103 protein-coding genes and 1 riboswitch (1 of these 104 running past the window's edge) are annotated in these 115343 nt (G+C 36.7%); of the genes, 52 read left to right on the top strand and 51 right to left on the bottom strand.

Annotated features, from left to right (window positions below; all coding sequences use genetic code 11):
- The 5 genes from sufD to WFH39_RS13345 form a co-directional block, all read right to left on the bottom strand.
- Positions 1-711: the 5' portion of a Fe-S cluster assembly protein SufD gene (sufD, locus tag WFH39_RS13365; RefSeq protein ID WP_336690333.1), read on the bottom strand. 597 nt of this gene lie to the left of the window's left edge; the window shows 711 of its 1308 coding nt (coding positions 1-711); the start codon lies at positions 709-711; its stop codon lies beyond the left edge, outside the window.
- 102 nt (positions 712-813) lie between these two features.
- Positions 814-1557, bottom strand: coding sequence for a Fe-S cluster assembly ATPase SufC (sufC, locus tag WFH39_RS13360; RefSeq protein ID WP_336690267.1), 744 nt, complete (start codon positions 1555-1557; stop codon positions 814-816).
- A gap of 29 nt (positions 1558-1586) precedes the next feature.
- Positions 1587-2000, bottom strand: coding sequence for a hydroxyisourate hydrolase (uraH, locus tag WFH39_RS13355; RefSeq protein ID WP_336690266.1), 414 nt, complete (start codon positions 1998-2000; stop codon positions 1587-1589).
- An 11-nt stretch (positions 2001-2011) separates the two neighbouring features.
- The gene (sufB, locus tag WFH39_RS13350; protein WP_076393922.1) at positions 2012-3460 is read right to left on the bottom strand and encodes a Fe-S cluster assembly protein SufB; all 1449 of its coding nucleotides are present in this window, start codon (positions 3458-3460) and stop codon (positions 2012-2014) included.
- A gap of 80 nt (positions 3461-3540) precedes the next feature.
- Complete coding sequence (locus tag WFH39_RS13345) at positions 3541-3870, bottom strand: HesB/IscA family protein (protein ID WP_214587656.1); 330 nt, start codon at positions 3868-3870, stop codon at positions 3541-3543.
- Between the two features lie 272 nt (positions 3871-4142).
- Between WFH39_RS13345 and WFH39_RS13340 the strand changes: the two genes are divergently transcribed.
- Positions 4143-4997: a GLPGLI family protein gene (locus tag WFH39_RS13340; protein WP_336690265.1), complete on the top strand. Its 855-nt coding sequence runs from the start codon at positions 4143-4145 to the stop codon at positions 4995-4997.
- Between the two features lie 54 nt (positions 4998-5051).
- On the opposite strand, the gene ypfJ is transcribed toward WFH39_RS13340, so the two are convergent.
- The 13 genes from ypfJ to WFH39_RS13275 form a co-directional block, all read right to left on the bottom strand.
- Positions 5052-5903, bottom strand: coding sequence for a KPN_02809 family neutral zinc metallopeptidase (gene ypfJ / locus WFH39_RS13335; RefSeq protein WP_336690264.1), 852 nt, complete (start codon positions 5901-5903; stop codon positions 5052-5054).
- An 81-nt stretch (positions 5904-5984) separates the two neighbouring features.
- Positions 5985-8069 (bottom strand): LTA synthase family protein, encoded by a 2085-nt coding sequence (locus WFH39_RS13330; protein WP_336690263.1) that lies wholly within the window; start codon positions 8067-8069, stop codon positions 5985-5987.
- Positions 8070-8231: 162 nt separating this feature from the next.
- Positions 8232-8750: a 6,7-dimethyl-8-ribityllumazine synthase gene (ribH, locus tag WFH39_RS13325; RefSeq protein WP_214587652.1), complete on the bottom strand. Its 519-nt coding sequence runs from the start codon at positions 8748-8750 to the stop codon at positions 8232-8234.
- A gap of 3 nt (positions 8751-8753) precedes the next feature.
- Complete coding sequence (locus WFH39_RS13320; RefSeq protein WP_214587651.1) at positions 8754-9449, bottom strand: tetratricopeptide repeat protein; 696 nt, start codon at positions 9447-9449, stop codon at positions 8754-8756.
- A 190-nt stretch (positions 9450-9639) separates the two neighbouring features.
- Positions 9640-10176 carry an adenine phosphoribosyltransferase gene (locus WFH39_RS13315; RefSeq protein WP_336690262.1) on the bottom strand — a complete coding sequence of 179 codons (537 nt, stop codon included), beginning with the start codon at positions 10174-10176 and terminating at the stop codon, positions 9640-9642.
- 3 nt (positions 10177-10179) lie between these two features.
- Positions 10180-11379 (bottom strand): hypothetical protein, encoded by a 1200-nt coding sequence (locus tag WFH39_RS13310; RefSeq protein WP_336690261.1) that lies wholly within the window; start codon positions 11377-11379, stop codon positions 10180-10182.
- A gap of 50 nt (positions 11380-11429) precedes the next feature.
- Entirely contained in the window at positions 11430-12443 is a 1014-nt protein-coding gene (locus tag WFH39_RS13305) for a hypothetical protein (protein WP_336690260.1), read from the bottom strand.
- Positions 12444-12603: 160 nt separating this feature from the next.
- On the bottom strand, positions 12604-13935 hold the full coding sequence (locus WFH39_RS13300; protein WP_076393902.1) for a quinol:cytochrome C oxidoreductase: 1332 nt from the start codon (positions 13933-13935) through the stop codon (positions 12604-12606).
- An 8-nt stretch (positions 13936-13943) separates the two neighbouring features.
- Positions 13944-14663 (bottom strand): c-type cytochrome, encoded by a 720-nt coding sequence (locus WFH39_RS13295; RefSeq protein ID WP_336690259.1) that lies wholly within the window; start codon positions 14661-14663, stop codon positions 13944-13946.
- The gene (locus WFH39_RS13290; RefSeq protein ID WP_076393898.1) at positions 14656-15177 is read right to left on the bottom strand and encodes a DUF3341 domain-containing protein; all 522 of its coding nucleotides are present in this window, start codon (positions 15175-15177) and stop codon (positions 14656-14658) included. The genes WFH39_RS13295 and WFH39_RS13290 overlap by 8 nt, the downstream gene beginning before the upstream one ends.
- Complete coding sequence (gene nrfD, locus WFH39_RS13285; RefSeq protein WP_027381049.1) at positions 15164-16561, bottom strand: NrfD/PsrC family molybdoenzyme membrane anchor subunit; 1398 nt, start codon at positions 16559-16561, stop codon at positions 15164-15166. The genes WFH39_RS13290 and nrfD overlap by 14 nt, the downstream gene beginning before the upstream one ends.
- A 25-nt stretch (positions 16562-16586) precedes the next feature.
- Positions 16587-19649 (bottom strand): TAT-variant-translocated molybdopterin oxidoreductase, encoded by a 3063-nt coding sequence (locus WFH39_RS13280; protein ID WP_336690258.1) that lies wholly within the window; start codon positions 19647-19649, stop codon positions 16587-16589.
- Between the two features lie 23 nt (positions 19650-19672).
- Positions 19673-21037: a c-type cytochrome gene (locus tag WFH39_RS13275; RefSeq protein ID WP_336690257.1), complete on the bottom strand. Its 1365-nt coding sequence runs from the start codon at positions 21035-21037 to the stop codon at positions 19673-19675.
- A 184-nt stretch (positions 21038-21221) separates the two neighbouring features.
- Between WFH39_RS13275 and WFH39_RS13270 the strand changes: the two genes are divergently transcribed.
- Complete coding sequence (locus WFH39_RS13270) at positions 21222-21761, top strand: SPOR domain-containing protein (protein WP_214587644.1); 540 nt, start codon at positions 21222-21224, stop codon at positions 21759-21761.
- A gap of 100 nt (positions 21762-21861) precedes the next feature.
- Here WFH39_RS13270 and WFH39_RS13265 read toward each other — a convergent pair whose 3' ends face one another.
- The 5 genes from WFH39_RS13265 to WFH39_RS13245 all read right to left on the bottom strand — a co-directional run bounded on the left by WFH39_RS13265 (position 21862) and on the right by WFH39_RS13245 (position 29109).
- Positions 21862-23136 (bottom strand): DUF6080 domain-containing protein, encoded by a 1275-nt coding sequence (locus tag WFH39_RS13265; RefSeq protein WP_336690256.1) that lies wholly within the window; start codon positions 23134-23136, stop codon positions 21862-21864.
- 81 nt (positions 23137-23217) lie between these two features.
- Positions 23218-24759: a protein adenylyltransferase SelO gene (locus WFH39_RS13260; RefSeq protein ID WP_336690255.1), complete on the bottom strand. Its 1542-nt coding sequence runs from the start codon at positions 24757-24759 to the stop codon at positions 23218-23220.
- A 74-nt stretch (positions 24760-24833) separates the two neighbouring features.
- Complete coding sequence (locus tag WFH39_RS13255) at positions 24834-27212, bottom strand: transglycosylase domain-containing protein (RefSeq protein ID WP_336690254.1); 2379 nt, start codon at positions 27210-27212, stop codon at positions 24834-24836.
- Positions 27213-27218: 6 nt separating this feature from the next.
- Positions 27219-27683, bottom strand: coding sequence for a gliding motility lipoprotein GldH (locus WFH39_RS13250; protein WP_336690253.1), 465 nt, complete (start codon positions 27681-27683; stop codon positions 27219-27221).
- Positions 27676-29109, bottom strand: a complete 1434-nt coding sequence (locus tag WFH39_RS13245) for a PSP1 domain-containing protein (RefSeq protein WP_336690252.1) — start codon at positions 29107-29109, stop codon at positions 27676-27678. The genes WFH39_RS13250 and WFH39_RS13245 overlap by 8 nt, the downstream gene beginning before the upstream one ends.
- A 273-nt stretch (positions 29110-29382) precedes the next feature.
- Here WFH39_RS13245 and WFH39_RS13240 point away from each other — a divergent pair, with 273 nt between their 5' ends.
- The 5 genes from WFH39_RS13240 to WFH39_RS13220 all read left to right on the top strand — a co-directional run bounded on the left by WFH39_RS13240 (position 29383) and on the right by WFH39_RS13220 (position 35513).
- Positions 29383-30618: an OmpP1/FadL family transporter gene (locus tag WFH39_RS13240; RefSeq protein ID WP_214587638.1), complete on the top strand. Its 1236-nt coding sequence runs from the start codon at positions 29383-29385 to the stop codon at positions 30616-30618.
- A gap of 16 nt (positions 30619-30634) precedes the next feature.
- Complete coding sequence (locus WFH39_RS13235) at positions 30635-32161, top strand: G-D-S-L family lipolytic protein (protein ID WP_336690251.1); 1527 nt, start codon at positions 30635-30637, stop codon at positions 32159-32161.
- 83 nt (positions 32162-32244) lie between these two features.
- Complete coding sequence (locus WFH39_RS13230; protein ID WP_214587636.1) at positions 32245-33183, top strand: ribose-phosphate pyrophosphokinase; 939 nt, start codon at positions 32245-32247, stop codon at positions 33181-33183.
- 56 nt (positions 33184-33239) lie between these two features.
- The gene (locus WFH39_RS13225; protein ID WP_336690250.1) at positions 33240-33884 is read left to right on the top strand and encodes a 50S ribosomal protein L25/general stress protein Ctc; all 645 of its coding nucleotides are present in this window, start codon (positions 33240-33242) and stop codon (positions 33882-33884) included.
- A gap of 408 nt (positions 33885-34292) precedes the next feature.
- A complete protein-coding gene (locus tag WFH39_RS13220; protein WP_336690249.1) occupies positions 34293-35513 on the top strand; it encodes an aminotransferase class V-fold PLP-dependent enzyme in 1221 nt (406 codons plus the stop codon).
- Between the two features lie 65 nt (positions 35514-35578).
- Here WFH39_RS13220 and WFH39_RS13215 read toward each other — a convergent pair whose 3' ends face one another.
- Positions 35579-35770, bottom strand: coding sequence for a bacteriocin-like protein (locus tag WFH39_RS13215; RefSeq protein ID WP_087708149.1), 192 nt, complete (start codon positions 35768-35770; stop codon positions 35579-35581).
- A gap of 145 nt (positions 35771-35915) precedes the next feature.
- Between WFH39_RS13215 and WFH39_RS13210 the strand changes: the two genes are divergently transcribed.
- The 3 genes from WFH39_RS13210 to WFH39_RS13200 are packed head-to-tail and all read left to right on the top strand — an operon-like array spanning position 35916 to position 38150.
- Entirely contained in the window at positions 35916-36476 is a 561-nt protein-coding gene (locus WFH39_RS13210; protein ID WP_336690248.1) for an RNA polymerase sigma factor, read from the top strand.
- On the top strand, positions 36463-37077 hold the full coding sequence (locus WFH39_RS13205; RefSeq protein ID WP_336690247.1) for a hypothetical protein: 615 nt from the start codon (positions 36463-36465) through the stop codon (positions 37075-37077). Before WFH39_RS13210 ends, WFH39_RS13205 begins: the two co-directional genes overlap by 14 nt.
- 35 nt (positions 37078-37112) lie before the next feature.
- The gene (locus WFH39_RS13200; RefSeq protein WP_336690246.1) at positions 37113-38150 is read left to right on the top strand and encodes an outer membrane beta-barrel protein; all 1038 of its coding nucleotides are present in this window, start codon (positions 37113-37115) and stop codon (positions 38148-38150) included.
- An 86-nt stretch (positions 38151-38236) separates the two neighbouring features.
- On the opposite strand, the gene fumC is transcribed toward WFH39_RS13200, so the two are convergent.
- Complete coding sequence (gene fumC, locus WFH39_RS13195) at positions 38237-39631, bottom strand: class II fumarate hydratase (protein ID WP_336690245.1); 1395 nt, start codon at positions 39629-39631, stop codon at positions 38237-38239.
- A gap of 318 nt (positions 39632-39949) precedes the next feature.
- Between fumC and WFH39_RS13190 the strand changes: the two genes are divergently transcribed.
- The 10 genes from WFH39_RS13190 (at position 39950) to WFH39_RS13145 (ending at position 58278) form a co-directional block, all read left to right on the top strand.
- The gene (locus WFH39_RS13190; RefSeq protein WP_214587628.1) at positions 39950-41557 is read left to right on the top strand and encodes a fumarate hydratase; all 1608 of its coding nucleotides are present in this window, start codon (positions 39950-39952) and stop codon (positions 41555-41557) included.
- Positions 41558-41650: 93 nt separating this feature from the next.
- A complete protein-coding gene (locus WFH39_RS13185; protein WP_214587627.1) occupies positions 41651-41941 on the top strand; it encodes a hypothetical protein in 291 nt (96 codons plus the stop codon).
- Between the two features lie 236 nt (positions 41942-42177).
- Positions 42178-45018, top strand: a complete 2841-nt coding sequence (locus tag WFH39_RS13180) for an alpha-amylase family glycosyl hydrolase (RefSeq protein ID WP_336690244.1) — start codon at positions 42178-42180, stop codon at positions 45016-45018.
- Positions 45019-45400: 382 nt separating this feature from the next.
- Positions 45401-45504, top strand: a riboswitch (SAM riboswitch).
- A 95-nt stretch (positions 45505-45599) separates the two neighbouring features.
- Positions 45600-48023, top strand: coding sequence for a TonB-dependent receptor plug domain-containing protein (locus WFH39_RS13175; protein ID WP_336690243.1), 2424 nt, complete (start codon positions 45600-45602; stop codon positions 48021-48023).
- Positions 48024-48026: 3 nt separating this feature from the next.
- Entirely contained in the window at positions 48027-49328 is a 1302-nt protein-coding gene (locus tag WFH39_RS13170; RefSeq protein WP_235132016.1) for an APC family permease, read from the top strand.
- A 1469-nt stretch (positions 49329-50797) separates the two neighbouring features.
- Complete coding sequence (gene prfA / locus WFH39_RS13165) at positions 50798-51883, top strand: peptide chain release factor 1 (RefSeq protein WP_214587623.1); 1086 nt, start codon at positions 50798-50800, stop codon at positions 51881-51883.
- 250 nt (positions 51884-52133) lie between these two features.
- The gene (locus WFH39_RS13160; RefSeq protein ID WP_336690242.1) at positions 52134-52799 is read left to right on the top strand and encodes a hypothetical protein; all 666 of its coding nucleotides are present in this window, start codon (positions 52134-52136) and stop codon (positions 52797-52799) included.
- A gap of 138 nt (positions 52800-52937) precedes the next feature.
- Entirely contained in the window at positions 52938-54983 is a 2046-nt protein-coding gene (locus WFH39_RS13155; protein ID WP_336690332.1) for a prolyl oligopeptidase family serine peptidase, read from the top strand.
- A gap of 608 nt (positions 54984-55591) precedes the next feature.
- Positions 55592-57709 (top strand): methylmalonyl-CoA mutase, encoded by a 2118-nt coding sequence (scpA, locus tag WFH39_RS13150; protein ID WP_087708174.1) that lies wholly within the window; start codon positions 55592-55594, stop codon positions 57707-57709.
- Positions 57710-57777: 68 nt separating this feature from the next.
- A complete protein-coding gene (locus WFH39_RS13145) occupies positions 57778-58278 on the top strand; it encodes a hypothetical protein (protein WP_336690241.1) in 501 nt (166 codons plus the stop codon).
- An 81-nt stretch (positions 58279-58359) separates the two neighbouring features.
- On the opposite strand, the gene WFH39_RS13140 is transcribed toward WFH39_RS13145, so the two are convergent.
- Together WFH39_RS13140 and WFH39_RS13135 are read right to left on the bottom strand one after the other, a co-directional pair.
- Positions 58360-59310, bottom strand: coding sequence for a fasciclin domain-containing protein (locus WFH39_RS13140; protein WP_336690240.1), 951 nt, complete (start codon positions 59308-59310; stop codon positions 58360-58362).
- A 436-nt stretch (positions 59311-59746) separates the two neighbouring features.
- Entirely contained in the window at positions 59747-59902 is a 156-nt protein-coding gene (locus WFH39_RS13135; RefSeq protein WP_336690239.1) for a hypothetical protein, read from the bottom strand.
- Between the two features lie 112 nt (positions 59903-60014).
- Between WFH39_RS13135 and WFH39_RS13130 the strand changes: the two genes are divergently transcribed.
- The 9 genes from WFH39_RS13130 to WFH39_RS13090 all read left to right on the top strand — a co-directional run bounded on the left by WFH39_RS13130 (position 60015) and on the right by WFH39_RS13090 (position 68846).
- Positions 60015-60752, top strand: coding sequence for a hypothetical protein (locus WFH39_RS13130; protein ID WP_336690238.1), 738 nt, complete (start codon positions 60015-60017; stop codon positions 60750-60752).
- A 36-nt stretch (positions 60753-60788) separates the two neighbouring features.
- Positions 60789-61277 (top strand): hypothetical protein, encoded by a 489-nt coding sequence (locus WFH39_RS13125; protein WP_336690237.1) that lies wholly within the window; start codon positions 60789-60791, stop codon positions 61275-61277.
- A gap of 10 nt (positions 61278-61287) precedes the next feature.
- Positions 61288-62679 carry an RtcB family protein gene (locus WFH39_RS13120; RefSeq protein ID WP_336690236.1) on the top strand — a complete coding sequence of 464 codons (1392 nt, stop codon included), beginning with the start codon at positions 61288-61290 and terminating at the stop codon, positions 62677-62679.
- A 213-nt stretch (positions 62680-62892) separates the two neighbouring features.
- Complete coding sequence (locus tag WFH39_RS13115) at positions 62893-63309, top strand: hypothetical protein (protein ID WP_336690235.1); 417 nt, start codon at positions 62893-62895, stop codon at positions 63307-63309.
- Between the two features lie 99 nt (positions 63310-63408).
- On the top strand, positions 63409-63936 hold the full coding sequence (locus tag WFH39_RS13110) for a hypothetical protein (RefSeq protein WP_336690234.1): 528 nt from the start codon (positions 63409-63411) through the stop codon (positions 63934-63936).
- Between the two features lie 2 nt (positions 63937-63938).
- Positions 63939-64637: a peptide chain release factor H gene (gene prfH / locus WFH39_RS13105; protein WP_336690233.1), complete on the top strand. Its 699-nt coding sequence runs from the start codon at positions 63939-63941 to the stop codon at positions 64635-64637.
- The gene (locus WFH39_RS13100) at positions 64624-65139 is read left to right on the top strand and encodes a tetratricopeptide repeat protein (protein WP_336690232.1); all 516 of its coding nucleotides are present in this window, start codon (positions 64624-64626) and stop codon (positions 65137-65139) included. Before prfH ends, WFH39_RS13100 begins: the two co-directional genes overlap by 14 nt.
- Positions 65140-65214: 75 nt before the next feature.
- Complete coding sequence (locus WFH39_RS13095) at positions 65215-67791, top strand: T9SS-dependent M36 family metallopeptidase (protein WP_336690231.1); 2577 nt, start codon at positions 65215-65217, stop codon at positions 67789-67791.
- Positions 67792-67853: 62 nt separating this feature from the next.
- The gene (locus tag WFH39_RS13090) at positions 67854-68846 is read left to right on the top strand and encodes an enolase C-terminal domain-like protein (RefSeq protein WP_336690230.1); all 993 of its coding nucleotides are present in this window, start codon (positions 67854-67856) and stop codon (positions 68844-68846) included.
- A 179-nt stretch (positions 68847-69025) separates the two neighbouring features.
- Here WFH39_RS13090 and WFH39_RS13085 read toward each other — a convergent pair whose 3' ends face one another.
- Together WFH39_RS13085 and WFH39_RS13080 are read right to left on the bottom strand one after the other, a co-directional pair.
- Positions 69026-69316, bottom strand: coding sequence for a cytochrome C (locus WFH39_RS13085; RefSeq protein WP_336690229.1), 291 nt, complete (start codon positions 69314-69316; stop codon positions 69026-69028).
- Positions 69317-69335: 19 nt separating this feature from the next.
- Positions 69336-69626 (bottom strand): c-type cytochrome, encoded by a 291-nt coding sequence (locus WFH39_RS13080; protein WP_235132000.1) that lies wholly within the window; start codon positions 69624-69626, stop codon positions 69336-69338.
- 434 nt (positions 69627-70060) lie between these two features.
- Between WFH39_RS13080 and meaB the strand changes: the two genes are divergently transcribed.
- A complete protein-coding gene (meaB, locus tag WFH39_RS13075; RefSeq protein WP_336690331.1) occupies positions 70061-71044 on the top strand; it encodes a methylmalonyl Co-A mutase-associated GTPase MeaB in 984 nt (327 codons plus the stop codon).
- A gap of 2 nt (positions 71045-71046) precedes the next feature.
- On the opposite strand, the gene WFH39_RS13070 is transcribed toward meaB, so the two are convergent.
- Complete coding sequence (locus WFH39_RS13070; protein WP_336690228.1) at positions 71047-71592, bottom strand: DUF4251 domain-containing protein; 546 nt, start codon at positions 71590-71592, stop codon at positions 71047-71049.
- Positions 71593-71698: 106 nt separating this feature from the next.
- Here WFH39_RS13070 and WFH39_RS13065 point away from each other — a divergent pair, with 106 nt between their 5' ends.
- Both WFH39_RS13065 and WFH39_RS13060 read left to right on the top strand, forming a co-directional pair.
- Positions 71699-72505 carry a M48 family metallopeptidase gene (locus WFH39_RS13065; protein ID WP_336690227.1) on the top strand — a complete coding sequence of 269 codons (807 nt, stop codon included), beginning with the start codon at positions 71699-71701 and terminating at the stop codon, positions 72503-72505.
- A 91-nt stretch (positions 72506-72596) separates the two neighbouring features.
- Positions 72597-72914, top strand: coding sequence for a hypothetical protein (locus WFH39_RS13060; protein WP_214587605.1), 318 nt, complete (start codon positions 72597-72599; stop codon positions 72912-72914).
- Positions 72915-72953: 39 nt separating this feature from the next.
- On the opposite strand, the gene WFH39_RS13055 is transcribed toward WFH39_RS13060, so the two are convergent.
- From WFH39_RS13055 to pgi, 9 genes are all read right to left on the bottom strand, one after another.
- The gene (locus WFH39_RS13055; RefSeq protein ID WP_235131998.1) at positions 72954-73571 is read right to left on the bottom strand and encodes an outer membrane beta-barrel protein; all 618 of its coding nucleotides are present in this window, start codon (positions 73569-73571) and stop codon (positions 72954-72956) included.
- Complete coding sequence (locus WFH39_RS13050; protein WP_214587603.1) at positions 73555-74370, bottom strand: ABC transporter ATP-binding protein; 816 nt, start codon at positions 74368-74370, stop codon at positions 73555-73557. Before WFH39_RS13050 ends, WFH39_RS13055 begins: the two co-directional genes overlap by 17 nt.
- Complete coding sequence (locus WFH39_RS13045) at positions 74370-75122, bottom strand: MlaE family ABC transporter permease (RefSeq protein WP_235131997.1); 753 nt, start codon at positions 75120-75122, stop codon at positions 74370-74372. The genes WFH39_RS13050 and WFH39_RS13045 overlap by 1 nt, the downstream gene beginning before the upstream one ends.
- A 106-nt stretch (positions 75123-75228) precedes the next feature.
- Positions 75229-76599, bottom strand: a complete 1371-nt coding sequence (locus WFH39_RS13040) for an exopolysaccharide biosynthesis polyprenyl glycosylphosphotransferase (RefSeq protein WP_214587601.1) — start codon at positions 76597-76599, stop codon at positions 75229-75231.
- Between the two features lie 41 nt (positions 76600-76640).
- Positions 76641-77270 carry a 7-carboxy-7-deazaguanine synthase QueE gene (locus WFH39_RS13035; protein WP_336690226.1) on the bottom strand — a complete coding sequence of 210 codons (630 nt, stop codon included), beginning with the start codon at positions 77268-77270 and terminating at the stop codon, positions 76641-76643.
- A gap of 6 nt (positions 77271-77276) precedes the next feature.
- Positions 77277-78161 carry a bifunctional 5,10-methylenetetrahydrofolate dehydrogenase/5,10-methenyltetrahydrofolate cyclohydrolase gene (locus WFH39_RS13030; RefSeq protein ID WP_087708212.1) on the bottom strand — a complete coding sequence of 295 codons (885 nt, stop codon included), beginning with the start codon at positions 78159-78161 and terminating at the stop codon, positions 77277-77279.
- Between the two features lie 30 nt (positions 78162-78191).
- On the bottom strand, positions 78192-78482 hold the full coding sequence (locus WFH39_RS13025) for a type II toxin-antitoxin system RelE/ParE family toxin (RefSeq protein ID WP_116096680.1): 291 nt from the start codon (positions 78480-78482) through the stop codon (positions 78192-78194).
- Positions 78472-78690, bottom strand: a complete 219-nt coding sequence (locus tag WFH39_RS13020; RefSeq protein WP_087708215.1) for a hypothetical protein — start codon at positions 78688-78690, stop codon at positions 78472-78474. The genes WFH39_RS13025 and WFH39_RS13020 overlap by 11 nt, the downstream gene beginning before the upstream one ends.
- Before the next feature lie 43 nt (positions 78691-78733).
- Positions 78734-80374, bottom strand: a complete 1641-nt coding sequence (pgi, locus tag WFH39_RS13015) for a glucose-6-phosphate isomerase (RefSeq protein WP_336690225.1) — start codon at positions 80372-80374, stop codon at positions 78734-78736.
- 205 nt (positions 80375-80579) lie between these two features.
- On the opposite strand from pgi, the gene WFH39_RS13010 reads away from it, so the two are divergent.
- Entirely contained in the window at positions 80580-82007 is a 1428-nt protein-coding gene (locus WFH39_RS13010) for a glycoside hydrolase family 125 protein (RefSeq protein WP_442891721.1), read from the top strand.
- 74 nt (positions 82008-82081) lie between these two features.
- Here the strand turns inward: WFH39_RS13010 and WFH39_RS13005 are convergent, their stop codons facing one another.
- Positions 82082-82990 (bottom strand): DUF4349 domain-containing protein, encoded by a 909-nt coding sequence (locus WFH39_RS13005; RefSeq protein WP_336690223.1) that lies wholly within the window; start codon positions 82988-82990, stop codon positions 82082-82084.
- A gap of 206 nt (positions 82991-83196) precedes the next feature.
- On the opposite strand from WFH39_RS13005, the gene WFH39_RS13000 reads away from it, so the two are divergent.
- On the top strand, positions 83197-84555 hold the full coding sequence (locus WFH39_RS13000; protein WP_336690222.1) for an acyl-CoA dehydrogenase family protein: 1359 nt from the start codon (positions 83197-83199) through the stop codon (positions 84553-84555).
- 93 nt (positions 84556-84648) lie between these two features.
- Here the strand turns inward: WFH39_RS13000 and WFH39_RS12995 are convergent, their stop codons facing one another.
- On the bottom strand, positions 84649-85026 hold the full coding sequence (locus tag WFH39_RS12995; RefSeq protein ID WP_336690221.1) for a DoxX family protein: 378 nt from the start codon (positions 85024-85026) through the stop codon (positions 84649-84651).
- Between the two features lie 153 nt (positions 85027-85179).
- Between WFH39_RS12995 and WFH39_RS12990 the strand changes: the two genes are divergently transcribed.
- The gene (locus WFH39_RS12990) at positions 85180-85428 is read left to right on the top strand and encodes a bacteriocin-like protein (RefSeq protein WP_087708224.1); all 249 of its coding nucleotides are present in this window, start codon (positions 85180-85182) and stop codon (positions 85426-85428) included.
- Between the two features lie 52 nt (positions 85429-85480).
- Here the strand turns inward: WFH39_RS12990 and WFH39_RS12985 are convergent, their stop codons facing one another.
- On the bottom strand, positions 85481-86593 hold the full coding sequence (locus WFH39_RS12985; protein ID WP_336690220.1) for an AI-2E family transporter: 1113 nt from the start codon (positions 86591-86593) through the stop codon (positions 85481-85483).
- Positions 86594-86779: 186 nt separating this feature from the next.
- The gene (gene lon / locus WFH39_RS12980) at positions 86780-89185 is read right to left on the bottom strand and encodes an endopeptidase La (RefSeq protein WP_336690219.1); all 2406 of its coding nucleotides are present in this window, start codon (positions 89183-89185) and stop codon (positions 86780-86782) included.
- Between the two features lie 259 nt (positions 89186-89444).
- Between lon and WFH39_RS12975 the strand changes: the two genes are divergently transcribed.
- The 11 genes from WFH39_RS12975 (at position 89445) to WFH39_RS12925 (ending at position 102214) form a co-directional block, all read left to right on the top strand.
- Positions 89445-91592: a peptidylprolyl isomerase gene (locus WFH39_RS12975; RefSeq protein WP_336690218.1), complete on the top strand. Its 2148-nt coding sequence runs from the start codon at positions 89445-89447 to the stop codon at positions 91590-91592.
- 126 nt (positions 91593-91718) lie between these two features.
- Complete coding sequence (locus WFH39_RS12970) at positions 91719-92669, top strand: MlaD family protein (RefSeq protein WP_214587587.1); 951 nt, start codon at positions 91719-91721, stop codon at positions 92667-92669.
- Between the two features lie 12 nt (positions 92670-92681).
- Positions 92682-94019, top strand: coding sequence for a 4Fe-4S dicluster domain-containing protein (locus tag WFH39_RS12965; RefSeq protein ID WP_336690217.1), 1338 nt, complete (start codon positions 92682-92684; stop codon positions 94017-94019).
- 85 nt (positions 94020-94104) lie between these two features.
- On the top strand, positions 94105-94890 hold the full coding sequence (locus WFH39_RS12960) for a (Fe-S)-binding protein (RefSeq protein WP_214587585.1): 786 nt from the start codon (positions 94105-94107) through the stop codon (positions 94888-94890).
- 118 nt (positions 94891-95008) lie between these two features.
- The gene (locus WFH39_RS12955) at positions 95009-95497 is read left to right on the top strand and encodes a hypothetical protein (RefSeq protein WP_214587584.1); all 489 of its coding nucleotides are present in this window, start codon (positions 95009-95011) and stop codon (positions 95495-95497) included.
- Between the two features lie 93 nt (positions 95498-95590).
- Positions 95591-96721: a glycosyltransferase gene (locus WFH39_RS12950; protein ID WP_336690216.1), complete on the top strand. Its 1131-nt coding sequence runs from the start codon at positions 95591-95593 to the stop codon at positions 96719-96721.
- Between the two features lies 1 nt (position 96722).
- Positions 96723-97991 (top strand): polysaccharide biosynthesis C-terminal domain-containing protein, encoded by a 1269-nt coding sequence (locus WFH39_RS12945; protein WP_336690215.1) that lies wholly within the window; start codon positions 96723-96725, stop codon positions 97989-97991.
- A 24-nt stretch (positions 97992-98015) separates the two neighbouring features.
- The gene (locus WFH39_RS12940; protein WP_214587581.1) at positions 98016-98519 is read left to right on the top strand and encodes a hypothetical protein; all 504 of its coding nucleotides are present in this window, start codon (positions 98016-98018) and stop codon (positions 98517-98519) included.
- Positions 98520-98587: 68 nt separating this feature from the next.
- Positions 98588-99856 (top strand): serine--tRNA ligase, encoded by a 1269-nt coding sequence (gene serS / locus WFH39_RS12935; protein WP_336690214.1) that lies wholly within the window; start codon positions 98588-98590, stop codon positions 99854-99856.
- A 55-nt stretch (positions 99857-99911) separates the two neighbouring features.
- Positions 99912-100622 (top strand): hypothetical protein, encoded by a 711-nt coding sequence (locus WFH39_RS12930; RefSeq protein ID WP_336690213.1) that lies wholly within the window; start codon positions 99912-99914, stop codon positions 100620-100622.
- A gap of 65 nt (positions 100623-100687) precedes the next feature.
- Complete coding sequence (locus tag WFH39_RS12925; protein ID WP_336690212.1) at positions 100688-102214, top strand: T9SS type A sorting domain-containing protein; 1527 nt, start codon at positions 100688-100690, stop codon at positions 102212-102214.
- Positions 102215-102345: 131 nt separating this feature from the next.
- Here WFH39_RS12925 and WFH39_RS12920 read toward each other — a convergent pair whose 3' ends face one another.
- The 8 genes from WFH39_RS12920 to WFH39_RS12885 all read right to left on the bottom strand — a co-directional run bounded on the left by WFH39_RS12920 (position 102346) and on the right by WFH39_RS12885 (position 111202).
- Positions 102346-103113 (bottom strand): sulfite exporter TauE/SafE family protein, encoded by a 768-nt coding sequence (locus WFH39_RS12920; protein WP_336690211.1) that lies wholly within the window; start codon positions 103111-103113, stop codon positions 102346-102348.
- Entirely contained in the window at positions 103104-103556 is a 453-nt protein-coding gene (locus WFH39_RS12915; RefSeq protein WP_235131976.1) for a FixH family protein, read from the bottom strand. Before WFH39_RS12915 ends, WFH39_RS12920 begins: the two co-directional genes overlap by 10 nt.
- 9 nt (positions 103557-103565) lie before the next feature.
- Positions 103566-105020 (bottom strand): cytochrome c oxidase accessory protein CcoG, encoded by a 1455-nt coding sequence (gene ccoG / locus WFH39_RS12910; protein WP_214587576.1) that lies wholly within the window; start codon positions 105018-105020, stop codon positions 103566-103568.
- Between the two features lie 97 nt (positions 105021-105117).
- Positions 105118-105999, bottom strand: a complete 882-nt coding sequence (locus tag WFH39_RS12905; RefSeq protein WP_336690210.1) for a cbb3-type cytochrome c oxidase N-terminal domain-containing protein — start codon at positions 105997-105999, stop codon at positions 105118-105120.
- A 10-nt stretch (positions 106000-106009) separates the two neighbouring features.
- Positions 106010-106210, bottom strand: coding sequence for a cbb3-type cytochrome oxidase subunit 3 (locus WFH39_RS12900; protein ID WP_336690209.1), 201 nt, complete (start codon positions 106208-106210; stop codon positions 106010-106012).
- 20 nt (positions 106211-106230) lie between these two features.
- Positions 106231-108489 carry a cytochrome-c oxidase, cbb3-type subunit I gene (ccoN, locus tag WFH39_RS12895; protein ID WP_214587574.1) on the bottom strand — a complete coding sequence of 753 codons (2259 nt, stop codon included), beginning with the start codon at positions 108487-108489 and terminating at the stop codon, positions 106231-106233.
- 21 nt (positions 108490-108510) lie between these two features.
- Entirely contained in the window at positions 108511-108717 is a 207-nt protein-coding gene (gene ccoS / locus WFH39_RS12890) for a cbb3-type cytochrome oxidase assembly protein CcoS (protein ID WP_235131974.1), read from the bottom strand.
- 109 nt (positions 108718-108826) lie between these two features.
- Positions 108827-111202 (bottom strand): heavy metal translocating P-type ATPase, encoded by a 2376-nt coding sequence (locus WFH39_RS12885; protein ID WP_336690208.1) that lies wholly within the window; start codon positions 111200-111202, stop codon positions 108827-108829.
- An 89-nt stretch (positions 111203-111291) separates the two neighbouring features.
- Between WFH39_RS12885 and WFH39_RS12880 the strand changes: the two genes are divergently transcribed.
- The 6 genes from WFH39_RS12880 to WFH39_RS12855 all read left to right on the top strand — a co-directional run bounded on the left by WFH39_RS12880 (position 111292) and on the right by WFH39_RS12855 (position 114968).
- Positions 111292-112005 (top strand): Crp/Fnr family transcriptional regulator, encoded by a 714-nt coding sequence (locus WFH39_RS12880; protein ID WP_076393740.1) that lies wholly within the window; start codon positions 111292-111294, stop codon positions 112003-112005.
- Between the two features lie 60 nt (positions 112006-112065).
- Positions 112066-112881 (top strand): 3-methyl-2-oxobutanoate hydroxymethyltransferase, encoded by an 816-nt coding sequence (panB, locus tag WFH39_RS12875; RefSeq protein WP_076393737.1) that lies wholly within the window; start codon positions 112066-112068, stop codon positions 112879-112881.
- Positions 112881-113210: a hypothetical protein gene (locus WFH39_RS12870; RefSeq protein WP_336690207.1), complete on the top strand. Its 330-nt coding sequence runs from the start codon at positions 112881-112883 to the stop codon at positions 113208-113210. Before panB ends, WFH39_RS12870 begins: the two co-directional genes overlap by 1 nt.
- A gap of 3 nt (positions 113211-113213) precedes the next feature.
- The gene (locus WFH39_RS12865) at positions 113214-113891 is read left to right on the top strand and encodes an RluA family pseudouridine synthase (protein WP_336690206.1); all 678 of its coding nucleotides are present in this window, start codon (positions 113214-113216) and stop codon (positions 113889-113891) included.
- A gap of 97 nt (positions 113892-113988) precedes the next feature.
- The gene (locus WFH39_RS12860; protein WP_336690205.1) at positions 113989-114576 is read left to right on the top strand and encodes a glycoside hydrolase family 19 protein; all 588 of its coding nucleotides are present in this window, start codon (positions 113989-113991) and stop codon (positions 114574-114576) included.
- A 14-nt stretch (positions 114577-114590) separates the two neighbouring features.
- Positions 114591-114968 (top strand): hypothetical protein, encoded by a 378-nt coding sequence (locus tag WFH39_RS12855; RefSeq protein WP_336690204.1) that lies wholly within the window; start codon positions 114591-114593, stop codon positions 114966-114968.
- Positions 114969-115343 lie beyond the last annotated feature (375 nt).

The raw sequence follows: 115343 nt of genomic DNA, 5'->3' as shown, positions 1-115343 counted from the left end.
ATAAGAAGTATCGTTGTCGTTCTGTAATTTATGCCAGTCCGCTTTTGCATTCGGATAAGTAAAAATTTCCGTCACAGAATTGGTCAGAACATAAGTACTGTCAAAATTGTGATGACTCTCAATAATTTCCACTTTGGCACCTTCTTCTACGATTAATAAATTTCTCGTATTGTAGAATGTGTTTTCTTCCTGATTCTGAGAAATATAGAAAACGTGAATCGGTTTTTCAATCACTACATTTTTCGGAACCTTCAAAAAGAAACCGTATTTGCAGTATGCCTGATTCAAATTCGTGAAAGCAGATTGATCTTCAGCAATCGTATTGAAATATTTCTCGAAAACATCTCTGTGTTTCTCATCATTCAATGCATAATTGAATGAAAGAAACTCAAGATTTTCAATGGAAACTTTAGATAATTCTTTATGAAGTTTACCGTTCACGAAAGTAATCCAGTCGAAATTCTCTTCACCTAAATGAAGCTGATCCAACTGCTCTTTGGTAATGTTGTGACTTTCTTTCGGGAAAAAGTTATAAGCTTTCTCGGTAATTTCCTTTAAGTTGGTATATTTATATTCTTCGTCCTTTTTTGTAGGAAAACCAGCTTTTTCGAACCTCTGAAGAGCTGCTTTACGATCTTCATCCAGAAATCTGTGACGAAGGCTCTCCAAAAATTCATTATGGTTTTGTATGATCTGTTCTTTTAATGCCATTACTGGTATATCTGTGGTTTGCACCATTTTTTCTTTTTTTGTTTGGCTGAAATTGTTAAACTAAGAGATCAGATAAAATCTCCGAATTTTTTAATCTTTTAATTAATTTAAAAGCCAGTCGTAACCTTTTTCTTCAAGCTCTAACGCAAGAGATTTATCACCGGTTTTGATGATTTTTCCGTTGGCTAAAACGTGAACAAAATCAGGCTGAATATAGTTCAGCAATCTCTGATAGTGGGTAATCAGAAGAACTGCATTTCCTTCGTTTTTGAAAGCATTTACACCATCTGCAACAATTCTTAACGCATCAATGTCCAATCCGGAATCGGTTTCATCAAGAATAGCCAGTTTAGGATCAAGCATCATCATCTGGAAAATTTCATTTCTTTTCTTCTCACCTCCGGAAAATCCTTCGTTTAAAGATCTTGAAAGGAAATCTTTTTTAATGCCTAACTTTTCAGATTTCTCACGAATCATTGCCAGCATTTCTTTTGCCGGCATTTCTCCCAACCCATTAGCTTTTCTGTTTTCGTTCATCGCTGCTTTGATGAAGTTGGTTACAGAAACGCCCGGAATTTCTACCGGATACTGGAAAGAAAGGAAAATTCCTTTGTGTGCTCTTTCTTCTGGAGCGTCTTCGATGATATTTTCACCTCCGAAAATAATTTCGCCGCCTGTAACTTCATAATCCTCTTTTCCTGCGATTACAGAAGAAAGCGTAGATTTTCCGGCTCCGTTCGGTCCCATAATGGCGTGAACTTCACCCGGTTTTATTTCAAGATTAATTCCTTTTAATATTTCTGCGCCGTCTTCAATTTTGGCGTGGAGATCTTTAATTTGTAACATTATTGTTAAACTTTTTCTTTATAAATTTACTAGCTTCCTCTGTATGTGGAGTATCCGAATGGCGAAAGTGTAATCGGAACATGGTAATGTTCTTCGCTTTTGATCTGAAATACAACTTCGATATAGGGATAAAAGCTTTCTGTTTTCTGATTAATAAAATAATTTTCTGTGAGGAATTTCAGCCTGTACTTTCCGTAATTCTCTGTTTTGTTTTTGGTGAAAGGTAGAAAATCGGCTATTCTTCCGTTATTATCTGTCTTCTTTTTCGCTACAAAGATCCACTTTTGGGAATCATTGTATTTTTCAAGCTCGACTTCTACCATTGGAGCCGGCTTTCCTGTAGAAATATCCAGAATATGGCTTGATAACTGAAATTCTTTGCTGTTTTGGGCATATAAACCTAAATACATTACAGAGAAAAATATAAATAATAACTTCTTCATTGTATATCAATTTATCCCACAGAACCTTCCAGAGAAATCTCAAGTAATTTCTGAGCTTCAATGGCAAATTCCATTGGCAGTTTATTTAAAACTTCTTTGCTGAAACCATTAACAATCAGAGCGATAGCTCTTTCGGTATCAATTCCTCTCTGGTTACAGTAGAAAATCTGGTCTTCCCCGATTTTTGAAGTGGTTGCTTCGTGCTCCAGTTGTGCAGTCGGATCTTTAATTTCAATATACGGGAAAGTATGAGCTCCACATTCATTCCCCATCAGTAAAGAATCGCACTGAGAGAAATTTCTAGCTCCTTTTGCAGAAGGCATTACTTTTACCAGACCTCTGTATGAATTATTGGATTTTCCTGCGGAAATACCTTTGGAAATAATGGTAGATTTGGTATTCTTACCGATGTGGATCATCTTGGTTCCTGTATCTGCATATTGGTGATTGTTCGTTACGGCGATAGAGTAGAACTCACCGATGGAATGATCTCCTTTCAGAATACAAGACGGATATTTCCACGTTACCGCAGAACCTGTTTCAACCTGAGTCCATGAGATTTTTGCATTTCTTTCGCAAAGTCCTCTTTTCGTTACAAAATTGAAAACCCCACCTTTTCCTTCTTCATTTCCCGGATACCAGTTTTGTACGGTAGAATATTTAATTTCAGCATCATCCATTGCGATCAGCTCAACAACCGCTGCGTGAAGCTGATTTTCATCTCTTGACGGAGCTGTACAGCCTTCAAGGTAAGAAACATAACTTCCTTCATCTGCAATGACAAGTGTTCTTTCAAACTGACCTGTTCCTGCCTGATTGATTCTGAAATAGGTTGATAATTCCATCGGACATCTTACGCCTTTCGGAATGTAGCAGAAACTTCCGTCGGAAAATACTGCGGAATTAAGAGCTGCATAGAAATTATCTCCTCTCGGAACTACTTTTCCAAGATATTTTCTTACTAAATCAGGATGGTTTTTAATCGCTTCTGAAATGGAGCAGAAAATAATTCCTTTTTCCATTAACGTATCCTGAAACGTTGTTTTTACAGAAACGGAATCCATTACGATGTCTACCGCAACTCCTGAAAGTCTTTTCTGTTCTTCGATGTTGATTCCTAATTTTTCGAATGTCTTCAGCAGTTCAGGATCTACTTCGTCCAGACTTTCCAGTTCAGGTTTTACTTTTGGTGCAGCATAATATTTAATTGCCTGAAAATCGGGCTTTTCATATTTAATGTTTGCCCAGTCCGGCTCCGTCATTTTCTGCCAGATTCTGAAAGATTCCAGACGCCATTCCGTCATCCATTCAGGCTCTTCTTTTTTAGCAGAAATTGCACGGACGATGTCTTCATTTAAACCCGTTGGAAAATCTTCGTAATCGATTTTTGTTTCCCATCCGAATTCGTATTTTTTATTTTCCAGATCGACTCTTAGATCGTCTTCAGTATATTTATTCATTATTTTTTTTTAAGATTTTAGAAGACAGATTTCAGATCTGATTTTTTATCTACATCTGAAATCTGCATCCAATGTCTTTTTTACAAAGAAAAACTCTCACCGCATCCGCAGGTTCTGGATGCATTCGGATTGTTAAAAACAAATCCTTTTCCGTTTAAACCTCCTGAATATTCAAGAGTGGTTCCAGCCAAATAGAGGATTGATTTTTTATCTACAATAATTTTGATATCATTGTCTTCAAAAATCTGGTCGGCATCTGTTTTTTCGTTGTCAAACTTCAGTACATATTCTAAACCAGAGCATCCTCCGCTTTTTACTCCCACTCTTATATAGTCTTCAAAAGGCTTAAAACCATCTTCTGTCATCAGCTGAATGGCTTTTGCTTTTGCTTGATCTGATACTTTTATCATTGTATTTATTTAGAATGATTTAATAATGCAAAAATACGAACTAATTTCCGCAATCTCAAATCGAAGATATCTATTTTAATGATTCTGTTCTTAATAGATGTATTTCGCGGATGAATTTATTGTTAAAAATGTTTAAAGTTTCCACAATAGAAACGCTTTAGGTAGTTTTTGATTTAACTTTGATCGGGATTTTAAATCTATAAATAAATAAAGATTTCACGGTTTTTTTGTGTAGTCTTTAAAATTACGGTTTACAAAAAAATATACTATAAATGAAAAAATTAGGCATTCTTGCTTTGGCTCTGTTCATGCAGACCGCTTTTGCACAAACCAACAGATTTGTATATCAGGTGACGATGAAACCCGATGCATCCAATAAAAATGATACCAAAACAGAAAATGCGTATCTGGATATTTCTCCGGAAAAATCTGTTTTTTATTCCGAAAACAGAATTAAAAGAGATTCTGTCATTCAGGCAGCCATACAAAGTGGAGGAGCAAGAGGTTTTAACAGAGATCAGATGGAAGCTTTACGGTCAAACATCAATTATTCTATTGAAAAAGATAAGAAAAGCCAGAAAATGACCTTCAAAGACAGAATCGGAAGAGATATTTATACTTACGAGGAAGACCGTCCGATCAACTGGAAAATTGCTTCAGAAACCACAAAAATCGGAGATTATAAAGTTCAGAAAGCAGAAACAGATTTTGGAGGAAGAAAATGGACGGCGTGGTTTACCACAGATCTACCTTATCAGGACGGACCATACAAATTCGGCGGACTGCCCGGACTTATCGTGAAAGTAGAGGACGATAAAGGAGAATATTCTTTCGATTTGATGAAAAATTACAAAATCGCAGATTTCCCAACAATGAATCAGTTCGGAAATATCATTAAAGTGAAAAGAGACGATTATGTAAAACAGCAGAAAAAATTCATGGCAGATCCGATGTCATTTATGACACAGGGCGGCGGAATGGGTGCGCCGGTGAGAATTGACGGTGGTGGCGGAAACCGTGGCGGCGGTGGATTCGGTGGAGGAAATTCCGGGGATTTCAGAAAACGTATGGAAGAAAGAGTAAAAGAGGAAGCAAAAAGAAACAGCAACCCCATAGAATTACAATAAAAAATTAACCCTGAAGATTGGTTCTTCAGGGTTTTTATTTGGCTGATTAAATAATTATTTCAAAAGCTGGTTAAAAGTATCTCCCTGTCGGATGTCTCCGGTATTGTATCCTTTCATAAACCATTCTTTACGTTGCGCAGATGATCCATGCGTAAAGCTTTCCTGATTAACGTATCCCTGTGATCTTCTCTGGATATTATCATCACCTACCGCTTCAGCCGCTTCAATAGCCGACTGAATATCTCCGGGTTCCAAAATGTGCTTTTCAGCATCTGTTCTTCTTGCCCACACTCCTGCGTAAAAATCTGCCTGAAGTTCTGTGGCAACAGAAACTCTGTTCATTTCTGCTTCAGAATACTGTCCGCTTCTTCGTAGCTGATCCACTTTTTGCGTTGTTCCTAAAAGCGTCTGAACATGATGTCCCACTTCATGTGCCAAAACATACGCTACCGTAAATTCCGTTACTTTAGCGCCGAATCTTTGTTGAAGTTCATTAAAAAAGCTCATGTCCATATAAACAGACTGATCTGCAGGACAGTAAAAAGGTCCCATTGCAGACTGTGCCACTCCGCAGCCGGATTGTGTGGTTTCCGAAAAAAGGATAATTTTCGGTGGAGTGTACTGCATTCCGTTTTCCTGAAAAACCTGATCCCAAGTCGTGATGTTCCATTTTCCCATCATGTCTACCATTTCTCCGATTTTTTTGTCTTCCGCAGTCAGTTCTCTCTGCTCCGTTCTCGGAGATCCGGCACCCGCTCCCGAAGAAAGAATCGAGGAAGGATCACCTCCCAAAAAGAATATAATTGCAGCAATAATAAGCGTTCCCAGTCCGCCTCCTACAACGGCTCCGCCGCCAAGTCCGCGTCTGTCTTCCACATTACCGCCTCTGTCGTCCGTCCATTTCATAGTTTGTATTTTTTATTTGTTGGTAAATTTAAAAATTTAAACCGTACAATTTTTGTGCGGATTATGATATTTTCAAAATATTTATCGATTCAGCTGATTTTTTTTCAGCCAGAAAGAAGTCGACTGATATGCTGAAATCGTTGCATCCACCATCGGCTTATTCTGTTCCTTTTCTTTTAAAGGATTTTCATCAAAATAAATATTAAATTCCGGAGCGAGATTGTTTTTCTGCTGAACCAAAGCGTATTGCTTAATTTTTCTTAAAGGAGAAATAACCGTTAAATAATTATCTTTTACAAATCCTAAATCCTGATAGGTTGCTACATAAGCTTTCGGCTGAAATTCTTTGCTGAAAACATCCTGCCCTAAAAATTTCGATTGATAACTGAAGTTCAGCAGACCTAAAACAGTCGGCATCACATCGATCTGAGACATGGTTTGGGTAAATTTCTGCGGCTGGATAAATCCTTCCGAGAAAACCATCGCAGGAATTCGGTATTTATCCATCGGAAGTTCTGTATCTCCTGCACTGGAAGCGCAATGATCTGCAATGACCACGAAGACCGTGTTTTTATACCAATCCTGTTTTTTAGCCATTTCGAAGAATTTTTTCAAAGCATAATCTGTGTATTTTACACCGCCTTCACGGGATTTCGCATTTCCGGGGATATCAATTTTTCCTTCAGGATAGGTAAAAGGTCTGTGGTTGGAAACCGTCATCCAGTGATTGAAGAACGGCTTTCCGGATTTTGCTTCGGCATTCATGGTTTGGATGGCTTTTTTTGCCATATCTTCATCAGCAACGCCCCAAACGTTTGCAAACGTAATTTCTTCCGGCTTGAAATTATTTCTGTCGACAATGTCATAACCGTTTCCGGCATAGAAATCCTGCATATTATCGAAATAGCTGTACCCTCCGTACAAAAATTTTACATCATATCCTTTTGATTTGAAAACACTTCCTGTGGTAAATTTATTTTTGTTGTTCTCTCTTTTAATAATGCTTTCTCCGGCAGTAGGAGGAATGCAGAGCGTTAACGCTTCAAGACCGCGGACGGTTCTGTTTCCGGTAGCGTAAAGATTGGTAAACATTAATGATTTATCGGCCAGACTGTCTAAAAAAGGAGTGATTTTCTGTGTATTTCCATAATGTGCTAAAAAATCTGCGGATAAACTTTCAATAGAAATTAAGACGACATTTTTTTTCAGTTCCGGTTCTGCAGAAACAATATTTCTTTTCAGGACAGGTGGAGTAAACTGGCTCAAAAAGTTTTTTTCTGCCTGACTCTGATTGATTTCAGGGTAAAACTGAAAATAATCCAGCTCGTTGTGGGTAAATGCCCAATAGAATTTCGGAAGACCGTTTGCCTGAATTTCTTCTTCAAAAACGCTGTTTCCTTTCATTTTTGTAGTGAAATTCAATCCAAATAAGCTTACTCCGATCAAAAGAATAAACGATCCCAGTAAAATAAATTTCTGCTTCAGATCCGGAAGATCCAAAAGCTCTTTTTTAGTTCTTTTAAAAATGAAAAATGTGATCGAGAGTGTTACCAGAAAAATTACTGAGAAAAGAGGAACCACAGGGTAGCTTTCCATGATGTTTCCTATTACTTCATTGGTGTAAATGAGATAATCTACCGCGATGAAATTGTACCTCAATCCGAATTCATTATAGAAGAAATATTCGCTTACTGCGTTGAATACGATGAGTAGAACGTACAGAAAAAGCGTTATGAAATAAAGTACATTCCGTATTTTCAAACGTTGTTTCGGAAGGAAAAGCATCAGCGCGAAGCTGATAATTTTTAACCCGATAAAAGCCAGCGCGATTTCTGCGACCGAGCCCCCGTATTGTTTGAATATATTGTTAGGAATCAGAAGGATGTACAGAAAAAACAGGACTAAAATCCCCAAAATGATCTGTCCGTAAGGTTTCTGATATTTTGAATTGGATAGAAATAAAAAATAGAGGGCTAAAAAAGTGCTGGCTAAAATAAAAACCAAAGCATCATTGAGAGCACCCACCAAAATTATTTTTAACACTTCAAACACTCCAAAACTTGCTGTGGTAATGGGATGGAAGAAAAATACAATCCTTATGATTAAAGAAATGATAAGGTAAAAGATTCCTAAATAAAGGAATGGTTTTGTTTTCTGAACAAACATTGTTATGATTTGAATATGAATTCTTACAAAAATAAGTATTGAATATTATTTGAGCGCATAATTTTTAAAAATACCACAATATATATTCGGGAGATAACTTTCTGGGACAAAAAAAGAACTATTGAAGAATAGTCCTTTTTAAATATTTTTCAGTTCGGAAAATTACGAATTTCCAAATCCGATGTTCCCTTTTCTGCCCGAAAGGTTCTTTTTAAAATCAATCATCTGCAAAGCCGTAACGGCAGCTTCAACCCCTTTGTTTCCAAGATCGCCGCCGCTTCTTGCAATCGACTGCTCTTTCGTATCGTCCGTTAAAACACAGAAAATAGTCGGAGTATCTGTGAGAACATTACAATCTTTAATTCCCTGTGCAACCGCCGAACAAACGTAATCGAAATGAGGCGTTTCTCCACGGATCACACATCCGATCGCAATTACTGCGTCAAATTTTCGCTCTTTACAAAGCTGCATACTTGCGTAGCTTAACTCAAAAGCTCCCGGAACCGGAAAAAGAGAGATTTTTTCAGATTTTACTCCTTCTTTTTGAAGGATTTCCAGAGCTGCATCACGAAGATTGTAGGTTACAAAATCATTCCACTCAGAAAAAACAATGCCGATAGAAAAATCATCGGCATTGGTTATGTTAAGTGGCTTGTAATCAGAAAGATTAACTGTTGCCATTGTTTAGTAATATTTAGTCATTTCAATATAAGAATCAGACATTCCGTTGTCGTAGTCCTGATATTTTTCGTCAATTGTTGCAAAATACTTTTTAGCTTCTGCATTTTTCTTTAATCCTAAAGCCAAGATACCGGCTTTTCTCGTAAAATAATACGTTGTGTAAGGATCGTCTGAAGCTGAAGCCGCTTTGTCTAATAACTGAAGTGCTTCATCATTTTTGTTAAGACCGGATTTTGCATCTGCCATCGCTCCGTATTTCATTGCCATCAATGTTTTGTTGTCGGATGAAAAACTATCTAAAAGATCATAAGCTTCCTGAAATTTACCTTCTTTGAATTTCACCAAACCTGCGTTGTAAGCAGAAAGCTTTCCTACGTTGGTTGCAGAATATTCGTTATAAGTTCCTAAGAAACCCGGATTTGCAGCAGATTTTCCGCCTAAAGCCTCTTTATCTTTACCGTCAGCAAGATTTTTCTGAGCAGCCAGGAAACTTTTTACAGCTTCTGCATTTTTAGGAGTTACAACAAATTGCTTGTAACCGAAGAAGCCCAGAACTCCTAAAATAAGTAGTCCGAAAACAATTCCCAAAGGTTTTGAATATTTCTCAAGGAACCTTTCTGTGTTTAAAGCTTCTCTGTCAAGATCTTTAAAAAACTCAACAGTTTCTTTACCTTCCTGCTCGTTTGTAATTTTTGCCATAAATTATTAAAAATTGAAATGCAAATTTAATTGTTTCTGAATGATTTACAAAATACTTTGTGTGTATTGTTGATTTTATTTGAATAATTAAAGGAAATTATTACAAGTGAATGAGTGAATTGTGAATAGTTAATCATGAAAAATGCTCCGGAAAACGAATTCCAGAGCATTTTGTCCTATTTTTTGAAATTTAATATTCTAAAATATTATAGATTTCTGAATTAAACTTTTTCAGTTTTTCTTTGCCTTTTAAATCTTTTAATCCAATTAGAAAACTGAATTGGGAAACGGTTGCGCCTTGTTTCTCAACCAATTTAGCGGCAGCTTCAGTTGTTCCTCCGGTTGCTAAAAGATCATCATGAATCAAAACTCTTTGTCCGGATTTTAACTGTCCTTCACGGGTTTCAATCACAGCACTTCCATATTCGAGATCATATTCTTCTGAAATAACGGGTGGCGGAAGTTTTCCTGCTTTTCGGATTAAAATGAAAGGAACTTCTAATGCAACGGCGATGGCAATCCCGAAAAGATAACCCCTGCTTTCAATTCCGCACACCGCATCTACTTTTCCTTTGCTGAATTGTACCAGATCTGCAATCACCTCTTCATACAGTTTCGGGTTCAGGAAAATAGGAGAGATGTCCTTAAACTGAATCCCCGGAATCGGAAAATCAGGTATATTTTCAATGGTTTCTTCCAGTTTTGTGATAAGCTGCTGCGATGCCATTTTTTACGGATTGATTTTGTAGCTGGAAATTTTCCAGTCTCCGTTTACGTTTTTAAGTCCGAAAGTTGCTTTCAGCGAAGTTGTTTTTCCACTTTTATCCGTTACATCATACGTTGCATTTACACTTGCAGAAGTTGCATTGGAAGCATTCGTGGTGATGTTTTTTACGCTTACATTTTTCACCGAACCAAATCCTGAAGTCGGGTTCGAGAATGACTCATAGCTTCCCCAATTCGGGTTACTTGCAGAATTATATGCAGCTTTTAAGTTTTGAGCGCTTACGTTATTTAAAAATCCTGAAACCGTGCTTTTTGGATCTGCAGCCGGTTGTTTAGGTGCTGCAGGAGTTGTTGGAGCTGTTGCATTCGGATCTGTTGCAGAAGGAACGGTCGCATTCGGATTGTTCGGATCGATTACGGCAGGATCCTGAATAACTGCTGTTGAATCTACTTTCGGTGCAGCCGGAACTTTCAGTAAAAGAGGATTTACATCCAATCCGATTTTTGTCATTTTGAAAGTTTTCGCAGTTGTTTTTACAGAAACCGTGATATCGATTTTATTATCAACAACCTTAGCAGCAGGAAGTGAAGAGAATTTTAAATTAAATCCTTTGAAATTGTTATCCTGCATTAAATTTTTAGCCGTGGAAAGCTTTACTCCATTGCTGAATACTTCCAGCGTTGCTTCCAGACCTGCTCCTGTAAAGGATACGGGATTTCCGGCGTTATCAACTAATCTCGGAACAATCTGAAGCGCAGTAGGAGCTCCGGTTCCGTCATCTCCTGTCGGTCTTGTGGTAATGCTCAATGAATTGGCTTTTACGTCATTCGAATCGCTTTCTTTAGCTTTGTCATTTCCGAAGATATTCATTTCTCCTAATGACGGTGGAGCTGTACTTGCCCATTCGATTCCGTTTTTTTGGGCTACCTGATCTGCCATTGCCATAATTTCCGGCACTTTTTTACCGTCAATCAACTGTCCTAAAGCTTTCAGTTCGGCAACATCGCCATCGGCTTCCACTCCGAAAGTTTTTAGGATGTAAAGCGCTTCGTTAAATTTAATCTGTTTAATGGTAGGTAAACTTGCGGTCATATCATTGATACTCGACTGCAAAGTTTTGGTATTGGTAGCATCTACATGATCTTTCTTGCATGCTGTAAAAAGCAACAGGCTGAAAATTAGTAGAAAAGAAAACTTTTTCATTTTTTTTCGGTTTACCACAAAAATAATAAAACCATTATTAATAGAGTATTTTATTTTTTATTTTGTTGTTCTTTTAGCTGATCTCTGAAAAACGAATTGAAAACAGTCTGCATATTCGGAAAAGATGAATCTTCCCAGTATTTTGTAGTATAGCTGCTTTTATTGGTATTCAAATTTACACTTTCGATATCTTTATCATTTCTGAATTCTATTTCTGCGGGATAAAAATTGCTGTAGTAAATCAACTGATTGTAGTCCGGTTCACTTTTGTGCTTTAATTTGATAAATCGAATATCGTTAAATTCCAGAAGATCTCTTAAGGTTTTATTGCTTTCTTTTTCGTAAGAAGCATTTGAGATTACTCTTACATCGTAAAAACGGTATCCTAAAAAGTTTACTTCTTTTTCCTGTAAAGCACTGTGAGCAATTTCGATCTGATCTTTTCGGTCACCTTTCAGTTCTTTAATGACGGCATTTCTTTTTTTAAATTCCTGAATATTTCCAACGTCTTTCATCTCAGGTACATTCATCATTTTGCCATAATCAAAGGATGCTGTCAATTTTTTATCAACATTTTTGTCTTCAATCCTGAATGCTCTGTATTGTTCTACATCGGCACTTTTCAGTTTTTTTGTTTCATTATCAAAAATGTAAGTAATGATTCCGTCTGTGTAGCAGTTTAACTTATTGTTTACGGTAACGTAAGAGTTAAAGTTTCCTTTTACAAAAATATATTTTGCGGGTTTATTATTTTTTATGATCACACGTTCGATATCTTTTATTCTGTCATCCACTTTAATGATTTCTTTGTCAAAATCTGCATAGGACAAAGTAGCGACAGACATATTATCGTAGATCAGCTGAAACTTTTCCTGATCCGGTTTTATGGATTGTTTGTCTATTTTTCCATCAATATCGGAGTAGGCTACAATACTTCCGTCTTTCCCAAATACCGAAATCTTAGGAAGTGGTTTATTGGTTTTTTCCGAAATGAAAGTGATGCTTTGTGCATTGACGAAATTTACAACGATTGTTAGAAATAATAACAGTAGATTTTTCTTCATGATTGATACAATTAATGTTTTTTTAGTTAAATCATTCTTTGATTATATGACAACGAAAACTTAAAAAGGTTGCATTGTTTTTTTTATTTCTGCACAAAAAAGCAAAAAAAGACTGATCATTATAATCAGTCTTTTTTGTTTTTATCTTTTTACAAATTCCTTAGAAAGGATATTCATAAATTTCAGATTCGTGAAGGTAAGGGTTACCTGTAGGGATCAGTTTAAGTTTAGATAATGCTGAAAGCACAGTGAACATAAATAATCCAACTACGAATAAGATTGCTCCTAAGATTAAGATAAATACTTCAGGAGTTTTCCAGTATGGTCCTACTGTTCCCGGCATTACCATATTGAAGTAATCTAAGATGTGACCACAAATTACGACTACTGCCATTGTTGTAACCACTTTGTAGTTTCTCTTGATGCTGCTGCTTACTAATACCAATAACGGTAATAAGAAGTTTACAATAAGCATTGGCAAGAAAGTAGGAGAGTAGTGCTGGAATCTTCCGAAGAAATAGTTAACCTCTTCCGGAATGTTTGCGTACCAGTATAACATGAACTGTGCAAACCATGTATACGTCCAAAGCATACTTGTCGCGAATAGGAATACTCCTAAATCGTGTAAGTGGTTATCGTTGAACTGTGGAAGGAATCCGTTTTTCTTTAAATAAACACTTAGAAGAATGATTACCGCAATACCACTTGAAAGGCAGCTTACCATTGAATACCAAATATACATAGTAGAATACCAGTGAGGATCAATAGACATCAACCAGTCCCAAGCCCAAGCTGCAGAAGCAAAACCGAAGAATGCGATATATCCTACTGCCCATCTGTAAAGCATTTGATATTCTACTCTTGATTTTGTTTCGTCTACTTTTTTAGACTGAGCTTTCAGTTTCCAAGCGAAGAAAGAAGCTCCTAATACATAGATGAAAGTTCTTACTGCATAGAAAGGGATATTTAAGAAAATTCTTTTTTCAAATAATATCACATCGAAATGAGCAGAATTTGGGTCTGTTAATTCCGGATCCATCCAATGGAAAAGGTGACCTTGGTGTGTGATGTTTAAAATCATTAAAATGATTAAAATAGCACCACCGTAAGGAATATAAGAAGCAATAGCTTCCATTACTCTTGTAATGATAATTGGCCAACCTGCATGTGCAGCGTGCTGAATAGAATAGAAGAATAATACGCAGCAGCTTACTCCAAAGAAAAATACAGCTACAAAATGTATTGCCGCTAAAGGCTGGTTATGAACCTGAAGAGTAGCATGCTCAAGGTGAGCTGCGTGATCCTGAGGTCCTACCATTTCACTAGAATGCGTAGGAGCTGTATGACCAGAAGCATGAACCGCTTCCATCATGTGTTCTATTTTTTCAGTAGTAATTCCTTTATTCATAAAGAAACCAACAGCAAAAAGAACTAAACCTACAACAAGAAGGATTATAGAAGTTGATTTTAATTTTGGTGAAAAACTATACATTTCTTTTCTTATTTTTTAGTTTCGGTAGTCATCGTTTCAGATTTCGCAGGGGCAGCTGCTGTCGTAGCTGTTGCTGCTGTAGCCGCCGCAGGTGCTGCCGCTCCTTTTTTGAAAGCATTCATCACATACATGGCAACTCTCCATCTGTCTCCGGCGTTTAGTTGTCCTGCATAAGATCCCATTGCGTTTCTACCGTTGGTTATTACATAATGAACAGATCCTACAGTAATATCTCTGTCTGCATAGTTTGGTACACCAGAGAATGCTCCGGACTGAACGATTGGTCCTTGTCCGTCTCCTCCGACACCGTGACAAGCTGAACAAGTTTTCTCGAAAAGACTTTTACCTCTTTCAAGATCTTTTGCAGCGTTTGCTGGGTTTAAAGGAGAACCCGTTACTGTTTTTGAAGCATCATAACCAGCATTGTATTCATCCGGTGTTTTTGGAAGTAATCCTTCTTCGAAAACACCATCTTTATTTTGAGCTACGGATCCTTCCACAGGAGAAAGACCTGTTGCAAAATTATTTTTAACAAAAGCAGGGATTTCATTTTCATGATCTGAATAAGCATCCTGAGCTTTCATCAATGGATCGTATGCTACCGGAAAATACATATCCGGGAAATAGACCAGCGGAGTATTCTCTTTTGGTCCGCAAGAGTTAAGTAAAACTGTTGTTAAACCTAAAACTGCTGTAATTTTTAATACATTCTTTTTCATTTTAAGCATCTTTAACAGTTATTTCTTCAACTCCAGTTTCAATAAGCAACTGCTTTACAGATTCTACATCTTCAGTTACAAATTCCATTAAGAATTTATCATCCGTTGTTCTTGGATCCGGGTTTTGTGCAGGCGCTCCGGGATACATTTTGTTTCTTACCAAGAAAGTTAATGACATCATGTGTGCTGCGCAGAATACCATAAGTTCGAACATTGGTACTACGAAAGCCGGCATATTGTGAGCCCAGTCGAAAGCTGGTTTACCTCCAATGTTCTGAGGCCAGTCGTGGTTCATTACATACCATGTAAGAGTAGCACCGATCGTAACTCCATAACAAGCGTAGATGAAAGCAGCATCAGAAATTCTTGTTTTCTTTAACCCTAAAGCTTTATCTAGTCCGTGAACCGGAAACGGAGTATAGACTTCGTTTATTTTGATTCCTTTATCGTTGAATGCTTTAACGCCGTTCATTAAATCGTCGTCGTCCGCATAAAGTCCGTATACAATTTTAGTGGTGCTCATCTCCTTCTTTTGCTTTATAAGTTTCACCTGAGATTTTCAAAATCGATTTTAATTCAGCCTGTGCAATTACAGGGAATGTTCTTGCGTATAATAAGAATAATACAGAGAAGAACCCGATTGTTCCTAAATATACTCCCACATCAATGATTGTTGGCTTAAACATCGTCCAAGAACCAGGCAGATAATCTCTGGAAAGGTTAATTACGATAATGTCAAAACGCTCAAACCACATACCGATGTTGATAATTAATGCAACAATGAATGTCCAGATAATATTCGTTCTCAGTCTCTTGAACCAGAAAGAAGCAGGAACAACAAGGTTACAGATAATTAGTGACCAGAAAGCCCACCAGTAAGGTCCAACAGCAGCACCAGGAGAAAGATATGTAAAATCTTCAAATCTTGATCCTGAATACCATCCGATGAAATATTCAGTTGCGTAAGCTACAGTTACCATACCACCCGTTAAGATGATTACGATGTTCATAATTTCGATATGATACATAGTAATGTAATCTTCAAGGTGACATACTTTTCTGGCAACTAACAATAGCGTCTGTACCATTGCGAATCCTGAGAAAATCGCACCGGCAACGAAGTAAGGAGGGTAGATTGTAGAGTGCCATCCTTTAATAACCGAAGTTGCGAAGTCAAAAGATACGGTAGTGTGTACTGAGAATACAAGCGGAGTTGCCAAACCTGCAAGAACCAAAGATAGTTCTTCGAATCTTTGCCAGTGTTTTGCTTTACCACCCCAACCGAATGCAAGGAAAGTATAAATTTTCTTAGTCCAAGGTGTCTTCGCTCTGTCTCTGATCATTGCAAAGTCAGGGATTAATCCCATGAACCAGAATACTGTTGATACCGAGAAATACGTAGAGATCGCAAATACGTCCCAAAGTAGAGGAGAGTTGAAGTTCCCCCAAAGAGAACCGAACTGGTTTGGTAAAGGGAATACCCAATATCCTACCCAAACTCTACCCATGTGGATAACCGGGAAGATTGCCGCCTGTACAACCGCAAAGATTGTCATCGCCTCTGCAGATCTGTTTACAGACATTCTCCATCTCTGTCTAAATAATAATAATACCGCTGAGATTAGGGTTCCGGCGTGACCGATACCAACCCACCATACGAAGTTAGTAATATCCCATCCCCAGTTAATAGTTCTGTTTAGTCCCCATGCTCCAATACCTGTTCCGATAGTGTAAGCGATACATCCGAATCCATAGATGAATAGAACTAAGGCTGCATATAATGAAATCCACCATAATTTGCCTGCTCTTTCTTCGATAGGTCGTGCAATATCTTCCGTGATATCGTGATAAGTTTTGTGACCAATAATTAGAGGTTCCCTTATCGGAGCTTCGTAATGTCCTGACATTTTTTACCTATTTATTATTTAAACGTTATTTTTCTACTCTGTTTCTTACTTTAGTGTGATAGAACACATTTGGTTTTGTTCCGATCTCTTCCAGTAAATAATATCTTCTGTTTGAAGCATATTGCTTTCTCACTTCAGATTCTTTGTCATTCATATCTCCGAACTTGATTGAACCTGTAGAACAAGCTTTGGAACAAGCTGTCTGGAACTCTCCGTCCTTCACGATTCTATTCTCTTTTTTAGCTTCAAGAATAGTAGTCTGAGTCATCTGGATACACATAGAACATTTCTCCATAACCCCTCTAGTTCTTACCACAACATCCGGGTTCAGAACCATTCTTCCAAGATCGTTATTCATGTTGAAGTCGAACTTGTCATTCAGGTTATAAGTAAACCAGTTGAAACGTCTTACTTTATAAGGACAGTTGTTTGCACAATATCTCGTACCGATACATCTGTTATAAGCCATGTGGTTTTGTCCCTGCTTACCGTGTGAAGTTGCCGCTACCGGACATACAGTTTCACAAGGAGCGTGGTTACAGTGCTGACACATTACTGGCTGGAAGATTACATCCGGATTATCAGCCGGGTGATTCAATGCACCACCTTCTTTGTTGAAAGCTGTTCCGTATAATTCAGGAACTGCCATTCCTTCTTTCAATCCTTCGTATACTTCTACCTTCTGTCTTGCAGAGTAGTAACGGTCAATTCTTAACCAGTACATATCTCTGGACATTCTGATCTCTTCCTTACCTACAACAGGAACGTTGTTTTCTGCCTGACAAGCAATGATACATGCTCCACAACCAGTACAAGAGTTAAGGTCAATCGATAAGTTGAAGTGAGGACCATCGGTGTCATCAAATGCATCCCAAAGATCGATTTTTCTTGCAGGAAGTGCTCCACTGATGGTGTGGTATTCCAAAGGCTTATTCCATCCTTTGTGCTCATCATCAAATGCTACGTTTAAGAACTCAGCCAAAGGTACTTCTTTAGCGATTTCGTAACGTCCCATTAATGTATTCTGAAGCTGAATCCCTGCGAATTCGTGATCTTCTCCTGTTTTTTCGATCTTAACATTAGAAACAACTAAGTTAGAACCGTCAAATAAAGGATAAGCATTTACACCGGTGTCAGCTGTAGCTCCTGAGTTTTTCTTACCGTATCCAAGCGCAAGACCTACTGATCCGTCTGCTTGTCCCGGTTGTACGAATACAGGAACGTCTTTTATTGTTACTCCGTTTACAGTAAGGTTTACAAGAGAACCGTCTAACTGCATTCTTGCGTTAAGATCGTTATCAATACCCAATCTTTCTGCGTCTTTCGGAGACATTGTTAAATAGTTATCCCAAGACATTCTTGTAATTGGATCCGGTAATTCCTGCAACCAAGGGTTGTTTGCCTGAGTTCCGTCTCCCATTGCTGTCTTCGTATACAATACCAATTCTAAATCTGAAGCTTTGAAACCGCTTACTTCAGCAACAGCCTGTGCACCGTTTCCTCCTGCGTACGATAATGTTGTCGCATTTGAAGAAGCATTGATACCGTTATATAAAGCTTTGTTGAAAGAAGTTGCTCCTAAGATAGAAGAGGCATTTGCCTTTAAATAATCATAATAATTATTAGCAGCATTGTTTTTACCATTCTTCCAAACCAATAAAGATTCTTCAATCTGTCTTGATTTGTAGATTTTCTGGATCGTAGGCTGCATTAATGAATATACTCCTGTCTGTGGTTCAAGATCTCCCCAAGATTCAAGCCAGTTGGCTACAGGAATTACAGCTTTCGCTGCTTTGTACATTTCATTTTTCTTATCTGCAACTGCAATTACATAAGGAACTTTAGATAACGATTTTTTGAAATCTTCTCCTTTGTGGTAAGAGTAAATAGGATCTACATTGTTTGCGATCAATACACCAACCTGTCCACCGTTCACCCATCCAAGGAATTCCTCGAATCTTGCTTTATCAAAATCTTTTAAGAAGTTGGCTTTCCCGGTGAAAGCTACTGATCCTAATTTTTGGTTAATTAAGTGAGCTAAAACCTGAGCTCCTTTAGAACCATCAGCGAAAACAACTGCTTTGCTTCCTTTTGCCAATAATTCTTTTGCGATTTCAGATGCAGCTTTATCAGAGGTACCACCGCCAACGATTGCGTTGTAAACTTCAACTAAAGTCTTGTTTACCTGGCTTGGTTTTAGTCTGATTCTTGAATCTGCGTTTGCTCCTGTTAAAGACATATTGGATTCAACCTGAATGTGTCTCAACATATTTTTTCCCGGAGTTCTTGCCACTGCGTAAGAAGATTCTAAACCTCCTGCGTTGTAATCTCCTAAGAAGTCAGCCTGGAATGCAACCACCAATTCCGTTCCTTTAAGGTCGTAAACAGGCAATGCTCTTGTTCCGAAAACTTCCTGAGCTGCGTCTAATGCTGCAGCATAAGGATAAGCATCATAGGTTACTAATTCCGCTGTAGGATATTTAGCTTTAAAATCTGCAAATAATTTTTTGAAAGTAGGAGAAGCAAAAGAATGGGATAATAAAACGATTCTTTTACCTGCAGCTTTAGCTTCTTCAAGTCCTTTGATAACGAAACTGTCTACTTTGTCGAAAGTTTCGTCTTTCCCTTCAAATTTAGGCTGTTTTACTTTATCATTATCATAAAGAGAAAGTACACTTGCCTGAGCTCTTGCATTGGTTTTACCTAAATCTCCTGCTGCCGGGTTTGGTTCAATTTTGATAGGTCTTCCTTCTCTTGTTTTTACTAAAACACTTGCGAAATCGAAACCATCGAAATACGTCGAAGCGTAATAGTTAGGAATCCCCGGAATGATTTCATGCGGCTTTACCACATAAGGAATCGTTTTGATTACCGGAGCTTCACAGGCAGCCAATGTTACCGCTGCAGTAGAGAAACCTAATAGTTTTAAGAAATCTCTTCTTGAAGTAGCAGAACCGTTCTTTTCCGCATCATCAAGGAAATCTTCTACCGGAATTTCTTCCTGGAACTCTTTCTGAGCCAGCTTATTGTTTAAAGCCGGATCTTTAAGTTCGTGAATACTTCTGAATTGTATTTTGTTTGAAGCCATTTGATACTTCTAATTTTTAGTTATTAATAATGACATTTACCACACTCAAGACCTCCAATAGCATCTACCGTAATCTTACCACCATCTTTAGGGTACTGTTTTTTCAACTTGTCGTGTAGATTCTTGAAGTATTCTTTATTATAACCGTTGTTCATGTCAACTTCTGTAGTTCTGTGACACTCGATACACCATCCCATTGTAAAGTCGTTAGCCATTTGGACAACATTCATGGTGTCGATTTTTCCGTGACAAGCTTTACACACAACATCAATTTTGTTGTCAGGGTTCTTTTTGTTGAAAGAATTGATGATCGCCTGTTCACCTGCTACAACGTGCTGTGCGTGGTTGAAGTATACGAAGTCCGGCATGTTGTGGATTCTTGTCCATTCAACCGGCTGAGTTTTTCCTGTGTACTGTTGTTTTTCAGGATCCCAACCTGTAGCGGCATAGATTTTCTTGATTTCTCCGTCATAGAAAGCCTTATCTTTTCCTGGCTCCATGTAGTGATCTGCGTTGTATTCAGAAATTGTTCTGTGACAGTTCATACAAACGTTCATCGAAGGGATTTCGGATACTTTACCGTATTTGGCACTGGAGTGACACAACTGACAGTCGATTTTCTGTTCTCCTGCGTGAATTTTATGGGAGAAATAAATAGGCTGTTCTGGCTTATATCCTTTGTAAACCCCGATCCACATGATCCAGTTCCAGATTCCGTAAGTTGCCAGAAGTGCAAGGATTGCGATTAATCCCTTTCCTACATAGTGATATTTTGCATAGATTTCGCTGAAAGATTTTACTCTTGTTTCGTTAAGACCGGCTAAGTCGTCTGACTGACCCAATTTTACCAATTGTCTTAATTTTACCAAGATCCAAAACAATAGCGCTGCGATTGCTAAAAGTGAAATGATTACTACGCTTGTTGTAGTGTTGTTTGCCGGAGCAGCCTGATCAGTTGTTGCTGCTGTTGCTTTTGCATCATCCTTTTTAGGCTCTTCAGCCGGAGGATTTGAGGTGTATGCCAAGATATCGTTGATATCTTTTTCCGAAAGTTTTCCTTCAAAAACCTGCATCGCCGCTTTTCCATTTGCTTCGTATACTTCATTGGCATACTTGTCTCCGGAAGCTCTAAGTTTCTCATTGTTTGTTATCCATTTTTGAAACCAGTCAATGTCTAGATTTTGATCTTTTTTCAGTCTTGCAACTACTCCTCCCAGAGCAGGACCTACAAGTTTTTTGTCTAGTGCGTGACATGCAGTACAATTCGCTTTGAAAAGCTTTTCACCATTCTTAGGATCACCGTCCTGCCCGTAAATTGAAGCACTGGTCGATAGCAATAAGCCTATTGCGATCAACGTCTGTCTATAATGCTTTCTCCAACTAATCATTTAAATTATCTTATGTTAGTAAATATTGAACATTCAATCAATCCCGCAAAAATAATATATTTAACAGGAATTTAACGGTATATGGAAAGGGGAAAATGTCATTTCCTTTTAATTTGTAATTATTCTAAATAACCACGTTTGGTATAATTTTTTAATTTGTATAAATTTGCGGAAACAAGTTTAAATGAAAAATTTAATCAAAATAATTTCGGTGGTTTCTGTGCTTGCATTTTATGGTGTTGATGCACAACAGGTTGTAAAAAAAGATACTTTGTCGGGGACAGAGCTCACCATAACGATGGATGCTAAGGTAAATACTGCTTTGGAAAGTATCGAAGATAAATGCTCCAAAACAGCTTCGTCAGTTTCTTTACGAAGTGATGATGAGGATTATACTCCATCAAAACCTACTAAAATTTATGTTCCTAACAGAGAGCTTACCAACGCTGAAATATGCAGAAAAAACCCCAGAATTTTAGGCTTTAAAATTCAGATAACAACAGTGAAAAGTAATGAGGAAGCCAATGAGGTAAAAGCTTATTTCAGAAAGAGATTCCCTAACCTGAAGGTGGAAACAGATGCTTCTCTGAGACCGAATTATAAAATTCTGGCAGGAAGTTATTTCACAAAACAAAGTGCAGCTTCTGATCTTTCAAAGGTAAAAGAATATTTTAAATCGGCGGTTGCGGTGCAGTACAGAATTTTCTGTGCGGAAGCAAAATAATTTAAAATTATTCATACAAAATAAAAGCTGGGAAAAAATTATTTCTCAGCTTTTTTGTTATGTTTATAAAATTTAATTTTTCAGAAGAAGAAGTTAATTTTTAATAAAATTTATTTAAAAACCAAAAGAATTCTGTCATTCTTAAATAGTTATTCGTGATAAGATAAGCAAACAGAATGATGAAAACAGCTGTTAAAAACGATAATACTTTTGGCGATTCTTTATAAGCAAAAAACAGCCATCCAATTAATAGAGGATAAATAAAAACGAAATGACCTCCGTAGATGTAAGAAGTGTGAAGTCCGAAGCGCATAACGCAGTGAATGATAACATCAAACAGAAATGAAATCATTAAAACCTGAACGAGTTTATTTCTGAAATTTTTAAAATAACTCCAACAAATCAATGTCAGTAAAACAGCAATAAAAATATAGGGGATCCATGATGAATAAACGGTCATTATAATCCCTTTGTAATGATAGCCGCTCATATTGTGTTTGTCGCGGATCAGGAAATTTGAAAACAGAATATTTCCGCCAAAAAAGTACGAAAGAATCATATCCCAGGTCGGCGTGGAATTTACATTGGAAAATTTTTCATACTGTTCATTGGTTTTGCTGAAGATGTTTTCATAGTTGAAATTAATTCTGTTCAGATAAAGCAAAATGAAACATATGCAGGTAAAAACTCCTCTTAAAACTGCATTCCCGAGTTTTTTCCAGTCTTTAAAAAGGTTCTTTTCAAAAGCTACGGGTATGAAAACTTTTACAATATTTGTTACCGTTAAACCTCCTATGGTAATTCCAGAAAAAGCCAGTGCCAAAGCCGGAATTCTCTCTTCTTTTTTTAGTTTTATTGCGGAATAATGATTAAATAGCGTTAGAAGAAACAAGGTGTAGGTAAAATTTTCCGGCGTAAAAGAAAGGAGAATATTTGTTGAAAATGCTCCGAAAAACAAAATTAGTAATATGCTTAAAGTTAAAGGAAGCCGGATAATATTCTTGAGATATTTAAACACCTGAAGAACGCTTAGGCTTACCGCGAGATTACTCATCCAGGCTAAAGCAAAACGAAAATTTCCATCCATTTTGCCATTAGAGAAAAGTAAAGCCAATTCTCTAATCCAGTTAAAAAAATAATAAGAGAGGGGATGTCTCTCAAAACTTCCGCCCGTCATTACAATGGATTTATTATCAAAACTGAAATAAGCATCCCACGGAATTCTTGCATCAAAAATAATTTTATTATGAATCGCAATGTAGGATCCCATATATCCGTACGCAACGAGAAAAAACAGAAAAACAATAAGCTCAACTCCGGTAGACGGAAAAAGCAATTTAAAAAAACCGATAAATTTTGTTTTGAATTTTGACACCTGCAAAAACTTTCTGCAAAAGTAAAATAAAAAACCCACCAATTCTGATGAGTTTTTGTATTGATTTTTATGATTTTAAAATTAAGAACTGCAGGACAGCATCGAGCATCCCGAAACGCCATCATAGCCAGAAGGTCTTTTCACTGAAAATTCAGGATAAATAGTGTGGTAAGGATTTTCTAAAGCGTGAGTCAGTTTAGTAAGCAAATCGGTTTTACCGTTATTAATTTCTTCAATGCATTGATACAGCAGATAATTCCTAAGAATAAATTTAGGGTTGGTTTTATGCATTATTTCCAAAGATTTTTCTCTTGAGATAATATTTTTTTCTAACCTTGACTGATATGTTTTAATAAAATCCTCCAGTTTCGAAAGCTTTTCATCATTTAAAAATGTGTAAGAAACGTTTTCAAATTGTTGTCTGAGATCTTTTTGGTCATCATATTTTTCAAGCTCATTGAAAAATAAAGTGTAATCTAGCTGAAGATACTGCATCAGACTTTGCCATGTGGTAAAGAATTTTTCATCGCTTGTTAGTAACTGATCAAAACCAAATTTTCTGCACAGCATTCTGTCGTGCGATTCCCAGAAATAGCTTCCGTAATCATTTAAAACATCTTCCAGAAATTTTTCATCTTTAATTAAAGGATGAAGGGCATTTGCCAATTGCCATAGGTTCCATTGGGAAATCTGTCCCTGTTTTCCGAAAGCATATCTTCTTCCGGGAAGATCGGTGGTATTCGGTGTGAAATTTAAATCGTATTCATCCATCATCGAATAAGGTCCATAATCGATCGTTAAGCCTAAAATCGACATATTATCTGTGTTCATTACTCCATGAACAAATCCTACACGATACCATTCCACCATAAGATCGGCAGTTCTGCGGCATACATTTTCGAAGAAATCTTTATACTTCTGAATTCCTTCCGAAGAAATTTCTTTGAAATAATGATCAATGGTATAATCTGCAAGTTCCTGCAATGTTTTGTATTCCTGTTGGGCAGACATCAATTCAAAATGACCGAAACGTAGGAAGCTTTCTGCGATTCTGATGACTACCGCTCCTTTTTCCAGTTCCGGATTTCCGCTGTACATGATATCTCTTACGACGTCTTCTCCGGTAAATACTAAACTCAATGCTCTGGTTGTAGGAACTCCTAAGTGAAACATGGCTTCACTCATTAAATATTCTCGAACAGATGATCTTAAAACAGCTCTTCCGTCAGCGTGTCTGGAATAAGGGGTTGCGCCGGCTCCTTTCCACTGTATTTCGTTTCTGTTTCCTGAATTGCTTTCAATTTCTCCGGCAAGAATGGCTCTTCCGTCTCCTAATTGTCCTGCCCAGTTTCCGAACTGATGTCCTGCATAAGCGGTGGAGTAGGTTTTGATATTTTCGGGGAGATTAGTTGCTGCAAGAAAATTAAGATCTTTATCCTCAAATTTTCCAAGTCCTATTGCTTCTGAAAGTTTTTTGTTGAAAGCAATTAATTCAGGGTTGTTAAAACCTACTGGCTCAACGGTGGAGAATAAGACTTTGGGCGTGTTTCTCTGTAGGGTATTACCTGAGAAATCTCCTGGAAATTTTTTTATAAAGGGTTGCTGTATATTTTCGATATTCATCCTTCAAAGGTATAAATTAAAAAGAAAAGACCTTCCAAATGATTGAAAGGTCTTGTGTATTTCTAAAAAAGAATTTATTTATTATTGAAGTCTATGTCTTCCCCCGTATTCAGGTTTTCGTTTACATTTTCTTCTTTTTTACCCGGTGTTTTCGGTCCGCTTGGATCTGCCGGTTTCGGATTTTTAATCTCATCAAGCGTCTGTAATCCGCCATCATCTCCATAACCTGCTCCTAATCCTTTAAGGTTTGAACAGCCGTCTTTCCACTCCGAAGGTTTTACGAATTTATCATCCGGAGAGATTTTTAAGCTTTTATCTGCCCATACTTTCTTCATATAGATTGCCCAGATTGGTAATGCCATTTTAGCTCCCTGTCCTTCTCCGGTTCCGTAGAAGTGGGTGGCTCTATCTTCCCATCCAACCCATGCTCCGGTTGCCAGTTTCGGTACGATTCCCATAAACCAACCGTCTGAGTTGTTCTGGGTTGTTCCTGTTTTACCGGCGATTTCAATGTCTTTTGAAATTCCTTTTCTTCCTAACTCTCCTGAAGCGGTTCCGTACTGTGCCACACCTTTCATCAGTTCGATCATGGTATAAGCGTACAGCGGATTCATCACTTCTTTAGGTTCTACATTTACTTCCTTAATTACGCGGCTGTTGGCATCTTCAATTCTCCAGATCATTTCCGGTTTGTTGTAGTTACCATAGTTTGCAAAAGTACTGTAAGCTCCAACCATTTCGTAGATGGTAATATCCGAAGCTCCTAAAGCCATTGGTAAGCTTGTGGAGATTTCTTCTGTTACTCCCAAATCTCTCGCGGTTTGTATTACGCTCTGTGTTCCCGTCATTTCGGCAAGACGAAGCGCAACAGGGTTTTGTGAGTGCGCCAATGCATCTTTTAAAGTAAGCATTCCGCCTCTTCCCGGAACACGATAGTTTCCTTTTGTAAATGTTGCATTAGATATCGTAGAACAAGGTGTTAAACCTAATTTCATAATTGCAGTTGCGTAAACGAAAGGTTTAAATGTTGAACCTACCTGTCTTTTACCCTGCTTAATGTGGTCATATTGGAAATGCTGCCAATCGATTCCTCCAACCCATGCTTTAATTTCTCCTGTTCCCGGAATTACAGACATCAATCCGGCCTGCGCCACTTTCTTGTGCCATCTGATAGAATCCCAAGGAGACATTTCTACTTCTTCTTCTCCAGCCCACGTAAATCTTGAGGTTTTAACAGGTTTTTTAAATTCCATTAGAATGGAATCTTCCGGCATTCCGTCCGCTTTAAGAAGCTTATAACGTCCTGTTCTTCTCATTGCCTGAAGCATCAGATCATTCACCTGCTTGTCATTCAGGTAATAGAACGGCCAGTTTTTTCTTCCTCTCTGTTCAGCATCAAATCTTTTCTGAAGATCCGTTAAGTGCTCTCGAATTGCCTCTTCTGCATATTTCTGCATCTTGGAATCCAGAGTAACGTATATTTTTAACCCGTCTTTATAAAGATTTAGTTTCTTGCCGGTTTCTTTTTCGTAATCGTCAAGATATTGGTCTATTTCCTTTTTCAGATAAAACTTATAATAGGCTGAATAATCATCGTTAATATTTTTAATTGGATGATAATCTATACTTATAGGTGTTGCTACTGCTTTATTAAAAGTTTCCTGATCTAAATATCCTGTTTTAAGCATCTGATCCAAAACAACATCCCTTCTTGCTTTTGCTCTTTCGGGATTTCTCATAGGGTTGTTTTTTACGGGATTTTCAAGCATGGCAACAAACATTGCGGCTTCCGGTAATGTAAGCTCAGAAGTTTTCTTATTAAAATAGATCTTCGATGCCATTTCAATTCCGTTGGCATTATACAGGAAGTCAAATTTGTTAAAGTACAGTGTAACAATTTCTTCCTTGGTATATCTTTTTTCAAGACTTACGGCAACAACCCATTCTTTCAGTTTTTGAAAAACAGCTTTTATTTTATTATCAGCTCTTTTTCCTGTGAACAGCAATTTTGCCAGCTGTTGTGTAATGGTAGAACCTCCACCACGACCTCCACCAAAAACCACAGCTCTTGCAACTGACTGTAAATCAATTCCAGAGTGTTCTTTGAAGCGCTCATCTTCTTTAGCCTGTAAAGCATAGATTAAATAAGGCGGAAGATCTTTATAAATAATAGGCTGCGTTTTCTCTTTTTCAAATTTACCCAAAAGAACCCCGTCTGAAGAGTAGATTTGTGAGGCAACATAAATGTCGGGATTTTCAAGTTCCTTTACATCCGGCATTTCTCCAAGAAACCCCTGCGATACAGCAAAGAAAAGCCCTGAAATTCCTAAAACCAAAGCAAAGAATCCGATCCAGATAAATTTTACCCACCTTTTCCAGGTAGTATCTTTCTTTTTAGGTGGAAGAGGGAAGGTTTTCCCTTTATTCCCAGTATTTTGTTTGTTTACTTCCATTGATGATTACGGTTTAGCCGTTTCTATTTTTACTCCAATGTCTTCAATTCCCGGAAGGTTGTCGTTTCTCATTGCCTGAGTAAGACCAATTTCATATTTTCCCTTTGCCGGAAATTTATAATTCAGTTTATATTGAAACAAAGTTTCCTTTGTGTCCCCAAAACCTGTCCCGAGCCATTCTCCGTTTGGTTTTGCCAATACATAATTCAACGTATCGGTTTGCTTTTTCTTACTTTGAAGGTCGGTGAAATTGACGATGAACCTTATATTGCTGTAAGGATAATCGTCGTTATTTCTTACAACAAATATAATATTTTTCGGATTTTGAGGATCTGAAATTTCAAGATTAAATTTTTGTTCACTTTTCTTGTTCCATTTATTATCAACGGAATTCATAAAAACTTCTCCTTCGGTGGAAGAATTACAGCTAAAGAAAAGAATAAGTGTAAATAATCCTAAAATTTTACGCATTGTTATCTTTTTTTGGAGGAAACTTCTTTTTAAATTTCTTTTTATTTGGGTTTGGTTTTTTCTCAATTTCAGCACCTGTGGTAGCAGCTTCTGCTTTTTCCAACTGGGCTTTCGGCTGTTGAGACTTTTGCTGTCTCGGTTGGTTATTATTAGAATTTGCTTTTGGATTTTGCTGTTGTTTTTCCTGTCTCGGAAGCTTTTCAGCAGATTTTTCACTTCTTTCAGGACGTTCCTGTCTTTCAGGTCGGTTGTTGTTCTTCTTCTGACCTTGCTGATTTTGGTTATTCTGATTGTTGTTATTCGGTCTGTTCTGATTTTTATTCCTGTTTCCTCTGTTCTTCTTTTCGAAACGGTCTACATTATTTTCCTGAATCAAATCAATGCTTGCAAAAGGCGTTTCCGGCTGCTTAAGATCTTCCAGCGGAAGTATTTTCTCGCCACGTTTATTTTTAGAAATCAGTTTTTTAACCAGATCGATATCAAAATCGTACCATGCAATTGAATTTTCTACATAAGCAAACCACATTTTCTTTTTGAAAACGTCGATTTTAATACAGAAAGCTCTTCCTTTTTCGGTATCCAGAGTGGTAGAAGAAGAAGGGAAATTACTTAAAGCATCAAGATAACTGTCGAGTTCATAATTTAGACAGCATTTTAGCTTACCGCACTGTCCGGCAAGTTTCTGAGGATTGATACTCAGTTGTTGATATCTCGCCACATTGGTATTTACAGACCTGAAATCTGTTAACCATGTGGAGCAGCAAAGCTCTCTTCCGCAAGATCCGATTCCGCCTACTTTTGCGGCTTCCTGTCTGAAACCGATCTGTTTCATATCGATTTTTGTACGGAAAGCTCCGGCATATTCTTTAATCAGCTGCCTGAAATCCACACGGTTATCTGCGGTATAATAAAAAGTAACTTTAGAGGCATCCCCCTGATATTCCACATCGGTTATCTTCATTTCAAGACCCAGTCTGTGTGCAATTTTTCGGGCTTCTATTTTTACGTTATCTTCTTTTTTTCTTGCTTCCTGCCATACTTCCAGATCTTTCTGATTGGCCTGTCTGTATATTTTTAGTGCCGATTCTTCAGAACATTTCTTCTTTTTCATCTGAATCTTTACTAATTCTCCGGTGAGACTTACCACACCTACATCATGTCCGGGACTCGATTCTACTGTTACTACACTACCTATATGTAACGGGATATTATTTACATTTTTATAAAACGATTTTCTGTCATTTTTAAATCTAACTTCTACAAAATCGCATCGGTTCGGTGCGGGATTGTTGATGTTAGAAAGCCAGTCAAAAACACTTAATTTATAACTATTACCACAGGTATTTACATTTTCACAGCCATTCGCGGTTTTCTTGGGTCCGCAAGAATGTGCAGAATCGCCGGATGTCTTACATCCACAACTCATATATTATATATTTAATTTGCAAATTTATGATTTTTATCTTTATGAGGTCTAAAATAATCAAATATTCGGGAATCCCTTTGTTTAAAACTAAACAAAATGAGATGCGTGCGAAATAAATCTGCTTAATCGTTTAATAATGATAATCTTAGATATGATCTTACTTAAAGTATTATTTTAAACATAATTTTCTTTTGCATTGACGTTTAAAATTTTATGATTTATTAACAGATGTAACCAAAATAATTTTATATTTGGGTTATATAATAATAGTCTATGAAAAAAATAGTAATATCAACAGCTTTATTGGCAGGCGTATTATCTTATGCAGGAGGCTTCAGAGTTTCTCTTCAGGGGGTAAAACAGTTGGCAATGGCTCATACCAGTGCACACGCTGAAGATGCAAGTGTAACGTTCTTCAACCCTGCAGGTATGTCATTTATTCCTTCAAAACTAAGTGTTGCAGCAGGTGGATTCGGTATCAATTCTAAAGTAACGTATCAGAATCTTTCGACACTGGAATCTTATTCTACAGACAATCCTATGGGAACACCTATTTACGCTGCTGTAGCTTATAAGGTTTTAGATAACCTTTCTTTAGGGTTTAACTTTTCAACACCATACGGTAGTTCTGTAAAGTGGCCGGATAACTGGGCCGGAAAGGAAATCGTGCAGAATATTGAGCTGAAGGCATTCTATTTTCAGCCAATGGTTTCCGTGAAATTATCTCCTTGGGTGTCCGTAGGAGCAAGTTATATTTATGCTAAAGGAACTGTAGACTGGACTAAAGCAGTTACGCAGTTAGGCGGTAATTTAAATCTAAAGGATGATAAAGCTTCTGGACATGGTTTTGGACTAGGCTTCTATTTCAGACCTGAAGAAAAACTTGATGTAAGTATTGCTTACAGATCACCGGTTTACATGAATGCAGATAAAGGAAAGGCTACATTTAATATTTCTCAGGCGTTGTACTCCTCAGTAAAGCTAGATGCTAACGGACAGGATAATTTTAAAGCAGTTCTTCCTTTGGTTGACGAATATACGATCGGGGTAACTTATAAAATAACTCCAAAATGGCAGGTTTCCGGAGATTTCAATTATTACGGTTGGGAAAAATACAATAAACTTACATTGGATTTTGAAAACGCATTGGCAGGAAATCAGGCAGATGATCCTACAAAGAATATAACCCCTAAAAACTTCCATAATTCAAAAGCTTTCAGAATCGGTACTCAATATATGATAACGGATAAAATTGCTGGAAGACTTGGATATTACCATGACGAATCACCTTATGATAACGCTCATTTCAGTCCTGAAACGCCGTCTTTCGATGCTAATGTGATGACAGGCGGAGTTGGATTTAAATTCAATAAGCTGGGTGTAGATGTTTCTGGAGCTTACAGTTTCCAAAAATCGAGAGATATAAGCAATGCATTTTATAATTTTTACGGACAGGCTAAGGCAAGAGCATTTTACTTTGGTTTAGGTTTGTCTTATAACGCATTTTAATTTTTAATCAAGAATTATGAAAAAAATATTAATTTCTACATTCGCTGTCTCAGCTTTATTACTAAATGTAAGTTGTGATACCGACTTTGATACTGATGTAAAGGACGTGGTGGTAACTTCCGGAGAAGCCAATTTTTCTAAATATGTATCTTTAGGTAATTCTCTTACATCGGGTTATAGAGACGGAGCACTTTATTCGGACGGACAAAACGAATCTTATCCATCAATGATTGCAATGCAGATGAAGCTTGCAGGAGGAGGTGATTTCAAACAGCCTTTAATGCCGAATAATACCGGAGGGTTTAATAATATTCCTGGATTTCCGGGGAAATTGGTTCTGACCGTTGTGAATGGCTCTTTAACCCCAGTTGCTTCTGCTCCTGCAGCGGCACTTGATAATATTTCTTCGGGAGCACCTTATCAGAATTTAGGGGTTCCGGGAGCAAAATCATTCCACTTAGGTCTTTCTAATTACGGGATGCTTAATCCTTTTTATGCAAGATTTTCTACCGGGGTAAGTCCTGTGGCAGCTGCGGTAGCTCAAAATCCTACATTCTTCTCTTTATGGATTGGAAATAACGATATTTTAAGCTATGCTACAAGTGGAGGAACGAACTCTACGACAACAGGAGGTGTTACAACATATACACCTGCAGTATTTCAGAATGGGAATCTTAATCCGGCAACTTACGGATCTAATGATATTTCTGATCCAAATGTAGTTGCATCCAGTATCAACTCTTATGTAACGGCTCTTACGGCAAACGGTGCAAAAGGGGTAGTTGCCAATATACCAAGTGTAACAGCGATTCCTTTCTTTACAACGGTTCCTTACAATCCGTTAACTCCTGCTGCTTTAGGATCTAATCTTACTACGCTTAACACAAACTTATACGGTCCGCTTAAGCAGGCGCTTACCGCTTTCGGTGCAGGAAACCGAATTAATCTATTATCGTCTACTTCATCAAACCCTGTTTTGATCAGAGATGTTTCTTTAACGAATTTATCGGCTCAGCTTACTGCAGCTCTTACTCCATCTTTAGGAGCTCCTACAGCTGCCGCTTTCGGACAGATCTACGGACAGGCGAGACAGGCAACTGCGGAAGATTATATCCTTCTTACAACGAGAGCAGTAATTGGCTCTACTAACCCAAATGCTCCGGCTTCAATTAATGTATATGGTATTTCTTATCCTTTAGAAAATCAGCATGTACTTTCAAAAGCGGAAGCCGCAAACGTAGTAACAGCTATGACAGCCTATAATACTGCCATTAAGTCTATTGCGGATACTAAAGGACTTGCTTTTGTAGATGCAAACGCTAAAATGGTAGAGCTTAATTCCCAGTCCGGAATTTTGTATGACGGAATAAGATATACAGCAAAATTCGTAACAGGAGGAGCTTTCTCTCTTGATGGGGTTCACCTTACAGGAAGAGGGTATGCGATTATTGCGAATGAATTTATTAAAGCAATTAATGCTAAATATAAATCTACATTACCACAAGTAAATCCAAACAATTATTCAGGAGTAAAATTCCCATAATAAAAGGATAAATAAAAACTTAGAAACCACAGGAGCAATTCTTGTGGTTTTTTTTTAAATTTGCAAATCTTTAAAAAGTAAAAATGGCCGATCAGTTAAGTTATCTATTTTCTACAAGGACGAGTAAGGACTTGGCAGAGAAAATTGCCCAAAATTATGGGAAAGAATTAGGAAAAATCAACTTTCAGACATTCAGCGACGGAGAATTCGAACCTGTTTTAGACGAATCCGTAAGAGGGGGAAGAGTTTTCCTTATTGGATCTACATTCCCGCCGGCAGACAATTTATTAGAACTTCTTCTGATGATTGATGCTGCTAAAAGAGCTTCTGCTAAAAGTATTACCGTGGTGCTTCCATATTTCGGGCTTGCAAGACAGGACAGAAAAGACCAGCCAAGAGCTCCAATTGGTGCTAAATTGGTGGCAAACCTTTTAACCGCTGCGGGAGCTACGAGAATTATGACGATGGATCTTCACGCAGATCAGATTCAGGGTTTCTTTGAAATTCCGGTAGATCATCTGTATGCTTCTACTATTTTCGTAGATTACATCAGAGATCTTAATTTAGCAAATCTTACCATCGCTTCTCCGGATATGGGAGGTGCAAAAAGAGCCAAAAACTATGCAGGTCACCTTGGTGCGGATGTGGTAATTGCTTATAAGGAAAGAAAAAAAGCAAACGTGGTGGAAGAAATGTTCCTTATCGGGGATGTGGACGGAAAGAATGTTATCCTTATTGATGACATGATTGATACTGCCGGAACGCTTTGCAAAGCTGCAGACATCTTAATGGAAAAAGGGGCAAAATCTGTAAGAGCAATGGCAACGCACGGAGTACTTTCAGGAAAGGCTTACGAAAATATTGAGAACTCAAAATTATTGGAAGTTATTGTAACTGACTCAATTCCTGTTAAAAATAATTTGTCATCTAAAATAAAAGTGCTATCTTGCGCCCCATTATTTGCGGACGTTATGAAGATGGTTCACGAGCATCAGTCAATTAGCAGTAAGTTTGTTATTTAACTGATATTTAGAGGTTTGCAAATTTAATTTGAAACAATTTTTTAAATTTTTTATAAATGAAATCTATTACAATTCAAGGTACAAAAAGAGAAAGCGTGGGCAAAAAGTCTACAAAAGCTTTACGTGATGCTGAATTAGTTCCTTGTGTTGTTTACGGAGGTGAAGTTCCTTTGAATTTCTCTGCTACTGAGAAATCTTTCAAAGGTTTAGTATACACTCCTGAAGCACACACGGTATCTATTGAGGTTGATGGTCAAACAATTCCGGCTGTTCTTCAGGATATTCAGTTTCACCCGATTACAGACAAAATTCTTCACGCAGATTTCTATCAGTTAGCTGACGATAAGCCAGTTATCATGGAAGTTCCTGTAAGAATTACAGGTCGTTCTAAAGGTGTTGTAGCTGGTGGTGTTCTTCGTCAGTCTTTCAGAAAACTGAAAGTAAAAGCGATCCCTGCAAACTTACCGGATGAGATCGTTGTAGATGTTACTCCTTTAAGAATTGGTAACAAACTTTATGTTGGAGGTATCAAAACTGAAGGATACTCTTTCATGCACCCGGACAACGCAGTTGTAGTAGCTGTTAAGATGTCTAGAAATGCAATGAAAGGAGGTGCAGCAGCAATGGATGATGACGATGAAGAAGAAGTTGCAACTGAAGAAGGAGCAGCTCCTGAAGCTACAGAAGCAGCAGCAGAATAAGAATTTCTTATTGAGATATAGAAAACCTGTCAATTTTTTGGCAGGTTTTTTTATGGCTAAAAGGTAAATATGATGAGTTCAAATCTTGTTTAATCTTTTATAAGTGAAACGTCTTTGTGAAACTAAAAGCATCAATTAATAAAAAACTTTGTGATCATTGTGTTCAAAATAACAAATTTATTTAAATCATTTTCATAGCTATCACTTGCTGAGTGAACGCCCTTGCGAACCCAAAATGTCTACAATAAAATGAAAATTCTCAGCGATCTTAGCGTTAAAAGCAAAAGAGAATATTTCACATCGAATTTTTCTATCAACCAACAACAATCAACTCTCAGCTACAATCCGAAAAAAAGCCGTAAATTTGAAGAGTTCTAAATAAGAACGTTTTAATTAAAAATTTAATAAATGTTTGACATTCAGGAAATCAGAAGTCAGTTTTCTATATTAGATCAGAAAGTGAACGGTAAACCACTGGTTTATCTCGATAATGCAGCCACCTCTCAAAAACCGGATTCCGTTTTGGAGGTCTGGAACAAATATTACACAGAAATCAATGCGAATGTACATCGTGGAATTCACACACTAAGCCAGTTGGCAACTGAAGAAATGGAGCTTTCCAGAAGAAAAATCCAGAAATTCATCAATGCTGAACATGATTTTGAAGTTATTTTCACCAAAGGAACTACCGAAGGAATCAATTTGATCGCCTATATTTTAACACAAAAATTAAAAAAGGACGATGAAATTATTATCTCTTATCTGGAACACCATTCCAATATTGTTCCGTGGCAGATGCTTTGTGAAAGAACCGGAGCGAAGCTGAAAGTCATTCCTATGGATGAAAACGGAATTCTTCAACTCGATCAGTTTGAAAAATTTTTAAATGAAAAAACGAAAGTTGTTTCCATTAATCAGGTTTCCAATGCTTTAGGAATTATTAATCCGATTGAAGAAATCATTGCTAAAACAAGAAAGAATACCAATGCTTATATCGTTATCGATGGAGCTCAGTCTGCGCCTCATTTTACCCTTGATGTTCAGAAAATGGACTGCGACTTTTTTGTTTTCTCGGGACACAAAATGTACGCTCCGATGGGAACGGGAATTCTGTACGGAAAACAGCAGGTTCTTGAAGACTTACCGCCATTTCACGGAGGCGGAGAAATGATTGCCACCTGTTCTTTTGACGGAACCACTTACGCAGGTCTTCCTTTTAAATATGAAGCAGGAACACCCAATGTAGGTGGGAACATTGCTTTGGGAGCTGCCGTAGATTTTATTCTGAAAGTAGGGCAGGAAAATATTCAGAATCATGAAAATGCTTTGCTGGAATATGCCCAAAAACAGCTTTTAGAACTGGAAGGAATTAAAATTTATGGGGAAAAAGCCAACAGAACAGGAGTAGTTTCTTTCAACCTTGAAGGAATCGGAATTGCTTCAGATGTGGGAATGATTCTGGATAAACTGGGAATCGCCGTAAGAACGGGACATCACTGTACACAGCCGATTATGGATTTCTTCAATATTGCAGGAACCGTAAGAGCCAGTTTTGCGGTTTACAATACATTCAGTGAAATTGATGCTTTGGTAGAAGGCGTGAAAAAAGCACAGAAAATGCTAGGCTAGGCTTAGATTTTTTTTATACAAAACGGTCAGATAAATTTCTGACCGTTTTCTTTTTGTATATAGTCTTAATTGACTTCCGAATCACACATTTCCATCGGAACAAGACATTTTGTGGAAAGACACGGATTTCCGCTTGGGATCTGAAGACAGCACGCATGATATCCGTTATACGTAATGTGGTACGTGTTTGCCGGACAGGTATGACCCCCTAAAACCTGCTTTAAATTTTCTCTCTGAATTTTTTTTAGATTTTTCATAATACTTTGTTTTATAGTTGTTTGTAATAAGTCACTAAAATATGAAAAATTATTTAAATGATATTTTTAATTAATTTTAAAAAATAATTTCTTACGGTGTAACCTTTTTCGTTTTTAATTGTCTTACTAATAGAAACAAATAATTATGAAGCTTTTGTTCGGAAATAAAAAAGATGATTTGCTGAGCCGCCTCAAGAGGCAGGAACCGGCAGCGCAGAAAGTTTTTTACGATCAGAATGTAAAGAAATTTCTGAGCATCAGCAGAAGTTACGTTACAGATTTGTATCAGGCTGAAGATTGTGTAATAAAAGCGTTCTGTAAAATTTTTAAAAGTATTGAGACCTTTAGAAATGACGGAAGTTTTGAAGGCTGGGCGAGAAGAATTGTCGTGAATGAATGTCTGAATTTTATTAAAAGCCGCAAAACCGTTTTTTATCTGGACGACATCAGTCAGTCTTATCTGGAAGAAATTTATGAAGAAGATGTCAGTTTTGATTTCAATGCGCAGGAACTTCTGGATCAGCTTCCGGATGCATACAGAATGGTCTTTAACCTCTATGTTCTTGAAGATTATTCGCATCAGGAAATTGCAGATACATTGCAGATTTCAGTTGCGGTAAGCAAAACGCAATTATTTCGGGCAAAAGAAAAGATTAGAAAAATTTATTTTCAACAACAAAAAGCACTGAAAAATGAACACTACTAAAAATAATATAGAACATCATATCAAAAAGCAGATTTCTGAAAGAGAAATTACTCCTTCGAGAAATTTATGGTCCGAAATTGAAGCCCAGTCAGAACGAAAAAACTCAAAAACAAAAATGAATTGGTATTTGGTGGCGGCTTGTCTGGTTTTAACGTTCAGCTTGGGAGTAGTTCTGTTTTTTAATAAAGAAAATAAAGAAGTTGGAAAATCTGAAATGGCTGCTGAGATTAAAAATTCAGATATTCAGAATAAAACTCAGGAACAAACAGTACAGTCTCCTGAAACTTCAGATTCGAAACAGAAAGAATCTTTTGCGGCAGAAAATATTCAGGCTGAAAAAAAGAATGAAGCTGTAAAGTCACAAATTATTGTAGAGCAAAAACAAATGCCTTTAACAAAAGAAAACGCTCCTGAAATTATTGCCAATATTGCTAAAACCGAGCCTGAAAAAATTATAGCAAAGTCAGATTCGGTAAAAACTCAAGGGAAAAGAAAAAGATATGTTGATCCTTCCACCTTATTGTTCTCGGTAGAACATAAAGACGTTATCGAAAAAACCAAAGAAAGCAATGTAGCAACCATTGATCTGAACGGAAAATAATACTTCAAATTTTTAACAACTAAAAAAATAATACTATGATTAAAAAAATGATCATGATGGGACTATTGTGCCTTTTATCTGGTACAGCCTATTCTCAGAAAAATCTTACCTTAAATCTTCAGCCTAAAGAAGATACGGAAGTAAGCCCGATAGTAAAAGAAAAAGTAGATGAATACGCCCGAAAAATTGATTCAATTATTCAGGAAGAAAAAAAGCTGATGGAAGCAGAGCTGATGATTCTTCAGGCTAAAAATCTGGATAAAGCTGAATTCGACAAACAAAAGGCGGTTATTGCCGATCGTTTTTCGGAAAAAATTGATCAGCGAATTGAAGAACTTGGTTTTGATCTGGATTCTGTGATTCAAAAGCAGGTAAGATATTCTCTTCTGAATTCTGATGTAACTTCCAACGAAGAAATTAAAGAAAAACTTCTAAAGAAATTCCGTCCGACTAAGAACTTCACCGCCTATTTTTCTTACGGAGCCATGATGCTCACCAACAATAAAGCAGATAATGATCTGGATAAAAACTTAGGATACGCGGGAAATCTTGAATTTGGGCTGAAATTCAATTATCAGTTCAGCAGAACCAGTCATTGGGGATTAATTTCCGGACTTGGATTTTCATGGAGAACCTTAAACATTGATAATAACAGATTTTTCGCCAAAGACATGAATTCGGATGTTTATCTTTCGGCTTATGATAAAAATTTAAGCAAAAGCAAATTGCGAACAGGCTACGTCATCGTTCCGTTGGGGTTGCAGTATAATTTTTCTAAACTGAAAAGCGCAGGAATGGATGTCCAGTACAGAGATTATCAGAAGGGCTTTAAAGTAGGTGCCAATGTTTATGGAGGAGTAAGAATGTCTACCAATAACATTATTAAAGGCGAAGAAATCAGCCAGAGAGAAAGAGGGAATTATCAGGTAAATCCTTTCATTTACGGAGCGCAGTTTACCGTTTCTTACAGCGATTTCAGCATTTTTGTAAAAAAAGATTTTGGTAATTTTTTCAAGGATAACCAATTTGAAAATGACAAAGCTCTGGTTATCGGTCTTGCTTACAAATGGTAAAAACACGTAATATTCATATATAACAGGAAACCGCAGGACAAATTTGTCCTGCGGTTTTTACAATATTTAATAATTTAATTCTTAGTTTATTTCAGACTTCCCACCATATCTTCAGGTTTTACCCACTCATCAAACTGTTCTGCGGTTAAAAGTCCCAGATTTACAGCTTCTTCTTTTAAGGTAGTTCCATTTTTATGGGCGGTTTTGGCAATTTTTGCAGCATTTTCATAACCGATGTGCGTGTTCAAAGCTGTTACCAGCATCAGAGATTTATCAACCAGTTCTTTAATTCTCTCACGATTGGGTTCAATTCCGACTGCACAATGATCGTTAAAAGAAATACAGGCATCGGCGATCAGTTGGGCAGACTGTAAAAAATTATAAGCCATTACAGGTTTGAAGACATTCAGTTCGTAATTTCCCTGCGTTCCCGCAAAAGAAATGGTCGTATCATTTCCTAAAACCTGAGCACAGACCATTGTCATTGCTTCATTTTGAGTAGGATTTACTTTTCCCGGCATAATGGATGATCCCGGCTCGTTTTCCGGAATATGAATTTCTCCAATTCCCGAACGAGGTCCGGAAGCTAATAATCGGATATCCTGAGCAATTTTAAACAAAGAAACCGCTAATTGTTTTAAAGCTCCGTGAGATTCTACAATCGCGTCATGAGCTGCCAAAGCCTCAAATTTATTTTCTGCGGTTACAAAAGGAAGATTCGTAAATTTAGAAATATATTCCGCCACTTTTACATCATAACCTTGAGGAGTATTTAAGCCGGTCCCCACCGCAGTTCCGCCTAAAGCCAGTTCAGAAAGATGAGGTAACGTATTTTTTAATGCTTTTAAACCGTAATTTAACTGAGCGACATACCCTGAAAATTCCTGACCTAAAGTTAAAGGCGTTGCGTCCATTAAATGTGTTCTTCCGATCTTTACAATATCTTTAAACGCTTCCGATTTTTCTTTTAAAGTATCTCTTAATTTTTCTACAGCCGGAATGGTGGTTCCCACAACTTTTTTATACGCTGCGATATGCATTGCTGTCGGATAAGTATCGTTGGAAGATTGCGATTTATTCACGTCGTCATTCGCATGAATCTCCGATTTTTCGCCTAAATTTCCACCGTTGTTAACGTGTGCTTTATTGGAGATTACCTCATTTACATTCATGTTGGACTGCGTTCCCGAACCGGTCTGCCAGATCACCAAAGGAAACTGATCGTTAAGTTTTCCTTCCAGAATTTCGTCACAGACTTTCGCAATCATATCTCTTTTTTCTGCAGGAAGAACTCCTAAATCTGTATTGGTAAATGCAGCCGCTTTTTTAAGATAAGCAAACGCTTCGATGATTTCATGAGGCATGGAACCTTCCGGACCAATCTTAAAATTATTTCTTGAACGTTCCGTTTGGGCTCCCCAAAACTTATCTGCAGGAACCTGCACTTCTCCCATCGTGTCTTTTTCTATTCTGTAATTCATGTGATTGAAATTTGTTTAGTTTTGATTTAACCTCAAAAGCACAGAGATTTATTAAATTTTATAAAAATCAAATTTCACAAAATGAAAATTGAAGATTTTTAAAACTAATGTGTTCTTCTAAAGCATTATTTATTAAACTTAAACTAACTAAAGTGCTTAAAAGCTTTTGCGTCTTTTGTGGTTAATATCTTCGTATAAAGTTAATGAGAAAAGAAAACCCTCGCAATTTATAATCATTATAAATATCAATCTAAGTTACTGATTTTACTCATGCATTTTTGAGTAAGCCGTATTTTTGCACCCAAAGAAAAAAGTAAAATGGATTTCAGATATCAGGATCCGTATCCGATTCTAAAGGATGATACGGTATACAAAAAATTGACTTCAGACTACGTAAAAGTTGAAAAATTAGGAGACAGAGAAATTTTAACCATTGATCCGAAAGGTCTTGAGCTTTTAGCAGAGGAAGCAATGGCAGACGTTTCTTTCATGCTCCGTTCTTCCCACCTTGAAAGTTTAAGAAGAATTATCGACGATCCTGAAGCTACGGACAACGACAGATTCGTGGCTTACAATTTATTGCAGAATGCAGCGGTTGCTGTGGAAGGAGCTTTACCTTCGTGTCAGGATACCGGAACTGCAATTGTAATGGGTAAAAAGGGAGAAAACGTTTACACAGGCGTTGATGACGGAGAATATTTAAGCAAAGGAATCTACAATACGTACCAGAAAAGAAATTTAAGATATTCTCAGGTGGTTCCTTTAACGATGTTTGATGAGAAAAATTCAGGTTCCAATCTTCCGGCGCAGATTGATATTTACGCTAAAAAGGGAGATTATTACGAATTCTTATTTTTAACAAAAGGAGGAGGTTCAGCAAACAAGACCTTCTTGTATCAAAAGACAAAATCTTTACTGAACGAAAAATCTTTGGAAGAATTCATTAAAGAGAAAATTTCAGATTTAGGAACGGCTGCTTGTCCGCCTTATCATTTGGCTTTGGTAATCGGAGGAACTTCTGCGGAAGCTAATTTGGCGGCGGTTAAAAAAGCATCAGCAAAATATTACGATAATCTTCCGACAGAAGGAAATGAAGCGGGACAGGCGTTCAGAGACTTGGAGTGGGAAGCAAAAGTTCAGAAAATCTGTCAGGAAAGTGCAATCGGAGCACAGTTTGGCGGGAAATATTTAACACACGACGTCAGAGTAATCAGATTGCCGCGTCACGCCGCTTCCTGTCCGGTTGGAATGGGAGTTTCCTGTTCAGCAGACCGAAATATCAAAGGAAAAATTACGAAAGACGGAATTTTCTTAGAGCAGTTGGAGCAGGATCCGAAGAGATTTTTACCGGCAACACCGCCGCATTTGGAAGAAGCCGTAGAAATCAACCTGAATCAGCCGATGTCTGATATTTTAGCAGAACTTTCAAAATATCCGATCAAAACAAGACTGAAGCTGAACGGTACTTTAATCGTAGCCAGAGATATTGCCCACGCAAAGATTAAAGAATTACTGGATGCAGGACAGCCAATGCCTGAATATTTTAAAAATCATCCGATTTATTACGCAGGACCTGCAAAAACTCCGGAAGGAATGGCTTCAGGAAGTTTCGGACCAACGACTGCGGGAAGAATGGACGTTTATGTAGATGAATTCCAGAGCCACGGCGGAAGTATGATTATGTTGGCAAAAGGAAACAGAACAAAAGATGTTACCAATGCGTGCAGCAAATATGGAGGTTTTTATTTAGGTTCCATCGGAGGTCCGGCTGCTATTTTAGCAAAAGATAACATTCTTTCTGTTGAGGTGGTAGATTTTCCGGAATTAGGAATGGAAGCCGTAAGAAAAATCGAAGTGAAAGATTTCCCTGCGTTCATCATTACGGATGATAAAGGCAATGATTTCTTTGCAGATCTTGCCCACTAATTAGTTTAAAATCAAAATAAATAATAAAATAGGACGTATATCTTTTGTGTAAAAAAATAAAAAGTCCTATTTTTGCCTAAAATCTTTAAGAAAATGATAACGATTTTATCAGCATTTTGGCCGTTTTACCAGTTCCTTTGGACAATTTTCTTCATTACAATGTTCCTTGTAGGATTTTGGTGTATCTTCATGTTCTTCGGGTTGGTAATTCCAATGTGGTTAACAGAAGGTTTGAAAGAGTATTTCGGAAAAGTAAAACCTTTTAATCCGGAAGATATCAGAAGCAAGCAGCTGAATGAGCAGGATGGTGTAGAAGTAATCTACAGCAATCCTAAAGGAAACGGACCTTTCTTACACGATAGTCACGGACACGGACATCATTAATTGATTGTCATTGTTTTCTCACCTGAATTTTGAGAAAGCAATATCAAAGCAAAACAACATATATAAAACCACTTAAATTTTTTAAGTGGTTTTTTTGTGCATATAATTCATCTGTTAGGTGTTATTCTAAGCATAATATTTAATTGACTTAAAGTTTTGTTTTTTTATGAAAAGGTGAAAATTTTTCAAAAAATAAATTACTTTAGTATTAAATTAAACTTAAAAGGACGAATTATATGAAAAAATTCTATTCCGGTATATTGTTGTTTATCTTAGCCAATGTCTTTGGGCAGATCAGCTATACAATTACCCCGAATCCGTTTAATGAAACGGATGCAATAACATTAACCGTACCCGGAAATCAGATTGATGAATCGGCGTGGGGAGTTTCAAACAATGCCATTTATATCTGGACATGGTCTTTGGATACCAATTATCAGAACAGTCAGGATTGCCCTACAAACGGGAGTTGGAACAATTCCAATGAACTTAATCGATTAAGTTATAACGCTGCGACAGACACTTATTCATTGTCTTTTACACCCACAACTTTTTACGCAAGAACAGGAATCGGAAGATTTGGTTTTTTACTGAAAGATAAAACCGGTGCACATCAGACAAGTCCGGATATTTTTGTCAACGTCGGAGTTTTGAATTTAACCATGACAAATCCTGCGGCTAACAGCCTAACGTCTGTACCTACAGGAAATTCTGTTAACATTACAGCGACAACCAGTGTAAACGCGACTTTTCAGCTTAAAGCTAACGGAACCGTTGTAAATTCTACTTCTACAGCATCAACTTCATATTCTTACAACTACACTGTAACAGGAGATGCTAATATGGAATTAATTGCTACTGATGCTAATTCAAATTCCAAAAATGCCACATTTATTTTACAGGTTCCGAGAAATGTGGTTTCTGAAGCGATTCCGGCGTGGATAAGACAGGGAATTAACTATCATCCGACAGATAATACTAAAGTTGGGCTTGCATTATATGCTCCGTCTAAAAATTTCGTTCATGTGATCGGAAGTTTTAATAACTGGACAGTGAATGATGCTTATCTGATGAAAAGAGATACTGCAAATCCCGATTTATACTGGATTGAGTTAAGCGGATTAACACCTCAGCAATTGTATACTTTCCAGTACAGAACCAATGATTTAAGAAAAGTGGCAGATCCGTATTCCCCACAGATCCTGTCTTCTTACGATGACCAATATATCTCTTCTACAACTTATCCTAACTTACCTGCGTTTCCGGCTGGGCAGGGTTTTGAGGTTTCTATGTTTAAAACAGGACAGACTCCTTACAATTGGCAGGTTACGAATTTCCAGCGTCCGGCAAAAGAAAACCTTGTGGTGTATGAATTATTGTTAAGAGACTTTACGCAGGAAAAAAACTGGCAGTCTTTAATTAATAAGATTTCATACCTGAAAAATCTGAACATTAATGCGATTGAATTGCTTCCTATCATGGAGTTCGAAGGAAATCTTTCATGGGGTTATAATACTTCTTTCCATTATGCATTGGATAAAGCGTACGGAACACCGGAAAAGTTCAAAGAATTTATTGATCTGTGCCACCAGAATGGAATCGCAGTAATTCTGGATATTGCTTTCAATCATGCAACCGGACGTTCTCCGTTGGCAAGACTATGGAATATTGATCCGGATGGAGACGGTTATGGAGACATCGCTGCCAATAATCCTTACTTCAATCAGGTTCCTAAACACTCTTATAATGTGTTTAATGATTTTAACCATACAAGTCCTTCAACTAAATATTACGTTGAAAGATGTCTTCAGCAATGGTTAACGGAATATCATGTAGACGGTTTCCGTTGGGATTTAACCAAAGGATTTACACAAAGCTGTTCTGAAAACGACGAAACCTGTACAAATGCTTATCAGCAGGACAGAGTTGATATCCTGAAATACTATGCAGATAAGCAATGGGCTCTTGATCCGAATTCTTACATGATTTTTGAACATTTGGGAACCGATGCGGAAGAGCAGCAATGGGCAAACTACAGAGTTGCAGAAGGAAAAGGAGTGATGATGTGGAATAACCAGAATGGATCTTATAACCAGAATACAATGGGATATAAAGAAAACAGTAATTTCGACAGAATGAATCATACCCTTCATGGATTCTCTGAAATGAGAGCAGTAGGTTACGGAGAAAGTCACGATGAGGAAAGGTTAATGTTTAAAAATCTTGCTTATGGTGCGGTAAACGGAAGCTATGATGTTAAAAATCTTAATACTGCTTTAGACAGAATGAAAGCTTTCGGAGCAACGTTCTTCACCATTCCGGGTCCTAAAATGATCTGGCAGTTCGGAGAGCTTGGTTATGAATTCAGTATCAACAGATGTGCAAACGGAACCATTAATAGTGGTTGCAGAACCGACGAAAAGCCAATTGCATTTACTTTAGGATACGATACGGATGTGAACAGAAAAGCGGTTTACGATACCTGGGCTAAGATCATCAATTTAAGAAATGTATATCCTGTTTTCAAGTCAAAAACATATACTGTAGAATCAAATAATCTGGCAAATGATCCGAATGGATTAATTACGAGAATTTACATTTACGACAACGCAATTACTAACGGAGTGAAAAACGTGGTCGTATTGGCAAATTATACAACGGCTGCCCAGAGTGTAGTTCCGTATTTCCCATATGTTGGGCAATGGCAGAACTTAATGGATAATTCTTTATCTAATATAACGTCTACAACAGCCCCGATTACTCTACAGCCGGGAGAATTCAGGATTTTCGGAAATTATGTAGGAAGTTTATCCACAGTGGATGTGAATGCCGAAAATAAGCTTTCTTTACAGATTGCGGATAACCCTGTAAAAAATGGTCTGGCTAAATTAATTTACCACAAAGCGAAGAACGGAGAGATTTTTATCTACGATATAAGCGGTAAAAAAATGGATTCATTTAAATTGAATAATGAAAACGGTACCTACGAATTAAAAACAAATTATCCGGCAGGAACGTATTTAGTTCATTTAAAATCAGATACAGGAATTTCAATCCAGAAAATGATGGTAAAATAACCTGTGGATAACTTCAAAAGGTTATAATGAGAGATCACGAAAGCGGTCTCTTTTTTTGTTTATTCATATTTTATCCGCAGTAAAAATAGAGGTTGTTAATATGATACTAACGACTTTTCAATACCTTATTCACAATTTTTTCCACATTGAAATTAAAGGTTTTCCATATCTTATTCATACCTTACTCATAGGTTATTCATATTTTACTCACAATTGAAAAATTGTTTATCGACAATTAATTTTTCTATACTAACATCCAATTCACGCATTGTTAATAGGTAATTCACGTGTTATCCACATCTTATTCACAATTTTTATAACTCTGAAAATTCAAATTCCAAATTTTTTTGCAGATTAAAATTATTAGTCTACTTTTGCAGTAGATTTATCGAGAAAGGTGGAGGGATTTGGCCCAGAGAAACCTTAGCAACCGACATTTTCTGATGAAAAGGTGCTAATTCCAACCCGATTGGGGGAAGATAAGTAAGTCAGTATTCCGTATGAATTCCAGCTTCTTGAAGGTCTTTATGTTTGTTTCGGCAAACCATTTTAAATTAATTTTTTTTAAAGCACTGAATAGAATGAAAAAACTCAGCGTAAGCGTACTCCTTTTAGCAATAGGATTTTTATCGGCACAGGAAAAAGAACAGCAGATAGAAGATGTCGTAATTGTAGGAAACCGAAATGCAAAACGCACAAAACTGGAAACTCCGGTTCCGGTAGACATCATCAACATCGAAAAAATACAGCAGTCTTCACCGCAAATTACCGTTCAGGATTTACTGAATTATGTTATCCCGTCTTTCAACTCAGTCCGGCAGTCGGCTTCAGACGGTACAGAACATATCGATCCTGTTACTTTGAGAGGAATGGGACCCGATCAGGTTTTGGTTCTCGTTAATGGAAAAAGAAGACATACTACTTCTTTAGTTAATTATCAGAATACAGTCGGAAACGGCTCTGTAGGAACAGATTTAAGTACCATTCCGGTAATCGCAATCGACAGAATTGAAGTTCTGAGAGATGGCGCGGCAGCACAATACGGCTCTGATGCCATTGCAGGAGTGATTAATATTATCCTTAAAAAGAATCTCGGCGGAACAGCCAGCCTTAATTACGGAATTTCCGGAAGAAATGATGGTGAAACGTATCAGGCAGCAGCGAACTACGGAACTTCTTTAGGGAAAAAAGACGGTTATATCAGTTTGTCCCTGCAATTAAACCAAAGAGGAAAAACAACAAGAACGCAGAATCATAATCTCGATATTTACGGCGATAATTTCGCATATGATTTTGCTCCGGATTTTAATGCTGCAAAAGCGCTGGACGATCAGAAAATTCTTGCCAATGGTTTAACACGGGATGATTTTAATTTCCAGATCGGCGATGCAAAAATAAAGCAGGCACAGTTATTTTTTAATTCCGAATATCCTTTGAACGATCAATTTAAAATATATTCCTTCGGAGGCTTCAGTATCAAAGAAGGGCAGGGGTACGGTTTCAGAAGATTACCGAGCGAAACTTCAAACAATGTCTATTCTATTTATCCGAACGGTTTTCAGCCGACTTTAGGCTCGAAAATCTATGACATTTCCTATGCAATCGGAGCAAAATATAATAAAAACGACTGGTTTTTTGACCTTAGTAATACATTCGGAAACAATACGTTCAATTATGATGTAAGCAACACCGTCAATGCATCTTTAGGAGCTAAGTCACCAACAGATTTTTATGCGGGAGCACACAGTTTTCTTCAGAATACAATTAATCTTGATGTTTCAAAAAACATCAGAAACTTTAATGTTGCATTCGGCGGAGAATTCAGGTTTGAGCAGTACGACATTAAAGCAGGAGATCAGGCTTCCTATATGAGATATGATATTTTCGGAAATCCTGTGACGGCGACTACCAATCCGGATAATATCTCCGGAGCAGGAGGAGCGCAGTCGTTTATTGGATTTTCACCACAAAATGCACTTTCAAAATCCAGACATTCAACTGCAGTGTATGCCGATGTTTCTTATGATCTGGATAAAAAATTAAATGTAGATCTTGCCGGAAGGTTCGAAAACTATTCAGATTTTGGAAGTACACTGAACGGAAAATTAGCGGTAAGATATGAGTTTGCAAAAAATTATGCAATCCGTGCTGCGGTGGGAACAGGCTTCAGAGCACCATCTCTTCAGCAGCAGTATTTTAACAATTCTTATGCAGATATTTCCACCACAGGAAATTCAATTGTTACCAAAGGAATTTTCAACAACGACAGCGAAGCTGCAAAAGCACTTGGTTTCGACAAATTAAAACAGGAAACTTCGGTGAACGGAAGCGTTGGGTTTACTTTAAAGCCGATCAATAAGCTGTCAATCACTTTAGACGGATATTTAATTAAAGTAAAAGACCGGATCGTGATAACAAGTAATATTACAGACGACCGATTGGCGGTGTATGGGGTGGAAAGCGGAAGATTTTTTGCCAATGCCGTTGATACGGAAACCAAAGGAGTAGATCTGGTAGTTGCTTACGACTGGAAAATTGGAGGCGGAAACTTAAATATCAATCTTGCCGGAAATTATACCGAAACAAAAATTACAGATTTCCATTTCCCGGCTAATCTTCAGACGCCGCAGAATGAATTTTTCGGACCCGACCAGATCAATATCATCGAAAGTTTATCGCCTAAAACCAAAGCTTCTTTAGGATTGAATTACGGAGTCGGAAAATTTAATTTTCTGGTGAGAAATACTTACTTCGGGAAAGTAATCCGTGACGGATATCCGTTTGGAGGAGTTCAGGAATTTAACCCGAAAATAGTAACCGATGTGAGTGTAGGATATGATTTCACAAAAAATATTAATTTAACCGTCGGAGCCAATAATGTGTTTGATGTCTTTCCGGATCTGCAGATTTATGAAAATTCGTATTTTGGAGTTTTCAAATATGCTCCGGTGCAGATGGGAACTCTCGGAAATTACTTCTTCGGAAGGCTTAATTTTACATTTTAATTAATGAATTCAACTTCACATCAGATCGGCTGGAAAACCGCAGTGGCAATTGTCGTTTCGAATATGATCGGAACCGGAATTTTTACAACACTCGGTTTTCAGCTTACCGACATTACGAATACCTACAGCATATTCCTCCTTTGGTTCATTGGAGGAATTCTTGCTTTGTTCGGAGCCTTTTGCTATGCCGAATTAGGTTCCCATTTTAAAGGAAACGGCGGAGATTTTATTTATTTGAAAGAAACCTATCATCCGCTTTTAGGCTATCTGGTAAGCTGGATTTCCCTCATCATCGGTTTCTCATCTCCCGTTGCACTGGCTGCTTTGGCGATGTCGAAATACCTTTCTGCTTTCGATGTTTCTTTTGGAAACAGCTTTGCCATCGGAATTATCTTTCTGGTTTCCGTTTTTTTGTCATTCAGCTTACAAGCTTCAAGCAGGTTTCATAATTTTTTTACACTGATAAAAATTGCGTTCATCATTGTTCTCATCATTATAGGAATCGGAATTTCAGACTCTGAAGCTATCGCAAACAGCCTGAAGTTTGATGATTCATGGCAGAAAGAAATCATGCTTCCTGCTTTTGCCACGTCTCTGGTTTTTGTAACGTATTCTTACACGGGTTGGAATTCTGCTTCCTACATTGCGGGAGAAATAAAAGATGTTCAGAAAAACCTACCGAAATCACTCATTGTAGGAACTGTTTTCGTAACTGTTTGTTATCTCTTGGTTAATTTTATCATGCTGAAACATGCTCCGGTAAATCAGTTGGCGGGAAAAGAAGATGTAATGGGGGAAGCTGCCAATAATATGCTGGGAAATACTTTCGGTAAAATAGTTAATATTTTTATTGCTTTACAGTTAGTCGCTACAATCAGCGGTTATTTGTGGGTAGGTTCCCGTTTGACGCAGGCTTTTGCAAAAGAAAACAGACTCTGGAAATCCTTATCGGTCGGCAACAAAAAAGGAATTCCTGTCCGTGCGATTTTTGCCCATGCCGTGATTGCAACGTTGATTATTTTAACGGGAAGTTTTAAAGAGATTTTTGTTTACACGGCTTTTATACTTCAGTTATTTGCTAGTCTGGCAATTTCTACGGCATATTTCGTAAAAAAAGAAGACCGAAAGATATTCAAATCCAATCTGTTTTATATTTTTCCGACGGTTTTTTTGTTATTCAGCATCTACATTTTGTATTTCACGTTAATTCATAATCCTAAAGAAAGCATTATCGGATTAGGAATTGTTGCGGTGGGAATTGTTTTGTATTTAATTGATAAGAAATTATCCGTTGATTTAAATTAATCGTAAAACAATCAAGCATTGTTTTTAACGCAGAGTCCGCAAGGGTAATTGAATTAGCTTTGAAAAAAAATGTTCGCAAGGGCGTTTCACTCAGCAAATGATAGGAGAATTATATTTTTGAAATCATTTTGAGACGTTTTAATTTAAAGAAGGTATCGTTACCATTAAGTATTGTTTTTAACGCAGGGTTCGCAAGGATAATTGAACTGGCTTTGAAAAGAATCCGTTCGCAAGGGCTTTTCACTCAGCAAATGACAGCAGAATTATATTTTTGAAATCATTTGAGGCGATTTAATTTCAAGAAGCTATTACGAAAAAATCATTTATGCATTTTTATCACTTGCTGAGTGAAACGCCTTTGCGACCGAAAATAATCACAATCATTTAAAAGAAAAACCCTGCGAACATTGCGTTAAAAGAATGGAATCATTAAGAATATTATTTGAACTTCTGACTTTTAAATTTTGGCGTTAAATTATTACAAGCAAACATTGTTTTTAACGCAGAGTTCGCAAGGATAATTGAAATGGCTTTGAAAAAAAAATCGTTCGCAAAGGCGTTTCACTCAGCAAATGATAGGAGAATTATATTTTTAAATCATTTTGAAACGTCTTAATTTCAAGAAGCTATTATGAAGAAATCATTTATACATTTTTATCATTCGCTGAGTGAAACGCCGTTGCGACCGAAAAGCAATTGCAATCATTAAAAAGAAAGTCTCAGCGGACCTTGCGTTAAAAAATTGAACCATTAAGATTATTTAAGAAGTTAAGTTTTGTGAAGATTATTTGAACTTATGATTTGTAAATCTTGCCGTTAAATTATTACAATCAAGCATTGTTTTTAACGCAGAGTTCGCAAGTATAATTGGACTGGCTTTGAAAAGAATCCGTTCGCAAAGGCGTTTCACTCAGCAAATGATAGCAGAATATATTTTTAAAATCATTTTAAAACGTCTTAATTTCAAGAAGCTATTACGTAAGAAATCATTTATACATTTTTATCATTTGCTGAGTGAAACGCCGTTGCGACCGAAAAGTAATTGCAATTATTTAAAAATAAAGCCTCTGCGGACATTGCGCTTGAAAAATTGAACCATTAAGATTATTTAAGAAGTTAAGTTTGTGAAGATTATTTGAACTTATGACTTTTAAATTTTGGTGTTAAATCATTACAATCAAGCATTGTTTTTAACGCAGAGTTCGCAAGGGTAATTGAACTTGCTTTGAAAAAAAATGTTCGCAAGGGCGTTTCACTCAGCAAATGATAGCAGAATTATATTTGCAATCATTTAAAAAGAAAGCTTCTGCAGAGGTTGCGCTTAAAAAAACGATAAATTCAAAAACTGTTGCAAACATTGAGTTAAAAAAAAGATTCTTCAATACGCATACGTTTCGTTCAGGATGACAAACTATTAGTTTTAAAATTGAATTAATAATCCGTATCTTTGCACCCACAAAATTTTCATAATGTCTAAATCATTAATTCCAAAATTAGAAGCTATAAAACAGAGATATAATGAGGTGGCAGACCTTATTATACAGCCTGATGTTATTTCAGACCAAAAAAGATATTCTTCTTTGAACAAAGAATATAGCGATTTGGGGAAAATTGTAAAAGTTTACGATCAATATAAAGGAGCGTTGGATACCATTGAAGAGTCCGACGAAATTATTGCTGACGGATCTGATAAAGATTTCGTGGAACTGGCAAAAATCGAGAAAAACGAAGCGCTGGAAAAAATTCCGGGACTGGAGGAAGAATTAAAAGTTTTATTAATTCCTAAAGATCCTGCAGATGACAAAAACGTTATCGTGGAACTTCGTGCCGGAACAGGAGGTGATGAAGCAGCCATCTTCGTGGAAGACATTTACAGAATGTATTCCATGTATTTCAAAACGAAAGGATGGAGACACGAGATTACAGATTCTAACGAAGCGGCGAAAGGGTATAAAGAACTCATCATGAAAGTGGAAGGTGAAGGCGTGTACGGAATCATGAAATTCGAATCCGGAGTTCACCGTGTACAGCGTGTTCCGGAAACAGAATCTCAGGGAAGAGTTCACACTTCTGCCATTACCATTGCGGTTCTTCCGGAAGCTGAAGAAGTGGATGTGGAAATTAATCCGGCAGATATCGAAATGCAGACTTCGCGTTCCGGTGGAGCAGGAGGGCAGAACGTTAACAAGGTGGAAACTAAAGTTCAGCTTACGCACAAACCTTCAGGATTGGTGGTGGTCTGTCAGCAGGCACGTTCCCAGTTAGCGAACCGTGAATTGGCGATGGAAATGCTTCGTGCGAAATTGTACGACATCAAGTTGCAGGAAGTGCAGGGAGATATTGCAGCGCAGAGAAAGACAATGGTTTCTACAGGAGACCGTTCTGCAAAGATCAAAACGTACAATTATCCTCAGGGGAGAGTTACCGATCACAGAATCAACAAATCGATGTATAACTTAGATGCATATATGAACGGAGATATTTCTGAGATGATCGATGCCGTTATCATGGCAGAAAACGCCGAAAAAATGAAAGGCGAAGAAGAAAGTTTATAAAATCTTTACCATAAAATCTTTTTTAAGTCTCTGGAGTATTTCGGAGACTTTTATTTTGAGCTTAACTGAATGTTTAAAATATTGACGGCTTAAATTTCTTTTAATCAGCATTTTACATCCTGTCTGTAATGCTTGTTTAAAAATAATTCTGTGAAAATCTGTTTACATGGTATAAATAATGTATTTTTATATTAACTCTTGATGGTTCAGGAGTTTTTTTATACACTAAAATTGAAAATGTACCGTACTTATGAAAATGCTTAACATTGTCTGTCTGGCAATATTTCTCTTCTCTTTTGGGAGCTTAAAATCCCAAAATATCCTAAAGCCTGAGAATGTTTTTAATCTTTATTTTAATTCTTTTGTAAAATATGATGATGAGTCTGTAAAAGAACTGAACAGTTATCTGATTAATTTTCTTGGGAAAGAAAGTACCCACAAAATGAAACTTAAAGATACCTACAAAGAAAAGATTGATGATTATACGAAACTTTTTCTTGCGGGGCTTCCTGTAAACGTAGCATCTGAATGCTCGGTTGAGGTTAAAAATTATTTCAGTGCTTTGATGCAGAATTTTGCCAATGCAAGATACAGGGTAAAAGAAATTAAAATCATAAATGATGAACGATTGAAAGGAAACGGATTTTCTGAGGTGACCTATGAAGTGAGTTTTAATGTGCCTTCTCATAATCTGATGCTCAATATGGGAGATATTAAAAATATTGGCGCAGGAGAAATGAAGAAATACCTTATTGATGTTACCAACGAAATAAAAAAAGCAGACAAATTGGTTTCTACAGAACAGAAATTCAATCTATATCAGGTTAAAGTTGGAGAAAATATTTATTACTGGAACGGTGGACCGCAGGAACTGAACTGGAAAATGAATGAATTTTATCTGAGAAATCTCAATTAATTATATAAAGCTGTCTTTAGACGGCTTTTTTTATTCGAAACAGATTCCTTATTTTTGGGAAAATAGCTTAATATGAAAATCACACCCATTTTACTAACAGCCGGAGTTCTTTTCTCGGCGACATTTTATGCACAAAAAATGAATTACCCAAAAGCAGTTAAAGGAACACAAACCGATACCTATTTCGGAACTGCCGTTGCAGATCCGTACCGTGATTTGGAGAACGATTCTGAAGCCACCAAAAAGTGGGTAGATGATGAGGTAAAACACAGTCAGGATTATCTTTCGAAAATTCCTTTCAGAGACGAAATCAGGAATCAGTTAAGAGATATCTGGAATTATGAAAAGATTTCGGCTCCTTTCAAAGAAGGAGAGTATACCTATTATTATAAAAATGACGGATTACAGGCACAGTCGGTTTTATACAGAACCAACAATAAAACCAAAGCTACCGAAGTTTTTCTGGATCCCAATAAATTTTCTGAAAAAGGAACTACATCGATTTCACAGCTTTCTTTCAACAAAAAAGGAAATCTGGCTGCGTATTCTATTTCGGAAGGAGGAAGCGACTGGAACAAAATCATCATTATTGATGCAATTACAAAAAAGCAGATTGATGAAACTTTGGCTGATGTAAAATTCAGCGGAATTTCATGGCAGGGTGATGAGGGTTTCTATTATTCAAGCTATGATAAGCCAAAAGAAGGAACGGTACTTTCCGGAATGACGGATAAACACAAAGTATATTTTCATAAACTGGGAACCAAACAATCTGAAGATCAGTTAATTTTTGGCGGAGACAAAACGCCGAGAAGATATTTAGGAGCAGGAGTTTCCGAAGATCAGAGATATTTGATTATTTCCGCAGCCAACGCAACCAACGGAAATGAACTTTACATTAAAGACCTGAAAAAGGGTGGCGATTTTATTCAGATTAATAAAGGTTTTGATATCAATGTAAGCATTGTTGATACGCAGGGTGATGATCTGTATATTTTTACGGATAAAGATGCTCCGAATATGCGTCTGGTAAAAACTTCCATCAAAAATCCGGCTCCCGAAACATGGAAAGATGTTATTCCCCAGACCGAAAATGTTTTAGGCATTACAACAGGAGGAGGATATTTCTTTGCAACCTATATGATTGATGCGATTGATCAGGTAAAACAATATGACAGATCCGGAAAACTGATCCGTGAAATTTCTCTTCCCGGAAAAGGAAACGTTTCCGGATTCGGAGGTAAGGAAACTGAGAAAGAACTGTATTTCTCTTTTACGAATTACATCACTCCCGGAACAACATATAAATTTAATGCAGATTCAGGGAAATCTGAAGTGTATCAGAAGCCAAAAGTGAAATTCAATCCCGAAGATTATGTTTCTGAACAGGTTTTCTACACTTCAAAAGACGGAACTAAAATTCCGATGATGATTAATTATAAGAAAGGAACAAAGCTGAATGGTAAAAATCCTACGATTCTTTATTCTTATGGAGGATTTAACATCAGTTTACAGCCTGCCTTTTCTGTGGTAAATGCGATCTGGATGGAAAATGGCGGAATCTATGCCGTTCCGAACATTCGCGGTGGTGGAGAATACGGTAAAAAATGGCACGATGCAGGAACAAAAATGCAAAAGAAGAATGTTTTTGAAGATTTCATCGCAGCAGGAGAATATTTGCAGAGCAAAGGTTATACTTCCAAACAGTTTATGGCGCTTTCAGGAAGATCAAACGGCGGTTTGCTGGTAGGAGCAACAATGACGATGCGTCCGGATTTAGCCAGGGTTGCCTTTCCGGGAGTGGGCGTTCTGGATATGTTGAGGTATAATAAATTCACCGCAGGAGCAGGCTGGTCTTATGATTACGGAACTGCGGAAGACAACAAAGAAATGTTTGACTATTTAAAATCTTATTCTCCGGTTCATAATGTAAAAGCAGGAACGTGTTATCCATCAACCATGATTATTACCAGTGATCATGACGACAGGGTAGTTCCGGCACATTCTTTTAAGTTTGGTGCAGAATTACAGGAAAAGCAGGCTTGTAACAACCCGATTTTACTGAGAATTGAGAAAAATGCAGGACATGGAGCCGGAAGATCTACAGAACAGGTGATCGGAGAAAATGCAGATCTGATTTCTTTTGCGCTGTATGAAATGGGGATTAAAAAACTACAGAAATAAAAATTCTCTGCTTAAGATTCTAAATAAGGCATGAGAACAGCTACTGAATTAATGTATTATTGATTACTACGTTGATTCAGTAGTATTGTACAGATCTTCATTCAAGACAAAAGAAATAAACCCGCTGGTGCAAGAATATAACTTACAGACGCGAGAATATAAAATACTGGTGCAAGAATCTAACTTACTGGTGCGAGAATATTAAATACGGGTGCAAGAATATAACTTATTGATGCAAGAATATAACTTACTGGTGCAAGAATATTAAATACGGGTACAAGAATCTAACTTATTGATGCAAGAATCTAACTTACTGGTGCAAGAATATTAAATACGGGTGCGAGAATATAACTTACTGACGCAAGAATATAACGTACAGATAGGAAAACCGCCATTACAGGAGGGAAATGTTTTTCCTCTTCATTAAATTTCAGAAGAAGGTTATAGCAGTTGTTTGTAGTTTTGACTTATTTCTTTAATTGATATTGGAAAATGATGATTAGTGAGCACTGAAAAAGCGATTTTGCAGTTTTGCAGTTTCGCTTTTTTTATTTAAAAAATATTCCCTCAAAAATGTGTAATTTTAGCCATCTATTAAATCTGAAATTATGAGAAGGGCAGTTCAGAATAAAACTCCTCAATTCACTATTACCGAAAAGAAAACAGAGGTCTATCCTTTTGAGAAAGACGGCTTACAGTTAAAATCTTCTTATACGGCAGAAGACGTTAAAAATCAGGAATTAACGCAGACTTCTCCGGGAATTGCACCTTATTTAAGAGGTCCGTATTCTACAATGTATGTTCAGAAACCTTGGACGATTCGTCAGTATGCAGGTTTTTCCACGGCAGAAGAATCCAACGCTTTTTACAGAAGAAATCTGGCGGCAGGACAAAAAGGGCTTTCGGTAGCCTTTGATCTGGCGACACACAGAGGATATGATTCCGATCATGCGAGAGTTGTGGGCGATGTTGGAAAAGCGGGAGTAGCGATTGATTCTGTGGAGGATATGAAAATTTTATTCAATGAAATTCCTTTGGATCAGATTTCAGTTTCCATGACGATGAACGGAGCCGTTCTGCCAATTCTTTCATTCTATATTGTGGCGGCAGAAGAACAGGGCGTTTCTCAGGATTTGCTTTCAGGAACCATTCAGAATGATATTCTGAAGGAATTCATGGTGAGAAATACCTACATTTATCCGCCTGCACCTTCCATGAAGATCATTGCAGATATTTTCGAATATACTTCTCAGAATATTCCGAAGTTTAATTCCATCTCAATTTCCGGTTATCATATGCAGGAAGCAGGAGCGACTCCGGTTCTGGAAATGGCTTATACACTTGCAGATGGTCTGGAATACGTAAGAACAGGAATAAAAGCAGGAATGAATGTCGATGATTTTGCACCGAGACTCTCCTTTTTCTGGGCAATCGGGATGAATCATTTTATGGAAATTGCCAAAATGAGGGCAGCGAGATATATATGGGCTGAATTATTAAAGCAGTTTAATCCTCAGAATCCGAAATCTTTAGCTTTAAGAACTCACTCACAGACTTCAGGCTGGTCTTTAACGGAACAGGAACCATTTAATAATATTACGAGAACAGCAATTGAAGCATTGTCTTCTGCACTGGGCGGAACGCAGTCTCTTCACACGAATGCTTTGGATGAAGCGATTGCGCTTCCTACAGATTATTCAGCAAAAATTGCAAGAAATACACAGATTATTCTTCAGCAGGAAAGCGGAATCTGCGATGTGGTAGATCCGATGGGCGGAAGTAATTTAGTGGAAAGTCTTACGCAGCAGATGATTGAAGAAGCCATGAAATACATCGATGAGGTAGAACAGGAAGGCGGAATGACAAAAGCCATTGAAGCCGGAATTCCAAAGATGAGAATTGAAGAAGCGGCAGCGAGAAAACAGGCGAAAATTGACAGTGGTGAAGAATTTATCATCGGGGTTAATTCTTTCAGATCAGAATTAAAGCAGGATGCTATTGAAATTTTAGATATCGACAATACGGAAGTCCGCAGAAAGCAAATCGAAAGATTAAATAAAATAAAAGCAGAAAGAAATTCTGAGGCGGTGAATGAGATTTTAAATGAGATCCGTGAAAGTGCCAAATCTGGAAAAGGAAATCTTTTAGCCTTATGTATTGAAGCGGCAAGAAGAAGAGTAACGCTGGGAGAAATGAGCGATGCGATGGAAGAAAGTTTCGGGAGATACAAAGCCAATATCAGAACAATTTCAGGAGTTTACGCCATGAACGCAGGGAAAAACGAATATTTTGAAAAAGCCTTACATCTCACTCAGAAATTTGAGGAAGAAGAAGGACGCCGTCCACGATTAATGGTTGCCAAAATGGGACAGGACGGACACGACAGAGGAGCAAAAGTAGTCGCAACCGCATTTGCAGATATGGGATTTGACGTAGATGTAGCTCCGTTATTCCAGACTCCGGAAGAAGTGGCAAAACAGGCAGTAGAAAATGATATTCATATTTTAGGAGTTTCTTCGCTGGCGGCAGGTCATAAAACTTTGGTTCCGCAGGTGGTTGAAGAACTTAAAAAACTCGGAGCAGATGATATTACTATTGTTGTAGGAGGCGTAATTCCGCAGCAGGATTATGAATTCCTGTATGCGAACGGAGCCGATTTTATTTTCGGTCCGGGAACCAATCTTCCGAAGTGTGCAGTAGATATTCTGGATAAATTTTTAAATTAAATTAACCTTTTCAGCCGATAAGTTGCACAGCTTTTGTACTGTACCCCATAATTAAAAAACAAAATATTATGGCTTATACAGTAGTTTCGGTATTTCCTGTAACAGTAGATACAGAAGAGATTAAAAAAGATTTAAAAAACAACGGTTTTGATGAAGCAAATATCATTATTTCCAGATCAAACCTTGAAAGCGGACTGTCAACCGACAATTATCAGGAAGATGAGCAGACCAAAGGGTTTTTCGAATATACGTTTGCGCATGATGATGAAATGCTTGATGCGTACAGAAAGCACAGCATCGGAAAAAATAATGTGATTGTATATGCTGATAATCTGGAACAGGCGGTTTCTGCAAATTCAATCCTGAATAAAAACGGAGCTTTGCAGGTATACAGAAAACCAGCGGAAGAAAAAACAGATATTCCTGAAGGAATGACGGAAGAGGAATACAACGGAATTATTGCAAAAGCAAGACACAATATTTATTTTCTGGGTTCAGAAAGGGTGTACCATTCCAATATCATCAAAGGGATGGATGACCCGATGGATGATCTGGGATCGAAAGATTAAGAGCTAAAAAATACGATAATAAATAGGCTGCTTCAGAAATGAGGCAGCCTATTTTGCTAAATATTATATGAAAAAAAACAATTAGGGTAGCAAAACTTTATCAATTGCATGGATAATTCCGTTGCTGCATTGTACGTCGGTTACAATAATATTAGAAACTCTGTTGTTGTTATCTGTAATTTTTGCACCGCCCGTTGTGGTAATCTTAAAACTTCCACCCTGGAAAGTTGGAACTATCATATTGTTTGTAAGATTATTAGATCCTACATTGGCTCCGGTAACTACGTGGTATTTCAAAGTATTTTCCAAAGTCGTTTTTGGAATGGCTGCAAGATTAGCCGCTCCGATTTCTGTTAGCAAAGAAGAAAATGCTGTGTTGGTAGGTGCGAAAACCGTAAACGGAGAATTGGCAGTTCCGCTTAAAATTCCAACAAAATTCGGCATATCGCTTCTTGTAAGAGCAGAAACCAAAGACGTAAACTGAGGATTTGCCGTTGCATGAGTAACAATAGTTGGCAAACCGATTACCGCATCTACTTTGTGGATCACTCCGTTGTTGGCATCAATGTCTGTGGCAACAACATTCGATACCCCATTAATTTTTACGCCGCCATTCGTATTGATAAACATACTGATTGGTCTTGTGGAAGAAGCAGATCCCATAGCAAGAGTAGAAACATAGCCGGTAGAAATTGCTGCTGCTTTTACTTCAGAATTCAAAACGTGGTTCATCAGCAAAGTTTTTAATGCCGCCGTAGGAACGTCATTAAGACTTGCATATCCGTTTGCTTGTAAAAAAGTTGCAAAAGCGGCATTTGTTGGGGCGAATAATGTGAAAGTTCCGCTTTGGTTAAGGGTTGCAGAAAGACCTGCTTTGTCGATGGCAGCTTTTAAACTGCTTAAATTACTGTCTGAAGAAACCAGTTCATACGTGGTCTTCTCAGTCATCATGTTGTCATCATTGTCGTCGCAGGAGATAATGCACAGCATGGCAACTCCCGAAAATAGTAGAGGTTTAAAGAAATTTCTCATAATATTATTTGTTAAGATGTAAAAACACATAGACAAATATTGTACCTTTTTATTTATTTTAGTAAAATAAATTTAATTTTTTATGTCAGTTTATCTTTTAATTCAGAAAAAGAGATGGATGAAAAAAGGAGTTTCGATTAAAAAAGAATTATAGATTTAATAAAAAACTAAAAAATAATTTTGATATTCAGAAAAATGTATATATTTGCAATGTAAAATAAAGTTTAACCATTTAAAAACAACGAAGCAATGTTCATATCCAATCAGCTTTCAACAGTAGGATTGCCTTTTGCAAAGGCGAGGCTTCGTGGTTTGGTACACTCTTAGAATAACAGTACAATGAAATATCAAAACCCGAAGTCGTAGAGATTTCGGGTTTTTTATTGCGCAATATTTCAAACTCAAAAACAGTTTTCCCGAAAAATCTTTTTAGTATTTAGGATTTCTTTCGAATTAGCAGATGATTTTTATCTGAAGCTATTTCCAGCTTTCCGCTGTATCTTTTTTGTGGCGACCAGAGCGAAGCGCAGGTCGCCACAAAAAAGGATGCCGCTGCAATCTGGGCTAGAAAAATCCATTGAAGAAACCTCATAGGTTTTTAAAACCTATGAGGTTTAGATAAAGCCAGCCAATATTTTGCTTGGCAAGATGTAATATGAAGTTTGGAAATAAGATTTCTGAACCTCACTTCTAACTCTAAATTAATGGAAAAAGATAGCCTTCTGTATTTCCGGATAAGAAGTCTGAGAAGCAGAAAAAGAATTATAAGAAAAGATGTAGAAAAACAAGTACGTAAAAAATATAAACGTCATAGAGAAGTCTGGAAGCAGAAAAGGAATATTCCGCTCATTCCGCTGGAAAAACCTTATCAGAAAGGATTTGTAAGATTTTTTGTTGTGAGAGATGATGTAAAACGTTCTAAAGACGGCGATTTCTTCGAAAATATTTTAAAGAAAATCAATACGGAAATGTACTCCGACACCCGAAAATTTCTAAAAAAGAAAAGAAAATCCGGACGGAGAATATATGTGGAAAAAGAACAAAAAATAGCAAATGTTCTGCCCTGGGAGTGGGATAATCCGAAGTTTGGTTTAACGGAACGCGAAAGACAGTATTTTGTAAAAAGAGAATATTACGCTCATAACAAAAAATTGATCAAAGAATATTATGAATTTACAGAACCGTGGAGATTCGTATTGAGAGTAAGACCGAATATGATTACACACTATAAACCTTTAGATGAAGATTTAGAAAGAGAATATAATGCGTTAGACTCCTATTTAAATCAGCACAAAGTAATAGGGATTATTCAAAAAAACATTTACGGGAAACCCGATAAATGGAGGGATAAATACAAAAGAAAAACTAAAGTGAGAAAATATTTTAATTATAGGATCTCCGCAGAAGAGCTTGCAGAAATATTTACAGACGGAGAATTTTAATTTTTCAGATAAATCATTAAACAACAAAAAGTAAGCATGACCTGGAAAGTTGCAAAAAGAAAAATAGGAAAAGCAGGAAATACAAAACAACAGCTGAAACGGCAGCAGGATTGGAACCGTAAATATGGCGAAAACTGGCAGATCGGATATTTTATAAACAATGAATTTGTAGCACAGGAAGATGCTTTGGAAATCATCTATTACAAAAGCTATGAAGAACATTTCGAAAATCATCCACAAGATTTATCAGAGCTTATTCATACAGCCAAAGCTATACGGAATCCGCATGCAGAAATGACGGGAGGAACAGATTTACAGGTTCCTGCTATTTATAAATATTTAAAAAATAAAAATCTTACACTCTTGGGTAATGAGATGGTAGACATAGGAACGTATGGAAGCAGATCTCATAAACTCAGTGTAAGGCTTAGTCCTCTTACCATTAAAGTAACAGGAAATCCCAATATGACCTTAGAAAAATTCTGGCAGGATAAGAAATGCCTTGTCATTTGGGAAGACAATTAAAACAAAAACAATGGGAAATTTAAAACTTAAAGGAAAAGATATATTAAAATTAGGCTATCCGAACAACCAGAGTGTCAACATTGCGCTGGAAGTGATGAAAAGGAACTTTGCCACCAAAAATATTCATCACGTGAAATCCATTTTAAAAGATATTCTGGTGAATCCGGAAAATTTTGAAAAAGATTTAACCTTCGGACAGATTGCTGAAGCTTTGCTTTCATCCAAAAAAACTGAAAAGAGGATGCTCAATACACATCGGGCGACATTCAACATTTTCGGAAACAATATTTCAGAGGAAGCAAAAAATCAATTATACACCGCGCTCAAGCTTCCAATTTCAACACAGGGAGCTTTGATGCCCGATGCTCACAGCGGATACGGACTTCCGATCGGAGGCGTTCTTGCGGTAGAAAATGCCGTAATTCCTTACGGAGTCGGGATGGATATTGGATGCAGAATGAGTCTCAGTATTTTGGATACGCCCATTTCATATCTTGAAGGAGCAAGAGATAAATATGAAAAAGCCCTTGCCGAACATACCAAATTCGGAATGTACGAAACCCACAAATCTCATGTCGACCATGAAATTTTCGACAGAGATACGTTTGATCTCATTCCGGTTTTGAGAAGATTAAAAGGAAAAGCCGTCAGACAGATGGGAACTTCGGGCGGCGGAAATCATTTTGTGGAATTCGGAGAAGTTGAAATTACGGAAGAAGACGAACAGATCGGTCTTCCGAAAGGAAAATATCTCGGAATCCTTTCGCACAGCGGTTCGCGTGGATTGGGAGCAGAAATCGCCCAGTATTATTCCAGAGTTGCGGCAGAACAGTGCCCTTTACCAAAAGAAGCACAACAGTTTGCATGGCTGGATCTTAATACTCATCTCGGATTAGAATATTGGACGGCAATGAATCTGGCGGGAGATTACGCTTCTGCCTGTCATGACGATATTCACAGAAGACTGGTAAAAGCGGTCGGAGGAAGAGTAAAGGCAAAGATCGAAAACCATCACAATTTTGCATGGAAAGAAATCCACAACGGAAAAGAAGTAATCGTTCACCGGAAAGGAGCAACTCCGGCAAATGAAAACGAATTGGGAATGATTCCCGGTTCCATGACGGCGAAAGGATTTATCGTTCGCGGAAAAGGAAATCCCGATTCTCTGAATTCCGCTTCTCACGGAGCCGGAAGAGCGCATTCAAGAGGCGAATGCAGAAGTCTTTTTACTCAAAATGACATTAAAAAAGAATTAAAATTAAAGAATGTCACCTTAATGGGCGGAAATGCAGAAGAAGCACCAATGGCGTACAAAGACATCAACGAAGTAATGAACGCGCAAAGCGAACTGGTGGATATTCTGGGAACTTTCCAACCGAGAATTGTAAGGATGGACAGGTAAAATAGTTTATGGATTTTAGTTGTTGGTTGATAGGTTTTTAACCAGCAACTATCATCCTGTAACAATCAACAAAAAACAAAAGAAATGGGAGCACCTCATAATATAAAAAGATACGGTGAAGTCTGACCGGAATTCAGAATTCAGAGCGGACTCGAAATTTTAGAAAAATTAAAAGATAAAATTATTATTTCAGGAGGCTGGGCGTGGCATTTTATGTCTAAACCCGGGCATACGGAATACAAACACGCGCACGACCATAAGGATATTGATGTTTTTGTGAAAAAAGAAAACGTCGCAGAAGTTGTCATCATCCTACAGCAAGAAGGTTTCCAAAAGGTCTGGACAAGATACGATCATCTTCAGAGCGAAGAAAACTTCCGAAGATATGAGAAAACAGTTGAGCTGGAAAACGGAAAATTCCACAGGATCACAATCGATTTTTTCGAAAGAAATGATCTTGAAATTGTTGAAGCCAATGGATTTACCATTGTAAAGCCTGAAGTTTTGCTCACGTTCTACAGAAACATTCATTCCAGTGATAAATGTTGGGCAGTTATGGCTGCAAAAGATTTACTGGAGAAAAGGATTGATCCTGTTGGTCATCCGAAATTAAGTGAAATCCCGAAATAAATTAAGATGGAAGACAAGATTAAAAAAGAAATATTCGAATTTATAAATCAGAATTTTTCTGATAACAGAAAATTATTAAGAGAAAAAGCAAACCAATTTTTGAAAAACCCTAATGTAACCAATTTGTTTTTAAATGAATTTGAAAAATTAAATATTGTCGTGCATTTTCAGTCTTTGTCTTCAGAAACAGATAAATTTTCGAAAGAAGAAATGGGAGACATTTCAGATGTCTGGAATTTTTATTTGAATGAAGATATCGATGAGGTAGATAAAAGTAAAGGTTATGAGGATTGGGATTTTGATACATATTTAGAATCAGGAAAGCCTCTTCACTGTTGTAAGGTTTGGATTAATTGGTTTTTAAAGCTTTATTACATCCAAAACTTTGAAATAATTAGAAAAGGAGAAGATGAAACAGAGCGAGTTTTAACAATTGCTGATCTTTATGAAAAAGAAAAATACAGTTCAATTTTAAAAATATTGAAACAAAACGGTTACGAAGATGTTACAGATGAATTGGCTCTGTTAAAAGCAGAGTCAGTTTCTACAGATTGTAATGATGATCCGACTGTTTTTGATTGTCTGTTTTCGGATATTATTCATCCTGTTCATTTTAAAAGTAATTAAAAATGGAAAAACTCATACAAATAACCTCAGGAAGAGGACCTTTAGAATGCCAATGGGTGGTGGCAAAAGTTCTGAAACACTTTCTTCAAGAGGCAAAAGATAACAATATAGATTACGAAATTATTCACCGTGAAAATGGCGATGAAAACCTTACTTTGAAATCTGTGACTTTGCTTTTACAATCAAAAAATCTCAATGAATTTTTAAGTACATGGTTAGGAAGTATTTGCTGGATTGGCAAAAGTACATTCCGGAAACTGCATAAAAGAAGCAATTGGTTTATCGGCATTTTTGAACTGGAGGGATTGGAGAAAATCAATTTTAATGAAAAAGATATTCAGTTTCAGACCACGAGAAGTCAGGGAAGCGGCGGACAAAATGTAAACAAAGTGAATACGGCGGTTCGCGCGACACACATTCCGACAGGACAAAGTGTTTTCGTTCAGGATTCGCGTTCACAGTTGGAAAATAAAAAACTTTCGATTGAAAGACTTAAAGCAAAAGTACTGGAACAGAATATCATCCAGCTTCAAAAAAGAATGCAGGAAACTTGGAATAACAATCTGAATGTTCAGCGCGGAAACCCGGTCCGTACTTTTTCCGGAACCGACTTCAAAAAGAATTATGAAGACAAATCATTTAAAAAACAGAGAAGTCAACTGAAAAACGAATTAAAAAACTACAAAAATGACCTTAACTAAAAATAAATACTATTTTGAGGCTTTAGACAACTATCCGTACAGTTTGCCGGAGTGTCTGGAAGCATTAAACTATGCGTTGTCTTATGATCCAGAAGATGCGGACAGCCTATGTCTGATGGGAAGAATCTACAGCGAAATGTTATCCGATTATGAAAAGGCAAAACTGTACTTTGAAGAAGCCATGCAGTGTGATGTGACGAATCTTAATACACCGCAATATTATATTAAATGTCTTCTGGATAACGAAGATTATCAGGAAGCAGAAAAACTGATTGATTATTCTTTGAAAATCAAGGGAATTGACAAAGCAACCTTATGGTTTTACAGAGCTTTACTTTCCGAAAAAAGAGGAAGTTTTGCTAATGCTTTGAAATTTCTGGATGAATCTGCAAAATACTGTTTTACAGAATACAGCCTGAATGTGGTGAAAGACCGCAAGAAATTCATCAAATCAAAAATGCCGAAAAAAAAGAAAACTAAAAAAGAGAAGGAGACGAAATAAGTCTCCTTTTTTAACATAATATATTTTTTTGATAGCCATTCATAAAAAATCTTAGATTTGCTTAAAATCAGCCACATGAATAAAAATATATTTTATATACCACTCTCTGTAGCGGTGATTTTCGCTTACAGTACAGTAAATGCGCAAAATTCTAAATCACTGATTCAGGATTACTATAAAAAAAATGCGCAGCTTACTCAGAAAAATAATTTTGATAATAAGCTCGGATTTATTATTCTTAATGAAGACAATTCCAAAAGCCTTGGTGCAAATATTATAAACGTACAGCAGACTTACGACGGTCTTCGTGTGTACAATGCTTTAGGCAAGGTTCTGATAAAAGATGAAAAAATTATCTCTGAAAAAAATGATTTCAAAAAAGAGATTATTGTCGGAAATCAGGGAAGTCCGAAGGAAAGAATTCCCGAAGAAACGCTGAAGCAAAATTTAAATTTGAAGGAAATTTCAAGAATAGAGTACTTACCCAATGTTTATTTTGAAAAGAATAATGTATTTGTACTGGCTAAAGAAATTTTTGTGTCAGACAAAAAATCTTCAGATGTATGGCACGTAATTGCAGATGCTTCCACAGGAGAAATACTTACTAAAGACAATCTTACGGTAAGCTGTAATTTTGATCATAACGAAAGCAGTGAAGAGAACTCTTATTCAGAACCGGTAAAATTTACTACTGAAAGCTCAGATTCTCAGAAAACGACTTCATTATTAGTTCCGTCTAATGCCTCTTATAATGTTTTTCCTCTACCGGTGGAAGCTCCAAGTTTCGGATCGCGCTCTGTTTTAAACAATCCTTGGGATCTCATGGCGTCACCTGAAGGATGGCATTCTACAGGCACAGCAAGCTATACTAATACAAGAGGAAATAATGTGTACGCTTACTCCGATCAGGCAAATGTAAACACACCGGGATATTCTCCGGACGGCGGAGCTTCAAGAAATTTTGACTTCACATTCGCAGAAGGAAGATACATCAATCCGTTTACGCATAAAGATGCAGCCATTACCAATCTTTTTTACATGAACAATAAGGTTCATGATGTTTTTTACAAGTTTGGGTTTACAGAGTCGGCAAGAAATTTTCAAACAAATAATTTTGGAAACGGAGGAATTAGTGGAGATGCAGTAAATGCAGAAGCATTCGACGGAAGCGGACTGAATAACGCCAATTTCAATTCAGGATATGAAACGGTAATCAGCGGAACAACTTACCTTCTTGCGCCAAGAATGCAGATGTATCTTTGGTCAAGAGCACAGACAAGCGCAGATCCTATTTCACGTTATCAGTATAATTCTCCCTCTACCGTTGCAAGCCGTCCAAAAGTTTTAACCGGTGCCGCCTCTTTTGGGCCTTTGCTGTTCGAAGGTCAGTCCGTAACAGGAAATCTTGCTGTTTCTTCACCGGCGGATGCCTGTACACAACCCGCAGCAGGAAGTCTTACAGGAAAAATCGCCGTTGTAACCAGTACTACCTGCGAATACAGTCTTAAAGTTCTAAACGCTCAGAATGCAGGTGCAGTAGGCGTTATTGTTTACAGACCAAGTACAGATACTCCAACAACTATGGGAGCAGGAACCTATGGAAATCAGGTTACAATTCCTTCAATTAACATGGGGAAAACCGAAGGCGAATTTTTAGTAGCACAGATTTCAGGAGGAAATACAATAAACGCGACCTTAATTAATGATTTTAACGGATTTAAACATTCAAGTTTAGACAATGGAGTTGTTGCCCATGAATACGGTCACGGAATTTCCAACAGACTGACGGGACAGGGCTACAGTTGTCTCTCTTCTACCAACTCTACCGAACAGATGGGAGAAGGATGGTCAGACTACTTTGCATTGATGCTTACGACCAGACCGGGAGATACTTCTTCTCTGGCGAGAGGAATGGCAACCTATGTTGCAGAACAGGCAACAACAGGAAACGGAATCAGACCCGCAAAATATTCACTGGACTTTACAGTAAACGGATACACGTATAACAATACTAATTCTATGACTGGAGATCCTCACTCCATAGGATTTGTATGGGCTTCCATGCTTTGGGATCTTACGTGGAAATATGTAGAGAAATATGGGTATAACAGTGATGTTTTAGCCAATCCGAATTCGGGAAATGCCAGAATTTTACAATTGGTAATGGACGGGCTGAAACTTCAGGCCTGCAGTCCTACATTTATTGACGGAAGAGATGCCATTCTTCAGGCAGATCAGGTTAAAACAGGAGGAGCAGACAAATGTATGATCTGGAAAGCCTTTGCTAAAAGAGGCTTGGGAACAGCAGCTTCTGCCGGAAGCAAAACAGTAGGAACAGATCAGGTAGAAAGTTTTACCTATCCTGCAGAATGTGATATTGTACTGGCAACACAGGAAGCCGGAAATGCAGAAACAAAATATGTCGTTTTTCCAAATCCTACCTATGATGAATTCTTTGTAGGAAATATTGATAAATCCAAGGAAGACGTGAAGGTAAAACTTTTCGATATGTCAGGGAAATTAGTATTCTCCGATACGCGTGAAAACACCTCCAAAAAGGCATTTTCAACCAGAGGATTACAAAAAGGAGTATATATGGTAAACATCAGACAGGGTGAAAAAACTCAGACAGAAAAACTGATTGTTAGATAAATTATTCAATCAAATAATTTTAAGAAGGAAGTCATTTGGCTTCCTTTTTTGTACATTTAATAATGGAATTAAGATTCGAACGCAGACTGTTATATTTAAAAGAAACATTTTCAATTGCTTATGGAAACTATAATAAGAGGGAAGCCTTGCTCATAGAATTATCTCATCAGAAATGTAAAGGTTACGGAGAATGTGTAGCCATCGATTATTACAGGATTGATCTTCAAAGTTTTGTTTTAAAATTAAAAGAAATTCAGATTCTCATTGAAAGTCAGGAGATAATTCATCCGAAAGATTTTTTTACATTTTTATCGAATTTAAATCTGCCTCCGTTTTTACTTTCTGCATTGGATTGTGCGTATTGGGATCTTTTCGGTGAGCTGGAAAACAAAAGTTTTATTGAATTAAATCATCTTCCGTCAGACAAATTAGTTGAAAGTTCCATTACCATTTCTGTCGGTGAAATCGATCATCAGATTGAAAAAATCGAAAAAAGCTCATGGAATAAATTCAAAGTAAAATGCAAAGGCTTAGATAAAAACAACGTTGAAAAATTGTTACAGTTAAACCGAAATATTGCTTTAGATTCCAATGCAAGTTTTACGGATGAAGATTGTATCTGGCTTCAGGAAAATGATGAGGTTCAGAAGTTTTCTTATCTGGAACAGCCAAGACCAGTCGATAATTATCGAATCTTAGAAAAAGAAAGTTTTGCCAATTGGATGGCAGATGAAGATTGTCAGAATTTGGATTCATTAGACAAATTGATTCCCTATTACAAAAGCATCAACATCAAATTAATGAAATGTGGCGGATTAACCCCTGCTTTAGAAATGATCAGAAAAGCAAGAGCATTGAATTACAAAATCATGATCGGCTGTATGACGGAATCTACCGTGGGAATTTCCGCAGCCTGTAATTTAACAGGAATGGCAGATTATGCCGATTTGGACGGAGCTAATTTAATTTCAAATGACTATGCGACAGGAAGTTTCGTTAAAAACGGAAAAATTAGTTTATCTTCAAAACCAGGTTTGGGAATTATGATTAAATAAGTGAATGATGAATCGTCAATCCGCTTTGCTTATCAATTATTTCTCTCAGTGCTTTCATTCGCTGAGTGAAACGCCTTTGCAAACGAAAAATAAACAGATTAGAAATCAAAAAAACTTCGCGCTTTTTGTGTTAAAAATATAAAGAAGAATCAAAAACAAAAATAGACTTCATGGGAAGCCTATTTTTTGTTTGCTGAAATCAGATAATCATAAACCATTTGATGCTGGTCGTCACTCAGTTTAGCTTTAGGAGCCATTCTGCTGAGCGTATTGATCCAGCCCTGATCGTCGTGTTTTGCAGGATCCGGCAATTTATGACATCTGTTGCAGGAGTTTTCAAAAATTGTTTTCCCCTGTGCCAATTGTTCGGATGAAGTATATTTCGGTCCTGTTACCGCTGTACTTTTTGGTCCGCAGGAAATTAACATTCCCGCAGCGCTTAAAACAATACCTAAAATCAGTTTCTTCATAAAAATATTTTGTTGTGATTTACTTTTTAGCAGATACGATATAATCGTAAACCCACTGATGCTGTTCATCTGTAAGCTTCGCTTTCGGCGCCATCGAATTCATAATTCCTACCCACTGAACCGAAGTATGAGAAGCAGGATTTGGTAATTTGTGGCATCTTCCGCAAGAGTTTTCGAAAATTGTTTTTCCTTGTGCAATTTGTTCTGCTGTAGAAGTGGAAGCTACGGGAGTGGCTGCTGTGGAAGCTTTTGGTGTACAGGAAGCCAGTAAAACGGCAGCAAATGATGCTACAGCGATAAGTTTTTTCATGTTTTTTAACTGTTTATTCAAACAAATGTAGGAAATTCCCGTTTCCATTGATGAAATTGCACATAATTTAGAAGAAATACAAATAATAGTAGTGTAAATCGTGAAACCCGTTTCACTTGTAAATTGTGAATTTTTAAAATGAGCGAAAATTCTCACTACATTTGAATGGTGATTAAAAACAATTTTATCATTACAGTTTTAGAAGCTTAATCCCGCTTTCTGCTATATCTTTTTTTGCCATTACTCTTTCCCTTACAAAAAAAGGATGTCGCGTCAATCGGGGCTAGGTGTCCAGTCATCAATTCATAGAATTTTCCTTCAAACTTCAACTGCAGGTTTTGTAAGAAAAAAGTCAATTTTCAGCATTAAAAAAATTGACAAATGAAATGAATTCACTATTGACCATTCACTCTTTAATCCTTATTTTTGAAACAATGAAATTTTCTACAGAAGAGCTAATACAAGGAATAAGATCGGGAAACAAACGCCTGATCGCAAAAGCCATAACATTAGTTGAAAGTAAAAAAGCCGAGCACAGAACACAGGCAGAAGAACTCCTCAAACAAATCATGCCTTTCACGGGAAATTCGGTTAGAGTAGGAGTAACAGGGGTTCCGGGAGCCGGAAAATCTACATTCATTGAAAATTTTGGGAGACTTGCCATTGCCAATGGCAAAAAAGTGGCAGTTTTGGCTATAGATCCGAGTTCAGCCATCAATAAAGGAAGTATTTTGGGCGATAAAACCCGAATGGAAGAACTTGCCAAAGAAGAAAATGCATTTATACGACCTTCCCCGAGCTCCGGATTTTTGGGCGGAGTAGCAAATACAACTTTTGAAACCATGATGATCTGCGAAGCGGCAGGTTACGATTACATTCTCATCGAAACCGTTGGAGTAGGGCAGTCTGAAGTTTTGGTTGCCGATATTACGGATGTCTTTTTATTCTTAAAAATAATTGGCGGCGGAGATGAACTTCAGGGCATCAAGCGCGGAATTATGGAAATGGTAGATGTTATTTTCATCAATAAAGTCGATCAGGATAATCTTCAGAAAGCAAAAAATACCAGATTGGAATTAAAAAGAGCCTTAGATTTTATTCCGCCAAAAGAGAAAGACTGGAAAGTTCCTGTTTTGCTGGGTTCTGCTTTACATAACGAAGGTCTGAATAATGTTTTTAATAAAATTAATGATTTTATAACCCTCAAAAAGAAAACCGAAAGATTTGCTGAAGTAAGAATTCAACAGGCAGAAAAGCGTTTTGAGTATTGGGTTCAGGAATATATTTTAACAATGATGAAAAAAAATAATTCTATTGAGGAAGCCTACATTCAGCACAAAAAAAATGCTTCAGCCATGATTTCTAATCCCAGTACCGAAGCAAAATTATTTGTTGAAAAATTTTTATCTGAGCAGTAAAATTAAAGCTTTTCTTTCTGCACTTCATTTTTTGTAATGTATCCGTCGTAAGAAATCGGTTGTCTGTCGTTGCTTCTGATGGATGTAAATGCCTTTCCGTTTTTGAAAACCTCAATATTAATTTCATCCACCGAACTCTGGTCATTTACTTTAATTTTGATGAGCGATTTTCCTCTCTTTCCTTGAGATTTAGTCACTGTAAAATCTTTTGAAGTAAATCTGTAACTGTTTTGGGTGGTGTTTCCATAAGTAGGGTTAAAAATTCTTCCGAAATAAGGAAGCGTTACTTCAAGCTTATCCTTTCTCAGATCAATAGAATAATTACTTCCCGAAAGATCCAGAATTCTGGTTGCCGTAGCATTTGGCATAGAGCTCATAATGTTGATAACGTCATAATTGGTGGGTGTTGCTCTTTCTGCACGGAAAGAAAAATCATCAGAATTAATAAGAGCTGTTACACTCTGAGAATCGGTAGCGGTTTGGGAAGAACAGTTCTGAAAGATCATCAGAAATCCAAAAATACATATGATTGAAATATACTTTTTCATGTTACTAAAATAATTGTTAAATTTAGATAGCAAATTATATGCAAATATATTCTTTAAAATTATTTTGGAACAAAAATTGTAAAGGTTGAACTTATACACTCGCACTATGAAAATAAAACACATTTTTGGAATCGGAGCCATAGCTCTGTCGGTCGCTGCCTGTACTACAAACCCTATTACGGGAAGATCTTCTCTGCAGTTGGCAAATAACTCGGAAATTATGACCATGTCTGCTCAGGAATACAAAACAACACTAGGAAAATCCAAAGTGATTTCCGGAACTGCAGATGCAAAAAGAGTGGTAAGTGTAGGTTCCAGAATAAAGTCTGCTGCCGAAAGATATTATCAGCAAATTGGGCGTTCTGCAGATCTTGCGAACTACAAATGGGAATTTAATCTTCTTCAGAGTAACGAACTGAACGCATGGTGTATGCCGGGTGGAAAAGTTGCCGTTTATACAGGGATTTTACCGGTTACAAAAAATGAAAACGGACTGGCTGTCGTAATGGGACATGAAGTTTCACACGCTTTGGCAGGACACGGAAATGAGAGAATTTCTCAGGCTATGATTGCACAGTACGGCGGACAGATTTTGGGAGGATCTATCTCAAATTCTCAGTGGGCAAGTGTTTTTCAGCAGGTTTACCCTATCGGTTCTCAGGTAGCCTTATTAAAATACGGAAGAAATCAGGAGTCTGAGGCAGATCAGATGGGATTATATCTGATGGCAATGGCCGGTTACGATCCTAGAGAAGCAATCCCGTTCTGGAACAGAATGGAAGCTGCATCTACGGGAGCCAGACAACCGGAATTCCTTTCTACTCACCCGAATCCTGAGACAAGAATTTCAGATATTAATAAAAACTTGCCTAAAGCTTTGGAATATTACAGGGCTGCAGGAGGTAAAATGTAAATTATACAAAATTTTAATCTTGAGTAAAGCCTTGTTGAATTTTAATAAATTTGATAGGGCTTTTTAATTTAAACCACTTAAACACAACACTATGAAAAATTTAACCATTATCGGACTTGTGCTGTTAGCTTTGTCTATACTGCTGTTTTATTTAACATCTAATAATTTTACAATAAATGATCTTCAGATGTCTCATATCATGGGAATTCTGGGCGGAATCGGAATTGGTTTAATTATCGGAGGAATGGTAGGCTATGTAAGTAAAGGAAGTGCGATAAAAGCTGAGCAGAAAAGAAAAGAATTTAAACAATTGCAAAAAGATAAAGAAGATCTGGAAAAACAGGCGGCAGAAATTGCAAGACGAGAAGCAGAACTTCGCAGTCGTGAAAATCAAAATCCTCAAATCTAATGATCTGAGGATTTTTTATTAGGTTGTTATTTTCGTCAGTTAAAATTTATATCCTACACCTACCATAAATAAATTCGGTCTGTTATCATATCGGATTTCCTGTCCGGAAACTTTGTTGATAAAGTTTCTGGAATCTTTACTGAAAGCGCCTTCATATCTTGCATTCACAAGAAATTTTTTAATTTCCAGCTGAGCTCCGAACTGGTAACCTACTGTAAAATTGTCTTTTGCGTTTTCCTGAAAATCGTTATAGGTATTTTCTTTACTCAAATTGTAGCTCGCTACCGGACCTGCATACACTCCCAGAAAATCACCTAAAACTTTATGCCCGATTAATACGGGTAAGTCCAAACGGTTATTTTTAATATCGAAAGTGGTATTTGATGCAGGATCTGTAAAATCACTTTTAAAAGTAGTATAATACAATTCCGGCATTAGAAAGAACGAGGCAGGAAGATTTGCCTTTAAAGAAAGACCAATATTGAAACCTACATTATTTTTGCCTTCTCCTTCAATTGCCTGGTTTACGGTTCCTTTAATATTTTTCCAAGAAGGAGAACCTGTAGGAAAAATTAAATTCGTTTTCGCCGCAAGAGAAATCTGCGCGGAAGCCAACATAGAAAAACCTATTAACGCTATACTAAATGCCTTTTTCATTATCTTCTATTTTTGTAATTGTGTTATCAATCGTTTTATTATTCTCAAGCAAATATTCTCTCAGTTCTTTAAATAACTCTGATGAATAAACGAAATCAATGAGATTTTTATTGCCTGCCGTAATCAGAACATCCTTATTTCCTTCCCATTCTTTGATCCCAAGTCTCAGGTAAACAATTTTCTCGCCAATTGTCATTACAGAATTCATATCGTGGGTATTGATAATCGTTGTCGTGTTATATTCTTTGGTAATTTCGAGCAGAAGATCATCAATTACATTAGACGTATAAGGATCAAGACCCGAATTGGGTTCGTCACAGAAAAGATATTTCGGATTATTTACAATGGCTCTTGCAATCGCCACACGCTTCTGCATTCCTCCGGAAATTTCCGATGGGAATTTTCTGTTGGCTTTATCAAGATGTACTCTTCCGATAACATCAAACACCCTTTTTTTCTTTTCTCTGAATGTTAAATTTGTAAACATATCCAGCGGAAACATAATATTTTCCTCTACTGTTAAAGAGTCAAACAAAGCACTCCCCTGAAATACGGTTCCGATTTCAGAACGAAGATGCTGTTTTTCCTCACGCGTCATTACGTTAATATCTTTTCCGTCGAAAAGAATTTCTCCCGATGTTGGCTGATAAACATTCAATAAACTTTTAAGAAAAACCGTTTTTCCGGAGCCACTCTGTCCGATGATTAAGTTTACTTTTCCTTTATCAAAAGTGGTTGAAATTCCTTTAAGTACTTCAACTTCATCAAAACTCTTTTTAAGATCTTTTACCTCAATCATCAGCTTAAAATTAATTGGGTTAATAACAATTCCGAAAGGATAATAAATACCATTGTCCAGACTACAGCCTGTGTACTTGCTCTACCAACTTCCAGCGATCCTCCTTTCACGTTATATCCAAAATAAGAAGGAACTGTTGCAATGATAAAGGCAAAAACAATAGTTTTGGTAAATGCATAATAAATAAACAGATTAGGCATATACATTTGGATACCCACAACATAATCGTTTGTCGTCCAGTTTCCCGTTAAAATTCCTGCAATATATCCTCCTGCAATACCAAAAACAATACTAATGGCAATTAATAAAGGATTAAAAATTACACAGGCAATAATTTTAGGGAAAATCAGAAAGTTGGGAGAATTTACTCCCATAATATCCAAAGCATCAATCTGTTCGGAAACCCTCATTGTTCCGATACTGGAAGCAATGTAAGAGCCTACTTTTCCGGCTAATATCAGACTGATAATAGTCGGGGAAAATTCCAGAACCAAAACCGCTTTCGTGGCATATCCTACGAAAGAAGGAGGAATCGGGAAAGATGAAGCATCGAAGTTATTGAACATCTGGATCGCAACAACTGCTCCCACAAATATTGAAGTGAAGATCACCAACCCAAAAGAGTTGACTCCCAAATCGTTTATTTCTCTCATGAACAGCTTCCAGAAAACCCTCATTTTCTGAGGCTTCTGAATAGATTTACCAAGAAGAAGGATGTATTCTCCTACAGCTGTAAAAAACTTTTTTAACATTCTGCTAAATTAGACTTTTTTTATTGAATTAGATTGAAGTTGAGACCTGAACGAAGTCCCACTTTCAACATTAAATTTTAGTATATCACAATGTAGACCAAAAACATTATTTTGCATTTTTATCTCCTGTAAGAACCAGCAAAACTGTTTTTAAAATAATCACAAGATCCAGCACAAAACTCCAGTTTCTTACATAGAAGGCATCTGCCAAAACCCTTTTGTTCATTTCCACTTCCACATCTCCGGCATCTCCGCGAAGTCCGTTTACCTGAGCAAGACCGGTAATTCCGGGACTTACAAGGCTTCTTAAACTGTATCTTCCGATTTTAGGTTTGTAATAATCGTCAACAGCCAACATATGCGGCCGCGGACCTACAATAGACATTTCACCTTTCAGAACATTTATAAACTGCGGCATTTCATCCAGACTGGTTTTTCTTAAAAATTTCCCGATCGTTGTAATCCTTGAATCATTCTCTGAAGTGGTTTTCGTGGAAGATTCATCATTCACAACCATGGTTCTGAATTTAATACATTTAAAAACTTCTTCATGAAAACCATATCTTTCCTGAATAAAAAAGACGGGACCTTTCGATGACGACCGTATTAAAATGGCGATAATCGGAAAAAGCCACGAACAGACTCCCACCAAAATTATTACCGAAAAAATAACATCAAAGGTTCTTTTCAGTAAAAAATTGGAGTAGTAATCGAGAGGATATTTTGCCTGATTGAGAATCGGCTGTGTCTGAATATAGCCAATATCATACAGAAAAAAATTATTCTGAATAATGCTCGGAATCAGAGAGATATGTACTTTGTTGGCTTCAGCCAATTTAAAAATTTCCCGTTCCTGCTTTTCATCATATCTGTTTTCAGTCGGAATAAATAAAGTATGAATTCCGTTTGTCTTCCAGAAATCAATCAGTTCCTCAGCATTTATTTCTGCATTTTGATAGTCGAAAATTTTATAACCGTAATCTCGTCTATCCTTTAAAATATTCTTTAAAACTTCCGTAGAGCTGTTTTCACTCAGGAACATAACATTTCTGTGATTGATTCCGAGACTTCTGAAGTATTTAATTCCAAAATAAATCAAAGATTTCGCAAGGAAAATAAAGAAAAACAGATAAAACGAAAGCCAGTAAATATCCGAATTAAAAAATACATTGTAACTCACCTTTCCGATAAGAAAAACTCCCAGAATGAAAAGTAAAAAATGAATTAAAAGCCTTTCTAAAAATAAAGTATAGGTAAGATTTCTCGGGATATTATAAATCTTTGTCCTGCCGCTGAGAAGCATCCAGAACAGAAATAACAATGCCAGAGAAAATAAATTCTGATACCATGTTTCCTGATTGTATTTTAAACTTTCATTTCTGCTCAGAAAAAAGAATATAAAAATAGATGCAATAACCATAAGGTCAAGCAAAACGATGATCGATTTCAGGTATCTGGAGTATCGAATTCTCTGCATCTATAGGCAATTACGGATACGAAAGGCTAAGTTACATATTTTTATGGGATATTCAGATACTTATGGGTCTGAACTGATGCCCTCCACTCCGGATTTTCCAAAATAAAGTCTGTAATTTTAGGATACATTTCATCCCTTTTGCTCCATTCGCTCTGAAGATACAGCGTACAGTTTTCCGATACTTTTGAAGCCTGTTCCTGAGCAAATTTAAAATCATTATTGTTGAAAACAATGACTTTCAGCTCATGTGCTTTAGTATAAATTTCTTCCTTCGGAAGTCCGGTTTTCTTTGGAGAAAGGGTAATCCAGTCGATTTGTCCGCTCATCGGATAAGCTCCCGAAGTTTCGATATGAATAGAACAGCCTAATTCTTTTAACTTTCCTGTTAAAATATCAAGATTCCACATTAGAGGTTCTCCTCCTGTTAAAACGATTGTTTTACAATGTTTAGCTGCAGTTTCGGCAATGTTTTCCGCATTCATTAAAGGATGGAGATTCGGATCCCAGCTTTCTTTTACATCACACCAATGGCAACCGACATCGCAACCACCTAATCTGATGAAATAGGCTGCTTTTCCGGTATGCGCTCCTTCTCCCTGAAGAGTGTAAAAATGCTCCATTACAGGGAGCATTTTACCTTGTTTTAATAATATTTCTTCTGTTAAATTCATTTTAAATTAGTCGTTATAGACCGAAGTTTTATAAGCAATGATGGTGTTTTTCATCAGCATCGCTCTTGTCATAGGTCCTACTCCTCCCGGAACCGGCGTGATCCAGCTTGCTTTCGCAGCACAGCTGTCGAAATCTACATCACCCGCCAAATAGTATCCTTTCGGAGAATCGTCGTCTACTCTTGTAATACCAACGTCCACAATTACAGCTCCGTCTTTAATCATTTCACCTTTTAAAAAATGAGGATCGCCTAAAGCCGTGATTACGATGTCTGCTTTTTTAGTATATTCTTCGATGTCTTTTGTATAAGAGTGCGTTAAAGTTACCGTAGAATTTCCCGGGAAATCTTTTCTTCCCATTAAAATACTCATAGGTCTTCCTACAATTTTACTTCTTCCGATGATAACACAGTCTTTACCTTTTGTTTCAATATTGTATCTTTCCAGTAAGGTCAAAATTCCAAACGGTGTTGCAGGTAAAAAAGTATCCATTTCCAAAGCCATTTTTCCGAAATTTTCAGGATGGAAACCGTCAACATCTTTTCTCGGATCGATTGCGTTGATAATTTTTTCCTGATCGATCTGTTTTGGCAAAGGCAACTGAACGATAAATCCGTCCACTGCTTTAGATTTGTTTAATTCGTCGATTTTTTCCAATAATTCAGATTCTGAAACGGTGCTTGGAAATTTAATTAAGCTTGACTGAAATCCGACCTCTTCACAATCTTTCACTTTTGCATTTACGTAAGCCTTACTCGCTCCGTTGTTTCCAACAAGAATCGCTACCAAGTGCGGAGCCCTTCTCTTGTTGGCAAGAATTTTTTCTACTTCAGCCTTAATTTCCTGTTTTATTTCTTTGGATACTTTTAATCCGTCAAGAATTTGTGCCATTTTTACTTTATTACTTTTTATTAGATTTTTTTATGGATATTTTTCCGGATTCTGGTGGGTGCAGAAAACGGAGAGAATATTTACGATTTTTTCTTTTTCATCTACATCAAATAAAACTAAATAAGGCAGTTTCTTTAAAGGAATTGCTCTTACATCTTTATATTTTACTGCGAAAAAAGGATTTATTTGCAAAGATTTATAAGCGTCCAATAATTTTTTCTTAAAACTCTTAGCTGCAGATTGAGATTGCATTTTATAATATTTAATGGCATCATCAATATTATTGTTTGCAATTGGAGAAACCAAAATTTTAAATGCCATACTTTTCGGAAATTCTCTTTAACGATTCGAATGCATCTACCGATTGTGATCTGTCTTGTTTTAAAGCTTCATCAATTACCCTTTTCATTTCATCTGTCAGCTCAAAATCATCCTCATTTTTTTCAAAGCTGATTTTCATTTTTTTCAAAAGATTTTCCATTAAAGTTTCTTCTTCTTTATTTTTAAGATGGATGGTAATAGTACTCATATCTTTGTATTTTAATCAAAATTAATGAAAATCAGCAATAATTTTATTTGTTTGCTTTATAATAATTAATTAATCCGTTGGTTGAAGAATCGTGAGAATTAACCGTCTCATTATTTTCAAGTTCCGGTAAAATTTTATTGGCTAAAACTTTTCCTAATTCCACACCGAACTGGTCGAAACTGAAAATATTCCAGATTACCCCCTGAACGAAAATTTTATGCTCATATAATGCAATTAACTGTCCTAGTGAAAAAGGAGTTAATTCGTTGAATAATATTGAGTTAGTTGGTGTATTGCCGTGGAAGACTTTATAATTTAATAAGAACTCAATTTCTTCTTCAGATTTTCCTGAAGCTTTTAATTCTGCTTCTACTTCTTCTTCCGTTTTCCCGAATGCAAGAGCTTCAGTCTGAGCGAAAAAGTTCGCCAGTAATTTATCCTGATGATCAGAAACTTTATTCGGGCTTTTTGCATACGCAATAAAATCTGCCGGAATCAGTTCTGTTCCCTGGTGAATCAACTGATAGAAAGCGTGCTGTCCGTTTGTTCCCGGTTCTCCCCAAATAATTGGTCCTGTCTCATATTCTACAAATTCCCCGTTTCTGTCCACACATTTTCCGTTACTTTCCATATCACCCTGCTGGAAATAAGCAGGAAAACGGTCTAAATATTGCGAGTAAGGAAGGATTGCATGAGTGGTTGCTGCATAGAAGTTTCTGTACCAGATTCCGATCAGTCCCATTAAAACAGGAATATTTTCCCCGAAATCTGCCGTCTGGAAATGTTGGTCTGTATCGTAAGCTCCTCTTAATAATTGTTCGAAATTTTCATAACCCACTGCAAGAACGATACTTAAGCCAATCGCACTCCACAATGAGTATCTTCCGCCAACCCAATCCCAGAATTCGAAAATATTTTCCTCTGCAATTCCGAAGTCTTTAACTGCCTGAACGTTAGTAGATAAAGCGACAAAGTGTTTTGCTACATCTTCCTGTTTTCCGGCTTTTAAGAACCAGTCTTTCGCTGAGTTGGCATTCGTCATTGTTTCCTGTGTCGTAAACGTTTTGGAAGCAATGATAAATAAAGTGGTTTCAGGATTTAAAGTCTTTACAACTTCCGCCAGATGATTTCCGTCTACATTGGAAACAAAATGAACGTTTAACCTTGTTTTAAAATGCTTCAGAGCTGAAACTACCATCACAGGTCCCAAGTCTGAACCTCCGATTCCGATGTTTACCACATCTGTAATTTCTTTTCCGGTAAAACCTTTGTGATCTCCCGAAATAATGCTTTCGGAAAAAGATTTCATATGATCCAGAACTCTTTTGATCTGAGGCTTGATATTTTCGCCGTCAACCAGAATTTCTTTATCTGAAAAATCCCTCAAAGCAGTATGAAGGACAGCTCTTCCTTCTGTTTCGTTAATTTTATCTCCCGAAAACATTTTAGAAATCGCATCTTTCAATTCGCATTCTTCTGCAAGATTTAAAAGTAGATTTTTTGTTTTGGAATCAATTAAATTTTTAGAATAATCAAACAAAAAATTAGGTCTTTTGATTGAAAATTCATTAAAACGGTTCGGATTGTATTGGAAAAGGCTTCTTAAATCGAAATCATTGTTGGCAAATTGTTCGTCAAGCGCTTTCCAGCTATTGGTTTGAGTAGGATTTATTTTTGATAGCATATCTTTAGAAATTAAGGTTTTGTGACTTCGGATTCAGGATTATTGAATGCTAAATCCTCGTGCAAAATTATTGATTTGCAAATTTACGGAATTTTAGTTCAATCGTATTAATGGATGATTAAAAATCAAATGTATATTGAGTAATAATTGATTTTTTTAATACTTAAAATGCTTATTTTTAGGCATAATATTTTACGACATCATGCTGAACAGAAGAAATTTTATTAAAAAGTCATCGTTGGGAGTAGGATTTTTCGCATTGCCTGTTTCTGCAAGATTTTTATTTGCAAACGATTATGTTTCTAAAAGACCTCCTGTCAATGAACGAAAATTTACTTCAGTAGCTGTTGAAAAAACCATTAAAGCCATCAAAAAATCAATTGCCGATGAAGAATTGGCATGGATGTTTGAAAACTGTTTCCCAAATACGCTTGATACAACCGTAAAATTTTACCGGAAGAATAATAAACCTTATACTTATGTTATCACAGGAGATATTGACGCGATGTGGCTTCGGGATTCTTCCGCGCAGGTTTATCCTTATTTAAGTCTCGCCAATGAAGATGAAAAACTGAAAAATCTTCTGAAAGGCGTCATTAATAAGCAGGTTGAATGCGTTCTTCTTGATCCTTATGCGAACGCGTTTTTCGATAATTCAAGCAAAATAAGCGAATGGAAAGCCGATTCAACGCAAATGAAACCCGGAATTCATGAAAGAAAATGGGAGATCGATTCACTTTGCTATGTCATGAGATTATCTTACAATTACTGGAAAATAACAGGAGATTCTTCTGTTTTTGATGTCGACTGGAAAAAAGCGATGCTTTTAATTTTGCAGACTTTTAAAGAACAGCAGCGAAAAGATTCAAAAGGTCCGTACAAATTTCAACGATCTAACGGAAATCCTTTGGATACACAATTTGCAGGAGGTTATGGAAATCCTACAAAGAAAGTGGGGCTGATTCATGCAATGTTCAGACCTTCGGACGATGCGACTTTTTATCCGTTTTTAATTTCTTCCAATATGTTTGCGGTCGTTTCTTTGAGGGAAACTGCTGAAATTTTTTCTGAAATTTTTAAAGATGAAAATACCGCTGCTCAGTTTAAAAATTTAGCAGAAGAAGTGGATGAAGCCATTCAGAAATATGCAGTTTTAAATCATCCGACTGCAGGGAAAATTTATGCCTTGGAAATCGATGGTTTTGGGAATGCTTTATTTATGGATGATGCGAATGTTCCGAATTTATTATCCATTCCTTATTTGGGTTACAGATCCAAAGAAGACGAGATCTATAAAAATACCCGAAAATTTTCTTTAAGTAAAGCAAATCCGTGGTTCAGTGAAGGTAAATTTGCGAAAGGAATTGGCGGACCGCACATCGGAGAGCATAAAATCTGGCCTTTAGGTTTGATTATGCAGGCTTTGACAACGGATGATAACGAAGAAATTGTTTCCTGCCTGAAAATGCTGAAAGCCACACATGCCGGAACCGGATTTATCCACGAATCTTTTGATGTAGATAATCCGAAAGATTTTACAAGATCATGGTTTGCGTGGGCAAATACATTGTTTGGAGAACTAATTCTTCATCTTTATAAAACAAAACCTGAAATCCTGAAAAGAAAGTTTTAAGCATAAAAAACCTCCGGATTTACCGAAGGTTTATTGTAAAATTTAAAATATATAGATAACCGAAGTTAGGATCGCTAAATTTCTGTTGTAGGCTGTTTTTTAGCAGGTTTTCTTTTTCTTACGAAATAAACAGCGGCAATTCCGATTAATACAATTGGCCAGACGGTGATGAGTCCTACTACAATTTTCTGGATCAGATAATATCCTTCCACAAAAGCTGATTTTGCACTGTACAGAAAATCAAATTTGTACTTGTCGTCTATGCTTTGTGTATTGGTAACAGCGATTTCTGCTATTCGTATTTTGGGTTCTTTAATGTAAATGTCAACAGTGCTGTATTTCAGCATATCGGTCATATTCATGCTTTCCAGTTGCTGGCTGTTTCCTTCCTTCATATTTTCATCGCTCATGGTTACTTTGTCTTTATTTACTTTCATCTGAGCAATATTGTCGGTTGTTTTTTTGTTTCGCTGAGCTTCCAGAGCAGAATATTTAATATTTGCCGTTACATCTTCCGCATGAATCGATCTTACATTCAGGAACAGTTTTTTATTATTAATTAAAGTCAGCAGTTCGCCCAATTTTTCTGTGGGAACTCTTACCTGCATGGCATTTTCGGACTGGTATTTTTTTATCAGCATTGCCTGTTCGTCTGATGTGTTGTAAGTTTCTTCAGAAACCACGTTGCTTTTCAGGTCGCTGTTTGTTACAAATCCGCCTAAATCCTGAACCGATTTTTCGATTGAAATTGTTGCTTCGTACACATCTTTCACTTCCATATTTACATCTGCTGTTTTAATGAACTGTTTGTCTTTTACCTTCATCGTTGCAACAGAAGAAACACTGTCTGAAGTTATTGATGCTGCGGAATCCGCGGTTGCATATTTTTCCAGGTCTGAAGAAGAAACTTCTCCTTTTTTACATGAATAAAACCCTAATAAAAGTGCTGTTGCGATAGTGAGTCTGATGTACTTCGTTTTCATAGATATAGATTTTTAATGTTTTGCTTATCCTAAAGTTCAGACAGAATCGTTTGTAATATTTGAAAATGAAACGTAAAAATTCTGTAAAGAAAAATTCCATTTTAATTATTTGAAATTCAGTATTTTGTAAATTATTAACGATTTGGATACCCTATTTTCGGAGTAATTTTTGATGTTCTTTTACAAATCAAACACAACAAATTATTATGTCAAATACTTTTTCCAAAATCAGAAACGCCATAGAATTATTCAGATCCATAGATTTTGATCAGTTAAGTTCAATTTCTCAAAAGGTAAATCTTCCCAAGCTGATGGAAAATTTCTCCAAATTAGATGATAAGCAGCTTAACGGAATGATGAAAATGCTTGATCCTCACAAAAAGAAAAAGGAGCTTCCCGAAATTGACGGCGATTTTTACGATATATATCACACATTAAGCCCTGAACAGCGTGAAATTCAGTTAAAAGTGAGAGCATTCATGGAAAAAGAAGTTAAACCACTTGTTAATCATTATTGGCTGAGAGATGAATTTCCGCATGAATTAATCCCAAAATTTCAGAAACTGAATATCTGCGGAGTTACTTACGAGGGTTACGGCTGTCCCGGAATGCCTTTTTTAATGGAGGGTGTTATTGCGATGGAAATGGCTAGAATTGATGCTTCCATCGCTACCTTTTTCGGAGTGCAGTCCGGTTTGTCAATGGGTTCCATTTATATCTGCGGTTCAGAAGAGCAAAAGCAGAAATGGCTTCCTCAGATGCAGAGATTTGAAAAAATCGGAGCTTTTGGATTAACAGAACCTGAAGTTGGCTCCGGAGCTGCAGGAGGATTAACGGTTACCTGTAAAAAAACACCAGAAGGCTGGATCCTGAACGGACAGAAGAAATGGATCGGAAATGCAACATTTGCAGATTTAATTATTATCTGGGCAAGAGATTTAGATGACGGCGAAGTGAAGGGATTTATCGTAGAAAAAGACAATCCAGGGTATTCCGTTGAGAAAATCAAAGGGAAAATGGCGTTGAGAATTGTTCAGAATGGTTTGATTACGCTGAAAGATTGTTTGGTAACAGAAGAAAACAGGTTGCAGAATGCCAATTCTTTTAAAGATACCGCAAAAGTACTGCAAATGACGAGAGCCGGAGTTGCATGGATGGCAACAGGATGTGCAAGAGGAGCGTACGAAAGTGCACTGGATTACACAAGAAAAAGAGAACAGTTCGGAAAACCGATTGCTTCTTTCCAGATGATTCAGGGACATTTGGTAGAGATGCTTTCCAATCTTACAGCAATGCAGACGATGGTTTTCAGGCTTTCCGAAATGCAGGATGCAGGAATTTTAAAAGACGAACACGCTTCTCTGGCAAAAGTTTTCTGTACCATGAGAACCAGAGATATTGTTTCCAGAGCACGGGAAGTGATGGGCGGAAACGGAATTCTGCTCGAATATGATGTCGCAAGATTTGTAGCCGATGCGGAAGCTATTTATTCTTATGAAGGAACAAAGGAAATCAACTCCCTTATCGTAGGAAGATCAATTACAGGTTTTAGTGCATTTGTTTGATATTAAAAATGAATTGTCAATAATCAATTCGCTTTGCTTGTCAATTTAAAAATTCACTTTCGAAGCAAAATTCACAATTGACCATTCAATCTCTTATTTAACTAAGTTTTTATATTTTTCTTTATTATCGATAATCATCCAAAGATTGATAAGGAAAAGAACTCCGGTAATTGACATCCCCATCGGAGATTTGTCTAAGGTAAAGATATGACAGACAATTCCGATCATTACCGGAAGAATAATAATGGCGCCCAAAGCTCTCGTTTTAGGAAAAATAAAAAGCAGACCGCCTATAACTTCGACTATTCCTGTAAGCGGCATCAGCCAACTGATTTCTCCAAATGCGGCAAAAAGTTTCATTTGTTCGGGAGTCGGCTTTTCCATCGGCATATAATTGAAGAATTTGTTTAATCCGGCATTAATGAACATCAATCCGAAAAGAAGAGAAAGGATAAATTTTACGATTTTCATGTTATGATTTTTTATTAAAGTTAAATAAAAATACAATTGGCTGATTAAAAAGAAAATAAAATTTAAATAAATTCTCTGTTTTGAGAAATATTTAGTGAACTATATGGATTGATTTAATATATTTGTTGCACAATACAAATAAAACTAAATATTATGCTGAAAAATCTTAAAAAACTAAATCGTGCAGATTTAAGAGAAATTAAAGGAGGCGGTGGCGCGGAAAAATGCGATATCGGACCTGTTGGATGTCCTTGTAAAATTCCGCCGGGCGATCCTTGTTTGGGTGGAGGAGGAGATCCCGGAAATCCTGGAGACCCTGTAGGATATTGTCCGGACAGCGGAGAGTATATTTATTGTACCGCACTTTGTCCAAACGGATTACAGCCTCTTTGTGCATTGTAAAAAAAAAGCCTTCAATTCTGAAGGCTTTCTTTTTATAGTTAATTGTTGATTATCAATCCATTTCCTTTAAAGTGATATTCTTGGAGATTTTATAGGTTTTCTTCTTTTTATGAGGTTTTTCTTCTTCACCCAGCAATTTTCCCCAAGGCTGAAGTCCCTGAACTCTTTCGAAAATTATTTTAATGATGGCAATTGCCGGAATACAAAGAAACATCCCCGCAATTCCCCACAAATGTTCTCCGATAAGAATTCCTATAAATGAAAATAAAGCATTGATTTTTACTTTGGAGCCCACCACAAATGGCAGAACAATATTTCCGTCTACAACATGAACCGCAATATAGCCGATTGCCACATAGATGCAGGTAGATGGAGTAGAGGTTGCGAAAGCGATAAAACATGAAATCAAAAGACTGATGCAGATTCCCAGATACGGAATTACATTTAACAAGCCCGTAAGAACTCCTAAAAGAATGGCGTATTTTACTCCCAGAATCGTAAGAACAATAGAAGTAAGGACGGAAACGATTAAAATCTGAAGACACAATCCGATAATGTACTTTTTGGTCATCACTCTTACTTCGCCTACCACTTCCTGAACGCTGGCTTTATGTTTTTCATTAAAAACGGTAATAATAAAGTTATTTAAAACTCTTCTGTAATTCAAAATGAAGATAAAAAACAGAATAAAAAACACAAAGAATCCTAAACTCGAGGAAAAAATCCCAAAAGTAAAGCCCAGAATAACCCCCGAAGATGAAAGAAGTTTATTCAGTCCCTGATCAATATAATTAAGCTGTTCATCTATTTTTACATGAAAAGTTCTGGAAACCCAATGCTGAATATCTTCCGCAACGGAGGTGAACTGTCTTTTAAGATGGGGTATATCTTTACTGAAATCCGAAAGCTGTGATCCGAAAAAGTAAATTAATCCCGTTAAAATAAACAGCATTATTAATACTGAAGCAATGGTAGACATCGATCTTGTAAATCTTAATCTTTTCTCCAGAAAATTGGCAACCGGCAGAAACAGCATCGCCATTAAAAATGCCAGAAAAAACGGAGCTAAAATACTCTGTCCCAAAGCAAGAAGATATCCCAATCCAATGATGGAAATAATAACCAGCGTGAGTTTTACAAGAAAAGGGAGTCGAAGTAAATTCATGGTGTGAAAATCTGTTCTATAAAAATAATAAAAACCGTTCGAGTTAAGTGCTTTAACCTTTAAATCTTTTTCAACTCATTAGAAAAATGTGTGCCATTTAGTAAGGCTGTTTACCTTTAGTAAAAAAACAATAAAAAACACATCTCAAATCTGAGACGTGTTTTTTATTTAAATGATAAGTCTGAATTATTTTTCCAGTGCAATTTCGATTACCTCTTCCATTCTGCTAACGTAATGTACATTCAGATTTTTCAGGTAATCTTTTTTGATTTCTTCCACATCTTTTTTGTTGGCTTCACAAAGAATCACATCTTTAATTCCTGCTCTTGTTGCAGCAAGAAGTTTTTCTTTAATTCCACCCACCGGAAGAACTTTTCCTCTTAAAGTAATCTCTCCGGTCATGGCAAGATGAGGTTTTACCTTTTTATTTTTAAAAGAAGAAACCATTGAAGTCAGCATGGCAATTCCTGCTGAAGGTCCGTCTTTTGGTGTTGCACCTTCAGGAACGTGAACGTGGATGTTTTTCTTTTCAATATCATCCTGAGAAATTCCAAGTTCATCATGTTTCGCTTTAATATATTCCAGTGCAATGGTTGCAGATTCTTTCATAACAGTTCCTAAGTTTCCGGTCATGGATAATGAACCTTTTCCGTTGCTCAAAATACTTTCAATGAATAATATATCTCCGCCAACGCTCGTCCATGCAAGACCCGTCACAACGCCCGGAACTCCGGTAATTTCCGATAAGCTTTTCGGTCTCGGAACGCCTAAAATTTCATCTACTTTTTCAATGGAGATTTTAGGATCGTAATCTTTCACCAAAGCAGTCTGCAAAGCTACCCAGCGAGCAATTCCTGCAATTCTTTTTTCAAGAGATCTTACCCCGCTTTCCGAAGTATGTGCTTCAATAATATGTTTTAATTCAGCATTGCCAAGCTTGAACGATTTAGAATCCAAGCCGTTTTCTTCCTGCTGCTTTTTAATTAAATGTCTTTTTGCAATTTCAATCTTTTCCTCTAAAGTATAGCCTGCAATCTGAATGATTTCAGTTCTGTCTAACAATGGAGTCTGAATGGTTGATAATGAATTTGCCGTTGCAATAAACATCACTTTAGACAAATCATAACCCATCTCTAAGAAATTATCATAGAATGAATTATTCTGTTCAGGATCAAGAACTTCTAAAAGTGCCGAACTTGGATCTCCATGCAGTCCCTGTCCGATTTTATCCATTTCATCCAGAACAATAACAGGATTGGAGGTTCCGGATTTTTTGATAGACTGAAGAATTCTTCCCGCCATCGCGCCAATATATGTTTTTCTGTGACCACGGATCTCACTTTCATCATGAAGCCCACCCAAAGAAAGTCTTACATATTTTCTTCCCAATGCATCCGCAATAGATTTTCCCAGTGAAGTTTTACCAACTCCCGGAGGTCCTACAAGCAAAAGGATAGGGGATTTCATGTTGTTTTTAAGCTTTAAAACCGCCATGTGTTCCAGAATTCTTTTCTTGATATCCTCTAAACCGAAATGGGCTTTATCTAAAATTTTCTCCGCTTTGGCAATATCAAAAACATCTTTGGTGTATGTTTCCCAAGGAAGGTCTGTAAAAAAATCCAGATAATTTCTCTGAACATTATAATCCGGTGAATTCGGGTTCTGACGCTGTAGCCTGTTGATTTCCTTTTGGAAATGTTCCTCTACTTCCTCGCTCCACTTTTTGGATTTTGCTTTGTTAATCAAATCTTCCACATCGCCTTCCGGTCCGCCTCCCAACTCTTCCTGAATCGTTCTGATCTGCTGGTTCAGGAAATATTCTCTCTGCTGTTTATCAAGATCCTTTGATGTTTTCTGATGAATCTGGTTTCGCAATTCAAGCTTTCTGAAATCTTCATGCATCATTTCGTAGCACTTATTGGCTCTTTCCATCAGATTCTTTTCTTCCAGAAGTTTCTGTTTGTCTGAAGACGGAAAGTTAGCGTTGGTGCAGATGAAATTTAGAAGATCATCATTGTTGTTGATGTTTTTTATGGCAAAATTCGCAGCATTCGGAATGTTGGGATCCAGCTCAATGATTTTCAGGGCAAGATCTTTTACGTTTTCCAGCAATGCTTCGTATTCTTCTTTGTTTTTAGGCTTAGAATCCTTTAATTTTGATATTTCTGCTTTAAAATAAGGCTGTTTTTCAACAACTTTCTTTATTTTAAAACGGTGAAAACCTTTGGTAATAGCCGTAATATTTCCTTCCGGAAGTTTAATGATTTTGATGATCTTTGCCAAAGTTCCGGTCTGGAATAAATCTTTTTCGGCAGGTTGTTCAAGATCTGAATTTTTCTGGCTTACGATTCCGATAAAATCGCCATTTTTCTGCGCTTCTTCCAATAACTGAATAGATGCTTTTCTTCCGGCAGTAATCGGGATTACAACATTCGGGAACATCACCATATTTCTTACAGGAAGGATCGGGAATATCTTTTGCTCAGAATTTTTTTCTGTTTCCGCAAGATCATCAATGTTGATTTCCTGAGCTACAATATCAAATCCGTCGCTTATCATTTCTTCTAAACTTATATCTTCAAATTCTGTCATAGTAAATCGAATGACAAATTGTCATTATCGTTTTAATTCGTTAACGTGAAATTTCATAATATGTTTTAAAAAGGCAACCCATATTATGTGTGCTTAAATTCCACAAGACTTATGCCATTTGTTTTTTGCTAAAAAATACGGTCAAAATTTCCTTTTTCATAAAAATTAAATTTTAAAAATTAAAATAAAGGTCTTGTATTTCCGTAATTTCTTAAAAATGTGTATTTTCGCAAACTGATAAAAAACTATAATTTATATAATGGCAATTTTAGGACAAATTAGGAGTAGACCTTGGCTTTTGATGGGAGTAATTGCACTGGCGCTTTTGGCGTTCCTTGTAAACCCCGACAGTATTGATAAGGTTTTTGGTAAAAATCCTGATGTTTTAGGAAAAGTGAATGGTGAGAAAATTACCCGTGAAGAGTTTAACGATCAACTTTTCGTGCTGCAACAACAGGCTGAACAGCAAGGTCAACCAAAAAATGGTCTTGAAGAGCAGGCATGGCAATTGCTTGTACAATCGAAGCTGATCAAACAGCAATTCGAGAAAATGGGCTTCGAAATGACGGATGATTATTTCTGGAATCAGATCCAGTACGATCAGATGTTTGCACAGCAGAAGCAGTTTTTTGATGAAAAAGGTAATTTTAAGACTCAGGAGCTTAAAAAACAAATCGAAGATATGAAGGCTGCTTCGCCGGAAAGTTACAACCAGTGGTTGAAAACCAGAAAATCAATCGAGTACAGATTGATGGCGAGACAGGTATTTGCAAATGTTTCTACCGGGATCACGACAGGGAAAAAAGAAGCGGAAGAGCTGATGAGAGAAAGAGATCAGTTAGCGGATATCGATTTCGTGAAAGTAGATTATGCAACGTATCTTCAAAAAAATAACATCAAAGTTACGACTGAAGATTTAGCTAATTATATTAAGCAGCATCCGGTAATGTTTAAGGCTGAAGAAAGCAGAAACATAGGAATTGTATATTTTCCTTCTAAGCCAAGCCCTGCAGATGATGCAGCAGCTCAGAAAGAAATAAATAAATTATTCTCTGTAGGAAGCGATGCGAGCGGAGGTTCTGAAAACTTCCAGAATACAAAGAATGACTCTATGTTCATTATGGCAAATTCTGATATGCCTTTCAATCCGCAATATCTTAAACCTAACCAATTGCCTCAGACTATTCAGGCTCAGCTTCCAACTGCAGCAATCGGTCAGACTTTTGGTCCTTACAAAGAGCAGAACTTTTATGTAGTTTCTAAACTTTTAGATAAAAAGACTTCAGATTCTACATTATCAAGACATATTCTAATTGCTTTCAAAGGAAGTCCTGCGGGAGAAGGCGTTACAAGATCTAAAGAACAGGCTAAAAAATTAGCAGATTCTATCGGAGCGATTGTAAAAGCTAATCCCGGGAAGTTCACAGAATTCCTTAAATTGTCAAACGATCCGAATTCTGCTGCTCAAGGCGGTAGTTTAGGATGGACAACTCCTGAAACGCCTTTCGTTCCTGAGTTCTTAAAATATCTGTCTGAAAATCCTAAAGGTGCGACAGGTGTTGTAGAAACGCAATTCGGTTATCACATCATCAATATTGAAGATAAAAAACCGGGAGCAATGGCTTACAAAGTAGCAAACCTTGTAAAAGCAATTAAACCTTCTGATGCTACGGAAGCAGAAGTAAATAAGAATGCGAGCAGATTTGTTCAGCAGGTTCAGGGAAAATCTTTCAACGATTTCGTGAATATTGCTAAAAAAGCAAACTATCAGTTCTCTAATCCTAAGCAGGCGAAGAGATTCGACGGTCAGCTTCAAGGATTGGGAACAGACAAAGATTCGGAAATTCTGGCATGGGCTTTCGACAAGAAAAGAGAAAAAGGAGATACTGAATTATTTACAGTAGACGGAACAGGAGATAAAATTGTAGTTTACTTAAACGGTAAGCAGGAAAAGGGAACTGCAGATCCGGAATCTGTAAGAGATCAGATTGAAGTTGTAGTTAAAAATAAACTGGCTGCGAAACAGATTTCAGAGAAAATCGGGAAAGCAGGAAATTTAGATCAGATCGCTAAACAATTCGGAACGACAAAACAGTCTGCACAGGTTAACCTGTTAAATCCTTCTGTAGCAGGTTCTATGGAGCCTAAAGTTGCAGGAGCAGCATTCGGAGTGAAGAAAGGGCAGCTTTCTAAGCCGGTTGAAGGAGGAACGGGGGTTTACGTTCTTATTAAAAAGAATGAGATCACAAACAAACAGCCCGGAGATCTTAAACAGTTTACAGAATCTGTTACCCAGAGAAATGGAGGAATGTTCGGACAGGCTTGGTTAAAGAGCTTACAGGACAATGCAGATATTGAAGACTACAGAATCGAGATCTGGAACAAGCTGGGTTCTCAGCAACAATAAAAATAATTTTTAAGATAGATAAAAAGCGGCAAAGTTTTTGCCGCTTTTTTTGTGTGTAACGCAGAGCAATAAAGAAAAACATTCAGTTAAATGTAGTATATTTGCTCATTAGAAAAAATTTAGCAAGTGAAGTTCAGTAAAGAATTAAAAGCTGGTGTGATCGCACTATTGGCCATTGTTGGTTTTGTGGTGCTTTTTCAGTTTATGAAGGGCAGAAGCCTTTTTACTACCGACAATATATTTTACGCAAGATATGATAACGTAGAAGGTCTGGCTCAGTCTTCGCCGGTTTCCATTAACGGGTTAAAGGTTGGTCAGGTAGATAAAATTATTCCTAATACATCCAAAGACGGTAAGATTGATTTTATTGTAAAAATTACAGTAGATAACAATTTTGAGTTTTCAAAAAATTCAACATTAGAGATTTTTGAACCGAGTTTAATGGGAGGAAAAGAGATGAGAATTAATCTCATGTATGGAGGACAGACGGCAAAAGACGGTGATACTTTAAGGGGTGCTTTTAAATTGGGAACTTTAGGAAGTCTGTCTTCTCAGGTAGGTCCTGTAAAAGATCAGTTACAGGTTGTATTGCACAGAGTAGATTCTTTGATGACCAACGCAAACCAGCTTGTTGATGCCCAAAACAGACAGGAGATTAAATTACTATTGGCGAATCTGAATAAAACGGTTGCCGCTTTACAGACTACTGCAGGAAGCGTAAATTCATTAGTAGGGCACAATGATCCTAAACTTCAGAAAGTATTGGATGATGCAAGTCTTACCATGCAGAGCGGAAAAGTAACTTTAGACAAATACGGGAATTTAGCAGAAAGTATTGATACTAAGAAACTAAATGCTACCATTGCTAATTTAGATGCAACAGTAGGGCAGTTAAATAATGTCGTTTCAGGAATCGACAGAGGTGAGGGAAGTTTAGGTAAAATTATGAAAGATGATCAGCTTTACAATAACCTGAATGCCGCTTCCAATAATCTGAATGCTTTAATTGAAGATCTGAAAGCACATCCCAAAAAATATGTTAACTTCTCCGTTTTCGGAAAAAATAATAAAGACTAATTTTTTTAAACCATGCATTATATCCCTAATATTATTTTTCTGATTTTATTAATTGCGGGTTTTGGACTTTTTGTAAAAAGTCTGCAAAAGATATATAGAAACATCAGATTAGGACGTGAGATCAATCGCAGCGACAGAAGAGGAGAGAGATGGGCAACGATGGCAAATGTTGCGATGGGTCAGAGTAAGATGACAAAACGTCCTGTAGCCGGAATTTTACACCTTTTTGTGTATGTAGGTTTCATCATCATCAATATCGAGCTTATCGAAATTGTCGTAGACGGAATCTTCGGAACGCACAGATTTTTATCAACCATTTTAGGAAGCACAGTTTATGGTTTCTTCACCGCCACTTTAGAGATACTGGCTCTTTTAGTGGTAATCGGGGTGGTACTCTTTTTTATCCGTAGAAATTTTTACGGGGTGAAAAGATTAACCATGAAAGAGCTTTTAGGATGGCCGAAAGAAGATGCAAACTGGATTCTGATTATCGAATTTGCTTTAATGATGGCTTTCTTTACGATGAATGCTTCAGATTTTATTCTGCAGTCGAATGGTTACGGTCATTTTGTGAAGGTTGGCTCTTTCCCGATCAGCGAGATGACGTTTGTTCCGTTTCTTGAGGTTTTCAGTTTCAGCGACGGATTTTTATTCGGAGTAGAACGTGCAGCGTGGTGGTTCCACTTTGTAGGGATTTTATTCTTTATGAACTACCTTTATTATTCAAAACATTTACACATCATCCTTGCTTTTCCGAGCACATGGTATGCAAACCTGAATGAAAAAGGAAAATTCAACAATCTTGAGTCTGTAACAAAAGAAATTAAACTGATGATGGATCCGAATGCAGATCCTTACGCAGCTCCGGCAGAAGGAGAAGCGGAAACTCCTGCGAAATTCGGAGCTGAGGATATTTTTGATCTTAATCAGGTGCAGCTTCTAAATGCCTATTCCTGCACGGAATGCGGTCGTTGTACTGCGGTTTGTCCGGCAAATATTACAGGCAAAAAATTGTCTCCGAGAGCTATCTTAATGAAGACAAGAGACCGTCTGGAAGAGGTAGGAAAGAATATCGATAAGAACGGAAAATTTGTAGACGACGGTAAAAAACTGTTGAACGATTACATCACCAAAGAAGAATTATGGGCTTGTACAACCTGTAACGCATGTACAGAAGCTTGTCCGGTTTTACTGGATCCGCTTTCCATTATCTTTGAAATGAGACGATTCCTTGTTATGGAGCAGTCTGCTGCACCGCAAGAACTGAATCTAATGATGACGAATGTAGAAAACAACGCTGCACCTTGGCAATACAATCAGGCAGACCGTCTGAACTGGGCAAAAGACTAATTAATGTAACAATCTAAAATGTAACGATGTAGCAATCATTTCATGAATAAACTGTTACAATGTTATTTTGGTAAACTGAATTAAAATGGATTTCAATATAAAAACAATGGCAGAATATGCTGCCGAAGGAAAATCGCCTGAAGTTTTATTTTGGGTAGGTTGTGCGGGAAGTTTCGACGACCGCGCTAAAAAAATTACGAAAGCATTTTGCAAAATTTTAAATAAAATAGGCGTGGAATTCGCTGTACTTGGGCAGGAAGAAAGCTGTACAGGAGATCCCGCAAAACGTGCAGGAAACGAATTTGTTTTCCAGATGATGGCTCTAACGAATATTGAAATTCTGAACGCTTATGAAGTAAAAAGAATTGTTACCGCTTGTCCGCACTGCTTCAATACGCTGAAAAATGAATATCCGAATTTAGGCGGAAATTATGAAGTGATGCATCACACTCAATTCCTTAAAAAATTAATGGAAGAAGGACGTCTGAAAATTGAAGGCGGCGCATTCAGCGGTAAAAAAATTACATTCCATGATCCTTGTTATCTGGGAAGAGCCAATGATGAATATGAAGCACCGAGACTTTTATTGGAAAAACTGGATGCCGAACTGGTGGAAATGAAGCGTTGTAAAACCAACGGGCTTTGTTGTGGAGCAGGAGGAGCACAGATGTTCAAAGAACCCGAAAAAGGGAAGAAAGACATTAATATCGAGAGAACCGAGGAAGCGTTGTCATTCGAACCGAAAGTAATAGCAACCGGATGTCCTTTCTGTAATACAATGATGACGGATGGTGTAAAACACTTCAATAAGAATGATGAAGTTGCCGTAAAAGATATTGTAGAACTTCTTGCTGAAGCAGAAGATTTATAAAAACTCAATAAAACATAAGCTCAGGATTTTCCTGAGTTTTTTGTTTGGTGATAATTCCCTCTATCCCGGATTACGGTATGAAGAAAAAATTGTAATTTTACCTTTTAAATTGATTAAAATGAAGATTGAAGAATCTAATATTGTAGAAGCAAACGACTACAGAGTAATAATATATCCTGCATCCAGACCTTTTGAAACAAAAGAAGCAAAGCAGATTACAGAGAAACTTTTTGATTTTCTGGCGACTTGGGCGGCTCACGGAAAACCGCTTTCTTCCTCTTTTAAAATTGAGAAAAATCAGTTTATTATCATCTGTGTAGATGAGGAAAAAGAAATGGCTTCAGGGTGCAGCATCGATGCATTGGGAAAGGTAATGAGAGAAATTGATGAAGAATATCAACTGGGATTATTCGACAGAATGAAAGCGAGCTTTATAGAAAACGGAGAAGTAAAAACTTTAAAACTGAACGATTTTAAATCAAAAATAAGAAACGGAGAAATCTCTAAAGATATTCAGGTTTTTGATTTTTCTAAAAATACCTATCTGGAATTTATAGGGAATTTTCTTTTGCCATTCGACAGAAGTTGGGCGGCGGGAGTTAAATAAAGCTCATAAGGCATTAATAAAATAGAAAGTGGAAGAGTTCCACTTTTTTTGCTTTGTGTATATTTGAAAACTTTTATAATCTGATCGAAGAGGATGCAGAAAATACTTTTTTTAACTACTGTTCACCGATATGACGATGACAGAATATTCCACCATCAGGCAAAAACGTTGCGGGATGCCGGAAATGTTGTTAAAATTTGCAGTCTTTCTTCAGAATTCAAGGGTAATGTCGATGGCGTTGAAATAGAGTCTTTTTCGATCTTGGGAAAAAGCAGAGAAGAAAAAATCAAAACTTTCGAAAGGATATGCAATTCTTTTCAGCCCGATTGTATTATTTGTTCTGAGCCGTTGGCGGTAATTGCTGCCGGAAAGGTTAAAAAACAGAAAAAAATCAGTATTGTATATGATATTACGGAATGGTACCCATCGATGAGAATGGTAGAAAATTTTTCCTTTCCTTTAAATATCGCCCATGCTTTTAAATTTTTTCTTTTTCAGCTATATGCTGGATTTGTGAGTACTCATTTTATTTTTGGTGAGAATACCAAAAAATTTCCGCTGGCTTATTTTTTTCCTTTTAAGAAGTCAATAACCCTGCCTTATTATCCTGATGACAGTTACATTCATCAGAATATTAAAAAACTTGAAGAAAATAAAATCTGCCTTTGTTATACAGGTCAGTTTTCAGAAGAAAAAGGGATCGGAAATTTTTTTGCCGCTGTGGATTGTTTAAGAAAGAGAAAGCCTGAGCTCAAGATCTCAATTCTTTTAATTGGCGCTTCAAGAAAAAAAAAAGATGAACAGTACTTTTCTGATCAGCTTAATAAATATCAGTTTAGTCATATTACAATTGAAAAGTCTGCCTCATTCAAAGCTTTTTCCAAAGCCTATTCTGAAGCCGATATTTGTTTTGATCTTAGGGCTATGAATTATGAAAATCATCATTGTCTGCCGATTAAAATATTTTATTACATGGCTTCCGGAAAGCCTGTGATTTATACAGATCTTAAAGCGATACGTCAACATCTTGATGTTTCGGAATTTGGTTTTCTGGTAAACCCCAAAGATTCTGAAGGTATTGCAAATAATATTCTTACCTATATTCAAAATCCTGAATTATATTCGCTTCATGCGAAAAATGCGAGATGGATTTATGAAAAAAAATACAACTGGGATATTATTAAAAATTCATTCTTAAACTTCATCAATAATCCAACGAAATAAGATGAAGCAAAATACTATTGTTAAGACCTTTCTTTCCCGATTTTTAATTCTGATATTAAATTTCGGACTTGTTATTTATTCTACAAATAAATGGGGAAGTGAAGGCAAAGGGATTATTTCACTGGTGATTGCGGATCTCACCCTGATCAGTTTTTTTGCTAATGTTTTTGTGGGAAGCAGCATGAGCTATTTTGCCAAAAGATATAGGACAGAAGCTATTTTACCGTTTGCTTACATTTGGGCTGTTTTAATGGGGATTTTAATACCGCTCATTTTTAGTTTTAATCATGCCTCAGAATATTTAATGTATCTTATCGGGCTTTCTGTCTCATCATCCTTGTTAGCGGCGAACGTCAATTTATTTGTTGGTCAGCAGAATATTAAAATGTTTAATTTATATACAGCTTTACAGCAAATTGTTCATATTATTTTTATTTTAATTATTGTTTATCTCGTTAAAGTAAATTCTGTAACGGTTTATTTTGTAGCACAAATAGCCAGTTTGGGAGTTCTGTTTATAGCGAGCGGCTTACAGATTTTTAAACATTGTAATATAAGACGAATTTCATTCTCTGGAAAAGTTGGCGGGAAATTATTGGATTATGGATGGAAGACTCAGCTGAGTGCTTTCTTACAGTTTTTAAATAACAGACTATCCTTTTATTTTCTTGAATATTTCAAAGGGATTGTAAGTGTGGGGATTTTTTCGGTAGGTATCGCTTTTTCAGAAGCAATTTGGACGGTTAGCCGAAGCCTTTCCGTTATACTTTATTCAGATGTCGTGAACAATAAAAACTCTAACGACGCTATCGAAAAGACAAAAGTTTCGTTAAGGATCAGTTTTTTAATTACATTGGTTTTTATAACCATAATGCTGCTCATTCCGGGGCAGATATATTCCATGATTTTCGGAAGAGATTTTAGTAAAACCAAAGAGATTATCCTTTTTCTTTCTCCCGGAATTCTGGCAATCGCGGTAAGTAATATTATTGGTTACTATTTTGCAGGGATTAACAAGTTAAGAATCTTAAATGTAAAATCTTTAATAGGACTTATTTTTACAATAATATCTTCATTTTACATCATTCCTAGATGGGGAATTCGCGGTGCATGTATTATTACCTCTATATCATACTGCATTTCTTCAGGCATTCTGTTTTGGAGATTTTATCAGATGACGGAATTTCGTTTTCAGGATTTCATTCTTTCTAAAGCAGAAATTAATTTACTTTTAAATAAAGTCCTAAAGAAAAATAGAACTCTCAAATAAAAATAAGTTTTATCTTTGTTGGAAATGAGGAATATTGTTTTTGGATTTCTGGTTATTTTTTGTGCCTTTCTGAGCTGCAGAACGGATGACGATGATTTGCAGAAAATCGATCAGATTTTGAATGTTTATATGAAAAACGGAGCGGGACGCGATCTTTTTCATGCTAAAAAAAACCAGACCTATTTTACCTATTCGTTAAATGATGTAAACGGAACAAAAGATGTTTCGCCTGTAAGCAGTACTCTGCGTGCTACTGCAGATTCCACTCTTTTTATTGAATATATTGCAGGAGCCAAAAGAGTTGGGCTGGATACGCTGGATCCGAACAACAAAACCTATCAGTCGGTAATTACGGTTTCACTGGTGAAGAGACTTAACAGCACAATTCTTGATACCATTAATGAAACCCTCAGAATTCAGTATCACATGACCCCTTCGGTTTTTGAGGTCTCGAAAGTTTATTATAACGATACTTTAAGGTTTACTAAAACACCGGGTTCCCCGAATGTTGTTACAATCGTAAAATAATAATTTATACATTTGCAAAACTGTTGACATTTAATGTTCAACATTCTAATAACTAACATCTAAATAAAATGTTACAAGTCAATTTTTTGCGCGACAATAAAGAGCGCGTTTTAGAAGGTCTTAAGAAAAGACAATTCAAGAATCTTGAGTTGGTAGACGAGGCTATTGCTACCGACGAAGAAAGAAAAAAAATTCAGTTTGAATTGGATTCCCAACTTTCCGAAATCAATAAAATATCCAAAGAAATCGGACTTTTAATGAAAGAAGGAAAAAAAGAAGAAGCAGAATCCGCAAAATCTAAAACAGCGCAATACAAAGAGTCGACGTCGGAATTGAAAGCTCAGTTAGATGTAAAAGAAAAAGCATTACAGGATATCTTATACCAATTACCTAACATTCCGAATGAAAAGGTGAAAAATGGTGCTTCTGCGGATGACAATGAAATCATTTATCAGTCTCACGATGTTGAAGGTCTTGGAGAAGGAGCAATTCCTCACTGGGAACTGGCAAAAAAATATAACCTTATTGATTTTGAATTGGGCGTAAAAATTGCTGGAGCAGGTTTTCCGGTATATTTAGGAAAAGGGGCAAGATTGCAGAGAGCTTTGGTTCAGTATTTTTTAGATAAAAATGTTGAGAAAGGATATATGGAAGTAAATCCTCCTCACGTTGTAAACGAAGCTTCAGGATACGGAACGGGACAATTGCCGGACAAAGAAGGGCAGATGTATTACATTCAGGCAGATGATTTATATCTGATTCCTACCGCAGAAGTTCCGGTAACGAATCTCTATCGCGATGTATTGTTTGAAGAAAAAGATCTTCCTGTTAAAAATACAGCCTTCTCACAATGCTACAGAAGAGAAGCAGGAAGTTACGGAGCGCATGTAAGAGGTTTGAACCGTCTTCACCAGTTTGAAAAAGTAGAGATCGTAAGAATTGAAAAACCGGAAAATTCTTATGCCGTATTGGAAGAAATGGTAGAACACATTAAAGAAATTTTAAGTGATCTTGAATTACCATATAGAGTTTTAAGACTTTGCGGAGGAGACACAGGTTTTGCTTCTGCCATGACCTATGATTTCGAAGTTTGGAGCGCAGCTCAGGAAAAATGGCTTGAGGTAAGTTCTGTTTCCAATTTTGAAACCTTTCAGGCAAACAGACTGAAATGCCGTTATAAAGCAGACGGAAAATCTCAGTTGGTTCACACCCTGAACGGTTCTGCAATGGCATTGCCAAGAATTATGGCTGCTTTACTGGAAAATAACCAGACCGCAGAAGGAATTAAACTTCCGAAGAAGATAGCAGAATATGCGAAATTTGATGTTATCTATTAATGATAGAAATGCCCTCTCACTCAGGGCTTTTTTTAATATTTTTTATAATAGATTGATGAAGAAAGTTTCTGAAGGTATTGTACTTTTCTGTCTTTTTTTATTTTCATTGGTAAAGAGTTCAGGATTTAAAGATCGTTTTACTGAATCAAAATTTATAGAAATAGCAGGTATTGTAATAGATTCTGAAAGCCTTAACCGGTTAGAAAATGCGAAGCTTTATGATGAAAAAGGAAAGCTTGTATCTACAACGGATAGTAGAGGTTACTTTAGCGGAAAAGTAAATTATTCTGAGAAAGGAGGAATACATTTTAAGATCAGAGTCGAACACAATGGCTATTTTTCCTTTACTCAGAAGGAAAATTGGGCAAATTTAGGAAATGTACGATGTATTTATTATTTCGGACTTGAGAAAGCATCCGGAAAATCAATGAAGAATTCTTTTTCTGAAATGAAATTGAACAAAGACCTTACATATGAATCTGTTTTAGCAGGATTCGAATCTGTTAAAAATAATCGTAGTTTTTATCATAAACTTGCATTGGCAGGAAGCAATAATGAGAATGTTTTTTTTACGATAGATCAGAAGTATTATATCATGAGCAGTACAGGATGGCTGCTTATTACTTCTCCAAACGATAAAGTCTCGGTCAATAAGAATAAAATAATTAAAGCTTCTGAATTGAATACATTAATTAAAAGAAAATATATTAAAAATATGAGTCCTTCGGAATCAAAGGATTACTCATACGAGCTGTTTACAAAATAATTTATCTACCATTTCAAAAAAATTAGCATATAGTTTAACAATTAACTTAAGCATAACCCAAATTAATGAAAAAAAATATCATTTTAATCTTTTTATTATTTACTTATTTTTTTAATTCACAAAGTATTTCCCTTGATACCACATTTGGAAATGGAGGTTATTCAACATATTATGCCTATAACGATGTATCAGATGTCGTTATGTTGTCTGACGGGCAATTTATAACTTGTACCTATGGAGATTATAATATCAATATTCGGAAAGTAAATCAGAATGGTGCTTTAGATAATGTATTTGGAACAAAAGTAATAAGCATGGGAGTTAATAAATCTTTACTTCCATATAAAATGCTATTACAAAATAATAAATTAATTATTGTAGGAAGAGTAAATGCTAATCCGACATATTCCAATATGGACGTTTTTATCACTCGACTTAATATTGATGGAACTTTAGACACTACTTTTGGAACAAACGGATTCAAAACATTTGATTTTGGCAATGAAGATTATGCTTTAGATTTAGACGTTGATAATTTAGGTAACAGCTATTTCTATGTTAAATCGTATAACAATAAAAACCTTCTAAAAATTAAATCTGATGGTTTATTGGATTCTAGTTTTGGAACTAATGGAATTTTACAAACTAATTCTTTAAGTACTGACCCCAATTTAAATAGAGTATATCTTCAAAATGATGGGAAATTTATATTGGCAGGTAGTAAAAGCAATTCTATTTCTAATTTAAATTCAACTTATTTAGAAAGAAGACTGTCAAATGGAACAATAGATTCTTCTTTTGGAAACAATGGCTCTATCAGTATAGTTGACAGTAATTTAAGTATAGGTTTTTCCAATTTAGAATTTGATTACATAAATAATTCTATACTAGTTTTAAATCAAAGTAATAGTAGCTTCTTTTTGTCAAAGATTTATTTAGACAGTGGGTCATATGTATCTAGTTTCGCAAATAATGGAAATACAGCCAAATATTCTTTTACAGATGCCCCAAATATAGAATTAAAACATATAAAAAAATTATCGAATTCAAAAATATTGATTGCAGGGAATGTTAGCAATTTTTTTGGACCACAATATAACAAAAAACTTTTTTTTGTAAAATTAGATTCTAATGGAAATTTGGACTATTCATCTAGTTCAGGATTTCAAGTATTTAATACTACTCCTCCTAATACATCGATAAGAGCTGATTATATTCCCAAATTGTTTATATTAGACTATAATTCATTTGTTTTGGCATATAGTGGGGACAGTGTTACATATGGGAAAAAATCATTTTTAACGAAGTTCAGTAATGAATTTCTTGGAGTGGAAAATATTGTACCTAATAATGATAATGCTTTTATTGCATATCCTAATCCTGCATCAGAATTTATCAAAGTAAGTAATCTAAAAAAATCGTTAAATTCTTTTGACTTTTTGATATATGATAACAGCGGAAAAATAATAAAGATGGGGCAATCAGAATTTGAAAAAAAAATAAATATTCAAAGTCTAACATCAGGAAGTTATTATATAGTTATTAAAATTAAAAATGAAGAGAAGTATCAAATGAAATTCATAAAAATTTAGTTGTAAGAAGGTATATAACATGCAGGGCGAGATGTGCAATTTAAGTAGCAGTAACCCAATCTAACAAAGACCGAACTTAGGTTAAATACTAAAAAAGGAAATCTCAATAGGTTTCCTTTTTTTATTTTCTACTAATGACAATTTACTTTACTATGATCATGCATACTGTGATCTCCCGGCAAATGACAGTCTCCCTGATTATCTTTTGAAATGGTCATCGCTTCTGCTCTTGGAGAAATGTAGGGAATTCCCAGTTCCATTCCCCGGACAATGAAAAGTCCGCCCAGAATAATCATCACGATCGGAATCACTTTTAAAACTTTCACCCTGAATGCCTGATTCATGAGATTTCCGACCAGAACTACCGCGAACATAAACGGAAGTGTTCCCAAACCAAATAAAGCCATATATAAAGCGCCCTGCCATATTCCTCCGCTTGCTAAACTTGCTGTTAAAGCCATATAAACCATTCCGCAGGGTAAAAAGCCATTCAGAAGACCTGTAGTGAATCTTGAACGGTAATCTGCTTTTTGAAGCAGTCTTCCCAAATTCGATTTTACTTTGAATAAAAATTTTGAAAAAAACGGAACTTTAGAAGCAAAATCTTTTCCTCCAAATGAAAAGAAAGCCATTATTATAAGCATAATTCCCACAGCAATCGTAAGATATCTCTGAAAACCCGCCATTTCAAAGCCTTCTCCGATAATTCCGAGGATTGCTCCCAAAAGAGAGTAAGTGAAAATCCTGCCGAACTGGTACGTAAGATTCTGAAGGTAGAAATTGGTAGCCTGTTTTTTTGTTAATCCCATCGACAATGCAATAGGTCCGCACATTCCGATACAGTGGAATCCTGAAGCAAAACCCAATCCGATTGCCGATATTATAAGTGCTATTTCCATATCACATCATAATCCATTCTATAGTCTGTCTTATCTTTTGTCCAACTCAAACGAAGGGTATAGTTCCCTAGTTTCAGAACCTGTGCAGGAATTAAAAAAGACTGATTGGCATCCAACTGCACCGTTTTATGAACGTCCAGATTCTGATCATCGGTTCTGTTCAGTACAAATTTCACTTTGGTATTAGAGTTATTGTAGTCTTTCGGAAAAGTAATCTTAATTCCTGAAGTATTTTGGCTGTAAACAGGTTTTTCCTTCAGTTCGTCTGCTCTTTTCTTGGCATCAATTACATCCTGATATTTCAGTTCTTCTTCATAGTAATTATCGGTTACCATTTCAGAGTTCTTCTGTCCGTTTGGAAAAAGGAACATCATGGATAATATAAAGATCATAAAAGATGCTAAAGCGATAATTACACCGTGTCCCCAATTAAAGTTTTTCATTTCTAAAAATTAAAATTGTAATTTAAATGGTCCTTCAAAATATGTTTTGTATGAATCTACCAGTTTCCCCTTCATATCATAAACCCCGATCGTGATGTTCTGCTTGGAAAGCGTCATTTCATTTTCCGGGAAACTGATGTTGATGGTTCCTTTAGTAATTTTATCTCTGTCTACCGGAATCTTGCTTGATGCACTGTAGATCACCTCTCCATGTTTCGGCTCAATTACTTTAATGGTTACAACTTTTTTCTCGTTGGTTTTATTTAAAAATGTATAATTGTAAGTATTGGTAATTTTTCCGTCTCTAACGAAGAACGTACTTCCTGCCGGTTTAATGAATTTAGCTTCCATTTCGGCTCTGCTGGTAAGAAGATATCCTAAAAACCCTGTAAGCAGTAAAAGAACGACTGCAAAACCTTTCATTCTTCCCGTGAATTTAAACTCGGTCTGCTTTTCGATTTCGTTCTCGGTGGCATATCTTATCAGTCCTTTCGGAAGACCTACTTTTTCCATAACTTCATCGCAGGCATCTATACAGGCCGTACAGTTTACACACTCCAGCTGTTGTCCGTCTCTGATGTCAATTCCGGTAGGACAAACCACCACACATTGATGACAGTCTATACAATCACCTTTTCCAGCTGCTTTTCTATCTTCTCCTTTTCTCCATTTCGCTCTGTTTTCACCTCTTTTAAAATCGTAGAAAACATTAACGGTATCTTTATCAATCAAAACGCCCTGTAACCTTCCGTAAGGGCAAACCAATGTACAGACCTGTTCTCTGAACCATGCAAACACAAAATAAAATGCTGCGGTTAAAAGGATCATAACGATAAAGTTGGTAGGATTGGCAAAAGGTCCTTCAGAAACAATTCTGAATACTTCTTCATACCCAACAATATACATGAACATGAAATGTGTAATGATTAAGGAAATAACAAGAAAAATCGTCCATTTAAGGCTTCTTTTCCAGATCTTTTCGGTGTTCCATTCCTGTCTGTCCAGCTTCATCTGCTTGTTCCTGTCTCCTTCGATAAGATAATCTATTTTACGGAAAATAAATTCTAAAAAAATTGTCTGAGGACAGATCCATCCGCAGAAAATTCTTCCGAAAGCCATCGTAAAAATAATGATGAATATTAACGAAGTAATTGCTCCAAGCGTAAGGATGAAAAAATCCTGAGGATAAAAGGGCTGTCCGAAAATAAAGAACTCCCTGTCAATTACATTGAATAAAATAAGAGGATTACCATTAATTTTAATAAATGGCACTGCAAAATAAATGAGCAGTAAAACATAACTTACAATGTTTCGGTAGTTGGTATATTTTCCTTTTGGTTTTCTGGGAAATACCCACTTCCTCTTACCGGATTGTTCCATTGTCCCGATAGAATCTCTGTAAGTTTCAGGGTCCAGAACTTGTCCCTGTCCGCCGCGTACTTCTGTTTCTTCTATATCTGACATGTATGATAGTTTTTAAAAAAAGAAAAACATAATTCGTTACTATTTTTATTTAATAACAAACTATGTTTTTCATATGTTTTAATTTATTTAAGTTAAATTATTCTTTTTCCCAATGTGCTTCTGTTCCCTGAGGAGCTGCACCACCCTGAGCCTGTGTTACCGGAGGTAATTCCTGGTTGATGTGATATACATACGCTGCAATCTTTTCAATTTCAGCACCCGAAACCTCTCCGTTTTTACCAAATGCTCTCATCGCAGGATTGTTAGGAGAACCATTCCAGTCCATGTGGAAAACATTTTTGAATAACGTTTTCTCTGGCTGATTGATCCAGTAGTTATCAGTAAGGTTTGGACCAATACCTCCGCCACCGTCTTCCTTATGACAAGATGCACAGTTTGTTTTAAACAATTCTTTTCCTTCTGCAATATTATCAGCCGAATATTTAGCTGTTTCTATTGTTACAGGAGGCTGCTCACTGTTGTACTTCTCAATTGCTGCCAATTGTTCTTTGTATTCTTTTTCATATTCGCTTAATGGATGTGCGAAATCTGTGAAAGAGAATGCTGCTACATATACAATACAAAAAGCAGTCCCAAAATAGAATAAACCTACCCACCATTTTGGCAATTGGTTATCCAACTCCATGATTCCGTCGAAACCGTGGTCGATAAGGATATCCTTTTCTTCTGCTGCAGATTGCTTTTTGAATGCTGCATTATATAATCTTGTAAAGTAAGGTACTTTCTTTTCAGCCAAATAAGCTGCCTGTTCTTCTGGAGATAGTTTTTTGAATTTATTATTCTCAATTAAATCTCCGATTGCACTGTGGATATATGCTAAAATTCCTCCGATAATTACGGTTCCCCAGAAATAAGGAGAGGTAAGGAAATCGTAGCTTTGTACAAAAAGATAATAAAAAACTATTAAAAGTCCAATTATTATTACAATGTTTATAACAACCGGTGTTCTTTGTTTCATAATAAGTAGTTTAATTTTTTAAATTAAAATCGTCATCATTGTTATCCTGCAGAGGTGCTTCCTCTTCTTCCTTGTAGTATTTTTTAGGCTTGCTAAAAACATAAATTACAAGAGCGATGAAGAACAGCATAAAGAAAATCAGAGCCAAAGTCTGGTAAAAACCAGCATTTTCTGTATTGGATAAGATGTCTTTAAAATTCTGAGGTATCATGATGTGAACCTTTTAATATATTAGTTATTACTTGCTGTTTTGATTTCAGTCGTCTTAATGTCCGTTCCTAATCTTTGAAGATAGGAGATTAGTGCTACCACTTCTTTTTTCTCCAGTTCTCCTTTAGGTTTTTGTGCATATGCCTTTTTCAAATCTGGTGCTTCAGACATGATGTCTCTTACGATTTTTGAAGCCTGGTTGTTTGCCCAAGAGTTTGCAGAATCTATTTCAGCTTTTGTATAAGGTACTTCGAAAGCACTCTTCATCAGCTTCATTTTGTCAACCATTTTAGATCTGTCTAAATCTGTTGCAATCAGCCAAGGGTAACGAGGCATGATAGAACCTGCAGAAGTTGATCTCGGGTTATACATATGTTTGTAATGCCAAGAACTTGGGTTTTTACCCCCTTCTCTGTGCAAATCCGGTCCTGTTCTCTTAGATCCCCAAAGGAAAGGTCTGTCGTATACGAATTCACCTGCCTTAGAGTACTGCCCGTTTTTACCGTTAAATCTTACGATCTCATCTCTGAATGGTCTTACCATCTGAGAGTGACAGGCGTTACATCCTTCTCTGATATAAATATCTCTACCTTCTAATTCCAGTGGAGAATATGGCTTTACAGCTGAAATAGTAGGTACACTTTTCTTAAGAGACAGGGTAGGGATAATTTCCACCATACTACCGATTGAAATCGTTAATAAAGATAAAATACCTAATAATACAGGAGTTCTCTCTAACCAAAGGTGAGTTCCTTCTCCTTCTTTACGTTTTCCGCTGATGTTTGCCAATGCAGGTGCTTCAGCAGGTACATCTTTCTGGAATGATCCTTTTCTTACAGTAGCCACTAAGTTTACCACCATTAAGATTGCTCCCGAAAGATAAAATAATCCTCCTACGAATCTCATTTTGAAGTAAGGAATAATAGCTGTTACAGTATCCAGCCAGTTTTTCCACACTAGAGTTCCGTCTGGATTGAACTGCTTCCACATTAACCCTTGTGTGAAACCTGAAATATACATTGGCACCGCATAGAAAATGATACCTAATGTTCCTAACCAGAAATGCCAGTTAGCTAATCTTGTAGAATATAATTTCGTTCTCCATAAGATAGGGATCAGGTAATAGATAACACCGAATGCCATGAAACCATTCCATCCTAATGCACCTAAGTGTACGTGACCAATAACCCAGTCTGTAAAGTGACCGATTTTGTTAATGTTTTTTGTTGCTAAAAGTGGTCCTTCAAAAGTTGCCATACCATAGCACGTTACTGCTACAACAAAGAACTTAAGAATAGGATTTTCTCTTACTTTATCCCAAGCTCCTCTCAGTGTAAGAAGACCGTTAAGCATACCTCCCCAAGACGGAGCAATAAGCATAATAGAGAAACCTGTACCTACTGCCTGTGCCCAAGCCGGTAAAGCGGTATACTGAAGGTGGTGAGGACCAGCCCAGATATAAACGAAAATTAATGACCAGAAGTGAATGATAGACAGTTTATACGAGAAAACCGGTCTGTCTGCCGCTTTTGGTAAGAAATAATACATTAAACCAAGAACCGGAGTCGTCAATACGAATGCAACCGCATTGTGACCATACCACCATTGTACGATGGCATCTTTTACCCCTGCATAAGCTGAATAAGATTTCCATCCTGTGAAAGACAAAGGTACTTCAAGGTTATTGAAGATGTGCAGCATTGCTACTGCGATCCATGTACCGATGTAGAACCAGATTGCTACATAAAGGTGTCTTACTCTTCTTTTAGCAATCGTTAAGAACATATTGGCTCCGAAAATCACCCAAGAGAATGTAATCAGAATATCAATCGGCCATTCGTGTTCCGCATATTCCTTAGAAGTGTTGATTCCCATAAAGAACGTAACGTAGGTTACAAGAATCATAATCTGCCATGTCCAGAAATGGATCCAGGACAATGTATCACTGTACATCCTTGTTTTCAGTAATCGCTGTAAAGAGTAGTAAACTCCCACATAAACGATATTCATTACGAATGCAAAGATTACAGTGGTTGTGTGCAACATTCTGATTCTTCCGAATCCGAACGCTCCATGAGTATTAATCAATCCCTCAATACTTCCACCTAAACTCTTAATGGTTGTATCGTCTGTTCCAAAAAAGAATTCCGGAAGCTCAGGATAGAAAAGCATTAATGCCGCCGTAAGTCCGAACAGAAATCCTATGATCCCGAAACCAACGGTCGCATAGAGGAATGCCCGAACAATACTGTTGTCATAACTAAACTTTTGTGTTTCCATATCAACTATTCACTTTTTTCTTCAATTTTTCTTTTCTCCTTTTTCATCATCGCCTTCTTTGTTGCCAGATTCTTCTTTTTCCTTTATCTCATCGGAGTCGAAGAGTATTCGTACAGCCGGAGACTCATCATCTTCAAACTGTCCTTTTCTGGCATACACTATAAACACGACCAGGAAAACTGCAGCCAAAGAAACGCTGCACAGGATCATTAAATATAGAATATCCATTAGACAACAAAATTAACGTATTTTCGGGTTTCAAATTTAGTGAAAAATAATGACTTTCATCACGAAATACGGCTTTTGGCTAATTTAAAACGAATCTAAATAAGTTGTTTTAAGCCCCTTTTTTGAAGTATTTTCTTCCCAAAATCCAGGTCGAAAGTGTAGTGAATGAAACCACCGTAATTGAACTTGCAGGCATAATTAAAGCAGCAAAAAGCGGATGCATATGTCCTGTAACTGCGTAACTTAACCCAACAATATTATAAAGAAAACTGATTATAAATGTGATTTTCACAATCGTGATAGATCCTTTACAGACATTCAGGTATTTATCAAGGCTTACCACTTTTTCACCGTTCATAATAACATCGGAAGAAGGAGTAAAACTGTTGGAATCATCTGCAATCGCAATTCCGACATTGCTTTGTTTTAAAGCTCCTGCATCGTTCAGCCCGTCTCCAAGCATGGCAACTTTCATGTTCTGATTCTGAAGGTTTTGGATATAATTCAGCTTGTCTTCAGGGTTTTGATTGAAAGCCATTCCTTTGTAATTAGGAATTAATTCCTTTAATTGATTTTCCTCTGAAGAATTGTCGCCACTCAGAATAAAAACTTTGTAATGGGTAAGTTTTTTAAACAAATCCTTTAAATTCTCGCGGTATTCATTTTTAAAGATAAATTTCCCTAAAAATTCATTGTTTTTATTGATATAAACGGCAGTTTCAAGGTTTTTTGATTCCTGATTATTGTACCTCGCAGAACCGATTTTGTAAACACTTCCCCTTACACTTGCTTCATAACCCTTTCCTGAAATTTCCTGAAAATTTTCAACCGGGAAATATTCATCTTTTACCTCAATGAATTCGTACAGCGATTTTGAAAGCGGATGATTGGAGTTTTTTAGTAACGTTTTGATATTCAGTAAATCAAACTCTTTTATCTCAATGCCTTCAAATTTAATGTTTGATTTTTTTCTGTGCGTAATGGTTCCGGTTTTATCAAAAACAATCGTGTCTAATTTGGCAATTTTCTCAATTGTTAAAGTGTCTTTTACGTAAAATTTATTTCTGCCCAGAATCCTCATAATGTGCCCGAATGTAAACGGAGCTGATAACGCAAGTGCACAAGGACACGCGATGATAAGAATTGCAGAAATTACCTGAAACATTTTCTCCAGATCTACGGTATACCAATAGATTGCTGAAAGTAATGCGATTCCTAAAATGATAAATGTGAAATATTTACTGATGTTATTTGTTAACGTATCAAGTCCGGTTTCATGTTTTTTGAAGGCTTCCTTATTCCAAAGCTGCGTAAGATAACTTTGATCCACATTCTTAATCACTTCAAGTTCCAATGATGATCCGATCTGTTTTCCTCCGGCGAAAATTTTATCTCCCGGTTGTTTGCTTATACTTTCGCTTTCTCCGGTAATGAAACTGTTGTCAATATTACCTTCACCGTTAATTAAAATTGCATCCACAGGAATAATCTCCTGATTTCTTACCAGAATTCGGTCGCCCACTTTAACTTCAGAAAGCAGTATGTTTTCCTGTTTACCTTCGAAATCAACTTTTGTAACCGCAATAGGATAGAAAGATTTGTAATCTCTGTCATACGAAAGCGCATTGTACGTTCTTTTCTGAAAGATTTTACCCAAAAGCATGAAGAACAGAAGTCCGCATAAAGTGTCAAAATATCCGGGACCGTAATTCGTGGCAACTTCATATAAACTTCGCCCGAAAAGGACAATAATTCCCAAAACAATCGGAACGTCAATATTCACAATTTTATTTTTCAGACCGTACCAGGCAGATTTGTAATAATCTGAAGCAGAATATACCACGACAGGAATTGCCAAAAGACACATCAAAGCCCTGAAAAGCCCTTTGTAATGCTCCATCCAATAGTCTTCTCCGCCAACATATTCCGGAAAAGCAAGGAACATCCCGTTTCCGAAGGCAAAAGCCGCAATAGCAAATTTTACCAGTAAGGATTTATCTAAATTTTCAACGTTTTTATCGGCGGTTTCCAGACTGATAACCGGTTTGTAGCCTAAATTCGTTAAAAAATTAGCTAATTCGCTTAATTTTAAATCGTTATGATTAAAAGAAATCTGTAAGGTTTTTCTGGTGAAGTTAACCTGAGAATATTTGATGTTTTTATTTAATGTATGAAGACTTTCCAAAAGCCATATGCATGAAGAACAATGGATTACAGGAATTTTAAAAGTGACTAAACTTGTGCTTCCTTCAGAAAAATCCGTTACCTTTTCAAAGATTTCAGGAGTGTCGAGATATTCAAACTGTGAAGAACTTTCGTCCGGACGGATTCCTGCACGTTTATTTAATTCATAAAAATTACTTAAGTTGTTCGTATTCAGAATTTCATAAACAGATTTGCAACCGTTGCAGCAGAAAGTTTTTTCATCAAACAAAATTCTTTCTTTTTCGATCCCTTGACCACAATGAAAACAGTTCTCGCTCACCTTCATAAATTATTGAACTACAAAATTATAACAATTTTTTTTGTTTATCGAGTTAAAAAGTTCTATTTTTGTGATAAATGTCATATAAAATGTCGCAGGAACAACAAATTGCAATCGAGGAGAGGTTCGCAAGAGTTTTTAATGATAAATCATTCAAGGAAAGGCTTTCCAGTGCTGATTTTGAAAAATATATTAACGCTAAAAAGAAACTGAGTTTTCAGAAACACGAAACTATTTTCGAAGACGGGGAAACACCAAAAGGCGTGTTCGTTCTGGAAAAAGGAGCTGCGAAATTATCAAAATCGGGAGCTTTCGGGAAAGATCAGATCCTGAGATTCATTAAAGAAGGCGACATCATCGGTTACCGTTCTTTGCTTTGCGGTGAAAATTTTCAGGCGAAAGCGGAAGCCATGACGGATATTGAAGCTACTTTTTTACCGGCGGATATTTTTATGTATCTGTTGGAGGTAGATTCCCAGCTTTCCTTTGTGATGCTTCAGAAAATCGCTTACGAATTGGGAGAATCTTCCAATACCATTACTTTCCTTGCTCAGAAAACCGTAAGAGAAAGACTCGCGGAAATACTACTCTTATTAGAACAGAAATTAGGAGTTGATCCAGAAGGATTTATTAAAATTTCTTTAACAAGAGAAGAAATCGCCAATATCATCGGAACCGCAACCGAAAGTGCAATTCGTCTGATCTCCGAATTCAAAGGAGACCATCTCATCGAAGTAGACGGAAGAAACATCAAAATTCTCAACCACGACAAATTAATGAAACTAGGTCACGTAGTTTTATAAATCATACAAAATTGAAGTCGGCTAAATGCCGACTTTTAACTTTTAAAAAATAGATACATTATGTCTGTTCATTCTGAAATTAAAAAAGTTACAACTGAAACCTTGCGTAAAATGAAATTCGACAAGGAAAAAATAACGATGCTTACGGCATACGATTATACCACTGCGAAAATGGTGGATGCGGGAGGAATTGATGCGGTTTTGATCGGAGATTCTGCGGCAAACGTAATGGCGGGTTTTGAAACCACATTGCCAATTACTTTGGATCAGATGATTTACCATTCTCAAAGTGTAGTCAGAGGAACCGACAGAGCTTTGGTGGTTGCCGATTTACCTTTTGGAACGTATCAGAGTAATCCCGAAAAAGCTTTGGAATCTGCTGTAAGAATGATGAAAGAAGGCGGAGCTCATGCAGTGAAAATTGAAGGCGGGAAAGAAATTTCAAAATCAATTAAAAAAATTATCAATGCAGGAATTCCTGTAATGGGACATTTGGGCTTAACACCACAATCGATCTACAAATTCGGAACATATAAAGTAAGAGCCAAAGAAGAAGCAGAAGCAGAAAAATTAATTGCAGATGCACAGCTTTTAGAAGAATTAGGATGTTTTGCAGTAGTTTTAGAAAAAATACCGGCAGATTTAGCTAAAAAAGTAACGGAATCTATTTCTATTCCAACCATCGGAATCGGAGCCGGTGCGCATTGCGACGGACAGGTTTTGGTGTATCATGATATGGTGGGAATGAACAAAGGATTCAGTCCGAAATTTTTAAGAAGATATCTGGATTTGTATACAGAAATCACCGGAGCCGTTGCGCAATACGTGAAAGATGTGAAAACTCAGGAATTTCCTAATCAAAACGAAAGTTATTAATGGATCATCAGAAACTTCAGACCATTCAGGGTGTTATTTCTATTCTTGCTGTAGTTTGCCTTGCGGTGGGATGGTTTAAGCTATTTTCTCCGGATATTAATGAACTTCTTTCTAAAAGGATTTTCTATATCATCGTAGGAGTGAGCTTCATTTTACAGGCTTCTTTACTGCTGAACAGAAAATTTGTTTATCCGATGTATGCCGCTGCAGCACTTTGCATTATCGGTGCATTTTTACCTTATGAATCGAATCTTACAGGAATGAAAACCATCGGCCTTTTGGTAGGGGTAATTATTTCTTTTGCCAACAGATCCAATTACCGTCAGTAGAACATGGAGGAACAGATTGTTTATGAAGACAACCATCTTCTCGTAATCAATAAAAAAGTCGGGCAGCTTGTACAGGGAGACAAAACCGGCGATGATTCTTTATTGGAATTAATCAAAGATTTTATAAAAAAAAGAGATAACAAACCTGGAAATGTGTTTCTCGGTTTGGTACATCGTATAGACAGACCGACTTCAGGCCTTGTGATTTATGCTAAAACTTCCAAAGCACTGTCCCGTCTCACGCAGATGGTGAAAAACCGTGAAGTAAAAAAAACATATTGGGCAGTTGTCGCAAAAGAGATGATTCCCAAAACCCAAAGACTGGTTCATTATTTAAAGAAAAACGAAAAAAATAACAAAGCCATTGTTTTTCCAAAAGCAACCGAAGGCGCAAAAGAAGCCATTCTTACGTACAATGTCATCAAAACTTTGGATAATTATCTTTTATTAGAAATTGATCTTGAAACCGGAAGACATCATCAGATCAGAGCACAGTTGTCAAAAACAGGAGTTCCCATTAAAGGCGATCTGAAATACGGTTCGCCGCGTTCCAATCCCGATGGCGGAATTAATCTTCACGCCAGAAAACTCGAGTTCATCCATCCTGTTACAAAGAAAAAAATTGAAATTACGGCTCCTGTTCCGCAAAATGATGCCGTTTGGAGAGCCTGCGAAGAATAATTTCCGTAAAAACACTTACCCAAAAACAGGGATTTTACTGTAATGATTATTGTTTTTTAGAAATAGTTTTACACTATCAATCTAAAGAACAATAATCATGCTTACATTGGGACAACTTAAAGAAGCTACCTGCTCAAAAACGGCATATGCTTCGCAATTCTTACCGTACGTTATAGCAACATGTGATAAATTTTCCATTAACACGCCTTCACGAATACTTAATTTTCTTGCACAGGTCGGTCACGAAAGCGGCGGATTGTTTTACACCGAAGAACTCGCGAGCGGAAGCGCTTATGAAGGGAGAGCAGATTTAGGAAATACACAGAAAGGAGATGGTGTAAAATTTAAAGGAAGGGGGCTTATTCAGATTACAGGAAGAGCAAATTATAAAGCCCTTTCACTGGCTTTAGGAACTGATTTTGTGACAAATCCTACGCTCTTGGGAGGTAAAAATGTTACGAAATGCAATGCTGCTCAGCTCAAAAACGCAGCAGAAAGCGCGGGCTGGTTCTGGAACACCCGAAATCTGAATGCTTTGGCAGATCAGATTGATATTACCAAAAGTATTGATACCGGAAATAATCTTGTTGCTTTTAAAAAGATCACAAAAGCCATTAACGGAGGATACAATGGCTTGCCCGACAGACTGAACCGTTATAAAGCAGGATTAAGCTATTTTCTTTAATTAAAACAATTGCCATGAAAAATCTATTATTCTTAGTCATTTTTCTTTTAATCAATAACTTCTCTGCCCAAAAACCTGTTCTTCATGATCTGAAAGATCCTAAAATGCATGCAGGCTGTTATATTGATGGGAAGAATAATCCGGTTGCCAATTTATCCGAAGACGAAGGCGCTTTATTCAATTTTAACGGAAAAGATGAAATTTTTCCTTCCATCAAAGGAACAAAAGAATATCCTGAAGCGTTCGGAAACAAAACATATAAAATTTACATCCGCGAAACGAAATCTGTAAAAGACGGAGAATCCTGCATTGAAAATAAAGTCTATTCAATAAAAATTATTTACAAGAAAAAAGCCTATCTCTATTCCAGAAAAGGAATGTGTGGCTGTTAATTCTCTAAATGCGATCACTTAAAGGCTATCCTCATCATATGAGATAGTCTTTTTTTTATTTTTGGAAGTTGTTTCCCACTTTCGCTACTCGCTTTTTCGTTTTTTTCGGCGCGGCAGCGAAGCTGCCGCGCCGAAATTCTAAAAGAGCTCAGATATGCCGCTCAATCGCGACTAGATTGCCGTACCTGTTTTCAGCATTTGAATTAAATCAAAAAACATCTGCACAATCCGCAAAATCCGCGAGACATAAAAGAAAATCTTCACGCTTCGCGCCGCAAATTTATTTGCCTCTGCTTACTAAACTAAGAAGTTTTAATAAGAACTCTTTGCGTTAAAATCAAAACCTCTGCACTATCCACAAAATCAGTCAGCTAA

Origin of the sequence: Chryseobacterium sp. MMO-72 (assembly GCF_037146035.1) — a bacterium.
GTDB classification, from domain to species: Bacteria; Bacteroidota; Bacteroidia; order Flavobacteriales; family Weeksellaceae; genus Chryseobacterium; species Chryseobacterium indicum.
The sequence above is the reverse complement of the archived record's forward strand: the minus strand, read 5'-3'. Positions and strand labels throughout refer to the sequence as shown.

Bases quoted from the DNA above. Each gene is read 5' to 3' on its own strand.
- sufC (WP_336690267.1), bottom strand. From the start codon at position 1,557: ATGTTACAAATTAAAGATCTCCACGCCAAAATTGAAGACGGCGCAGAA.
- uraH (WP_336690266.1), bottom strand. From the start codon at position 2,000: ATGAAGAAGTTATTATTTATATTTTTCTCTGTAATGTATTTAGGTTTA.
- sufB (WP_076393922.1), bottom strand. From the start codon at position 3,460: ATGAATAAATATACTGAAGACGATCTAAGAGTCGATCTGGAAAATAAA.
- WFH39_RS13345 (WP_214587656.1), bottom strand. From the start codon at position 3,870: ATGATAAAAGTATCAGATCAAGCAAAAGCAAAAGCCATTCAGCTGATG.
- WFH39_RS13340 (WP_336690265.1), top strand. From the start codon at position 4,143: ATGAAAAAATTAGGCATTCTTGCTTTGGCTCTGTTCATGCAGACCGCT.
- ypfJ (WP_336690264.1), bottom strand. From the start codon at position 5,903: ATGAAATGGACGGACGACAGAGGCGGTAATGTGGAAGACAGACGCGGA.
- WFH39_RS13330 (WP_336690263.1), bottom strand. From the start codon at position 8,069: ATGTTTGTTCAGAAAACAAAACCATTCCTTTATTTAGGAATCTTTTAC.
- ribH (WP_214587652.1), bottom strand. From the start codon at position 8,750: ATGGCAACAGTTAATCTTTCTGATTACAAGCCACTTAACATAACCAAT.
- WFH39_RS13320 (WP_214587651.1), bottom strand. From the start codon at position 9,449: ATGGCAAAAATTACAAACGAGCAGGAAGGTAAAGAAACTGTTGAGTTT.
- WFH39_RS13315 (WP_336690262.1), bottom strand. From the start codon at position 10,176: ATGGCATCGCAGCAGCTTATCACAAAACTGGAAGAAACCATTGAAAAT.
- WFH39_RS13310 (WP_336690261.1), bottom strand. From the start codon at position 11,379: ATGAAAAAGTTTTCTTTTCTACTAATTTTCAGCCTGTTGCTTTTTACA.
- WFH39_RS13305 (WP_336690260.1), bottom strand. From the start codon at position 12,443: ATGAAGAAAAATCTACTGTTATTATTTCTAACAATCGTTGTAAATTTC.
- WFH39_RS13300 (WP_076393902.1), bottom strand. From the start codon at position 13,935: ATGTATAGTTTTTCACCAAAATTAAAATCAACTTCTATAATCCTTCTT.
- WFH39_RS13295 (WP_336690259.1), bottom strand. From the start codon at position 14,663: ATGCTTAAAATGAAAAAGAATGTATTAAAAATTACAGCAGTTTTAGGT.
- WFH39_RS13290 (WP_076393898.1), bottom strand. From the start codon at position 15,177: ATGAGCACCACTAAAATTGTATACGGACTTTATGCGGACGACGACGAT.
- nrfD (WP_027381049.1), bottom strand. From the start codon at position 16,561: ATGTCAGGACATTACGAAGCTCCGATAAGGGAACCTCTAATTATTGGT.
- WFH39_RS13280 (WP_336690258.1), bottom strand. From the start codon at position 19,649: ATGGCTTCAAACAAAATACAATTCAGAAGTATTCACGAACTTAAAGAT.
- WFH39_RS13275 (WP_336690257.1), bottom strand. From the start codon at position 21,037: ATGATTAGTTGGAGAAAGCATTATAGACAGACGTTGATCGCAATAGGC.
- WFH39_RS13270 (WP_214587644.1), top strand. From the start codon at position 21,222: ATGAAAAATTTAATCAAAATAATTTCGGTGGTTTCTGTGCTTGCATTT.
- WFH39_RS13260 (WP_336690255.1), bottom strand. From the start codon at position 24,759: ATGAATATCGAAAATATACAGCAACCCTTTATAAAAAAATTTCCAGGA.
- WFH39_RS13255 (WP_336690254.1), bottom strand. From the start codon at position 27,212: ATGGAAGTAAACAAACAAAATACTGGGAATAAAGGGAAAACCTTCCCT.
- WFH39_RS13250 (WP_336690253.1), bottom strand. From the start codon at position 27,683: ATGCGTAAAATTTTAGGATTATTTACACTTATTCTTTTCTTTAGCTGT.
- WFH39_RS13245 (WP_336690252.1), bottom strand. From the start codon at position 29,109: ATGAGTTGTGGATGTAAGACATCCGGCGATTCTGCACATTCTTGCGGA.
- WFH39_RS13240 (WP_214587638.1), top strand. From the start codon at position 29,383: ATGAAAAAAATAGTAATATCAACAGCTTTATTGGCAGGCGTATTATCT.
- WFH39_RS13235 (WP_336690251.1), top strand. From the start codon at position 30,635: ATGAAAAAAATATTAATTTCTACATTCGCTGTCTCAGCTTTATTACTA.
- WFH39_RS13230 (WP_214587636.1), top strand. From the start codon at position 32,245: ATGGCCGATCAGTTAAGTTATCTATTTTCTACAAGGACGAGTAAGGAC.
- WFH39_RS13225 (WP_336690250.1), top strand. From the start codon at position 33,240: ATGAAATCTATTACAATTCAAGGTACAAAAAGAGAAAGCGTGGGCAAA.
- WFH39_RS13220 (WP_336690249.1), top strand. From the start codon at position 34,293: ATGTTTGACATTCAGGAAATCAGAAGTCAGTTTTCTATATTAGATCAG.
- WFH39_RS13215 (WP_087708149.1), bottom strand. From the start codon at position 35,770: ATGAAAAATCTAAAAAAAATTCAGAGAGAAAATTTAAAGCAGGTTTTA.
- WFH39_RS13210 (WP_336690248.1), top strand. From the start codon at position 35,916: ATGAAGCTTTTGTTCGGAAATAAAAAAGATGATTTGCTGAGCCGCCTC.
- WFH39_RS13205 (WP_336690247.1), top strand. From the start codon at position 36,463: ATGAACACTACTAAAAATAATATAGAACATCATATCAAAAAGCAGATT.
- WFH39_RS13200 (WP_336690246.1), top strand. From the start codon at position 37,113: ATGATTAAAAAAATGATCATGATGGGACTATTGTGCCTTTTATCTGGT.
- fumC (WP_336690245.1), bottom strand. From the start codon at position 39,631: ATGAATTACAGAATAGAAAAAGACACGATGGGAGAAGTGCAGGTTCCT.
- WFH39_RS13190 (WP_214587628.1), top strand. From the start codon at position 39,950: ATGGATTTCAGATATCAGGATCCGTATCCGATTCTAAAGGATGATACG.
- WFH39_RS13185 (WP_214587627.1), top strand. From the start codon at position 41,651: ATGATAACGATTTTATCAGCATTTTGGCCGTTTTACCAGTTCCTTTGG.
- WFH39_RS13180 (WP_336690244.1), top strand. From the start codon at position 42,178: ATGAAAAAATTCTATTCCGGTATATTGTTGTTTATCTTAGCCAATGTC.
- WFH39_RS13175 (WP_336690243.1), top strand. From the start codon at position 45,600: ATGAAAAAACTCAGCGTAAGCGTACTCCTTTTAGCAATAGGATTTTTA.
- WFH39_RS13170 (WP_235132016.1), top strand. From the start codon at position 48,027: ATGAATTCAACTTCACATCAGATCGGCTGGAAAACCGCAGTGGCAATT.
- prfA (WP_214587623.1), top strand. From the start codon at position 50,798: ATGTCTAAATCATTAATTCCAAAATTAGAAGCTATAAAACAGAGATAT.
- WFH39_RS13160 (WP_336690242.1), top strand. From the start codon at position 52,134: ATGAAAATGCTTAACATTGTCTGTCTGGCAATATTTCTCTTCTCTTTT.
- WFH39_RS13155 (WP_336690332.1), top strand. From the start codon at position 52,938: ATGAATTACCCAAAAGCAGTTAAAGGAACACAAACCGATACCTATTTC.
- scpA (WP_087708174.1), top strand. From the start codon at position 55,592: ATGAGAAGGGCAGTTCAGAATAAAACTCCTCAATTCACTATTACCGAA.
- WFH39_RS13145 (WP_336690241.1), top strand. From the start codon at position 57,778: ATGGCTTATACAGTAGTTTCGGTATTTCCTGTAACAGTAGATACAGAA.
- WFH39_RS13140 (WP_336690240.1), bottom strand. From the start codon at position 59,310: ATGAGAAATTTCTTTAAACCTCTACTATTTTCGGGAGTTGCCATGCTG.
- WFH39_RS13135 (WP_336690239.1), bottom strand. From the start codon at position 59,902: ATGAGGTTTCTTCAATGGATTTTTCTAGCCCAGATTGCAGCGGCATCC.
- WFH39_RS13130 (WP_336690238.1), top strand. From the start codon at position 60,015: ATGGAAAAAGATAGCCTTCTGTATTTCCGGATAAGAAGTCTGAGAAGC.
- WFH39_RS13125 (WP_336690237.1), top strand. From the start codon at position 60,789: ATGACCTGGAAAGTTGCAAAAAGAAAAATAGGAAAAGCAGGAAATACA.
- WFH39_RS13120 (WP_336690236.1), top strand. From the start codon at position 61,288: ATGGGAAATTTAAAACTTAAAGGAAAAGATATATTAAAATTAGGCTAT.
- WFH39_RS13115 (WP_336690235.1), top strand. From the start codon at position 62,893: ATGTCTAAACCCGGGCATACGGAATACAAACACGCGCACGACCATAAG.
- prfH (WP_336690233.1), top strand. From the start codon at position 63,939: ATGGAAAAACTCATACAAATAACCTCAGGAAGAGGACCTTTAGAATGC.
- WFH39_RS13100 (WP_336690232.1), top strand. From the start codon at position 64,624: ATGACCTTAACTAAAAATAAATACTATTTTGAGGCTTTAGACAACTAT.
- WFH39_RS13095 (WP_336690231.1), top strand. From the start codon at position 65,215: ATGAATAAAAATATATTTTATATACCACTCTCTGTAGCGGTGATTTTC.
- WFH39_RS13090 (WP_336690230.1), top strand. From the start codon at position 67,854: ATGGAATTAAGATTCGAACGCAGACTGTTATATTTAAAAGAAACATTT.
- WFH39_RS13085 (WP_336690229.1), bottom strand. From the start codon at position 69,316: ATGAAGAAACTGATTTTAGGTATTGTTTTAAGCGCTGCGGGAATGTTA.
- WFH39_RS13080 (WP_235132000.1), bottom strand. From the start codon at position 69,626: ATGAAAAAACTTATCGCTGTAGCATCATTTGCTGCCGTTTTACTGGCT.
- meaB (WP_336690331.1), top strand. From the start codon at position 70,061: ATGAAATTTTCTACAGAAGAGCTAATACAAGGAATAAGATCGGGAAAC.
- WFH39_RS13070 (WP_336690228.1), bottom strand. From the start codon at position 71,592: ATGAAAAAGTATATTTCAATCATATGTATTTTTGGATTTCTGATGATC.
- WFH39_RS13065 (WP_336690227.1), top strand. From the start codon at position 71,699: ATGAAAATAAAACACATTTTTGGAATCGGAGCCATAGCTCTGTCGGTC.
- WFH39_RS13060 (WP_214587605.1), top strand. From the start codon at position 72,597: ATGAAAAATTTAACCATTATCGGACTTGTGCTGTTAGCTTTGTCTATA.
- WFH39_RS13055 (WP_235131998.1), bottom strand. From the start codon at position 73,571: ATGAAAAAGGCATTTAGTATAGCGTTAATAGGTTTTTCTATGTTGGCT.
- WFH39_RS13050 (WP_214587603.1), bottom strand. From the start codon at position 74,370: ATGATTGAGGTAAAAGATCTTAAAAAGAGTTTTGATGAAGTTGAAGTA.
- WFH39_RS13045 (WP_235131997.1), bottom strand. From the start codon at position 75,122: ATGTTAAAAAAGTTTTTTACAGCTGTAGGAGAATACATCCTTCTTCTT.
- WFH39_RS13040 (WP_214587601.1), bottom strand. From the start codon at position 76,599: ATGCAGAGAATTCGATACTCCAGATACCTGAAATCGATCATCGTTTTG.
- WFH39_RS13035 (WP_336690226.1), bottom strand. From the start codon at position 77,270: ATGAATTTAACAGAAGAAATATTATTAAAACAAGGTAAAATGCTCCCT.
- WFH39_RS13030 (WP_087708212.1), bottom strand. From the start codon at position 78,161: ATGGCACAAATTCTTGACGGATTAAAAGTATCCAAAGAAATAAAACAG.
- WFH39_RS13025 (WP_116096680.1), bottom strand. From the start codon at position 78,482: ATGGCATTTAAAATTTTGGTTTCTCCAATTGCAAACAATAATATTGAT.
- WFH39_RS13020 (WP_087708215.1), bottom strand. From the start codon at position 78,690: ATGAGTACTATTACCATCCATCTTAAAAATAAAGAAGAAGAAACTTTA.
- pgi (WP_336690225.1), bottom strand. From the start codon at position 80,374: ATGCTATCAAAAATAAATCCTACTCAAACCAATAGCTGGAAAGCGCTT.
- WFH39_RS13005 (WP_336690223.1), bottom strand. From the start codon at position 82,990: ATGAAAACGAAGTACATCAGACTCACTATCGCAACAGCACTTTTATTA.
- WFH39_RS13000 (WP_336690222.1), top strand. From the start codon at position 83,197: ATGTCAAATACTTTTTCCAAAATCAGAAACGCCATAGAATTATTCAGA.
- WFH39_RS12995 (WP_336690221.1), bottom strand. From the start codon at position 85,026: ATGAAAATCGTAAAATTTATCCTTTCTCTTCTTTTCGGATTGATGTTC.
- WFH39_RS12990 (WP_087708224.1), top strand. From the start codon at position 85,180: ATGCTGAAAAATCTTAAAAAACTAAATCGTGCAGATTTAAGAGAAATT.
- WFH39_RS12985 (WP_336690220.1), bottom strand. From the start codon at position 86,593: ATGAATTTACTTCGACTCCCTTTTCTTGTAAAACTCACGCTGGTTATT.
- lon (WP_336690219.1), bottom strand. From the start codon at position 89,185: ATGACAGAATTTGAAGATATAAGTTTAGAAGAAATGATAAGCGACGGA.
- WFH39_RS12975 (WP_336690218.1), top strand. From the start codon at position 89,445: ATGGCAATTTTAGGACAAATTAGGAGTAGACCTTGGCTTTTGATGGGA.
- WFH39_RS12965 (WP_336690217.1), top strand. From the start codon at position 92,682: ATGCATTATATCCCTAATATTATTTTTCTGATTTTATTAATTGCGGGT.
- WFH39_RS12960 (WP_214587585.1), top strand. From the start codon at position 94,105: ATGGATTTCAATATAAAAACAATGGCAGAATATGCTGCCGAAGGAAAA.
- WFH39_RS12955 (WP_214587584.1), top strand. From the start codon at position 95,009: ATGAAGATTGAAGAATCTAATATTGTAGAAGCAAACGACTACAGAGTA.
- WFH39_RS12950 (WP_336690216.1), top strand. From the start codon at position 95,591: ATGCAGAAAATACTTTTTTTAACTACTGTTCACCGATATGACGATGAC.
- WFH39_RS12945 (WP_336690215.1), top strand. From the start codon at position 96,723: ATGAAGCAAAATACTATTGTTAAGACCTTTCTTTCCCGATTTTTAATT.
- WFH39_RS12940 (WP_214587581.1), top strand. From the start codon at position 98,016: ATGAGGAATATTGTTTTTGGATTTCTGGTTATTTTTTGTGCCTTTCTG.
- serS (WP_336690214.1), top strand. From the start codon at position 98,588: ATGTTACAAGTCAATTTTTTGCGCGACAATAAAGAGCGCGTTTTAGAA.
- WFH39_RS12930 (WP_336690213.1), top strand. From the start codon at position 99,912: ATGAAGAAAGTTTCTGAAGGTATTGTACTTTTCTGTCTTTTTTTATTT.
- WFH39_RS12925 (WP_336690212.1), top strand. From the start codon at position 100,688: ATGAAAAAAAATATCATTTTAATCTTTTTATTATTTACTTATTTTTTT.
- WFH39_RS12920 (WP_336690211.1), bottom strand. From the start codon at position 103,113: ATGGAAATAGCACTTATAATATCGGCAATCGGATTGGGTTTTGCTTCA.
- WFH39_RS12915 (WP_235131976.1), bottom strand. From the start codon at position 103,556: ATGAAAAACTTTAATTGGGGACACGGTGTAATTATCGCTTTAGCATCT.
- ccoG (WP_214587576.1), bottom strand. From the start codon at position 105,020: ATGTCAGATATAGAAGAAACAGAAGTACGCGGCGGACAGGGACAAGTT.
- WFH39_RS12905 (WP_336690210.1), bottom strand. From the start codon at position 105,999: ATGAAACAAAGAACACCGGTTGTTATAAACATTGTAATAATAATTGGA.
- WFH39_RS12900 (WP_336690209.1), bottom strand. From the start codon at position 106,210: ATGATACCTCAGAATTTTAAAGACATCTTATCCAATACAGAAAATGCT.
- ccoN (WP_214587574.1), bottom strand. From the start codon at position 108,489: ATGGAAACACAAAAGTTTAGTTATGACAACAGTATTGTTCGGGCATTC.
- ccoS (WP_235131974.1), bottom strand. From the start codon at position 108,717: ATGGATATTCTATATTTAATGATCCTGTGCAGCGTTTCTTTGGCTGCA.
- WFH39_RS12880 (WP_076393740.1), top strand. From the start codon at position 111,292: ATGTCGCAGGAACAACAAATTGCAATCGAGGAGAGGTTCGCAAGAGTT.
- panB (WP_076393737.1), top strand. From the start codon at position 112,066: ATGTCTGTTCATTCTGAAATTAAAAAAGTTACAACTGAAACCTTGCGT.
- WFH39_RS12870 (WP_336690207.1), top strand. From the start codon at position 112,881: ATGGATCATCAGAAACTTCAGACCATTCAGGGTGTTATTTCTATTCTT.
- WFH39_RS12865 (WP_336690206.1), top strand. From the start codon at position 113,214: ATGGAGGAACAGATTGTTTATGAAGACAACCATCTTCTCGTAATCAAT.
- WFH39_RS12860 (WP_336690205.1), top strand. From the start codon at position 113,989: ATGCTTACATTGGGACAACTTAAAGAAGCTACCTGCTCAAAAACGGCA.
- WFH39_RS12855 (WP_336690204.1), top strand. From the start codon at position 114,591: ATGAAAAATCTATTATTCTTAGTCATTTTTCTTTTAATCAATAACTTC.